Origin of the sequence: uncultured Faecalibacterium sp. (assembly GCF_900066275.1) — a bacterium.
Classification (GTDB): domain Bacteria; phylum Bacillota; class Clostridia; order Oscillospirales; family Ruminococcaceae; genus Faecalibacterium; species Faecalibacterium taiwanense.
In genome coordinates this window covers 55,936-169,919 of record NZ_FMFG01000001.1, presented here as the reverse complement: position 1 = coordinate 169,919, position 113,984 = coordinate 55,936, and the positions used below count along the sequence as shown (strand labels likewise).

Annotated in this window: 107 protein-coding genes, 1 tRNA gene and 2 pseudogenes (2 of these 110 only partly in view); 53 read left to right on the top strand and 57 right to left on the bottom strand. The window is 55.2% G+C overall.

Annotation, left to right across the window (positions count from 1 at the left end):
• Positions 1–930, bottom strand: the 5' portion of a protein-coding gene (locus tag QZL71_RS00840) for an AAA family ATPase (RefSeq protein ID WP_294647356.1). 1,116 nt of this gene lie to the left of the window's left edge; 930 of the gene's 2,046 nt are visible here — the first part of the coding sequence; its start codon is at positions 928–930; its stop codon lies beyond the left edge, outside the window.
• A 136-nt stretch (positions 931–1,066) separates the two neighbouring features.
• On the opposite strand from QZL71_RS00840, the gene pulA reads away from it, so the two are divergent.
• Positions 1,067–3,022, top strand: a complete 1,956-nt coding sequence (gene pulA, locus QZL71_RS00835; RefSeq protein ID WP_097774630.1) for a type I pullulanase — start codon at positions 1,067–1,069, stop codon at positions 3,020–3,022.
• A 49-nt stretch (positions 3,023–3,071) separates the two neighbouring features.
• Here the strand turns inward: pulA and QZL71_RS00830 are convergent, their stop codons facing one another.
• A complete protein-coding gene (locus QZL71_RS00830) occupies positions 3,072–4,463 on the bottom strand; it encodes a S1C family serine protease (protein WP_154256085.1) in 1,392 nt (463 codons plus the stop codon).
• A gap of 194 nt (positions 4,464–4,657) precedes the next feature.
• On the opposite strand from QZL71_RS00830, the gene QZL71_RS00825 reads away from it, so the two are divergent.
• From QZL71_RS00825 to QZL71_RS00815, 3 genes are all read left to right on the top strand, one after another.
• On the top strand, positions 4,658–5,524 hold the full coding sequence (locus QZL71_RS00825; RefSeq protein ID WP_097781190.1) for a GNAT family N-acetyltransferase: 867 nt from the start codon (positions 4,658–4,660) through the stop codon (positions 5,522–5,524).
• 259 nt (positions 5,525–5,783) lie between these two features.
• Positions 5,784–7,388, top strand: a complete 1,605-nt coding sequence (locus QZL71_RS00820) for a peptide chain release factor 3 (RefSeq protein ID WP_005943533.1) — start codon at positions 5,784–5,786, stop codon at positions 7,386–7,388.
• 141 nt (positions 7,389–7,529) lie between these two features.
• Complete coding sequence (locus QZL71_RS00815; RefSeq protein ID WP_294647354.1) at positions 7,530–8,513, top strand: aldo/keto reductase; 984 nt, start codon at positions 7,530–7,532, stop codon at positions 8,511–8,513.
• Between the two features lie 268 nt (positions 8,514–8,781).
• Here the strand turns inward: QZL71_RS00815 and QZL71_RS00810 are convergent, their stop codons facing one another.
• From QZL71_RS00810 to gpr, 6 genes are all read right to left on the bottom strand, one after another.
• On the bottom strand, positions 8,782–10,086 hold the full coding sequence (locus QZL71_RS00810) for a murein hydrolase activator EnvC family protein (protein ID WP_294647353.1): 1,305 nt from the start codon (positions 10,084–10,086) through the stop codon (positions 8,782–8,784).
• Positions 10,087–10,175: 89 nt separating this feature from the next.
• Entirely contained in the window at positions 10,176–10,379 is a 204-nt protein-coding gene (locus QZL71_RS00805; protein ID WP_044953882.1) for a hypothetical protein, read from the bottom strand.
• A gap of 123 nt (positions 10,380–10,502) precedes the next feature.
• Entirely contained in the window at positions 10,503–11,546 is a 1,044-nt protein-coding gene (locus QZL71_RS00800; protein ID WP_294647351.1) for an A/G-specific adenine glycosylase, read from the bottom strand.
• Positions 11,547–11,617: 71 nt separating this feature from the next.
• A complete protein-coding gene (gene asnS / locus QZL71_RS00795; RefSeq protein ID WP_005943546.1) occupies positions 11,618–13,006 on the bottom strand; it encodes an asparagine--tRNA ligase in 1,389 nt (462 codons plus the stop codon).
• Positions 13,007–13,349: 343 nt separating this feature from the next.
• Positions 13,350–14,489 (bottom strand): stage II sporulation protein P, encoded by a 1,140-nt coding sequence (locus tag QZL71_RS00790; RefSeq protein ID WP_005943550.1) that lies wholly within the window; start codon positions 14,487–14,489, stop codon positions 13,350–13,352.
• Between the two features lie 29 nt (positions 14,490–14,518).
• Positions 14,519–15,304 (bottom strand): GPR endopeptidase, encoded by a 786-nt coding sequence (gene gpr, locus QZL71_RS00785; protein ID WP_294647349.1) that lies wholly within the window; start codon positions 15,302–15,304, stop codon positions 14,519–14,521.
• Between the two features lie 166 nt (positions 15,305–15,470).
• Between gpr and rpsT the strand changes: the two genes are divergently transcribed.
• Positions 15,471–15,731, top strand: coding sequence for a 30S ribosomal protein S20 (gene rpsT / locus QZL71_RS00780; protein WP_005943554.1), 261 nt, complete (start codon positions 15,471–15,473; stop codon positions 15,729–15,731).
• Positions 15,732–15,802: 71 nt separating this feature from the next.
• Here rpsT and QZL71_RS00775 read toward each other — a convergent pair whose 3' ends face one another.
• From QZL71_RS00775 to QZL71_RS00760, 4 genes are all read right to left on the bottom strand, one after another.
• Positions 15,803–16,078 (bottom strand): peptidoglycan synthetase, encoded by a 276-nt coding sequence (locus QZL71_RS00775; RefSeq protein ID WP_291011021.1) that lies wholly within the window; start codon positions 16,076–16,078, stop codon positions 15,803–15,805.
• A 98-nt stretch (positions 16,079–16,176) separates the two neighbouring features.
• Complete coding sequence (locus QZL71_RS00770; RefSeq protein ID WP_005943559.1) at positions 16,177–16,533, bottom strand: SpoVA/SpoVAEb family sporulation membrane protein; 357 nt, start codon at positions 16,531–16,533, stop codon at positions 16,177–16,179.
• 1 nt (position 16,534) lies between these two features.
• Positions 16,535–17,551 carry a stage V sporulation protein AD gene (locus tag QZL71_RS00765; RefSeq protein WP_044953883.1) on the bottom strand — a complete coding sequence of 339 codons (1,017 nt, stop codon included), beginning with the start codon at positions 17,549–17,551 and terminating at the stop codon, positions 16,535–16,537.
• Between the two features lie 98 nt (positions 17,552–17,649).
• The gene (locus QZL71_RS00760; protein ID WP_097774624.1) at positions 17,650–18,111 is read right to left on the bottom strand and encodes a SpoVA/SpoVAEb family sporulation membrane protein; all 462 of its coding nucleotides are present in this window, start codon (positions 18,109–18,111) and stop codon (positions 17,650–17,652) included.
• Positions 18,112–18,187: 76 nt separating this feature from the next.
• On the opposite strand from QZL71_RS00760, the gene QZL71_RS00755 reads away from it, so the two are divergent.
• The 6 genes from QZL71_RS00755 (at position 18,188) to QZL71_RS00730 (ending at position 23,999) form a co-directional block, all read left to right on the top strand.
• Positions 18,188–19,018 (top strand): M15 family metallopeptidase, encoded by an 831-nt coding sequence (locus QZL71_RS00755; protein ID WP_294647348.1) that lies wholly within the window; start codon positions 18,188–18,190, stop codon positions 19,016–19,018.
• A gap of 130 nt (positions 19,019–19,148) precedes the next feature.
• Positions 19,149–19,733, top strand: coding sequence for a DUF4358 domain-containing protein (locus QZL71_RS00750; RefSeq protein WP_044953887.1), 585 nt, complete (start codon positions 19,149–19,151; stop codon positions 19,731–19,733).
• Positions 19,734–19,802: 69 nt separating this feature from the next.
• Complete coding sequence (locus QZL71_RS00745; RefSeq protein ID WP_294647346.1) at positions 19,803–21,221, top strand: MBOAT family O-acyltransferase; 1,419 nt, start codon at positions 19,803–19,805, stop codon at positions 21,219–21,221.
• A gap of 12 nt (positions 21,222–21,233) precedes the next feature.
• Complete coding sequence (locus tag QZL71_RS00740) at positions 21,234–22,406, top strand: DHHW family protein (protein WP_294647344.1); 1,173 nt, start codon at positions 21,234–21,236, stop codon at positions 22,404–22,406.
• Positions 22,407–22,665: 259 nt separating this feature from the next.
• Complete coding sequence (locus QZL71_RS00735; RefSeq protein WP_005943572.1) at positions 22,666–22,989, top strand: hypothetical protein; 324 nt, start codon at positions 22,666–22,668, stop codon at positions 22,987–22,989.
• Between the two features lie 314 nt (positions 22,990–23,303).
• Positions 23,304–23,999: a hypothetical protein gene (locus QZL71_RS00730; RefSeq protein ID WP_294647342.1), complete on the top strand. Its 696-nt coding sequence runs from the start codon at positions 23,304–23,306 to the stop codon at positions 23,997–23,999.
• Between the two features lie 89 nt (positions 24,000–24,088).
• On the opposite strand, the gene dnaJ is transcribed toward QZL71_RS00730, so the two are convergent.
• The 5 genes from dnaJ to QZL71_RS00705 all read right to left on the bottom strand — a co-directional run bounded on the left by dnaJ (position 24,089) and on the right by QZL71_RS00705 (position 29,786).
• Entirely contained in the window at positions 24,089–25,267 is a 1,179-nt protein-coding gene (dnaJ, locus tag QZL71_RS00725) for a molecular chaperone DnaJ (protein WP_294647340.1), read from the bottom strand.
• 158 nt (positions 25,268–25,425) lie between these two features.
• On the bottom strand, positions 25,426–27,255 hold the full coding sequence (dnaK, locus tag QZL71_RS00720) for a molecular chaperone DnaK (RefSeq protein WP_005943578.1): 1,830 nt from the start codon (positions 27,253–27,255) through the stop codon (positions 25,426–25,428).
• A gap of 101 nt (positions 27,256–27,356) precedes the next feature.
• On the bottom strand, positions 27,357–27,986 hold the full coding sequence (locus tag QZL71_RS00715; RefSeq protein WP_005943579.1) for a nucleotide exchange factor GrpE: 630 nt from the start codon (positions 27,984–27,986) through the stop codon (positions 27,357–27,359).
• Entirely contained in the window at positions 27,983–29,056 is a 1,074-nt protein-coding gene (gene hrcA / locus QZL71_RS00710; RefSeq protein WP_120120417.1) for a heat-inducible transcriptional repressor HrcA, read from the bottom strand. The genes QZL71_RS00715 and hrcA overlap by 4 nt, the downstream gene beginning before the upstream one ends.
• Positions 29,057–29,243: 187 nt before the next feature.
• On the bottom strand, positions 29,244–29,786 hold the full coding sequence (locus tag QZL71_RS00705; RefSeq protein ID WP_097774615.1) for a stage V sporulation T C-terminal domain-containing protein: 543 nt from the start codon (positions 29,784–29,786) through the stop codon (positions 29,244–29,246).
• A gap of 227 nt (positions 29,787–30,013) precedes the next feature.
• Here QZL71_RS00705 and QZL71_RS00700 point away from each other — a divergent pair, with 227 nt between their 5' ends.
• From QZL71_RS00700 to QZL71_RS00670, 7 genes are all read left to right on the top strand, one after another.
• On the top strand, positions 30,014–31,315 hold the full coding sequence (locus QZL71_RS00700) for an aminoacetone oxidase family FAD-binding enzyme (RefSeq protein ID WP_154256081.1): 1,302 nt from the start codon (positions 30,014–30,016) through the stop codon (positions 31,313–31,315).
• Between the two features lie 178 nt (positions 31,316–31,493).
• On the top strand, positions 31,494–32,939 hold the full coding sequence (locus QZL71_RS00695) for an NAD(P)/FAD-dependent oxidoreductase (RefSeq protein WP_097774613.1): 1,446 nt from the start codon (positions 31,494–31,496) through the stop codon (positions 32,937–32,939).
• Positions 32,932–34,191 carry an NAD(P)/FAD-dependent oxidoreductase gene (locus QZL71_RS00690; RefSeq protein WP_294647338.1) on the top strand — a complete coding sequence of 420 codons (1,260 nt, stop codon included), beginning with the start codon at positions 32,932–32,934 and terminating at the stop codon, positions 34,189–34,191. Before QZL71_RS00695 ends, QZL71_RS00690 begins: the two co-directional genes overlap by 8 nt.
• A complete protein-coding gene (locus QZL71_RS00685; RefSeq protein WP_294647337.1) occupies positions 34,188–34,541 on the top strand; it encodes a DUF1667 domain-containing protein in 354 nt (117 codons plus the stop codon). Before QZL71_RS00690 ends, QZL71_RS00685 begins: the two co-directional genes overlap by 4 nt.
• Before the next feature lie 36 nt (positions 34,542–34,577).
• Positions 34,578–36,071 (top strand): glycerol kinase GlpK, encoded by a 1,494-nt coding sequence (glpK, locus tag QZL71_RS00680; RefSeq protein ID WP_294647334.1) that lies wholly within the window; start codon positions 34,578–34,580, stop codon positions 36,069–36,071.
• A 193-nt stretch (positions 36,072–36,264) separates the two neighbouring features.
• On the top strand, positions 36,265–38,259 hold the full coding sequence (locus QZL71_RS00675) for an alpha/beta hydrolase (protein ID WP_294647332.1): 1,995 nt from the start codon (positions 36,265–36,267) through the stop codon (positions 38,257–38,259).
• Positions 38,260–38,405: 146 nt separating this feature from the next.
• Positions 38,406–38,969, top strand: a complete 564-nt coding sequence (locus QZL71_RS00670) for a glycerol-3-phosphate responsive antiterminator (RefSeq protein WP_294647330.1) — start codon at positions 38,406–38,408, stop codon at positions 38,967–38,969.
• A gap of 194 nt (positions 38,970–39,163) precedes the next feature.
• On the opposite strand, the gene QZL71_RS00665 is transcribed toward QZL71_RS00670, so the two are convergent.
• The 7 genes from QZL71_RS00665 to QZL71_RS00635 form a co-directional block, all read right to left on the bottom strand.
• On the bottom strand, positions 39,164–39,562 hold the full coding sequence (locus QZL71_RS00665) for a hypothetical protein (RefSeq protein WP_294647328.1): 399 nt from the start codon (positions 39,560–39,562) through the stop codon (positions 39,164–39,166).
• A gap of 50 nt (positions 39,563–39,612) precedes the next feature.
• Positions 39,613–42,999 carry a DEAD/DEAH box helicase family protein gene (locus QZL71_RS00660; protein ID WP_294647327.1) on the bottom strand — a complete coding sequence of 1,129 codons (3,387 nt, stop codon included), beginning with the start codon at positions 42,997–42,999 and terminating at the stop codon, positions 39,613–39,615.
• 26 nt (positions 43,000–43,025) lie between these two features.
• Positions 43,026–43,697 carry an HNH endonuclease gene (locus tag QZL71_RS00655; RefSeq protein ID WP_294647326.1) on the bottom strand — a complete coding sequence of 224 codons (672 nt, stop codon included), beginning with the start codon at positions 43,695–43,697 and terminating at the stop codon, positions 43,026–43,028.
• A complete protein-coding gene (locus QZL71_RS00650) occupies positions 43,690–44,886 on the bottom strand; it encodes an AAA family ATPase (protein ID WP_294647324.1) in 1,197 nt (398 codons plus the stop codon). Before QZL71_RS00650 ends, QZL71_RS00655 begins: the two co-directional genes overlap by 8 nt.
• Before the next feature lie 4 nt (positions 44,887–44,890).
• Positions 44,891–45,073 (bottom strand): hypothetical protein, encoded by a 183-nt coding sequence (locus QZL71_RS00645; RefSeq protein WP_154260016.1) that lies wholly within the window; start codon positions 45,071–45,073, stop codon positions 44,891–44,893.
• Between the two features lie 73 nt (positions 45,074–45,146).
• Positions 45,147–46,277 (bottom strand): restriction endonuclease subunit S, encoded by a 1,131-nt coding sequence (locus tag QZL71_RS00640; RefSeq protein WP_294647322.1) that lies wholly within the window; start codon positions 46,275–46,277, stop codon positions 45,147–45,149.
• Positions 46,277–47,809 (bottom strand): type I restriction-modification system subunit M, encoded by a 1,533-nt coding sequence (locus tag QZL71_RS00635; RefSeq protein WP_294647321.1) that lies wholly within the window; start codon positions 47,807–47,809, stop codon positions 46,277–46,279. Before QZL71_RS00635 ends, QZL71_RS00640 begins: the two co-directional genes overlap by 1 nt.
• Before the next feature lie 236 nt (positions 47,810–48,045).
• Between QZL71_RS00635 and QZL71_RS00630 the strand changes: the two genes are divergently transcribed.
• Positions 48,046–48,312, top strand: coding sequence for a hypothetical protein (locus tag QZL71_RS00630; RefSeq protein WP_294647319.1), 267 nt, complete (start codon positions 48,046–48,048; stop codon positions 48,310–48,312).
• A 1,450-nt stretch (positions 48,313–49,762) separates the two neighbouring features.
• On the opposite strand, the gene QZL71_RS00625 is transcribed toward QZL71_RS00630, so the two are convergent.
• A complete protein-coding gene (locus QZL71_RS00625; RefSeq protein WP_154244660.1) occupies positions 49,763–51,190 on the bottom strand; it encodes an ATP-binding protein in 1,428 nt (475 codons plus the stop codon).
• Positions 51,191–51,387: 197 nt separating this feature from the next.
• On the opposite strand from QZL71_RS00625, the gene QZL71_RS00620 reads away from it, so the two are divergent.
• Positions 51,388–52,221: a hypothetical protein gene (locus QZL71_RS00620; RefSeq protein ID WP_294647318.1), complete on the top strand. Its 834-nt coding sequence runs from the start codon at positions 51,388–51,390 to the stop codon at positions 52,219–52,221.
• A gap of 226 nt (positions 52,222–52,447) precedes the next feature.
• Here QZL71_RS00620 and QZL71_RS00615 read toward each other — a convergent pair whose 3' ends face one another.
• Entirely contained in the window at positions 52,448–52,975 is a 528-nt protein-coding gene (locus QZL71_RS00615) for a helix-turn-helix domain-containing protein (protein ID WP_002566176.1), read from the bottom strand.
• A gap of 250 nt (positions 52,976–53,225) precedes the next feature.
• Between QZL71_RS00615 and QZL71_RS00610 the strand changes: the two genes are divergently transcribed.
• From QZL71_RS00610 to QZL71_RS00595, 4 genes are read left to right on the top strand one after another with little or no spacing between them, the layout of a single operon-like run.
• Complete coding sequence (locus QZL71_RS00610) at positions 53,226–53,426, top strand: helix-turn-helix domain-containing protein (protein ID WP_002566175.1); 201 nt, start codon at positions 53,226–53,228, stop codon at positions 53,424–53,426.
• The gene (locus QZL71_RS00605) at positions 53,413–54,489 is read left to right on the top strand and encodes a site-specific integrase (protein ID WP_294647316.1); all 1,077 of its coding nucleotides are present in this window, start codon (positions 53,413–53,415) and stop codon (positions 54,487–54,489) included. Before QZL71_RS00610 ends, QZL71_RS00605 begins: the two co-directional genes overlap by 14 nt.
• Before the next feature lie 5 nt (positions 54,490–54,494).
• Entirely contained in the window at positions 54,495–54,827 is a 333-nt protein-coding gene (locus QZL71_RS00600; RefSeq protein ID WP_294647315.1) for a plasmid mobilization protein, read from the top strand.
• The gene (locus QZL71_RS00595) at positions 54,814–55,587 is read left to right on the top strand and encodes an AAA family ATPase (RefSeq protein ID WP_363912575.1); all 774 of its coding nucleotides are present in this window, start codon (positions 54,814–54,816) and stop codon (positions 55,585–55,587) included. The genes QZL71_RS00600 and QZL71_RS00595 overlap by 14 nt, the downstream gene beginning before the upstream one ends.
• Before the next feature lie 60 nt (positions 55,588–55,647).
• Here the strand turns inward: QZL71_RS00595 and QZL71_RS00590 are convergent, their stop codons facing one another.
• On the bottom strand, positions 55,648–56,199 hold the full coding sequence (locus QZL71_RS00590; RefSeq protein ID WP_294647313.1) for a helix-turn-helix domain-containing protein: 552 nt from the start codon (positions 56,197–56,199) through the stop codon (positions 55,648–55,650).
• Between the two features lie 257 nt (positions 56,200–56,456).
• Here QZL71_RS00590 and QZL71_RS00585 point away from each other — a divergent pair, with 257 nt between their 5' ends.
• The 4 genes from QZL71_RS00585 (at position 56,457) to QZL71_RS00565 (ending at position 60,426) form a co-directional block, all read left to right on the top strand.
• Positions 56,457–57,539 carry an NAD/NADP-dependent octopine/nopaline dehydrogenase family protein gene (locus QZL71_RS00585; protein ID WP_002566167.1) on the top strand — a complete coding sequence of 361 codons (1,083 nt, stop codon included), beginning with the start codon at positions 56,457–56,459 and terminating at the stop codon, positions 57,537–57,539.
• 37 nt (positions 57,540–57,576) lie between these two features.
• The gene (locus QZL71_RS00580) at positions 57,577–57,897 is read left to right on the top strand and encodes a DUF997 family protein (RefSeq protein WP_002566166.1); all 321 of its coding nucleotides are present in this window, start codon (positions 57,577–57,579) and stop codon (positions 57,895–57,897) included.
• Entirely contained in the window at positions 57,897–59,480 is a 1,584-nt protein-coding gene (locus QZL71_RS00575; RefSeq protein WP_002566165.1) for a sodium:solute symporter family transporter, read from the top strand. The genes QZL71_RS00580 and QZL71_RS00575 overlap by 1 nt, the downstream gene beginning before the upstream one ends.
• Positions 59,481–60,063: 583 nt before the next feature.
• Positions 60,064–60,426 (top strand): type II toxin-antitoxin system HicB family antitoxin, encoded by a 363-nt coding sequence (locus QZL71_RS00565; RefSeq protein ID WP_002566163.1) that lies wholly within the window; start codon positions 60,064–60,066, stop codon positions 60,424–60,426.
• Between the two features lie 376 nt (positions 60,427–60,802).
• Here QZL71_RS00565 and QZL71_RS00560 read toward each other — a convergent pair whose 3' ends face one another.
• From QZL71_RS00560 to QZL71_RS00540, 5 genes and pseudogenes are all read right to left on the bottom strand, one after another.
• On the bottom strand, positions 60,803–61,720 hold the full coding sequence (locus QZL71_RS00560; RefSeq protein WP_294647311.1) for a radical SAM mobile pair protein B: 918 nt from the start codon (positions 61,718–61,720) through the stop codon (positions 60,803–60,805).
• Positions 61,708–62,398 (bottom strand): annotated as a pseudogene (locus QZL71_RS00555) (radical SAM mobile pair protein A). Before QZL71_RS00555 ends, QZL71_RS00560 begins: the two are co-directional and overlap by 13 nt.
• A 28-nt stretch (positions 62,399–62,426) precedes the next feature.
• The gene (locus QZL71_RS00550) at positions 62,427–62,588 is read right to left on the bottom strand and encodes a hypothetical protein (protein WP_204987114.1); all 162 of its coding nucleotides are present in this window, start codon (positions 62,586–62,588) and stop codon (positions 62,427–62,429) included.
• A complete protein-coding gene (locus QZL71_RS00545) occupies positions 62,585–63,421 on the bottom strand; it encodes an NAD-dependent protein deacetylase, SIR2 family (RefSeq protein ID WP_154244513.1) in 837 nt (278 codons plus the stop codon). The genes QZL71_RS00550 and QZL71_RS00545 overlap by 4 nt, the downstream gene beginning before the upstream one ends.
• A 257-nt stretch (positions 63,422–63,678) precedes the next feature.
• Complete coding sequence (locus QZL71_RS00540) at positions 63,679–64,659, bottom strand: NAD-dependent protein deacetylase (protein ID WP_173012392.1); 981 nt, start codon at positions 64,657–64,659, stop codon at positions 63,679–63,681.
• A gap of 126 nt (positions 64,660–64,785) precedes the next feature.
• Here QZL71_RS00540 and QZL71_RS00535 point away from each other — a divergent pair, with 126 nt between their 5' ends.
• Together QZL71_RS00535 and QZL71_RS13265 are read left to right on the top strand one after the other, a co-directional pair.
• On the top strand, positions 64,786–65,229 hold the full coding sequence (locus tag QZL71_RS00535; RefSeq protein ID WP_154244511.1) for an Rrf2 family transcriptional regulator: 444 nt from the start codon (positions 64,786–64,788) through the stop codon (positions 65,227–65,229).
• Positions 65,230–65,492: 263 nt separating this feature from the next.
• Positions 65,493–65,633, top strand: a complete 141-nt coding sequence (locus tag QZL71_RS13265; protein WP_340138117.1) for a helix-turn-helix domain-containing protein — start codon at positions 65,493–65,495, stop codon at positions 65,631–65,633.
• Between the two features lie 34 nt (positions 65,634–65,667).
• Here QZL71_RS13265 and QZL71_RS00525 read toward each other — a convergent pair.
• Positions 65,668–66,111, bottom strand: a pseudogene (locus tag QZL71_RS00525) (antirestriction protein ArdA); the annotation flags it as partial.
• A 117-nt stretch (positions 66,112–66,228) separates the two neighbouring features.
• Here QZL71_RS00525 and QZL71_RS00520 point away from each other — a divergent pair.
• From QZL71_RS00520 to QZL71_RS00485, 8 genes are all read left to right on the top strand, one after another.
• The gene (locus QZL71_RS00520; RefSeq protein WP_341474288.1) at positions 66,229–66,513 is read left to right on the top strand and encodes a restriction endonuclease; all 285 of its coding nucleotides are present in this window, start codon (positions 66,229–66,231) and stop codon (positions 66,511–66,513) included.
• A gap of 670 nt (positions 66,514–67,183) precedes the next feature.
• Complete coding sequence (locus QZL71_RS00515) at positions 67,184–68,638, top strand: hypothetical protein (protein WP_294647309.1); 1,455 nt, start codon at positions 67,184–67,186, stop codon at positions 68,636–68,638.
• Between the two features lie 105 nt (positions 68,639–68,743).
• Positions 68,744–69,352: a CHC2 zinc finger domain-containing protein gene (locus QZL71_RS00510; RefSeq protein WP_294647307.1), complete on the top strand. Its 609-nt coding sequence runs from the start codon at positions 68,744–68,746 to the stop codon at positions 69,350–69,352.
• Positions 69,300–70,520: a DNA primase family protein gene (locus QZL71_RS00505; RefSeq protein WP_294647306.1), complete on the top strand. Its 1,221-nt coding sequence runs from the start codon at positions 69,300–69,302 to the stop codon at positions 70,518–70,520. Before QZL71_RS00510 ends, QZL71_RS00505 begins: the two co-directional genes overlap by 53 nt.
• 124 nt (positions 70,521–70,644) lie before the next feature.
• Complete coding sequence (locus QZL71_RS00500; RefSeq protein ID WP_154252500.1) at positions 70,645–70,956, top strand: helix-turn-helix domain-containing protein; 312 nt, start codon at positions 70,645–70,647, stop codon at positions 70,954–70,956.
• Positions 70,957–70,971: 15 nt separating this feature from the next.
• Entirely contained in the window at positions 70,972–72,246 is a 1,275-nt protein-coding gene (locus tag QZL71_RS00495) for a site-specific integrase (protein WP_294647305.1), read from the top strand.
• Between the two features lie 455 nt (positions 72,247–72,701).
• Positions 72,702–72,950, top strand: a complete 249-nt coding sequence (locus QZL71_RS00490) for a DUF6061 family protein (protein ID WP_294647303.1) — start codon at positions 72,702–72,704, stop codon at positions 72,948–72,950.
• Between the two features lie 318 nt (positions 72,951–73,268).
• A complete protein-coding gene (locus QZL71_RS00485) occupies positions 73,269–73,883 on the top strand; it encodes a PBECR4 domain-containing protein (RefSeq protein WP_294647301.1) in 615 nt (204 codons plus the stop codon).
• A 293-nt stretch (positions 73,884–74,176) separates the two neighbouring features.
• Here the strand turns inward: QZL71_RS00485 and QZL71_RS00480 are convergent, their stop codons facing one another.
• From QZL71_RS00480 to QZL71_RS00465, 4 genes are all read right to left on the bottom strand, one after another.
• The gene (locus tag QZL71_RS00480; protein WP_294647299.1) at positions 74,177–74,437 is read right to left on the bottom strand and encodes an HPr family phosphocarrier protein; all 261 of its coding nucleotides are present in this window, start codon (positions 74,435–74,437) and stop codon (positions 74,177–74,179) included.
• A gap of 26 nt (positions 74,438–74,463) precedes the next feature.
• The gene (locus QZL71_RS00475) at positions 74,464–75,840 is read right to left on the bottom strand and encodes a PTS transporter subunit EIIC (RefSeq protein ID WP_207698482.1); all 1,377 of its coding nucleotides are present in this window, start codon (positions 75,838–75,840) and stop codon (positions 74,464–74,466) included.
• Between the two features lie 29 nt (positions 75,841–75,869).
• Positions 75,870–77,333, bottom strand: a complete 1,464-nt coding sequence (locus tag QZL71_RS00470; RefSeq protein ID WP_294647297.1) for a glycoside hydrolase family 1 protein — start codon at positions 77,331–77,333, stop codon at positions 75,870–75,872.
• Between the two features lie 253 nt (positions 77,334–77,586).
• Positions 77,587–78,438, bottom strand: a complete 852-nt coding sequence (locus tag QZL71_RS00465; RefSeq protein ID WP_294647295.1) for a MurR/RpiR family transcriptional regulator — start codon at positions 78,436–78,438, stop codon at positions 77,587–77,589.
• Between the two features lie 912 nt (positions 78,439–79,350).
• Here QZL71_RS00465 and mobC point away from each other — a divergent pair.
• From mobC to QZL71_RS00435, 6 genes are all read left to right on the top strand, one after another.
• A complete protein-coding gene (gene mobC, locus QZL71_RS00460; RefSeq protein ID WP_294647294.1) occupies positions 79,351–79,797 on the top strand; it encodes a plasmid mobilization protein in 447 nt (148 codons plus the stop codon).
• Positions 79,760–81,322 carry a relaxase/mobilization nuclease domain-containing protein gene (locus QZL71_RS00455; protein ID WP_294647293.1) on the top strand — a complete coding sequence of 521 codons (1,563 nt, stop codon included), beginning with the start codon at positions 79,760–79,762 and terminating at the stop codon, positions 81,320–81,322. The genes mobC and QZL71_RS00455 overlap by 38 nt, the downstream gene beginning before the upstream one ends.
• Positions 81,323–81,511: 189 nt before the next feature.
• Complete coding sequence (locus tag QZL71_RS00450) at positions 81,512–81,967, top strand: CHC2 zinc finger domain-containing protein (RefSeq protein ID WP_294647291.1); 456 nt, start codon at positions 81,512–81,514, stop codon at positions 81,965–81,967.
• Positions 81,930–83,276, top strand: a complete 1,347-nt coding sequence (locus QZL71_RS00445) for a DNA primase family protein (RefSeq protein WP_294647290.1) — start codon at positions 81,930–81,932, stop codon at positions 83,274–83,276. The genes QZL71_RS00450 and QZL71_RS00445 overlap by 38 nt, the downstream gene beginning before the upstream one ends.
• A gap of 372 nt (positions 83,277–83,648) precedes the next feature.
• Entirely contained in the window at positions 83,649–83,954 is a 306-nt protein-coding gene (locus tag QZL71_RS00440; protein WP_207697882.1) for a helix-turn-helix domain-containing protein, read from the top strand.
• A gap of 14 nt (positions 83,955–83,968) precedes the next feature.
• Positions 83,969–85,372 (top strand): site-specific integrase, encoded by a 1,404-nt coding sequence (locus QZL71_RS00435; protein WP_117530134.1) that lies wholly within the window; start codon positions 83,969–83,971, stop codon positions 85,370–85,372.
• A gap of 155 nt (positions 85,373–85,527) precedes the next feature.
• On the opposite strand, the gene QZL71_RS00430 is transcribed toward QZL71_RS00435, so the two are convergent.
• Positions 85,528–85,603 (bottom strand) — tRNA-Lys (locus tag QZL71_RS00430).
• A gap of 352 nt (positions 85,604–85,955) precedes the next feature.
• Between QZL71_RS00430 and QZL71_RS00425 the strand changes: the two genes are divergently transcribed.
• Entirely contained in the window at positions 85,956–87,179 is a 1,224-nt protein-coding gene (locus QZL71_RS00425) for a DUF3048 domain-containing protein (RefSeq protein ID WP_294647289.1), read from the top strand.
• Between the two features lie 12 nt (positions 87,180–87,191).
• A complete protein-coding gene (locus tag QZL71_RS00420) occupies positions 87,192–88,283 on the top strand; it encodes a DUF3048 domain-containing protein (protein WP_294647288.1) in 1,092 nt (363 codons plus the stop codon).
• A 234-nt stretch (positions 88,284–88,517) separates the two neighbouring features.
• Here QZL71_RS00420 and QZL71_RS00415 read toward each other — a convergent pair whose 3' ends face one another.
• Together QZL71_RS00415 and QZL71_RS00410 are read right to left on the bottom strand one after the other, a co-directional pair.
• Positions 88,518–89,123 (bottom strand): Tat pathway signal sequence, encoded by a 606-nt coding sequence (locus QZL71_RS00415; RefSeq protein WP_097774587.1) that lies wholly within the window; start codon positions 89,121–89,123, stop codon positions 88,518–88,520.
• A gap of 121 nt (positions 89,124–89,244) precedes the next feature.
• Positions 89,245–89,919: a histidine phosphatase family protein gene (locus tag QZL71_RS00410; RefSeq protein ID WP_294647286.1), complete on the bottom strand. Its 675-nt coding sequence runs from the start codon at positions 89,917–89,919 to the stop codon at positions 89,245–89,247.
• Between the two features lie 339 nt (positions 89,920–90,258).
• Between QZL71_RS00410 and QZL71_RS00405 the strand changes: the two genes are divergently transcribed.
• The 4 genes from QZL71_RS00405 (at position 90,259) to QZL71_RS00390 (ending at position 93,272) form a co-directional block, all read left to right on the top strand.
• Complete coding sequence (locus tag QZL71_RS00405) at positions 90,259–90,954, top strand: helix-turn-helix domain-containing protein (protein WP_005943631.1); 696 nt, start codon at positions 90,259–90,261, stop codon at positions 90,952–90,954.
• Positions 90,955–91,076: 122 nt separating this feature from the next.
• Positions 91,077–91,691 (top strand): twin-arginine translocation signal domain-containing protein, encoded by a 615-nt coding sequence (locus QZL71_RS00400; protein WP_005943633.1) that lies wholly within the window; start codon positions 91,077–91,079, stop codon positions 91,689–91,691.
• 163 nt (positions 91,692–91,854) lie between these two features.
• Positions 91,855–92,385 (top strand): twin-arginine translocation signal domain-containing protein, encoded by a 531-nt coding sequence (locus QZL71_RS00395; protein WP_294647284.1) that lies wholly within the window; start codon positions 91,855–91,857, stop codon positions 92,383–92,385.
• Positions 92,386–92,636: 251 nt separating this feature from the next.
• On the top strand, positions 92,637–93,272 hold the full coding sequence (locus QZL71_RS00390; RefSeq protein ID WP_044953901.1) for a phosphoribosyltransferase: 636 nt from the start codon (positions 92,637–92,639) through the stop codon (positions 93,270–93,272).
• A gap of 131 nt (positions 93,273–93,403) precedes the next feature.
• On the opposite strand, the gene QZL71_RS00385 is transcribed toward QZL71_RS00390, so the two are convergent.
• The 12 genes from QZL71_RS00385 to QZL71_RS00330 form a co-directional block, all read right to left on the bottom strand.
• Positions 93,404–94,774 carry an MATE family efflux transporter gene (locus QZL71_RS00385; protein ID WP_294647282.1) on the bottom strand — a complete coding sequence of 457 codons (1,371 nt, stop codon included), beginning with the start codon at positions 94,772–94,774 and terminating at the stop codon, positions 93,404–93,406.
• 175 nt (positions 94,775–94,949) lie between these two features.
• Positions 94,950–95,774, bottom strand: coding sequence for a histidinol-phosphatase HisJ family protein (locus tag QZL71_RS00380; RefSeq protein ID WP_294647280.1), 825 nt, complete (start codon positions 95,772–95,774; stop codon positions 94,950–94,952).
• A gap of 7 nt (positions 95,775–95,781) precedes the next feature.
• The gene (hisIE, locus tag QZL71_RS00375) at positions 95,782–96,417 is read right to left on the bottom strand and encodes a bifunctional phosphoribosyl-AMP cyclohydrolase/phosphoribosyl-ATP diphosphatase HisIE (protein ID WP_294647278.1); all 636 of its coding nucleotides are present in this window, start codon (positions 96,415–96,417) and stop codon (positions 95,782–95,784) included.
• Positions 96,418–96,556: 139 nt separating this feature from the next.
• A complete protein-coding gene (gene hisF, locus QZL71_RS00370) occupies positions 96,557–97,312 on the bottom strand; it encodes an imidazole glycerol phosphate synthase subunit HisF (protein ID WP_154260055.1) in 756 nt (251 codons plus the stop codon).
• A gap of 16 nt (positions 97,313–97,328) precedes the next feature.
• The gene (hisA, locus tag QZL71_RS00365) at positions 97,329–98,048 is read right to left on the bottom strand and encodes a 1-(5-phosphoribosyl)-5-[(5-phosphoribosylamino)methylideneamino]imidazole-4-carboxamide isomerase (RefSeq protein WP_294647277.1); all 720 of its coding nucleotides are present in this window, start codon (positions 98,046–98,048) and stop codon (positions 97,329–97,331) included.
• 11 nt (positions 98,049–98,059) lie between these two features.
• Positions 98,060–98,668 carry an imidazole glycerol phosphate synthase subunit HisH gene (gene hisH, locus QZL71_RS00360; protein WP_294647275.1) on the bottom strand — a complete coding sequence of 203 codons (609 nt, stop codon included), beginning with the start codon at positions 98,666–98,668 and terminating at the stop codon, positions 98,060–98,062.
• On the bottom strand, positions 98,665–99,261 hold the full coding sequence (gene hisB / locus QZL71_RS00355) for an imidazoleglycerol-phosphate dehydratase HisB (protein WP_097774580.1): 597 nt from the start codon (positions 99,259–99,261) through the stop codon (positions 98,665–98,667). Before hisB ends, hisH begins: the two co-directional genes overlap by 4 nt.
• A 3-nt stretch (positions 99,262–99,264) precedes the next feature.
• Complete coding sequence (gene hisC, locus QZL71_RS00350; RefSeq protein ID WP_154260062.1) at positions 99,265–100,326, bottom strand: histidinol-phosphate transaminase; 1,062 nt, start codon at positions 100,324–100,326, stop codon at positions 99,265–99,267.
• Between the two features lie 180 nt (positions 100,327–100,506).
• Entirely contained in the window at positions 100,507–101,784 is a 1,278-nt protein-coding gene (gene hisD / locus QZL71_RS00345; RefSeq protein ID WP_294647273.1) for a histidinol dehydrogenase, read from the bottom strand.
• Positions 101,781–103,376: an ATP phosphoribosyltransferase gene (hisG, locus tag QZL71_RS00340; RefSeq protein WP_294647271.1), complete on the bottom strand. Its 1,596-nt coding sequence runs from the start codon at positions 103,374–103,376 to the stop codon at positions 101,781–101,783. Before hisG ends, hisD begins: the two co-directional genes overlap by 4 nt.
• 174 nt (positions 103,377–103,550) lie before the next feature.
• Positions 103,551–103,859 carry a thioredoxin gene (gene trxA, locus QZL71_RS00335; protein ID WP_120080388.1) on the bottom strand — a complete coding sequence of 103 codons (309 nt, stop codon included), beginning with the start codon at positions 103,857–103,859 and terminating at the stop codon, positions 103,551–103,553.
• A 175-nt stretch (positions 103,860–104,034) separates the two neighbouring features.
• A complete protein-coding gene (locus QZL71_RS00330) occupies positions 104,035–106,095 on the bottom strand; it encodes an FAD-dependent oxidoreductase (protein ID WP_097781151.1) in 2,061 nt (686 codons plus the stop codon).
• 204 nt (positions 106,096–106,299) lie between these two features.
• On the opposite strand from QZL71_RS00330, the gene QZL71_RS00325 reads away from it, so the two are divergent.
• A complete protein-coding gene (locus QZL71_RS00325; RefSeq protein ID WP_294647269.1) occupies positions 106,300–107,190 on the top strand; it encodes a LysR family transcriptional regulator in 891 nt (296 codons plus the stop codon).
• A gap of 78 nt (positions 107,191–107,268) precedes the next feature.
• Here QZL71_RS00325 and QZL71_RS00320 read toward each other — a convergent pair whose 3' ends face one another.
• Positions 107,269–108,216 carry a transketolase family protein gene (locus QZL71_RS00320; RefSeq protein ID WP_294647268.1) on the bottom strand — a complete coding sequence of 316 codons (948 nt, stop codon included), beginning with the start codon at positions 108,214–108,216 and terminating at the stop codon, positions 107,269–107,271.
• Position 108,217: 1 nt separating this feature from the next.
• Positions 108,218–109,069 carry a transketolase gene (locus QZL71_RS00315; protein ID WP_294647267.1) on the bottom strand — a complete coding sequence of 284 codons (852 nt, stop codon included), beginning with the start codon at positions 109,067–109,069 and terminating at the stop codon, positions 108,218–108,220.
• A 327-nt stretch (positions 109,070–109,396) separates the two neighbouring features.
• Here QZL71_RS00315 and QZL71_RS00310 point away from each other — a divergent pair, with 327 nt between their 5' ends.
• Together QZL71_RS00310 and QZL71_RS00305 are read left to right on the top strand one after the other, a co-directional pair.
• Positions 109,397–110,413 (top strand): acyltransferase family protein, encoded by a 1,017-nt coding sequence (locus QZL71_RS00310; RefSeq protein ID WP_294647266.1) that lies wholly within the window; start codon positions 109,397–109,399, stop codon positions 110,411–110,413.
• A gap of 258 nt (positions 110,414–110,671) precedes the next feature.
• Positions 110,672–111,208, top strand: coding sequence for an ECF transporter S component (locus QZL71_RS00305; RefSeq protein WP_294647264.1), 537 nt, complete (start codon positions 110,672–110,674; stop codon positions 111,206–111,208).
• 454 nt (positions 111,209–111,662) lie between these two features.
• On the opposite strand, the gene sstT is transcribed toward QZL71_RS00305, so the two are convergent.
• The 3 genes from sstT to QZL71_RS00290 form a co-directional block, all read right to left on the bottom strand.
• The gene (gene sstT, locus QZL71_RS00300; protein ID WP_294647366.1) at positions 111,663–112,910 is read right to left on the bottom strand and encodes a serine/threonine transporter SstT; all 1,248 of its coding nucleotides are present in this window, start codon (positions 112,908–112,910) and stop codon (positions 111,663–111,665) included.
• Positions 112,911–113,257: 347 nt separating this feature from the next.
• The gene (locus tag QZL71_RS00295) at positions 113,258–113,761 is read right to left on the bottom strand and encodes a GNAT family N-acetyltransferase (RefSeq protein ID WP_294647263.1); all 504 of its coding nucleotides are present in this window, start codon (positions 113,759–113,761) and stop codon (positions 113,258–113,260) included.
• A gap of 200 nt (positions 113,762–113,961) precedes the next feature.
• Positions 113,962–113,984, bottom strand: the end of a protein-coding gene (locus QZL71_RS00290) for a helix-turn-helix transcriptional regulator (RefSeq protein WP_097776900.1). Its footprint extends 367 nt past the window's final position; only the last 23 of its 390 coding nucleotides appear in the window; its start codon lies off the right edge, out of view; it ends in the stop codon at positions 113,962–113,964.

The following is a 113,984-nucleotide window of genomic DNA, read 5'->3' as shown; positions in this document are numbered from 1 at the left end:
CTCCCGGGCAAAGGCGCTGGTCTCGCACACATCGCCCACCGCTGCCACAAAGGGCGCACCGAACTTATCCGCCAGCGCGTCCCGGCCCTTGCGGGAAAAGAAGATGAGGTACTTGCCGCAGGGCGTGATACTGCTCACCGCGCCCGGTGCCAGCGCCGTGCCTGCATCCACAAGGATGCCCTCCTTGTTCACAAGATACCGGCTGGAAAGCGGTGCGCTGCCCTTCACAGCAAGGTCTGCAAGGGTCTTGAGGAAGGCCGCATGGCAGTTCTCGTAATGCTCAAAGATCACGACCTCCCCGGGGGCGTGCAGGGCCGCATACAGATCCTGCAAAAACAGCTTTTCCGCACCGGAATTGGGGTAGAGGGCAAGGTCCACCACCGCGGTTTTGTCGCTCTGCAAAAGGCCCCGCGCCGCCATGATGCGGGCGGTCTCTGCCAGCGCAAAGTGCCGCCCCGTACCGGCTCCGCCGCACAGCAGGATCACATTGCGTGCTGCCGGGCGCTCGGTGCCCAGCACAAAGGGCCGGCGCATGGCGCGCACCACGCTGTCCACAAAGGCATCCTGCCCGAGAACGGTCTTTTTCACCTCGGCGGCAAGGCCCTCAAAGCTACCAAGGTGCTCTGCGGTCACATCGGCAGTGCCCTTGGCAAGCAGGCCGTCCGCTTCCATATCCCGCAGCATCTGGCGGCTGTCCTCCAGAGCAGACTGCACCGCGTCATCCTTGGTTCTGAGCTGGGCGTTCTGTTTTTTGAGCAGGGCATCCAGCTGCTTCTGGTTTTCCAGCAGAGCAGCGTTCAGGTCCGGCACGGCTGAGGTCCCGGATTTCTGTGGCTTTGCCTCCGGCTGGGCGGTGCCGCCAAAGCGCGGCCTGCCCCCTGCACCGAACACACCGTTCATAAGGTTTTCCCAATCGTCGGTATATGCCATGGTTTGCCCTCCGTTTTTGTCGTTTTCTTCCAGTATAGTGTACCCGGACAGCTTTTGCAATTCCCTCTTGCAAAAAAGACCGCCGGTGTTTACACTTATATCTGATAGGAAATCTGCAAGAAGGAATTAAGAAACTATGACCGTCAAAACGCCCGCCGAACTGAAAACGCTATACGAGAGCATCTCCTTTGACCTTCAAACCACCTACACCGGCCCGCTGGGGCAGGAATATGCTGTTTCCGGCACCCATCTGCGCCTGTGGGCACCCACGGCGCAGAGGGTGGAGGTCAGCCTTTACCGCAAAGGCAGCGGCGGTGAGCCCATAGGCACTCTGCCGCTGGAGCGGGGGCAGCAGGGGGTGTGGAGCATCTATCTGCCCGGCGACCAGCACGGACGATACTACACCTATACGGTCACGGTGGATGGCATTTCGCGCCAGACCGGCGACCCCTACGCCCGCGCTGCCGGTGTGAACGGCACCCGCAGCATGATCGTGGACCTTGCCCGCACCGCCCCCTCCGGGTGGGAGCGGGATGTGCGTCCGGTCATCCCGCCGGAGCAGCGCGCGGTGTGGGAGGTGAGCGTGCGCGACTTCTCGCAGGACGCTGCCAGCGGCGTGCGCCCGGCATGGCGGGGCAAGTTCATGGCCTTTACCCAGCAGGGCACCACCCTGCACGGGGACGGCATCCACCCCACCTGCCTGAATTATTTAAAGCGGCTTGGCGTGAAGTATGTGCAGCTGATGCCCATTTTCGACTTTGGCAGCGTGGACGAGGCAAAGCCGCTGCTGCGGCAGTACAACTGGGGCTATGACCCCACCAACTACAATGTGCCCGAAGGCAGCTATTCCACCGACCCCACCCGCGGCGAGGTGCGCATCCGGGAGTGCAGGGAGATGATCGCAGCCCTGCACGCGGCGGGCATCGGTGTGGTGATGGATGTGGTGTATAACCACATGTACCGCAATGAGAACCCGCTGAACGATACCGTGCCCTGCTACTTTTTCCGCCAGAACGAGGACGGCAGCTTTTCCAACGGCAGCGGCTGCGGCAACGAATTTGCCAGCGAGCGGCCCATGGCCCGGCGGTATATGATCGATTCCATCCTCTACTGGGCGCAGGAATACCACATCGACGGCTTCCGGTTCGACCTGATGGGTCTGTACGACGTGGAGACCATCAACGCGGTGCGCGCCGCGCTGGATACGCTGCCCGGCGGGCGGGATATCCTGATGTACGGCGAGCCGTGGCAGGGCGGCGGCAGCCAGCTGCACCGGTACGAGGCCAACAAGGCGAATCTTGCCATGCTGAACGATCGCATCGGCATCTTCTGCGACGACACCCGCGACACCATCAAGGGCGGCTGCTTCAACGCCCGGGAGCCGGGCTATGTGGAGGGCAGGCCCGGCAGCTTCTGGGACATCGGCGGCGCGGTGGCGGCATGGTGCCGCAGCGACCGTCTGCCGCCCCACGCGCCCAGCCAGATCGTGAGCTATGTTTCCGCCCACGACAACTTCACCCTGTGGGACAAGCTGCTGCTGGTGCGGTACGAAAAGCCGGAGTTCACGGCGGCAGACAGCACAGCCCTTGCCCAGAACCGGCTGGCGGCGGGCATTTACCTGACCAGCTTCGGCCTGCCTTTCCTGCAGGCGGGCGAGGAGTTTGCCCGCACCAAAAAAGGGAAGGGCAACAGCTACCGCTCCTCGCCTGCGCTGAACCGGCTGGACTGGGAGCGGGCCGAAAAATATCATGCACTGGTGGACTACTACCGCGGCCTGCTGGCTCTGCGGGCAAGGTTTCCGCGGCTTTCCAGCACCGACCCCCACGCGCCGGATGCCCTGTACTTTTTCTCACTGGAGCAGCCGCTGGTGGGCTGGCAGCTGCCCGCCCAGTGGGGCGACGGCGCAGCATGGCAGGCGCTGTGCGTGTTCTATAACCCCACCGAGATCAGCAAGGTTGTGCCGCTGCCGGTTGGGCGCTGGCAGATGCTGAGCGACGGCATCTCGTCCAGCCTGTGGCGCGGCCCGGCAAGAGTGTATGAGCACGAGGCCGTGCTGATGCCTTACAGTGCCACCATCTTTGGACAGATATAAAAACAGGAGCGGATGGAAAACTCTCATCCGCTCCTGTTTTCTATTTTGCTCAGCTGTTGGAAGCCGTCTTTTCGCCCAGTGTCACATTGACCGTCTGCATCTGGCCGTCGCGTGCAATGGTGATGGAAAGCGTATCGCCTGCTGCGTGCTTCTGCATCAGGGTGCCAAGGTCGTCCTTGGAGGCGATCTCGGTGCCGTCCACGCTCACGATGCGGTCACCGGCCTGCAGGCCTGCCTTTTCGGCAGGGCCGCCCTTGACCACCTCCACAACGTAAACGCCGTAGGCATTCACGCCCAGTTGAGAAGCAGTCTGTGCGTCGGTCACGGCCAGATAGGTGATGCCCAAATAAGGCCGTCCGGTCACATATCCGTTCTCCAGCAGCTCCTGTGCCACCTTGATGGCATCGTTGATGGGGATGGCAAAGCCCAGACCCTCTGCATCGCTGGAAGAGGATTTTGCATTCACAATGCCGACCAGCTCACCGTTCATATTGAACAGGCCGCCGCCGGAGTTGCCGGGGCTGACCGAAGCATCCATCTGGATCAGGGACATGGTGTTCACAGAGCTGCTGCCCTGAATGGTGACGCTGCGGTTCAAAGCGCTGATCATGCCGCCGGTCACGGTGCCGCCCAGCTCACCCAGCGGGTTGCCCACAGCCATCACGCTCTGGCCCACCTTCAGGCTGTCGCTGTTGCCCACGGTGGCGGGGGTCAGGCCGTCAGCATCGATCTTGATGACCGCGATATCGCTGGTGGTATCTTCGCCCACGAGGGTGGCGGTGTAGTCCTTGTCACCAATGGTAACGGTGATGGTGGAAGCGCCGTCCACCACATGTGCACAGGTGAGGATGTAGCCGTCCGAGCTGATGATCACGCCGCTGCCGGCACCGCTCTCCACCTGATTCTGGCCGTACCACGACCACTGAGAGTAGACCACCTGCTCCGTAGTGATGACCACCACGCTGGGGCTGACCAGATCAGCCACCTGTTCAGTGGTCAGGCTACTGCCGCTGCTGGATGCTGCGGTGATGGAACTATCCGAACCGGATGCACTGTCGGCCGTAGAGGAAGGTGCCACCTGCTGAATGACCACCTTGCCGCTGCCGCCAAACTTTGCCCCCACAAAGCCGCCCGCAAAGCCCATGGCTGCGGCCAGCACCAGCGCCACGGCGCTGCGTGCAACGCGCTTGCCATTGAACTTTTTCTTCTTTTTAGGGGGCTGCGCGTCCTGCGGCTGTACCGGATGTACCGGCGGCGTTGCACCGCCTGCGCCGTTGTCTGTCTGCGGGGCGGTGTAAGCGGTCTCCGGTTCCGGCTGCGGGTCGTTGTACTGGTTGGCGGTGTTCATGCCGCTGCTGCCCACATTGGGATAACCGGTATCTCCGCTTTCGTTTTTATCCTGAGAGGAATAATCATATTCCCATTTGTTCTCATTGTCCATGCTGATACTTCCTTTCCGTAAGGGATACGTCCACAGGAGCCCTGTTCCTTTGAACTGCTCCTATTGTAACCGTCAATTGTGAAAATCAATCGCGCGCGCCGTGAAGAAACTGTGAAAAAAAGACGCACTTTCCGCCCTTGACAGCGGCCTTTGCGCTTGCTATTGTAAAAGCGTAAATTCAGGAGGAACACACCATGGAACTGCACCGCACAGACGAGGGCTTTGCCCTCTATAAGGAAAAAACACAGATCGGCTTCTGCGCGCTCACGCCCGCCGCAAAGGGGGCTGCCATCACCGCGTTTGGCATCGAACCGCAGTGGCGGCGCAAAGGCTACGGCTCCTATCTATTAAAAGAAACTTTGCGCGCCTACGCCGGATACGACCGCGAAAAGGCTACCGTATTTACCGCCCCGCTGCCCGCCGATGCCGCAGAGCTTGCGTTCTGGGCAAAGTTCGGCTTTGCGGCAGAAGGCAGGCAGTTGGTGCGCCGCCGCACGCCGGACCTGACCGCCGTCAAGTTCGTGCAGGACTTTCTGGCCGCGCGGCTGGCACAGCCGCGCCTTTGCATCGATGCTACCTGCGGCAACGGCGGCGACACGGCCTTCCTGTGCGGCATCACCGCGCCGGAAGGAAAAGTAGTCGGCTTTGACGTGCAGGAAGCTGCCATTGCATCCACCAGGAAGCATCTGGAGCAGCTGGGCGTGCCTGCCGCCCGGTATGAGCTGCACTGCCAAAGCCACGCAGACCTTTTACAGGTTGTGCAGCCCGGCACGGCAGATGCGGTGATGTTCAACTTTGGCTGGCTGCCCGGGGCCGACCACGCAGTGTTCTCCACCGCGCAGAGCAGCATCCCCGCCCTGCAGGCGGCTTTGGAAGCCGTGCGCCCCGGCGGCGTGGTGAGCGCCATCCTCTACAGCGGGCAGGTCATCGGCACGGATGAAAAGCAGACGGTGCTGGAATATCTCCGGGCACTTCCGCTCAAAAGTTTTACCGTTCTGGTGTGTGATTTTGCCAACTGGGCCGAAACCGCCCCTCTGCCCTGCATCATCCTGAAAAAATAACGAAAACACTTGCATTATGGAGCGTTTTCGGATAAAATAGGGGATGTATGTGTAAAAACGAACTCCTTCAGTCTCGCATTCGCTCGACAGCTCCCTCTGGGAGGGAGCCTTTGACGCTGCGGGAAGGCAAAAGCCTCCCTCTTTGAGAAAGACTTCCCCCGGTCGGGGGAAGATGTCACACAAGTGACAAAAGGGGGAACAGTGGCATCGCGGAGCGATGACGGAAGGAGTTTTATCCGTATAGGAGAAATACTAGTTTATGACAAATCGTGAAGAAATCGAGCGCCGCCGGACGTTTGCGATCATCAGCCATCCCGACGCCGGTAAGACCACTCTGACCGAAAAGCTGCTGCTGTACGGCGGAGCCATCAATCAGGCAGGCTCCGTCAAGGGCAAGCAGAGCGCAAAGCACGCCGTGTCCGACTGGATGGACATTGAGAAGCAGCGCGGTATTTCCGTCACCTCTTCTGTCCTGCAGTTCAACTACGCGGGCAAGTGCGTGAACATTCTGGACACCCCGGGCCATCAGGACTTCTCGGAGGACACCTACCGCACCCTGATGGCGGCAGACTCTGCCGTCATGGTCATCGACGCTGCAAAGGGCGTTGAGGCCCAGACCATCAAGCTGTTCAAGGTGTGCACCCTGCGCCACATCCCCATCTTCACCTTCATCAACAAGATGGACCGCGAAGCCCGCGACCCCTTTGAGCTGATGGAGAACATTGAGGAGATTTTGGGCATCAAGACCTACCCCATGAACTGGCCCATCGGCTGCGGCAAGGAGTTCAAGGGCGTGTTCGACCGCAACACCCGCAAGGTGCTGGCATTCTCCAGCGACGGCCGCGCCAACGGCGTGAAGAAGGTGGATGAGACCGAGGCCGAGCTGGGCGATCCCGCACTGGACGAGCTGCTCACCCCCTACCTGCACCAGCAGCTGGTGGATGAGATCGAGCTGTTGGACGGCGCTGCCGAGGAATTTGACCTCGACAAAGTGCTGCGCGGCGAGCTGAGCCCCGTGTTCTTTGGTTCTGCCCTGACCAACTTTGGCGTGGAGCCTTTTCTGGAGAACTTCCTGCGGCTCACTCCCACCCCGCTGGCCCGCGTGGACAGCCTGACCGGCGAGACCGTGGACCCCTGCCGCGACGAGTTCTCTGCCTTCATCTTTAAAATTCAGGCCAACATGAACAAGGCCCACCGCGACCGCATCGCCTTTATGCGCATCTGCTCCGGCAAGTTCGAGCGCGGCATGGAGGCCTTCCATGTGCAGGAGGGCAAGAACATCAAGCTGGCCACCGGCACCCAGCTGATGGCGCAGGACCGCGCCATCGTGGACGAAGCCTACGCCGGCGACATCATCGGCCTGTTCGACCCGGGCATCTTCTCCATCGGCGACACCTTGTGCACCGGCAAAAAGAAGGTCCAGTTCGCAGGCATCCCCACCTTCTCGCCGGAGCACTTTGCCCGCATTGAGCAGAAGGACACCATGAAGCGCAAGCAGTTCGTGAAGGGCATGGAGCAGATCGCGCAGGAGGGTGCCATCCAGATCTTCCGCGAAGTGGGCGGCGGCATGGAAGAAGTGGTGGTCGGCGTGGTCGGCGTGCTGCAGCTGGAAGTGCTGGAGTACCGCCTGAACACCGAGTACAACGTGGAGATCCGGATGCAGCAGCTGCCCTTTGAGCAGCTGCGCTGGGTGCAGAACGACCCCGACACCTACAACCTGCGGGATCTGGACCTGACCAGCGACACCAAGGCTGTGGAGGATATGAAGGGCAACCGCCTGCTGCTGTTCACCTCCGACTGGGCGGTGCGCTGGGCTGAGACCCACAACGAAACGCTGAAACTGAGCGAGTTCGGTAATATCTGAGTTGAAAGAGAGCTGCGGTGCGGGAATGTCCCGCGGCTGCGGCTCTTTTTTATAAAACACAAAAAATACAACGAAAAATGCCAGCTTTTGAATGAGAGGTTCCCATTGCGGGGAACACTGCTGGCATGGAGGGTAAAGTATATGCAGAATATCAATATTGGCAAAAGCGGCATTCAGGTGCCATTTCTCGGCATGGGCACCTGGGCCATCGGCGGCGGTGCATGGTGGGGCGACAACGACGACAGCCTTTCAGTCAAGGCCATCCAGACTGCTGTGGAGCAGGGCATCCAGTGGATCGACACCGCCCCCATCTACGGCCTGTACCACAGCGAGACCGTGGTGGGCGAAGCCATGAAGCACATCGACCGCGACAAGGTGGTGCTTTCCACCAAGTGCGGTTTGGAGTGGCGGCATGAAACACCGGTGCTGCACAAGGTCGTGGACGGCACCACCGTTTACCGCGACCTTTCTGCAAAGAGCATCATCGAGGATGTGGAGGACAGCCTGCGCCGCCTGCACACCGATCATCTGGATGTGCTGTACACCCACTGGCAGACCCCCGATTTCGGCATCTACCCGCTGGAAGAGACGGTGGAAGCCATGATGAAGCTGAAGGAGCAGGGCAAGATCCGTGCCATCGGTGCTTCCAATGTCACTGCGGACATCATCCGCGGCTACTGCAAGTACGGTCAGCTGGATGTCATTCAGGAAAAGTACAGCCTGCTCACCCGCCGTGTGGAAAAGCAGCTGCTGCCTACCTGCAAGGAGCTGGGCGTTTCGGTGCAGGCATACTCTCCGCTGGAGCAGGGCCTGCTGACCGGCAAGGTGACCATGGACACCACCTATCCCGAGGGCAGCACCCGCAACTCGAACCCCAGCTTCCAGCCCGCCCGCCGGGCACAGGCGCTGGACATGCTGGCAAAGTGGGGCGACCTGACCGAGAAATACGACTGCTCTCTGGCACAGCTGGTGATCGCCCTGACCGCCCGCATGATCCCCGGCCTGCATGTGCTGTGCGGTGCCCGCACCCCGCAGCAGGTGATGGACAACGCCGGTGCGCTGAACATCAAACTGGACGGTGCCGATGCCGTCCGCATGAAGTGGGACGTGGATGCCATTTCCTGATGATTTGACCATCGAAACAGCCTCCGCTTCGCTCTAGCCGTATTTAGAGGAATTATTCTTTTATGTTTGGGTCCTGAAAAGCCTGCGGGCTTTTCAGGACCCTTTTTTCACGTAAAAGATCGAAACCGGCAGATGATGCCGTTTTTCTTTATGACTCTTTCTGTGAAAATGCAATGCCGGACAGCCCGCAGGCCGTCCGGCATTGCTCTTATAAAAATAAAAATTCCGCTGTTTATGGCCAGAGCAAAGCGGAGGCCATTTAAAATCGTCAGCTGTTCTCCTTCCAGAACAATCCGCCGCTGGTCTGGAACAGCATCCACGGGTTCACGCTCTTGCTGCCAAGCTTGAAGTCCATGGTCAGCTCCTCGCCCAGCACGCCTACAGCCTGCCCCTTTTCCACCGTCTGCCCGGCAGAGACGGAAAGAGTCTGCAGCCCGTACAGGTAGCTGCGCATCCCGCAGCCATGGTCGATGACCACCGTGTTGCCGGTAAGGGCCAGCTCTGCGGCCAGCACCACCACGCCGTTTGCCGGGGCGCGGCAGGGCTCGCCGGGAATGGTATAAAGCTTTGTGGAGTTGGAACGGCTGCCCTGCCTGCCGTTCACCACCCTGACCTGACCGTAATCCACAAGGGTGGTGTAGCTTTCCACCGGGTTCACAAAGCCACCCTGCCACATTTTTTCCCGCGCGGGCGCTTCGTACAGGCCCCAGACTGCATTGCGGAACTGGGTGTTTGCCGCTTCCGATGCATCCGGTTCCGGCTCCACGTCCACCGTGCCAAAATCCTTGGGCAGCACGATGATGCTGCAGGTGATAGTCTCGCCATTCACGGTAATGTTCACCTCATGCCCGCCGGAGGAAGCGTTGTATGCCGCCGGGATGTAGGCCCGCCAGCCATCGGCTGCACGCACGCACTGCACATTGCCAAGGTCGGTCTCCACAGTGGGTGCTGCATCGCCGGTCATGCCGGAGATGCGCAGGCCCACAATGCCGCCCTGCTCCACCCGCTCGGCGGAAAGCTCCACCTCCGCGCTGGCCTGCAGGGTGAACCGGAAGGCATAACGATACCAGCCGGTGGGCTTTGCAGGCTTTTCCAGCCCCAGATTTCTGCGCACTGCGCCGGTGCTGCCGCCCTCAAATTGGGTGGCCATGCCGCCCTCCGGCACCCGCCAGACCGATAGCTCTGCCTTATATTCGCCGTTGGCCGGGAACAAAAAGCTTTGATAATCGCTCACACTGCCCACAAATACAATGCTGCCATAGGCGTTCTGGATGGTGAGGGTGGTGTAGCTGGCCCAGTCCGGCAGGGTGATGGCCGGGTGGGCCGTGTACAGCGTGCCCAGCTTCTGCACCGTGAGGGTGGCGGGGCTGGCAAACACCTTATCGAGCTTTCCGCCGATGAGTGGCACCTGCCAGCACCAGCCGTTGGGTTCCAGCGCTTCGGTGCCAAACTGCGCGGTGCTGTCCGGGCAGCCGCCCTCAGTGGTAAAGGCATAGCTCACGCCCATCACCGCGCCCAGAAAGATGCCTACGCCCAGCACCACACCCACGAGCCAGAGCAGAAAACGCTTCATGATACACTCCTTCTATGTAGCAAAAAGGGCGCACCGGCACAGCCTTTTGCAGACTGCCGGTGCGCCCGAAGGTTTACGGTTCGTGTTTTTTATTCTGCAGCATCCTCTGCAGGGGCAGCCTCTTCGGCAGCAGCCTCCGGCTCTACCGTTGCAGCATCGTCCTCGCCGAACAGCAGACGCTCGTACTCGTCCAGCTCCTTCTCACGGCGGTGCAGGTAAACAGCAACAGCAGCAAGGGCACCGGCAACAGCGGCCAGAACAGTGATCACAGCGACCAGACAAGATTTCTTCATAGGTTCAATACACTCCTTTTTTCGTTGAAACGATGTTTCAGCTTTCATTCCAGTGCTTGTTGGCTTTTATTATACCCGTTCCTGTCAAAAATTACAACCATTCAGGTCAAAAAGGCCAAAATTTCATACTATAAGCTTCCTGTATGCCTTGAATGCGCCGGGCAGCGTATACTCGGCCTGCAGGGCTTCCCGGCTTGCCCACACGCAGCCTGCCGGGGCATCTTGGGCGGGCACATGCAGCAGGATGCCGTTCATATGCCACTCGATGTGGCTGAAGATGTGCTTTGCAGCGGGCAGCGCTTCCGGCGCGGCGGTGCCGGTATCCAGCCCCATGGCCTGCAGGCGGGCAAGGACCTCTCCGGCGGCAAGGGTTTCACCCTCCCACAGTACCGGCTGCCACAGCCCGGCAAGCAGGCCCTTTTGGGGCCGCTGCTGTAAAAGGAAACCTGCCGGGCTTTCCAGCAGGGCCAGCGTCACAGGCTGCAGTCTGCGGGGCTTGGGCGCTGCTTTGCGGGGCAGCTCCAATGCAGTGCCCGCAGCACGGGCGGCGCACAGGTGGGCAAGCGGGCATTTTTCGCACAGGGGCGCACCGTTCGGCACGCAGACCAGCGCTCCCAGCTCCATAAGGGCCTGATTGTAGTCGCCGGGCGCATCCGGCGGCTGGTGCTCCATCACGCGGGCGGTGAACGCTTTTTTCACTGCCGGTTCCGTGACGGCAGCGGGGTCGTTGTACAAACGGGAGAACACCCGCAGCACATTGCCGTCCACGGCGGGCACCGAGATGCCGAAGCTGATGGACGCAACGGCTCCCGCCGTGTAGTCCCCGATGCCGGGCAGGGCCCGCAGGGCATCATAGTCGGCGGGCAGCTGTCCGCCGTACTGCTCGCAGACGATGCGTGCAGCCTTTTGCAGGTTGCGCACCCGGCTGTAGTAGCCAAGACCCTCCCAGAGCTTGTGCAGCTTTTCCTCTTCGCAGGCGGCAAGGGCCGGAATGTCCGGCAGGGCGGCGAGGAAGCGTTCGTAGTAGGGCAGTGCCGCCGAGACCCGGGTCTGCTGCAGCATGATCTCGCTGAGCCACACATGGTAGGGACTGGGGTCGGTGCGGAAGGGCAGGATGCGGTGGTTTTTGTAAAACCAGTCCAGCAGGGCAGGAGAGATATTTTCCACTTGTTTTGTGCTCCTTATCAAAAAACGGGCCGCCGCAAGGTGCAGCAGCCCGGTAAAAGTATGCGCGCTTATCAGAAGCCGTATGCAGTGCGGGGGAAGGGCAGCACGTCACGGATGTTCTGGATGCCCGTGAGGTACATGATCATGCGCTCGAAGCCCAAGCCGTAGCCAGCGTGCTCCACGCCGCCGAACTTGCGCAGGTTCAGGTACCAGTCGTAGTTGGTCTTGTCCATGCCAAGCTCGTCCATGCGGGCCACCAGCTTGTCGTAGTTCTCTTCACGCTGGCTGCCGCCGATCAGCTCGCCGATGCCGGGCACCAGCATATCTGCGGCTGCCACGGTCTTGCCGTCCGGGTTCTGCTTCATGTAGAAGCTCTTGATCTCCTTCGGGTAGTCGGTGACGAACACAGGCTTCTTGAACACCACCTCGGTCAGGTAGCGCTCGTGCTCGGTCTGGATGTCCACGCCCCACTCCACAGGGAACTGGAACTTCTTGTTGTTCTTCTTCAGGATCTCGATGGCCTCGGTGTAGCTGATGCGGCCAAACTCGCAGTTTGCCACCAGCTCCAGACGCTCGATGAGGCCCTTGTCGATGAACTGGTTGAAGAAGGCCATTTCATCCGGGCAGTTGTCCAGCACGTAGCGGATGACGTACTTGGTCATGGCCTCGGCGGTGTCCATGTAGCCGGACAGGTCGCAGAATGCCATCTCCGGCTCGATCATCCAGAACTCGGCGGCGTGACGGGTGGTAAAGCTCTTCTCGGCGCGGAAGGTGGGGCCGAAGGTGTACACCTTGCCGAATGCCATGGCCATGGCCTCGGCTTCCAGCTGGCCGGAAACGGTCAGATTGACCGGCTTCTCGAAGAAGTCCTGGGTGTAATCCACAGTGCCGTCCTCGTTCTTGGGCACATTCTCCAGATCCAGCGTGGTCACGCGGAACATCTCGCCTGCGCCCTCACAGTCGGAAGAGGTGAGCAGCGGAGAGTGAGAGTAAACGAAGCCGTTCTCCTGGAAGAACTTGTGGATGGCGTAGGCAGCGGCGCTGCGCACGCGGAAAGCGGCGTTGAAGGTGTTGGTGCGGGGGCGCAGGGTGGGCATGGTGCGCAGATATTCCATGCTCATCTTCTTTTTCTGCAGCGGATACTCGTCCGCCGGGCAGTCGCCCAGGATCTCCACGCTGTCGGCATTCAGCTCAAAGGGCTGCTTTGCCTGCGGGGTGAGCACCAGCTTGCCCTTGACGCGCAGGCTGCTGTACAGACCGGTGTGGATCACCTCATCGTAGTTTGCCAGCTTGCCTGCTTCCAGCACGACCTGCAGGGTCTTGAAGCAGCCGCCGTCCGACAGGGCGATGAAGCCGATGTTCTTGGAGTCGCGGATGTTCTTTGCCCAGCCGCAGACGGTGATCTCGGTGCCGTCGGCGGGGGTGTTTTTGAACAGCGAAACGATCTCAGTGCGTTCCATAGTGTTTGTTCTCCCTTTCGATATAAAATGAAAAAGACAGCTTTGTTCTCCCTGAAAGTTCAGGGCGAACAAGCTGTCTTGTAATGTCCGCGGTGCCACCTGAATTACCGGAAGTGTCCGGTCGCTCACGCGCTCAATAAAAGCGCTGCCCCTGTAACGCAGGGCCTGCGGCGCACCTACTAATGGCAGCTGCCATGTTCAGTTTGCTGCTCCCGGGTGTTCGTTCACGCGGCGTGCGGGCGCGGCTCTCAGCTGTGCCGCACTCTCTGGGCCGGACGGCCCGCGCTACTTTTCCCGATCTTTGCATTTGACCTTTAAAAAATAGCACTTTGGCGGCGTTTTGTCAAGCACCGCCCAGCAATGCGGCAGCAAGGCCCTTTGCCGCCAGCTGCCCGGCATAAAGAGCCTCGTTCAGGTTATTGCCGTGCCCGCCGATCTCAATGAGCAGGCTGCCGGTGGTCAGATCCTGATTGTAGAACCGGTAGCTGAACAGCACCGGCCGGGTAAAACCGGGGTACATTCCTTCCATGCTGCGCTCCCACGCAGCGGCAAAGCGCAGATTCTGCCGCCAGCCCGGCAGCTGAACGGTGGTGCCGTTGTCGCACCCGCAGATGATCATGACCTGTGCGGCCTGCCGCCCGTCCACCGTGCACACCGGGGCATAGCGGCTGCCGCTTTCCGTCTCGATGGCGTCCCGGTGGACATCCAGCACCACCTTGATGCTGGGATACCGGGCCAGATACTGCTGCACCACGGCCCGGCTGTTGGCATAGCTTCCGGTGTAGCTGGGGTAGTCGTTCAGGGTCTCGTCGTGCAGGGTGTTGATGCCTGCCGCATTGAGGGTATCGGCCACCACACGGCCCACCGCGCACATGTTCACGCTGCAGTCGGTGCTGCGGGCACCATCGCCGGGGGCAAACCACAGCCCGGCCGAAAGGCGGTAGTCCTCGGTGGCGTGAGTGTGCATCACCAGCACCTGCGGGTCGGGACTGTTCGGCTCAATGGCAAAGGGCAGCGGATTCTCGATCTCCGCCGCAATGTCTGCCGCCGTCTGCCGGGTATTGTTTTTGATGCTGCCCGCCCCGCAGGGAATGTACTTTTCGCCGCTGCCCTGCGGATAATTTTTTTCAATGACAGTACCCGCATCCGCCGGGCGGGCTTCCTCGCCCAGCAGCGGCACAAGGTAGTCCTCAATGTTCCCGGTCAGCGCCTGCACGGCCTGCGGCAGAGAGGATGCCGCCGCTTCCGGTGTGCTGTCCGGTGCGGCTTCCACCTGCACAGATGATGCGGGCTGCTCCTGTGCGGACTGCCGCCCCAGCCAGAAAAGAGTTTCGGCCATTGGCAGCGGTGCAGTAATGGCCGCAGCCAGCATCAGTGCCGCCGTGCGGGCAAAGATGCACAGTGCGGCAAACAGAGCAGCCGCTTCCAGAAACGGCACGATATGCCCCTGCGCCCGGGCGGGCGGCAGTGCTTTGCTGCGCATAAAATAACCTCCCTTCCGGCCCACCGGTGTTACCCCGCCAGCCAGAACAGCTGCGCCACGCTGAGCCTTGGCTGCAAGGCCCGGTTGATGGCACCGGCCAGAAGAGCCGAGCCGTGGGCGATCACGCTGTCCAGCGCCCGGGGCGTGACCACAAGATCTGCTCCTTCGTCCGAATCCATCAAGGTGGGGATGCCCGCCGCGATCACCGGCACGCCCAGCGCTGCCGCGTTCAGATGCTTTGCATGATCCGCCTGCGCCGGGTACAGCCCGGTGTCGGAGAACTGCACGCTGCGGCCCAGCCGTGCACCCTCGGCACTGCAAAGGCTGTCCACGCAGATCAGGGCTGCCGGCCGCACTGCTTCCACCATGGCCCCGGCCAGCTGGCGCAGAGTCAGCCCGGTGGAGGCCGACACCCCCGGCGCAATGGCGGCCACCGGCCGGATGCCTTTTACCGGCAGCGTGTGCTGCGGCCCCATGGTGACTAAAATCTTCTGCGCCGTGCGCGGACCGAGGGCATCCGCCGTGACCCGCCGGTTTCCGATGCCCAGCACCAGCACCGGCCCTTCCGGCGGCAGCAGGGCGCGCAGTTCCGCCGCACAGGTCTCGATCACCGCAGCATCCCGCTCGTCCAGCACGCTGACGCTGGGCATTTCCAGCGTGACATACCGTCCGCGGGGCTTCGCCAGCCCTTCGCGCGCGATCTCCACCCGCGTTATTGTGACCCCGCCGCGCTTTGCTGTGGCAAGCCTTACCCCGGCAGGCAGCGCCCCCTGTGCCGCGCCAAACATCTCGTCTGCCATATCGGTAAAACGCATTTTTCTGCTCCTCCTGCCTGTTTTGGGGCCAAATGCCCCCTCTGCACGCAGAAAGTATGGAAAAAATAAAACTTTTCTAAACAAAAATCAAAAAAACGCTTGCGCTGGTACGCGAAATATGGTATCATAGGGTGCGCTGTTATAGGTAGCCAAGGAGGTGGAACGAATGCCTAACATCAAATCTCAGAAGGACCGCGTCGTGCAGGCTGCTGCAGAGCAGGCTCACAACAAGGCCATTAAGACCAACCTGAAAACAGTCGTCAAGAAGGCAGACGCTGCCATCGATGCGAATGCCGCTGACAAGGACGCAACCGTCCTGGCTGCTGTTTCCGCGATCGACAAGGCTCGCGCTAAGGGTGTCATCAAAAAGAACACCGCCAGCCGCAAGATCAGCCGTATGGCAAAGCGTGCTAACAAGAACGCTTGATCGCTTTCTGATTGACGAACAAAACCTCTGTACCGGGTTCCCGGCACAGGGGTTTTTGTTTTGCCCGCTTTTCAGGGCACGGCAGCAGGCCGCTCAAAATCGCACAGGGTGGCAAAATCGAACCCCGGCACCTGCTCCAGAAGCTGCTCCGGCGGCAGGCCGTCGGGCGGCTCGGCCAGCAGCGCCCACGCAGCCCATGCCGTGGGCACCGCCGCCGCAAGGGCCAGCCCCGGCAGCGCCAGTGCCGGGCATGTATGGAACGCACTGCCCGGCGGCAGGGCTGCCACCGCGCACAAGGCCTGTGCAGCCCAAAGCTCCCACAAAAGGGTCGTCCAGCGGTGCTTCATCCGCATCACCTCCTGTTTTGCACAGTTTACCGCAGTGCGGTGGAAAAACAGGGCGAAGGGTGGCGGACAAAGTGACGATGTTCTGGTGTATTTCTTCTTCAGTTCTGGTCGTGACTTTTGCCCACCCAGCTGCACACCACGCCGCACACAAGGCTGGTGGTAACACCGGCCGCAGCGGCGGTCAGCCCGCCGGTGAGGATGCCCACAGCACCTTCTTCCTGCAGCGCAGTGCGCACGCCCTTTGCCAGCAGATGGCCGAAGCCCAGCAGGGGAACCGTGGCCCCGCACCCGGCAAACTCGGCCAGCGGGGCATACCACCCAATGGCCGAAAGCACCACGCCCGCCACCACATATCCGGTCAGGATGCGGGCCGGGGTCAGGCCGGTCAGGTCGATGAGCAGCTGTCCCGCCACACAGATGGCCCCGCCCACACAGAAAGCCCAGAAATAGTTCATCTTACTTCTCCTTTTCCGGCGCACGCAGCTCCACCAGATGCGCCACCGCCGGGATGGTCTCCTTCTGCAAAAAGGTGGTCTGGCTCATCAGGGCCCCGGTGGCTGTGAACAGCACCCGCTTCTGGCTGCCCCGGCGCAGGCGCGGCAGGATGTGCCCGCACAGCACCGCCGCGCAGCAGCCCGGGCCGGAGCCGCCGCTCTTTACGCTCTGCTCGTTTGCATCGAACAGGATGCACCCGCAGTCTACATGGTTTTTGATCAACAAGCCTTCTGCGGCCAGCAGCTCCCGCAGCAGCTGACTGCCCACCTGCCCAAGGTCGCCGGTATAGATGCAGTCGAACTCCTGCGGTTCGGTGCCGGTATCCTTAAAATAGTGCAGCAGGGTGGAAGCCGCTGCCGGGGCCATGGCAGCCCCCATATTGTTGATGTCCTTTACCTGATAATCCTGCACACGGCCAAAGGTGGCAGCGGCAATGCCAACGCCTTCGCCCTGCGGCTGCAAAAGGCAGCATCCGGCAGCGGTGGCAGTCCACTGGGCCGTAGGCGTGCGCACCGCGCCGTAGCTCAGCGGCGTGCGGAACTGCCGCTCTGCCGCGCAGAAGTGGCTGGAAGCCATGGCCAGCAGATTGCGCGCAGCACCGCCCTCGCACAGAGCAGCGCCCAGCGCAAGGCCCTCGGCCATGGTGCTGCAGGCCCCGAACAGCCCGGCAAAGGGCACGCCCAGCTCCCGCATGGCATAGCTGGATGCCGTGCACTGGGCCTGCAGATCCCCGGCAAGGGCCAGCTGCACCTTTTCCTGCGGAAGCGCCGCCTTTTGCAGGCACAGCCGCGCGGCGCGCAGCTGCAGGTATTTTTCCGCAGCTTCCCAGCTGGACTGGCCAAAGCGGTTGTCTGCGCTTAGCTCGTCGAACTCTGCCGCCAGCGGGCCTTCGCTCTCTTTTTTGCCGCCCACCGCTGCACCCGCAGCGATCACCGGCAGTGTCTGGAACAGCAGGGTATCCCCGCACCGGACCGTCATAGGCAAAATTTCTCCTTCGTGGAAAATAGATGAAAAATGTTCCATAAAATATTGTATAATAACATCATGCTGCAATCTTACGGCACACTTGCCCGTGTTTATGACAGCACAGGCACACCCGCCATGCCCAGCACCCACAGCACCGCGCCGTACACCACCGCCGCCAGCGTGCCGTACACGATCACCGGCCCGGCAATGGTGAACATCTTGGCCCCGGTACCCAGCACCCGGCCCTCGGCCTTGAACTCGATGGCCGCGCTGACCACCGCATTGGCAAAGCCTGTGATGGGCACCAGCGACCCGGCCCCGGCCTTTGCGGCCAGCTTCTGGTACCAGCCCAGCGTGGTAAGCACCGCTGAGAGCACGATCAGGCTGCAGCTGGTCAGGGTGCCGGCAAGGTCGGCTTCCACGCCCATGGCAAGATAGCTCTGGCGCAGCACTTCGCCCAGCAGGCAGATGCCGCCGCCCACGCCAAAAGCCCACAGGCAGTCCAGACCCAAGGGCGAGTGCGGCCCGATGCGCCGCACCCGGCGCGCATATTCCTGTGCTGTCATTTTCATATTGTTTCCCCTCCGGGCATATCTTTCCCATAGGAAGCAAACTCTATGCACATCCACCGGAAAGAAGGTATTCCAGATGAATCCGTCTGTCCATCCTCATCACCGCCGCCATCTGCGGCCCGCCGTGCGGCGCGTGCTCACCGTTACCGTCGTGGCCTGCATTGCCGTGGGCGGGGCCTCGTTCGTGCTGCACAGCCGTTCCGCTGTGCCTGCCGCCTCGGCAACTTCCACGTCCAGCGCCTCGGCAGCATCAGAGGCAGAAAGCAGTCTGCTGACCGCCCGGCAGGCGCAGGCCATTCTGGATGATCCCCGCATGGTGCTGGTGAACCACACGAACAAAATGCCGGACGATCATACCTTTACCACCAAGGTGTGCGGCTCGGCCACCGCTGTGAACAAGACCCTGCAGACCGAAGCCGCCGATGCGTTCCTCGCCATGCAGGCCGCCGCCGCAAAGGACGGCGTGACCATCTGGATGCAGAGCGGCTACCGCAGCGTGGACTACCAGAAGAACCTCTACGACCAAAAGACCCAGTATTTCCGCAATAAGGGCCTGAGCGAAGCCGAAGCGAAAAAGCAGGCGGCAAATATCGTGAACCCGCCGGGCTACTCGGAGCACAACTGCGGTCTTGCTGCCGACCTGAACAGCCCGGAGCACACCGACCTGACCGAGGGCTTTGAAAACACCGAGGCCTTCCGCTGGCTGAGCGCCCATGCCGTGGAATACGGCTTCATCCTGCGGTACCCCAAAAACGCAGAAGCCGTTACCGAGATCACCTACGAGCCGTGGCACTGGCGCTATGTGGGGCCGGAAAATGCGGCCCTGATCCAGCAGAGCGGCCTGTGCTTTGAGGATGCCGTTTCCGTGCTGCAGAAGCTTGCCGCAGGGGAGAAGATCACCGGTTAAAAATCCGTAAAACCGAGGGGCTTTTCGTTGCATTTTGCACACAGTTATGGTAAGATAACAATAGTCTGCCCTGATGCTGGACCGCTTTGGGCAGCTGCAAAAATGTTTTGAACAAAAGAAGGAATATTTTATGATAAATCGCACAAAAATCTTTACAATTGCTCTCACCGGCGCGCTGGCTGCTGTCGCTCTTACCGGCTGCGGCGGTTCCGCCAGCTCTTCGGCCGCTCCCTCCTCCGTTTCCACCGCTGCTGCGGAATCTCCCGCTTCCAGCGCCGCCGCATCCGCTGTTGTGGACAATGCTGCCGAGAACGGCTCTGATGCACTGGACGGTGTTTTCAATGCTCTGCTGGAAGCCGACCCCATCTCCAACCAGTTCGAGATCGCAGCCATGAACATTGAGTACGATTTCGGCCTGAAGGCTGAGGACGTTGTGAGCTACAAGGGCGTGAAGAGCAACGACAACGGCGATGCCGGTCTGGTGCTGGTGCTCGAAGCTGCCGACGGCAAGGCCGAGGACGTAGCCAACCAGCTGGCTTCCTACCAGCAGGATCAGGTGGCCTTCTACGGCAACTACGCCGAGTTTGCTCAGGCGCAGGATAACGTGGAGAACGCTGTTATCGCCTTCAAGGGCAACACCATTGTCATGGTGATCGCATCCAACGAGTGCACTGCCGATCTGGACAGCGCCGTGGACAGCGCACTGGCAGACTGAATCTGGATCCACCCAAGGCCGGTGCCATTTGCGGCATCGGCTTTTTTCGGCTAAAAGGAGGCTGACGCTTTGGTTTTCAGCACCATCATCTTTCTGTTCCGGTTTCTGCCCATCACGCTGGCGCTGTATTACCTTGCGCCCGCAAAGCTCAAGAACACCGTGCTGTTCCTCTGCAGTCTGGTGTTCTACTGCTGGGGCGAGGTACGGTTTTTCCCGGTCATGGTGGCCCTCATCCTCATCAACTACATCAGCGGCCTGTGCATCGAGCACTTCGACCAAAAGCCGGCCCTGCGCAGGACATTTCTGCTGGTGGCCCTCATTGGCAGCCTTGGGATGCTGTTCTACTTCAAATACGCAAACTTTGTGCTGCGCAGCGCAAACGCCCTGCTGGGCACCGCCTTTGCCGAGATCCAGGGCATTGGCACTCTGCCGCTGGGCATCAGCTTTTACACCTTCCAGACCCTTTCCTACTCCATCGATGTTTACCGCCGGGATGTAAAGGCAGAGCGTAATATCATCGACTTTGGTGCCTATGTGGTCATGTTCCCTCAGCTGATCGCCGGCCCCATCGTGAAATACCGCGATGTCTCGAACCAGCTGCACGTATACCGGCACCGCTACAGCCTGCAGCAGATCGAAGAGGGCATGACCCTGTTCACCTTTGGCCTTGCCAAAAAGGTGCTGCTGGCGGATGCCATCGGTGCTTTGTGGACAGACATCATCGGCGTTGCGGACAGCCCTTCCACCACCTTTGTGGGCCTTGCCAATGCATCCACCCCGCTGGTGTGGCTGGGCATCATCGCCTATAGCCTGCAGCTCTACTTTGACTTTTCCGGCTACTCCATGATGGGCATTGGCATGGGCAAGATGCTGGGCTTCGACTTCCCCGCAAACTTCAACTACCCTTATATCTCCGCATCCATCACCGAGTTCTGGCGGCGCTGGCACATGACCCTTTCCGGCTGGTTCCGGGAGTATGTGTATATCCCTCTCGGCGGCAACCGCAAGGGCCTGAAGCGCCAGATCTTCAACCTGTTCGTGGTGGAGCTGCTCACCGGCATCTGGCACGGCGCGAACTGGAACTTTATCTGCTGGGGCCTGTACTACTTTGTGCTGCTGGCTGTAGAAAAGCTGTTCCTGCTGCCCCACCTGCAAAAGGGCAGAGTGTGGCCCCACATCTACACCCTGTTCCTCGTTGTGGTGGGCTGGGCCATGTTCGTGGGCAACGATACGGGCGTAAGCTTCGGTCTGCTGTTCCACAAGCTGTTCGTTCCTTCCGGCGGTGTTTCGCCGCTGTACTTCCTGCGCAACTACAGTGTGCTGCTGGTGGTCAGCATCCTCTGCTGCACCCCGCTCATTGAAAAGATTTGGAACCTGCTCAAAAAGAATGCCGTCACCCGCTGTGCCGCCATTCTGGCGCTGCTGGTGGTATCCACCGCCTATGTGGTGGGCAGTACCAACAGCCCGTTCCTCTATTTCAACTTTTAAGGAGGCGTGAAGATGGACAAGCATTCCAAAAAATCTTCCTCGCTCCTGCACTACCCGGTGCTGGTGGTGTTCAGCCTGTTCTTTCTTGGTCTGTTCGCACTGGACCTTATTACACCGGACCGCGCCTACAGCGAGATGGAAAACACCACCCTTTCCCAGCGCCCGGCGCTGACCCAGCTTTCCGCCAAGGGGCTGAACAGCTACTTTACCGCCTACACCAAATACGTGAAGGATCAGGTGTTCGGCCGCGACGAGTGGATCAGCCTGCAGAGCGTAGTGGAGACCACCCTGCTGCAGAAGGAGCAGAACGGCGGCATCCTGCTGGGCAAAGAGCACATGATGTTCCCCCGCACCTTCGGCCTGCTGGACAGCGAGAACCGCACCCTGCCCAAGAACACCGCCGCTGTGGAAGCACTGTGCCAGCGCCACCCGGGTAAGGTGGATGTACTGCTGGCCCCGGCAGCATCGGTCATTTACCCGGAAAACGTGCCTGCAAACGCGCCGCTGCTGGACGAGGATGCCTATCTCGACCAGCTTTCCGCCGCCGTACAGGCCGCCGGAGGGCGCTTTGTGGATGTGCGGCAGACCCTTGCCGAACACAAGGACGAATATATCTACTACCGCACCGACCATCACTGGACGAGCCTTGGCGCATACTACGCCTACCAGCAGCTGTGCGGTACGCTGGGCCTGATTCCCTTCGACCCCGCCGCGCACACGGCTCTGACCGCCGAAAATTTCTACGGCACCCACTACTCCAAGGCCCGCACATGGAATGCCGTGCCGGATACTATCACCTACTACGACCTGCCGAACAGCCTGACCATCTATAATGTCACCGCTGCAGGCCAGCCCGCAGACGGCCAGACCACCGGCCTGTACGACACGGACAAGCTGAACGTGTACGATAAGTACGCCATGTTCCTGCATGGCAACAACGGCCTGAGCCGCATTGAGGGCGACGGCATCGGGCGCATTCTGGTGATCAAGGACAGCTACGCCAACTGCTTTGCACCGTATCTGACGGCAAACTACGCCCAGATCGATGTGGTGGACTTCCGCAACTACAACTACGGTCTGGATCAGCTGATCGCGGATAACGATTATGACCAGATCCTTGTGCTCTACAGTTTTGACAGCTTCAAGAGCGACCCGTACCTCTACCGTGCCGGTGTGGCCGGGTAAACATGGCAGCGCCTTTTCCGCAAAGGAAAGGGCGCTGTTGTTTTATGTCAAATTATTGCAGTCTTTTTTCACAAATTTTTCTAGTTCTTTTCGGAAGTCTCTCCAGTTTTTGCGCACTCTGCCCATTCACCCCTTGCAAAAAATCAACGGGTGTTGTACAATGGCGATATAGAGCAGTTGCTCTTCATCGATGGTTCGATCTGGTGTGAACAGTGCATAGAATGTGCTGATACGATCTTTGATTCAAAGGAGTGTTATTATGGAAAACAAGATCATGATGCCTGCTTCCTACAACGTTCTTTCCTGCGAAGAGATGACCTACACCGAGGGCGGTGCTACCTTTACGGAAGCTCTGCTGAACTGGATTCCGCCCATTGGCTGGTACATGGGTGTTACCGCCATGCGCAACTACCGCAAGAGCCACCCCAACGACTGGCTGGATACCGGTCTGGATGCTCTGAGCCGCGATATGGATTCCAGTGCGCAGAACATGCTGCGTGATCTGGGACGCATCGTCTGGGTCACCGCGACCAGCGCTACCGGCGTTGGTTTTCTGGTCAATGCTGCCATCGTCCTGCTCTGACCCTGCTCATAAGATCCGTCCGGAGAGACCAAAGACCCCTTTACCCGCGGCCTTTTCCGCCAGAGAGGGCCGCGGGCTTTTCATCAAGCAGAAATAAGAAATCGGCTGCCTGAGCACTGTATACCGTCTGAACGGTCTTTTGCCTGCAGAGAACAGCACTGCTTTCCTTTTCCTGCAAGCAACTACTCGCGTCATGCGGCGGCGCGCCCTGCTTTATGAGAACGATCTCCAAGCGCATATCCCGGTTTATTTTTGGGTTTTAAACAGTGCGATCTTGCACTGTCTGGATAGCTTTGATTCAAAGGAGTGTTATTATGGAAAACAAAATCATGATGCCTGCTTCCTACAACGTTCTGTCCTGCGAAGAAATGACCTACACCGAAGGCGGTGCTACTGTCGGTCAGGCACTGGCAGCTTGGTTCTGGCCCGGCTATGCTACGGTTATCGGCATCAACACCTGCCGTGAAGCACGCAAGAAGGATCACGACAACTGGGCATCCAACGTCTGGAACGATATCAAGGCCGACTGCAAGGGCAATGTGACCAACGCCTTCTACCATGCCGGCATGATCTTCTGGAATGCTGCATCGACCATCAGCAGCTTTGGCATTTCTGCCGTTATGTCTCTGGGGAGAAGAGCCGCCGCTTTTTTATCAAACCTAAAAAAGGAGTTTTGCTTTATGACGAACGCCATTACTTATCCTGCTGCATACAATGTTTTGTCCTGCGAAGAAATGACCTACACCGAGGGCGGCGTAGGTGTTGTGGAAGCCGCCATGGCATGGTTCCCGCTGTACGGCTGGTACAAGGCTGTTTCTGCCATCCACGATTACCGCAAGGCAAATATCAACTCTAACTGGGTGGAAAACGGCATGAACGCTCTGGTTGCCCATGCTGAAAAAAGCCCCACGAACACCATCCATGACATCGGCTGCAGCTTCTGGTTCATTGGTTCCTGCGCAACCATCATCGGCCTTGTGCCCAACGCCCTGTTGATCTTCGGCAACTAAGTCCCGGGTCTCTGTTCTGAAAAAGCAAAAGCGGCGGCGCCTCCCGTTTGGGAAGTGCCGCCGCTTTTTATGTTATGCGGTTTTCAGTCTCAGTTGTTGAACATGTCCTTCAGCTTTTTGAAGAAGCCCTTGCGCTTTTCGTAGTTTTCTTCTTTCAGGGTGCCCTCGAACTTCTTCAGGGCCTCCCGCTGGGTCTTGTTCAGCTTCTTGGGGATCTCCACCTCGCACTTGACGTACATATCACCGCGGCCGCGGCCATTCAGGTACTGGATGCCCTTGCCGCGCAGGCGGAAGGTGGTGCCGCTCTGGGTGCCCTCGGGCACGGTGTACTCCACCTTGCCGTCAATGGAGGGCACCTGCACGGTGTCGCCCAGCACAGCCTGACTGTAAGTGATGGGCACTGTGACCCACACATCGTAGCCGTCGCGCTGGAACACCTCGCTGGGGCGCACCGTGACCATGACGATCACATCACCGGAGGGACCGCCGTTTGCACCGGCATCGCCCATGCCGCGCAGTGCAAAGCTCTGGTCGTCGTCGATGCCCATGGGGATGGACACCTCCAGCGTCTTTTTAGCAGCCACCTTGCCGCTGCCATGGCAGACCTTGCAGGGATTCTTGACCAGCTTGCCCTTGCCGCCACAGCGGGAGCAGGGCTGCTGGGTCTGCATCACGCCAAAGGGGGTGCGCTGCTGACGGATCACGAAGCCGCGGCCGCCGCAGTCCGGGCAGATCTCGGGGCTGGAACCGGCGGCACAGCCGCTGCCGTGGCACTCGGTGCACTCCTGCTGGCGAGTGATGGTGATGTTCTTCTTGCAGCCGTGCACGGCCTCGTCAAAGCTCAGGGTGATGCGCACCCGGATGTCCTGACCCTTGCGGGGGGCGTTGGGATTGGCCCGACGGGACGAACCGCCAAAGCCGCCGAAGCCGCCGCCAAAGATATCGCCGAAAATGTCGCCCAGATCCACGCCGTCGCCGCCAAAACCGCCAAAGCCGCCCGCACCGGGGCCGCCGCCGTTCTGTGCTGCATAGGCAGGGTCAACACCTGCAAAGCCATACTGGTCGTACAGCTGGCGCTTCTTCGGGTCCGAAAGCACCTCGTTTGCTTCGTTTACTTCCTTGAACTTTTCCTCGGCATCCTTATCGCCGGGGTTATAGTCCGGGTGGTATTTCATTGCAAGCTTGCGGTATGCCTTTTTGATCTCGGCATCGGTCGCAGTCTTGGATACCCCCAGCACTTCGTAGTAATCACGCTTTTCCTGTGCCATATCCACTCACCTCTCCGGGAACGTTTGATCCGGGAAACGCCCCGGTTGGTTCCTCGCTCTATAACCAGCAAGAGCCGCTCCGGCAAAACCGGAGCGGCTTTTGCTATTCCACGCGTGCGTCCGCCGGTTTGGCCGGGCACACACTGCTGTGTTTTTTATCAGACTTCCTTGAAGTCGGCATCCACAACGCCGTCATCACCCGGCTTCTGCTGGTTGTTTGCACCTGCGTCGGGGCCGGGCTGTGCACCGGCGGCCTGCTGTGCGGCAGCGGCTGCCTGATACATCTTCTCGAACACCTGGCTCAGAGCTTCCTGCTTTGCCTTGATGTCGTCCACGTTGCCGGACTGAACAGCGGTCTTCAGGTCGGCCAGCTTGCTCTCGGCCTCGCTCTTCACGTCGGCGGGCAGCTTGTCGCCGTTCTCCTTCAGCATCTTCTCAGTCTGGAACACCATCTGGTCGGCACCGTTGCGGATATCGACCTCTTCACGCTTCTTTTTATCGTCGGCAGCAAACTGCTCAGCTTCCTTCACAGCCTTGTCGATGTCCTCCTTGGACATGTTGGTGGAAGCGGTAATGGTGATGTTCTGCTCCTTGCCGGTGCCCAGATCCTTTGCGCTGACCTTCACGATGCCGTTTGCATCGATATCGAAGGTAACTTCGATCTGAGGCACACCACGGGGAGCCGGAGCGATGCCGTCCAGATGGAAGACACCCAGGCTCTTGTTGTCGCGTGCGAACTCACGCTCGCCCTGCAGAACGTTGACCTCAACAGAGGGCTGGTTGTCTGCAGCGGTGGAGAACACCTGACTCTTGTGGGTGGGGATGGTGGTATTGCGGTCGATGATCTTGGTGCACACGCCGCCCAGAGTTTCAATGCCCAGGCTCAGCGGGGTGACATCCAGCAGCAGCAGGCCCTTGACATCGCCCTGCAGCACGCCGCCCTGAATGGCAGCGCCCACAGCCACGCACTCATCGGGGTTGATGCCCTTGAAGGGCTCGCAGTTCAGTTCCTTCTTGACTGCATCGTAGACAGCGGGGATACGGGTGGAACCACCGACCATCAGAACCTTCTTCAGGTCAGAGGGACGCAGGCCTGCATCCTGCAGAGCCTTGCGGACGGGGCCCATGGTGCGATCGACCAGATCAGCGGTCAGCTCGTTGAACTTTGCGCGGGTCAGGGTCATATCCAAGTGCTTGGGGCCGGTAGCATCGGCAGTGATGAAGGGCAGGTTGATCTGGCTGCTCATTGCGCTGGACAGCTCGATCTTTGCCTTCTCGGCAGCTTCCTTCAAACGCTGCGCAGCCATCTTGTCCTTGCGCAGGTCGATGCCGTTCTCGGTCTGGAAGGCATCTGCCATCCAGTTGATGATGCGCTCATCGAAGTCATCGCCGCCCAGATGGGTATCACCGTTGGTGGCCAGAACTTCGGTAACGCCGTCGCCCATCTCGATGATGGACACATCGAAGGTGCCGCCGCCCAGATCGTAGACCATGATCTTCTGGTCTTCTTCCTTATCGATGCCATATGCCAGAGAAGCGGCAGTAGGCTCGTTGATGATACGCTTGACGTTCAGGCCTGCAATGGTGCCTGCGTCCTTGGTAGCCTGACGCTGGCTGTCGTTGAAGTATGCAGGAACGGTAATGACAGCCTCGGTAACAGGCTCGCCCAGATAAGCCTCGGCATCAGCCTTCAGCTTCTGCAGGATCATAGCGCTGACCTGCTGGGGAGTGTACTCCTTGCCGTTCAGGGTCACCTTGTGGTCGGTGCCCATGAAGCGCTTGATGGAAGCAACGGTGTTCTCGGGGTTGGTGATGGCCTGACGCTTTGCGACCTGACCCACCAGACGATCGCCGGTCTTGGTAAAGCCGACCACAGACGGGGTGGTGCGTGCACCCTCAGAGTTTGCGATAACAACGGGCTCGCCGCCCTCCATGACAGCCACGCAGCTGTTGGTAGTACCAAGGTCGATACCAATGATCTTACTCATAATGAAAACTCCTCTCGAAAGAACAAATCGTATTGTTTATGTGATGCTCAAATGTTTGTAAGCGGATGTTATATTCAAAACCCTTTCGGGTTTCTGCTTTGTTATTCGGCCACTACAACGGTCGCATGGCGGACGATCTTATCGCCCAGCTTGTAGCCCTTCTGGTAGACCGTGATGACGGTGCCGCTCTCCTGTCCGTCCGGGGCGGGGATCTGCTGCACTGCATTCATGAAGTTGGGATCAAAGGGCTTGCCCAGCGCCTCGATCTCCTCCACATGGAGGGCATCCAGCGCCTTGGCGGCCTTGTCCAGCGTCATGGTCACGCCCTTTTTGTAGTTCTCGTCGGTGGTGGGGGCGTTGGCTGCCATCTCCAGCGTATCCAGAATGGGAATGATCTGGTTCACCGCAAAGGAAATGCCATCGTTGAACTTCTGGTCGGCTTCGCGGGTGGAGCGCTTGCGGTAGTTCTCGTACTCCGCTGCCATGCGCAGCAGCTGGTCTTTGGCCTGTGCAGCGTTGGCTTCGGCCGCGTCCAGCTTTGCCTTTACGGCTTCCAGCTCGCGGGCCTTCTTGTTGAACCAGCCGCCATCCTTCTTCTTGTCATCCTTCGGGTCGGCAGCTTCGGCAGCAGGTTCCTGTTCGGGTGCTGCCTGCTGGGCCTTTTCCTCGGGAGCCGTTTCGGGCTGCTCCGCTTCCTGAGCCGGAGCCGTCTTTTTTGCTTCTTCGCTCATTCCAGATCCTCCTTATAGATCACAGTCCGCCGGGGTACGGCAGCCTGTGGGGTGTCTTTTCGTTTGCCGCTCATGCCCTCGCCCAGCTGGTCTGCAAAGTAATGCAGCAGCGGCATCAGTTTCTGGAAGGGCATCCGGGTGGGGCCGATCAATGCAATGGAGCCCCACAGGCCTCCGCCCACCAGATACCGGTCGCTCACGATGCACAGGCCCGGGATCTGCGGTTCCAGATCCTCGCCCAGCAGCACGCTCTCACTGCGTTCTGCCGGAGGTGCGATCAGGCCAGCGGCCTGCTCCTCGTCGTTCAGCAGTGTGAGGATGTCGCCCACCTTGCCGTCCAGCTGGGGCCAGTCCAGCAGGTACTGCTCACCGCCCAGAAATACATGGGGCTTGACGGAATCCTGCAGGATGGCCGCTGCCGCGCTGATGACAGGCACCAGCTCCGGGTCGATCTGGCTGCACAGCTCTGCCAGCAGCCGGGTGGAAAGATCCACCGGCGCTACAAAGGTAAGGTTGCGGTTGAGCAGTGCGGCAAGTGCTGCCGCATTCTCGCGGGAAAGACCGGTGCGCACCCGCGCCACACGGGTACGAACGTAACCGGCCGTGGTAACGGCCAGCACAGCCGCTGCGCTGCGGCCCACCTGAACCACTTCATAGTGGGCGATGCACAGATCCTCGGCGCACGGGGTGCTGATGGCGGCGGTGCAGCCGCTGATGGCGGCCAGCGCCTTGGCGGCACCTGCGGCCAGCTTTTCCGGCTCGTGGTCAAGGCTTGCGAACACCGCATCCACACGGGCACGGCTCACACGATCCAGCGGCTGATCGTCGGTCAGCAGATTATCAAGGTAGTAACGGTAGCCCTTGGCACTGGGCACACGGCCCGCGCTGGTGTGGGGCTGCTCCAGCAGGCCCAGCTTTGTCAGCGCCGCCATCTCATTGCGAAGCGTTGCGCTGGAAACTGCCATGTCAAAGTAGTTTGCCAGCACGCTGCTGCCAACAGGCTCGCCTTCGAGACCATACAGCGCCACGATCGCCTGCAAGACTCGCTGCTTGCGTGCATCCATCGTCATAGCGCCTGCCTCCTTTTTGCGTTTGCTTTGTTTGTTTAGCACTCCTTGTTCCTGAGTGCTAAGACCATTATAGCCAATTTTCCGGTGCTGTCAAGCCCCTTGGAAAAATGTTTTAAAAGATTCATAATTCTGTCATAAACGAAGAAAGCGCCCTCCTTATTATAAGGAAAGCGCTCCGGCATGTTCTTTACTCTTCCATCTGCCTTGCCAGAAATGCCGCCGCCACATTCACGGCCTTGAGCTGGGCGGCATCCGGCGTGGCCGTGCGGTCTTCGGTCAGCAGGGCCACCACGCCGGTCACATCGCCTGCCGCAATGATGGGTGCGGCGCACAGCACCACCCGGGGCGAGCCTTCGCAGGGCAGGATGCACTTTTCGGCAATTCCCTCGCTCTGGTACAGCCTGCGGCCATCCATCAGCTTTTCCAGCGGCTGGCTGATGCTGCGGTCGGCCAGCTCCCGCCGGCCGGAGCCGCTCACCGTAAGGATGCGGTCGCGGTCGGCCACCAGTGCGGTCAGCGCAAAGCTTTTGCTGAGCACCTCGGTATACTGGGCCGCCACTGCGTTCATCTCGCCAATGGGCGAATACTTTTTAAAGATCACCTCGCCGTCGCCCGTGGTGAAGATCTCCAGCGGGTCGCCGCGGCGGATGCGCTGGGTGCGGCGGATCTCCTTGGGGATCACCACCCGGCCCAGCTCGTCGATGCGGCGCACGATTCCTGTTGCTTTCATGTTTTTGCTCCTCCGTTTCCTTAAAAATGCCTGCAGCACTAGTATCTGTCAGGCCGGGCCATTTATACCTGCTGCCCCCGCGCAAAAAGACCTGCACGGAAAGCTGCCTCTTCGTTGCGTTTCCGGCAGGGTTCTGCTACAATGATACAAAAAGCCATTTTCATAAGCACAGCACCCCGCTTATGAAGACAGATCCTAAAATTCTACTGAGAAAGGCAGGTGTCCGGATGCCGAACATCCTCATTCTGGGCGGCGGTGCCGCCGGTCTTGCAGCCGCGCTGGCGGCGGCACAAAGTGCCCCCGCTGCACAGGTCATTGTGCTGGAGCGCAACCCGAAGCCGGGCAAAAAGCTGCTTGCCACCGGCAATGGCCGTTGCAATCTGGATAACACCGGCATTGCACCGGAGCTGTATTTCACTGCCGACCCGGCAGCACTTCGTCCGCTGCTGGATGCCGTAAATACCGCCGACCCGCTGCGCTGGTTCCGTGCGCTGGGGCTTTATACCCGCACCGACGAGGCGGGCCGGGTGTATCCGTACTCCAATCAGGCGGCGGACGTGCTGGCCCTGCTGGAGCATCACCTTGCGCAGCACCATGTGCAGCTGCGCACCGGCTGCACCGTGCGCACCCTGAACCAGAGCCGCAGCGGCTACGCCGTGCAGTTCGAGACGGCAGAGGGCTCTGCCGAAACGCTGCGCGCCGATGCTGTCATCTGCGCCATGGGCGGCGAGGCAGGGCCGCAGTTCGGCACCGACGGCTTTGGCACCCGGTTCGCCGCCCAGTGCGGCGGCAGGGTGGAGCCGCTGTACCCCTGCCTGACCGCCCTGCAGTGCGCAAAGCCCCGCAAAGCGCTGGCTGGCATCCGTGCCAAGGCAGCAGCATCCCTGCTGGACGGTGCCCGTGTGCTTGCCTGCGAGAACGGCGAGGTACAGTTCACCGATTACGGCCTTTCCGGCATCTGCATCATGCAGCTGTCCGGCCTGCTGGCCCCGGGCCGCGGCCCCAAGGCTCCTGCTGTGGAGCTGGACCTCTTCCCGGCAGTGGACGAAACCGCACTTGCCAGCCTGTTTGCGGCCCACGCCGCCCAGACGGCAGGGGGCAGCGCCGCTGACTTCTGGCTGGGCCTGCTGAACCAGAAGCTGGGCCGTACTGTGTGGTCTGCCGCCGGGCTGCAGGACAGCGACGCGCCTGCCGTGCTCACCGCCGCACAGTGGCAGAAGCTGGCCCACACCGCCAAGCACTGGCGCTTTGAAGGGCTGACCCCCTGCAGCTGGAAGCAGGCCCAGACCACCGGCGGCGGGCTGGCCCTGCGGGAGGTGGATCAGCACTTCCAGTTCAAGGGCTGTCCGGGCCTTTACTTTGTGGGCGAAACGCTGGACTGCGCGGGCAGCTGCGGCGGTTTTAACCTGCACTGGGCGTTCGGCTCCGGCCTTGTGGCCGGGCGCAGCGCTGCAGGCCATGCTGCAGCAGGCCGTGCTCTGCCAAAAGCCTCCGCGCCCGCAAAGAGCAGGAAAAAGCCGCACAGGTAAAAATGAGCTTTAAATTTTCAACAAAAGCTTGACATCTTGTGCAGATCGCATTATCATAAAGACAATAAAGGTTTGTTCAGAGGATCGAGCAGAACAAGCAAGGGGAGAGTCGAAAGGCCCTTTTGTTTGTCCTGCTCTTTTTCTTTTATTCGGCAAACGGAGCGATCAGGAGGTTTTTATGCTGGATGTAGCAATTATCGGCTGCGGTGTCATTGGTGCGGCAGCCGCCTATGAGCTGTCCCATTACCCGCTGCAGACCGCCATTTTCGAGGCTGAAAATGACGTGGCAGACTGCACCACCAAGGCCAACAGTGCCATTCTGCACGCTGGCTACGACCCCGAACCGGGCACCCGGATGGCGCGGCTCAACGTGGAGGGGTCCGCACTGGCCAAGGAGATCTGCGCCCGGCTGGATGTGCCGTACCTGCAGTGCGGCAGTCTGGTGCTGGCCCTCAGCCCGGAAGAGCTGCCCCACCTGCAGAAACTGTATGAGAACGGCATCGCCAACGGCGTGCCGGGCATCCGGCTGCTTTCCGCAGAGGAAACGTTTGCCATGGAACCGAATCTGGCCCCCACTGTCGTTGGCGCGCTGTATGCGCCCAGCGCCGCCATCGTCAGCCCGTGGGAGTTTGCGCTGGCAATGGCAGAAGTGGCTGTGCGCAACGGCGTGGAGCTGCACCGCAGCTGCCCTGTGACCCGCATCGAAAAGACCGCCGGCGGCTGGGCACTGACCACCCCCTCCGGAATTGTGGAAACGCGCTATATCATCAATGCGGCAGGCATCTCGGCGCAGGCCGTGCACGACATGGCCGCACCCCACAAATTTACCATCCAGCCCACCCGGGGCGAATACTACCTGCTGGATAAATCCGAGGGCAGCCGTGTGCACCACGTCATCTTCCAGTGCCCCAACGAAAACGGCAAGGGCGTTCTGGTGGCCCCCACCGTCCACGGCAACCTGATCGTCGGCCCGAACGCCGACCCCGTGGAAGGGGACGATACCGCCTGCACTGCCGCCGGGCTGGCCTTCGTCAGCGCCGCAGCGCGCCGCAGCGTGCCGAACATCCGCTTCAGCGAGTCCATCCGCAATTTTGCGGGTGTCCGTGCCAATGTGGACACGGGCGACTTCGTTATCGGCGAAGCAGAGGGCGCGCCCGGTTTCATTGATCTGGCGGGCATGAAATCGCCCGGCCTTTCCAGTGCACCGGCCGTTGCCAGAGAAGCCGTCAAAATTCTGGAAGCTCACGGCGATCTGCCCGCCCCCAAGGCGGATTACAGAGATGGCCGCACCCGGGTGCGCTTCAAGGAGCTTCCGCCCGAAGAAAAAGCCCGGCTCATTGCAAAGGAACCCGCCTATGGCCGCGTGATCTGCCGCTGCGAGACGATCACCGAGGGCGAAATTCTGGACGCTCTGCACGAAGAGATCCCCGCCACCACCATTGACGGTGTCAAGCGCCGCTGCGGTGCCGGTATGGGCCGCTGTCAGGGCGGCTTTTGCGGGCCGCGGGTGCTGGAGCTGATCAGCAAAACGCTGGGCATCAGTCCGCTGGACGTGCTGCAGGATAAGGCCGGCACCAACGTCTTACTGTGCGAAACCAAGCAGGAGGGAGAACACCATGATTGATCTGGTCATCGTCGGCGGCGGCCCTGCAGGCCTTGCCGCAGCTTACAGCGCATGGCAGCATGGTCTGCGCGATATCCTTATCTTAGAGCGCGACAACGAGCTGGGCGGCATCCTGAACCAGTGCATCCACAACGGCTTCGGCCTGCACCGCTTTGGCGAGCAGCTCACCGGCCCGGAATACGCAGGCCGCTGCATTGAACTGCTGCGCTCCACCGGTGTCCGGGTGGAGCTGGGCACCATGGTGCTGGACGTCACCCCGGACAAAAAGATCCACTGCGTCAGCCGGGAAAAGGGCTATCAGATTTTGGAAGCCAGAAGCATCATCCTCTGCATGGGCTGCCGGGAGCGCACCCGCGGTGCCATTGGCATCCCGGGTACCCGCCCTGCCGGTATCTACACCGCCGGTGCGGCCCAGCGCTATGTCAACATGGAGGGCTATCTGGTAGGCAAGCGGGTGCTCATCCTCGGCAGCGGCGACATCGGCCTGATCATGGCCCGCCGCATGACGCTGGAAGGTGCCAAAGTACTGGCCTGCGTGGAGGTCATGCCGTATTCCGGCGGCCTGACCCGCAACATCGTGCAGTGCCTGCAGGACTTCGACATCCCCCTGTATCTGTCCCATACCATCGTGGATATTCAGGGCAAGGCCCGCGTGGAAAAGGCCACCGTTGCCAAGGTGGACGAAAACCGCCGCCCCATCCCGGGCACCGAGATAGAATTTGATGTGGACACCATCCTGCTCAGCGTCGGCCTGATCCCGGAAAATGAGCTGACCCGGCAGGCGGGCATCCCCATGGACCCTCACACCAAGGGCGCTGTGGTCTACGAGAATATGGAGACCGGCATCCCCGGCGTGTTCGCCTGCGGCAACGTGGTGCACGTGCATGATCTGGTGGACTTCGTTTCGGGCGAAAGCGACCTTGCCGGTGCTTCTGCGGCGGCCTATGTTTTGAAGGGCGAAGCCGCCGATACGGTTGTGCTTGACCTTGTTCCGGGCAATGGCGTGGGCTACACCGTGCCGCAGCGGGTGCGCCCCGCTGATGTGGACAGGAGCGTGAACATTTCCTTCCGTGTGCGGCAGAACTACGGCCCCAGCCAGATCACCGTGACCTGCGGCGGCAGGCAGCTGGCCCGGTTCAAGCGCCAGCGCATGGCTCCCGGCGAGATGGAGCACATCGCACTGCCCAAAGTCCTGCTGGAAAAAGCAGACGGCCCGCTGACCGTTGCGGTAGAGGAGGTTATTGCAAAATGAGCAGCATCAAAGAAGTCATTTGCATCTGCTGTCCCTGCGGCTGCCACTTGCAGGTAGACCCGGAAAATGATTATAATGTAACTGGAAACGCCTGCCCCAACGGTGCCGCCTACGGCAGGGAAGAGCTGACCCATCCCACTCGCATCATCACCAGCACGGTGCGGGTGGAGGGTGGGCTGTACCCGCGCTGCCCGGTAAAGACTGCGCAGGCTGTGCCCAAAGAGAAGATGACCGAGGTCATGGCTGCGCTGGACCGCATCACCCTGCACGCCCCCGTCCGCACCGGACAGGTGGTGCTGGCAGATGTGTGCGGCACCGGCGTGGACGTTGTGGCGACGCGAAATCTGTGATACACACTCCTGAAACGATACGGAGGGAGCAAAAGCATGAGTACAAAATATGTTCTGGCGCTGGATCAGGGAACCACCAGCAGCCGTGCCATCCTGTTCGACAATGAGCAGAATATCATTGCGGTGCAGCAGCGCGAGTTTGAGCAGATCTATCCGCAGCAGGGCTGGGTGGAGCACAACCCCATGGAGATCTGGTCCACCCAGTATGGAGTCATGAACGAGGTGGTGGCCCAGAGCGGTGTCGATGCCCACGATATCGCCGCCATTGGCATCACCAACCAGCGGGAGACCACCATCCTGTGGGAAAAGGCCACCGGCCGCCCCATCTACAATGCCATCGTCTGGCAGTGCCGCCGCACGGCTCCGCTGGTGGATGAACTGCTGCAGCAGCCCGGCATGGCAGACTACATCCGGGAGAACACCGGCCTGATGCCCGATGCCTATTTCTCCGCAACGAAGATCAAGTGGATCCTGGACAATGTGCCCGGTGCGCGGGAGCGGGCCGAGGCAGGGGAGATCCTGTTCGGCACTGTGGACACATGGCTGGTCTGGAAGCTGACCGGCGGCAGAGTGCATGTCACCGACCGCACCAACGCCAGCCGCACCATGCTGTATAACATCCGCACGCTGGACTGGGACGACACCCTGCTCAAAGCGCTGGATATTCCGCGCTGCATTCTGCCCCGCGTGACCGATTCCAGCGAGGTCTATGGCACCACCGATCTGTGCGGTGTGCAGATCCCGGTGGCCGGCATTGCCGGTGACCAGCAGGCTGCGCTGTTCGGACAGAGCTGCTTTCGCAAGGGCGAGGCCAAGAACACCTACGGCACCGGCTGCTTTTTGCTGATGAACACCGGCGATACCATCTGCCGCAGCCGGAACGGCCTGATCTCTACCATCGCCATCAGCCTGAACGGTAAGGTGGAGTACGCGCTGGAGGGCAGCGTCTTTGTGGGCGGTGCCGTCATCCAGTGGGTGCGCGACGGCCTGCGCATGATCCAGGAGAGCCGCGATGCGGAATACTATGCCCAGAAGGTGCCGGATAACGGTGGCATTTACATTGTGCCGGCCTTTACTGGTCTGGGTGCACCGTACTGGGATATGTACGCCCGCGGTGCCATTGTGGGCATCACCCGCGGCACCACCCAGAACCACATCATCCGCGCGGCAGAGGAGTCCATTGCCTACCAGAGCGCAGACCTCGTGGCTGCTATGGAAAAGGACACCGGCGTGCCCATCACCTCGCTGAAGGTGGACGGCGGTGCATCCCGCGACCAGTTCCTGATGCAGTTCCAGGCCGATATCCTGAACAAGACCGTGCTGCGCCCGGCCATCCGGGAGACGACTGCTCTGGGCGCTGCCTATCTGGCGGGCCTTGCCACCGGCGTATGGAAGGACCGGGACGAGATCCGCAGCCTGTGGCACTGCAACATGACCTTTGCCCCGCAGATGGACGAGGCTGAGCGCACCCGTCTGCTCTCCGGCTGGCACAAGGCTGTGGGCCGCAGCTGCGACTGGGCAGAGCATTGATAGTTTTCGCCCGACTTTATGGTTCGCGCACAAAATATTTTTTAATTGTTTATTTTCTATTGACATTTTGTTACAAAACGCTATACTAGAAGCATCCCAAGAGAAGTGAGATGGGGATGCACTGTATCGTCCAGATGCAGTGTGTCCCCATTTTTATTACGGAAAAATCAGATTCAAAAAGGAGGTCCCCCATATGAACGAGAAAAAACTTTCAAGGCCGCTGATCAGTCTCATCGTCAGCATCGCGCTCATCATCGTAGGCATTGCCGGTTCTTTCATTTTACAGACGAACTCCGGCAAAACGACCATCCGGAACGTTACCATTGAATCCGAATCCGGTCATACCCTTGCGATGGATGTTTATATTCCGGAAAACGCCACCGCTGAAACGCCTGCGCCCGCTATTTTTGTACAGCATGGCGGAAACAACAACAAAGAAGAAATGCAGCACTACTGCATTGAGCTCGCCCGCCGCGGCTATGTTGCGATCGGCGTGGATATGTACGGCATGGGCGAAAGCGAACCTCTGCCGGACTCCGAATGGCTCACCCAGGGCCGCGGCCTTTATGATGCGGTACGCTACGGCGTGACTCTGCCCTACGTTGATACCGACCGAGTTTCGCTGCTGGGCTACTCCCGCGGTGGCAAGGCAGCTGGCGAAGCACTGCAGTGCGATAACGACAGTCTGAATGTTGTCAAGGCCATTTTCCTGATTCACAGCGATCCCATCGTGCGTAACAGCGAGGGCTACACCGATGTTTACGGTGCCCGAGATGTCGCAGTTCTCGCAGACAAGAACGACGAGTTCTTCTTCTCGGAAAAAGCTAATGATAACGGTACCTATTCCAACGACGCCAACAAGTATGCAGCCAACCTTTCCAGCCCGGCAGAATATGTGATCAACAACAGTGCACAGTCCTTCCTGTATTTCGGTATCGACCCCGCAACCACCAGTGAACAGCGCGTGGCGGAGACCGTTTATGAGCAGGATTACGGCGGAAAGACCGGAAGCCGCCAGATCTTTGTTTCTAACGAGACGCATATGGCTGGTTGGTGGTCCCCGCTGGTCATGAACCGTGTGTTGACCTTCTTTAACCGTGTTATGCCCACTGGCACTGCTCTGAGCGCCAGCAGCTACACCTATACCATCTGGAACATCTTCAAGATCATCGCCCTGTCCGGTCTGCTGCTGTTTGCCGGGTCTCTGATGGTCTGGCTGGTCAACTCCGTCAAGACATTCCAGTGTGCCGACAATGGCGAGCAGGACCTTCGCCCAGTTGGCGATAAGAACGCAGTTGCATGGTTCTGGGGCATCCAGATCATCGGTGCCGTCCTGTCCATCCTCATGATTCGATTCCTGAACAAGCAGGGACTGGCATCTTACCGTGATGCACTTTTCCACTCGGCCAACCCTGCGTACCACGGCCTGATCTCTCTGCTGTGCGGCGCACTGACTCTTGTTCTGTGCACGGTGTGGTACATGGCCTACGGCAAAAAACACGGTTTCTCCTTCCGGAATACCGGCATCGCTATTTCCGGGCATGCACTCCTCAAATCCATCGGCGCGGCCCTGCTTGCAGTCTTTGCCCTGATCCTGATGGTTTTTGCCGTCGACTATTTTGTGGATGTGAACTTCCTGATCGTTTACTGGGGCTTTATGAAGTTTGGAGCCAACCGCATCCCGGGTATGCTCCTTGTTGTACCCATGTATCTCGTGTACTACATTGTCATGTCCATCAGCGTCAACAGTTTTAACTTTAGCACGGCGCTCGGCAAAAACAAGCTGCTTTCTAACCTTCTGATCAGCTTTATCGCATCGGTTCCCACTCTGTTCGTCCTCTGCTACGTTTACGGCATCTTCAAGGCTACCGGCTCGAACCCGATGTTCGGCGGTCTGGCTTCTGCCGCAACTGCAGTGTATGCGCTGCCCGGCTTCATCTTTGTTGCGATCCTGATTTGTCGTCTCCTGTACCAGCACACAGGCAATCCCTACCTTGGCGGCATCTTCTGCGGCGTTCTTGCAGCTGTCAGCGAGTGGGGCATCTGCGAGATTCGCGTGCACACCCCCGGAACACAGTACGCTGGCACTGCTCTGGTCTACGCACTGATCGCGATCGGCTTTGTAGTTACCATAGCATGCGCTGTACTGCTGAAGAAAAATAATGCAGCCGTGCAGGCACATAAATAATGCCTCTTTAATCCTCTTTACAAACCCCTCAATTTTTTATAAACTTGGTTTGCGCATGGTGCGGCCCTTTTAGAGTTTTCTGAAAGGGCCGTATCTTCTGATTGCTCCCTATCTCTGTAAATCTGACTCGAAAGGAGTCTTACCCAATGCATCCTCTTGCTGAAACCCTGCTGGACGAACCGGTGATCGCCGCTGTGAAAACGGACGAAGCCTTGACTGCTGCGCTGGCTTCGCCCTGTAGCGCCGTTTTTCTGCTGGCAAGCACCCTGCTCACCGTAGACGGTCTGGTGCACCGCATACATGATGCCGGAAAACTGGCCGTGGTGCACATCGACCTTGTGGACGGCCTTTCGTCGCGGGAGATCGCGGTGGACTCCCTCAACGCCCTGTGCCACCCGGACGGCATCATCTCCACCCGCCCGACCCTGATCCGCCGGGCGCGCCACCGCGGCCTGCTGACCGTCCAGCGGGCATTCATCCTGGATTCCCTCTCGCTGACCAGCCTGTCCGGTCAGCTGGAGCAGGGCAAGCCGGATTTTGTCGAGATCCTTCCCGGCATCATGCCTCGGGTCATCGCCGAGATCAGCGCCCGCACACAGGTGCCTGTCATTGCAGGCGGCCTGCTGCGGGACAAAGCCGACGTCATGGCCGCCATGCACGCAGGTGCCGCCGCAGTTTCCACCTCTGCGCCCTCCCTGTGGGATATCTGAGCCAGAACAAGATCCCAGCTGAAGTACGAAAAGCATAATCGTATCCTGGTGTTTTATTGGATATGCCCGCCCACCGATGGAGCCGAATCTCCACGGTGAGCGGGCATTTTTTCGTTTTCATTCGATTTGAGTGAATCTATTCAGCCTGCGGATTAACTCGATAATTTAAAGCAATCCTACAAGTCGCACTCCTCTTAAAGTCTTTCTGCTTCCTGCATCTTAGCATCATACTGGATGGCAGAGATCGGCACGAGGCCCTCGATCATATCCAGTTTGCTGTTGACAAGTTCATCATACACATCTTTGATGGGCGACGTAATGGAAGGCTCCAGCTGTTCATTTGCAATTACGCTTTCCACCAGTGCTTGTTTGTTTTTCAGTTTCCGCGCCATATCGGGCAGGAAGTGATAATTTTCAATCATGCGCAGAATGATGTTTGCCATAAAATTGCCGCGGATGCTGCTCAACTCGATATAAATCGCTCCGGCATCCTCCACGGAAATTTGTGCGATGCTCATCAGGTAATCAGCCAGAGTCGTTTGCGTATCGTTCAAAATTCCCTGACTTGCCATACTGCGTTGCAGGATATTCATTTTTCGATAGTCCTGAATTATACCGGTTTTTATCAGTACATTCCACTACTTTATGCAGTCACATGGGTGGCATTCTCTTTCACCGAATTGATCGTATCCATCAGTTCACTCCCTGTTTTGCCATCAAACAGGCGGGTAAACAGGATGGGCTGGTCAAAGGGTGGTTTCATCAGCACCGCTTTGCTTTCCACATAACCGTTCTGCTCGATGTAATGAATGACCTTCTGCACGAACGCTATCTGCTTTGCATTCAGCGATTCATCGTTGATGAACTTGGAAAATGCCTGCATGGCAGCATCGTGGTCCAGCTTTGCCACTTTACGCACCAGCAGACCAAAGGGTGTATCCCGAAACTCCCGTGCATAGTCTTCTTTGCTGCCCAGCTCACAGGTGAAGATATGTTCCAGCTCGGTATAGTCGCCCCGGGAAAGCGGAATGTTCTGGGTCAGCTTGTGGATAGCCAGCGTATCGCTGCGGTGCTCCATGATGTAGCGGTTCACACGTTCCCGGTACTCGCCAAAATCGTAGCCGGAATCCAGCGCTTTGCCCTCGGTCTGTTCCAGTACCGGGTCGGCAAGGGCCGTGTAGACAGGCTTTTGCCCTTCTACACCGTCCACCAGAAACTTGATGAGTTCCCGCAGTTCCTGCCGCATTTCCTCAAAGCGGAGCAAATCATGCGAGGTCAAAAATTCGTCTGTCTGCACCTCTCGGATGAGGGGCAGCTTTGCCTGCACCTGCGGGATGGTAGCCTTTCCTTCCAGCATTGCCGCCGTGCTGCGCAGCTGTTTCTGGGCGCGGCCCAGCCCCGGCAGACCTTCCAGTTCACAGAGCAGCAAGCCATACACAAAGTTATCGAATCGCTTGGCGGCCTCGTCCTTATCGTCCAGCGAGATGAGCGGTGCCACCTCTTTCATCAGAGTGCCCTTGTCCGTTTCGGTCAGGCTGACAAAGGCTTCCGGCTTTTGATAGTGTTCCACGGCCTGTCGGTGCAGCCGCACGGATACCAGCTCCGGATTCAGCGCTCCCACTTCGGCACGGCAGGTCTCCGTTAAGATCTTACGCCAGTTCTGGTATTTTTCGTCCCCATAGGCTCCATCCTGCAGCGCGGCGGCAATCCGCACCTGCTTGCAGAAAATGCTCTCGGACAGGCTTTTGGTGTCCGCGCTCTCGTAGCCGTTGGGTTTCTGACGGAAAAATTCAAAGTTGCCGCAGTAGTCGAAGATCAGAAAACGCCGTTTGCCCGTATATTCGCCGTCGATGGCATCCACGCAGGCAAGGGATGGGCAGAGCCGCGTGCCACGACCTATCATCTGCCAGAACTTCGTTTTGCTGCGCACTTTTTTGAAGAACACCAGATTCACGCACTCCGGCACATCAATGCCCGTGTCCATCATATCCACCGAGACCGCAATAAACGGCGGCTTGTCCGGCTGTTTGAAGTCGTCAATGATGGACTGTGCATAGGCGTCGTCGCAGACCACCCGCTGGATGAATCCCGGGTACTGGGTCTCCAGCTGTGGGTAGAGCTTGCCAAAGCGTTCCCGGATAAACTCCGCATGGCGCTTGTTCTGGGCAAAGATAATGGTCTTGCCGATGCGGTCGCCGCCCGCCGTTTGGATGCCCCGTTCCATCAGGTCTTGCAGCACCGTGTCCACGGTGTTGGCGTTGAAGATGAACTTGTTCAGCTTTTCGGATGGGATAAAGGTGGGCAGGGTATCGTCCTCGGCAAAATCGTCCTCATAGCGGGCCTTATCCTCCGGTGAAAGCTGGTCGTAGTGGATGCCCTCTTCTGTGAATTTCGTCTTGACCTCGTAGTTGTAGTAAGGCACCAGCACATGGTCGGTGTAGACCGCCGTGTCGTAATCGTAGGCGTAGGTGGGGATGCCGTGCTCCATCTCGAAAAAGTCGTAGGTGTTGCGGTCTACATCGGTTTTCGGGGTGGCGGTCAAGCCCACCAGAACCGCATCGAAATAATCAAAAATAGCGCGGTATTTCTTGAAAATGCTGCGGTGGCTCTCGTCCACGATGATAAGGTCAAAGTGGGCGGGCGAAAACAGCGGCACGCCGTCCTTGGTCTTGGCGTTGTCGATGGCGTTGAGCATGGTGGGATAGGTGGAAAACACGATGCGCGCGGCCTTATCGTCCTTGGAGGAGCAGAGGTTGCACAGCGACTGGTCGGGCAGATACTTCTTGAAGTCGTCCTTTGCCTGCTTGACCAGCGCGGTGCGGTCCGCCAGAAAGAGCACGTTGGTCACATGACCGCCCCGGCTCAGCACATCGGTCAGGCTGGATGCGGTGCGGGTCTTGCCTGTGCCCGTTGCCATGACCAGCAGATTGCGCCGGAAGCCCTGCGTAATATGGGCGCAGACTGCCCGGATGGCGTTTTTCTGATAGTAGCGGTCGGTGATTTTATCGTCAATTTCGATGGTGTCCAGCGGTTTTTTCTCGGTGCGGCGGTTCATCAGCTTCTGCAAGTCGTCCTTGCAGAACACCCCGCTCACGGCACGCTGCGGGCCGCTCTGCTCATCCCAGAAATAGGTGGTGTAGCCGTTGGTGGTAAACAGCATCGGACGGCGGCCAAACTTCTGCTCCAGACAGTCTGCATAAAGCTGAGCCTGCTTGCGCCCGATGTTGGGGTCTTTGGTGCTGCGCTTGGCTTCAATGACCGCCAGCGGCAAGCCGTCCTTGCCCATCAGCACATAGTCCGCATAGCCCTTCTGTCCCAGCACGCCGTTCATGTTGTCCACTTCGTACTCGGTGCGCACATCGGCGTCCGGCCCGGTGAACTTCCACCCCATGGCCTTGAGGTCGATGTCGATGATCTTCCGCCGTGTTTCGGCCTCGGTCAGGTCGGCAGCGGTGAAACTGCGGCCCTGTTGGTTCTGCTGTTTGCTGGCCGTGTACGCCGTCGAAAGGCTCTCCACCTGCTTGCGCAACGCTTCCAACTCGGCATCTTTCTGGGACAGTAAACTTTCCTGTTCCCGGATCTTCTTTTCGTCCAGTGTTACCTTTTCGCCGGGGATGGCTGTCTCGTCAAAGGAGCGCTCCACATAGTCTGTGCCGTAGCAGTAATCCACCCACTGGATGAAATCGAACAGCCCCCGCAGGCTGAATACTGCATCCGCCGCCGACACACTATGCCCTGTATGTACCGCCAGATTGCCCGCCTTCACGATGCTGGGTAGCACGCTCCACACATTGCGGTCCACCGCGAACCGGAAACTCGGTTCGTGCAGCAGGGATTGCAGGTTGTCCTTGTAGGGCATCGTGATGGTTTTATCTGCCGCATACACCCACTTCACCGCCAGCTCCAACGCCTTCCGGCATCCCACCGCGCACATTGCCGGGGAGGTGGAGAACACTTTCTCGGCCTCGATGGCAGAATTGGCGAAGAGGGAATATTCGGGTCGGGTGGAGAGATAGGAGAAGTTGGACATAAAATCAGCTCCTTTATGTAGGATGATTATTGGCAATATTGTTGCAGCTCCGGGTATTTTTCCTTTGCATCTCGAATCAACCAACGCTTAAAAGCAGTGAATTCGGAAGTGGACTTTAACTCTAGTTTTATTAATTCTAACGTATCCAGTTTTGTCTGCCCCTTAGCCGCTTCATATTCCAGTACATAGTTTTTAAATGTGCGCATGGATTTTACAATCTTAACATAAAGTATTTTGGCTTCTGCTTGCTTTTGCGGCGTAGAGCCATGATGAATCTCTTCTAATAACTTAACTGTCATTTTCGTTTCTGCATCATCAGATAGTGCGGTGAACTCTAGATATTCTTCTGTTCCCCAATATCCATGCTTTCGAAACGCAATTTTTTGATCAACATCCACTTTACAGCAATCCAGAATCGGAGTGTATTTGTCTCTTTTTATATTATTACAATGAGGACAGGCTAAAAACAAATTGTTCCATTCAAATTCAAGATCTTTGTTGCCTTTATGTGGAATCAAATGCTCGACCTGGTAAAATCCCCGTTGTTCGCACAAATAGCATTTTCCGTGAAATATTTCATTTATTGCATCAAAAATTTCAGAGGCGTTGTAATTGCCGTTCTTTTTCTGCTTTTCTTTTTCAAGAGACGCTATTGCAATTTTAGCGTTTTCCCCATTTGTTCGTTCAATCTTAACCATTAGAATCCTTCTTTTCTTCAATTCGATTGAATTCATCGGAAATGTCTTCTTCTAATAGTTTGTTCGCGGTCTTCAATTCAATTCTCAATTGGGCACGCTCGGCCTTTTCACTATCGGAAAGCTCTTCCTGCTTAACAAGATGCTGATACCGAAGAATTTTATCCTGCATAGTGGCAGAATAATTTGGTGCGTCAAAATAGCCCTCAGCAATCTCATCTGCTGAATAGCTTGAAAAATCAGCAAACCGCACTTGCTTTTCCAAATCGTAAATACAAGCATTGCTGATAGAATTGAGAATATAAGCCGAATGTGTTGTAATAATAAATTGAATTCTCGGGAAGAACTCCGTCAGGAAAGGCAAAATTTTGCGCTGAAGCTCTACATGCAGATGCGTTTCCAATTCATCGATCAGCACAACGCCCTCCACATCGTACTGGCTCAGTTCGCCTTTCAGCAACCAGTTGCGGTCCATACGGAGGATTAGGTCTGCGACAATACCGATGATTGCAGAATAGCCATCAGAAAGTTCATCCAAACTATATGGATTTCGACCTTTCTGTTCAATTAGAAAATTATAGTTTTTATAGTCATATATCAATCGGATGCTGTCATCGCTCAACAATACTTTTAGCGCATTTTCGAAGCGGGAAAACCATTCCGCGATTTTCTTCTCGACACTTAAATCATTTTCATTCTTTGCATATGCCTGTTGAGTTTTGAGATGAACCATATATTTCAGCAAAATATTTTCTGGTGTATCATCCAAACTGTATTGATTTTCTAGTTTTACATCTTGAACTCCCTTTGCGCGATGAATCACTGTCTTTCTGTCTGCCGGAAAGTAAGCAGTTACAAATTCTCCCTGACTATATAAACGGTCTAAGCCTACTACATTTGAAACGTCTACTTCTACTCCAGAATTATACTTTGCAAATGTTTCGGCAACAATTTTTTCAAGTTCAGAAAGCTTATCATTCGATTTATAGGATCTCCGAATACACAATTCCTGATAGACCCCATCATCGATTGCCTGCAGATAATCTTTCATCGCCTGCAATACCGAAGTTTTACCGGAGCCATTTTTACCAGTCAGGATAAGATGCTGACGCTTTTCAGGGTTCAGTTTGATTTCAATGTCTTTTAGATGTCGAACCTCATTGATGTGGACACTTGTAATAAAATGTTCCATAATATCACCTCTGACCGTTGCATAATTGCTTAAATGTCTGCCACATTGCAGCATACGCTTCTGCTCCAACCAGTTCTTTTAGCAGTTGCTCCCGAAGCTCAGGTTTCAGCTTTTGAATCGAGTTCTTTGCCTTGATTGCATCAAACTTTGCATTATTGTAGTCTCTTTCTTCTTCAAAAGTCATCATCGTATGCTCCTTTCGTGGTAAAATGTTCCGTTTAACGTTATTATACCGCTAAAATCCGCTGCTGCACACCCTTTTACCCAAAATACTCCTGCATCAGCGCCTTTTTCATCAGTTCCAGCTTTTCAATGCTCTGCTGTATGGTCTGCTTCTGCTGGTCTACACGCTCCACAAAGGCAGCAAATTGATTTTGAAGGGCAAGCGGCGGCACCATTAGCTTCAACGAGTTAATCGCATTAAAATTCAATCCGGCTTTCACTGCACTCTGATTTTTTGCAATAAATTGTTCTTTTCCTGCATCGCTTTCCATGTAATACGCTACATACAATGGATTCAATTTATCTTGTTTCAATCGAATACAGGTCAAGTGCTGATTGATATATGCTCCATGCTCTGCAATTTTCTTTGTAACAATACCTGTACGGCCTAAATCAGCCGTAATACTAATGAGTAGGTCGTTTTCTTGAACTCTTGTGCGTTTAGCTTCAGCATTATCTGGTGGCGTAACGCATTGAACATCTTGCAATGTGATTTTGCAGTTTTTTACGTTTTTTATTGTTATAAAGTATTCGCCACTATCAGTGAAATACTGCGACCATCCACGAGAACCAGAAGTGAGGAACACAATATATTCAGAAAGACTACAACAAGGTAAGTTGTTGGGATTAAGTTTTGCATCCCCAAACATCTCCACAAATCGCGCCTTTACCAGCTCGTCCAGTTTAGCAAGTTGCTGCTCTCGAAATGCTATCAATTCATCGACCTTGCTCAGCGTTTCTGCAATTTTTCTTTGTTCTTCTAGGGACAAAACAGGAATTTCAATTTTGTTCAACTCTTTTGCAGACAAATGCTTTACTGTGACAAACGGCGTTTTTTCCTCGATTCGCTTTAGTGCGATGGGCATAAAGTAAAATAAGTAGTCTTTATCAATACTATCCTTTGGTGCTAATCGGCAAACTCGCTGATTCAAAAGTGCGGGTGTTTTTCCCCACTTTGCAATGTTGAACTCACCATCCATACCGATGAGTAAATCATTTTCGTGTACGATATATTCACTCTTATATTCTTCTGTTGTATAGGTTTCAGAATACCCCCTTACCACATCGCGGATTCTGATAAGCGGCGTTCCATTACTATCTGAAAATTTTGCAGAGTCAAAAGGAAATCCATACTGAATAGTACAGACTTCTGGAAGAAGTTTTTTCATCACACCATCTCCTCCAACTCTGCCAGACCTTTAGTGATCTCCATTTCCAGCTCATGCAGGTCGGCAAGGATCTCCGTGGTCGAGGGGTACTCCACCGGCACATACTCCGTCTCTTTGTACTTATTGATGGACAAATCGTACCCATTGGCGGCAATTTCTTCTTTGGGCACAAAGAAACTCTGCTCGGTGCGCTTGCGGTCAATTTCGGCGTTGAGGTTATGGAACCGGGCGATGATGTCCGGGATGTCGTTTTCCTTCACCTCGGTGCGCTTGTCGTCCAGCGAGAAGCCGTCGGCTTTCATATCGTAGAACCACACCTTGTCGGTGCCGCCCGCGCCGGTCTTGGTAAACACCAGCACCGCCGTGGACACGCCTGCGTAGGGCTTGAACACGCCGGAGGGCATAGAAATGACCGCCCGCAGCTGGTGGTTTTCAATCAGTTCTTTTCGGATGCTCTGGTGCGCCTTGCTGGAACCGAACAGCACGCCGTCCGGCACGATGCAGGCGCAGCGTCCGCCGGTTTTGAGCATCCGCAGGAAGAGCGCAAGGAACAGAAGTTCCGTCTTTTTGGTGTTGGTGACGGCTTTCAGGTCGTCGTTGATGCTCTCGGCATCCACAGTGCCCTTGAACGGCGGGTTTGCAAGGCAAACGGTGTACTTGCTGCAAATGGAGTTTTGCTTCGACACGCTGTCCTTGTAGTCGATCTCCGGGTTCGTGATGGAGTGGAGCATCAGGTTCATGGCCGAAATGCGCAGCATGGTGCGGTCCGTGTCAAAGCCGGTGAACATCGGGCCGGCAAAATGCTGCCACTGCTCCGGGGTCATGCTGTCCTCGTAGTGGGCGCGGAGGTACTGCGCGCTGGACACCAGAAAGCCCGCCGTGCCGCAGGCGGGGTCGCAGATCAAGTCGTCCGGCGTGGGCTGCACCAGCTCCACCATCATGTCGCGGATGTGCTTGGGCGTGCGGAACTGGCCGTTCTGCCCTGCGGTTGCCAGCTTGCCCAGCATATACTCATACAGGTCGCCCTGCATATCAAGGTCGGCAATGTCGTGGGTGTAAAGATCCTCCAGCCCGGTGATGATCTTTTGCAGCACCTGCGGCGTGGGGATCAGGAACATGGCATCGTCCATGTACCGCGCAAAGGCGGTGTTGCCCTCGTCCGGGCGGGTGGGGTCGTCTGCGATCTCCACCAGCTCACCGTTTGCGTCAAAGTCCGGCAGACGGCCATATTTCATCTTTTTGATGGCAGGGAACACCCGCTGCTGCATGGTCAGGAAAATTTCGCGGGAATCTTTATCCTTGAAGCGGCTCCACCGCATAGACTGTCCTGCTTCGCTGGCCGGGAAGATGTGCTCCATCTTTTCGCCCACCATGTTCTCAAAATCTTCGGTGGCAAGCTCTTTCTCGTCCAGTGACCGGATGAACATGAGATAGGTCAGCTGTTCAATGACGGTCAGCGGATTGGTGATGCCGCCTGCCCAAATGTCCGTCCAGATTTTGTCTACCTTATTTTTAATGGCTCCTGTTACCATGCGTTCCTCCTGAATGTTTGCCAATCGCAAACGCTTTGCATCTCGAATTTTTGGTGATAATATCACAATTTTATTATAGCAGTGTACGATTATATTTTCAATGTAGAGCGTTTAGCAGACGTGCTTTCTTGATCGCAAGGCAAGAAATTAGTGGAACGTTAAAACAGCAATTTGCGATATGCAATTCAACGCTGTTGCTGTTACATGAAGAAGTTGAATTGCTATAAAACGGTAAAGTGGATTTTATCTGCTTTGCCGTTTTTTCTTTACATCTGGACTCCAACATGCCTTTGTGCTATTCAGCGATTCCATCGCGCAGCCTGCGCTCTGCTTACCAACTGATGATCTCCGGCGGCGATGTGAAAGCGGTACAGGGAACAACACCTGTGCAGGCTACCCCGGTTGAAGCAGAACCGACCATCTCCGTGTCGGTACTGCTGGAGCTTTTGAAAGACGCGGACCCCTCTGTAAAAGCGCAGCTTCGCCTTGCTCTGTTGACCTGAATTGCAAAAAATAGCACGAATTGCAGAGTAATTCACGGACTTACTCCATCTGACATGAAAAATGCGGACCGTGCAAAAACCGTGCAGAGACCGTGCAAATGGCGTATAAAAGGAAAATCCCACGAGGAATCTTACGATTCTTCGTTGGATTTTGGTGCGCTCGAGGGAACTCGAATCCCTGGCCCTCTGATTAAAAGAGCCCACCGGGCAGAACACTCTGATTTTAGAAGTTTCGAGTTTACGTCGTTTTTGCGCAAAGCATCGTGATTTTTCACTGTGTAATTTCTGCACCCTTTGTCGTATTTTGCAAGTCAGAGTACCCATTGCATCCCTTGAAACCGTGCAAAAACAGTGCAGAAACCGTGCACTTACTCTGGGACAAATGAAAAATGATGATTTTTGATCCATGACTTGGTGGCGATTTGAGTGACCACAGAGGTAAATTTGATACACGGAAAGAAGAATGCCCACTCGTCTGAGGAGTTCTCAGGGGAGTGGGCAGTTCTGTATAATGGCATTTTGTATATGTCACTTGCCAATTTTAGCATGGAGGTTGCCATTTGAGGTTGCCATTTTTTGAGATGAAGTTGACACTTTTAGCATAGAGGTTTCCATTTAGGGAAAGAAGTTTCTGCTTTTTTATATGGCAAGTTTCCGCACTTTCCGCATTGCTTTCCACACTTTCCGTACCTCATAGGATATACTCACCTCGCTAAACTTTTGTATGGGGCATTGCTATTGAGGTGTTAATTGAATATAATCTTAAATGGAAAGCGGACGTCACTCCGCTGGTGTGGCTGACACCTAAAATCCGATCTGATGCAAGACGTAAGGGCTTGAGGCTGGCGGGCAGCGATAAAACCCGAAAGCGATGCAGGACGTAGGGGCCTGAGGTTGGCGGACAACGATAAAATCAGTCGCAAGGGACATCGGACAGCACCACGGTGTTGTAGGTGTCCCTTTTATGTTATTTGCTATTCAGTTTACTGCCGAATGGCAAAAAACACCCGCCCACCGATGGAGCTGAATCTCCACGGTGAGTGGGCATTTTGCGTTTTGGTTCGATTCGGGTGAATCTATTCGGCTTGTGGTTATCGCTTAACCCACGGTTTGGCTCCATAACAGACTGATGCCGAACCAGTCCGTTGCTTCATCGCCACCGATAGCTGGTCAATGCCGCCATCCTCTAAAAGTATTATATACCGTTAGTGTGGCATTGCAAAAGAAAAAATATTTGCACACGATATTGAGTGTATGACAATTTCGCGCATACGCTCAATCGAAAGTCGATACTTTTGGGGAACGCAATATATCGAAAGCGATACTTTCTTCGTCAATGTCGATACTTTTTACAAAAATATAGCGAGTTTCCGCACTCCACGGGATATGTTTGCTCGCTAAACATAGTACGCAGGACATATCCAAACAATATAATCTTAATTATGATAATTCAAATTATATTGTTCTCATAAACAGTGTCTTCCTGAATCAAAATCAAGTTCGGATTCTCTGCAGCCATCTCCACCAGTCGATCTGTAAAGCCGCTCTTGGAGAACAGCCCGTACACAATTTCGTAGCCCTTAAACGCCGCTGTAAGTTCTTTGGACTGCCCCTTTTCCTGCAAAGCAGAGTAGACCGCCACATCCACAGGTTTCGCATGGTACTTGCACTCACCGAGGAACAGCCGTTTGTGCTGGTTGTCCACCGCTGCAACATCGATCTCTGTGTCTCCCTCGTTGTCGTTGCGCCAGTAAGAGCCAATGCGTGAGGGTGCAAAGTCGATCTGCCCCTTTCGGCACAGCTCCGCAAAGATGTTCCGGCAGATGCTCTCATAAGCGAAAGCCACAAATTTTTGCTTAAAGTCTTTGCCCATCTCGTCCAGCACGATCTGTTGGTTGTCCAGTTCCAACTCTCCCTTGAACGGGTACACATAGCGGAACCAGAAGCGGATGAAGTTGTCCGAAACATAGTACAGGCTCTTCCGAGAACGCTCTGGATTCTTTTCGGTGATGGGAACGTTCTTGATAACAAAACCAAGGTCGATCAGTATTTTCAGGTACGGCGTAATAGCTGATGTATCCTGCTCCATCGTCATACCGATCTTGCTCAGCTTGTGGTTGCCGTCCGAAATCGCTTTTAGCACAGAAAAATAGTTGATGGGCGTCTGCACTTCCTCGTTGAGTAAGAAATCCGGTTCTTCATACAAAAAGCCATTTTTCGACAGTACCACACGCCGAATCTGCTCCACCAGCGGCTCGTCCGTCTGGAAAAACTCCAGATATTTCGGTACGCCGCCCGTGATGGCATACTGCTCCACAGCCTGCTCAAACGACAGGTTCTGCGACGCATACACATCCGTAAATTGCAGCGGCATCAGCCGAATCTGTGCCGTTCTACGGCCATAGAGCGGACTGTCGTAGGCAAGTGCGTGTTTTTTCATCATGCTGATGAGGGAACCGCAGAGAACCAGCATCACGTTATGGTCTTTCAGCACTTCATCCCATGCGTTTTGCAAGATGGACGGGAAATCCGGGTTCGTTTTGACCAGATACGGAAATTCGTCAATGACAAGCACCTTTTTTTCATCCGGGTGGTCGTCTGCTACCACCTGAAATAAATCCAGCCAGTCGGTGAATGTGACCTTACTGAGCATGGGGTTCTTTGTGGTACGGGAAAGCACTCCGGCAAACCGCTTCATGCTCTGGGCTTCACTTTCTGTGGTTGCCAGAAAGTAAAACGCACGTTTATCCTTGATAAACTCTTTGATCAGCGTCGTTTTTCCAACACGCCGCCTGCCGTAAATCACCACAAAGCCGCTGCCGTGCTCTAGCTCCGCATTCAGCGTTGCCAGTTCGGATGTTCTGCCAATGAAGTCCATACCGTGCACCTCTCGCTTAATATAATTTGAATTATGATAATTTCAATTATATTATATGCTTTCTTGCAGACTATGTCAATGTAATGCTCGCATAAATTCCAATGCGGCATCATATGACAGGTTGATTTTACATGTCGGTTACGATATTATTAAAATGAACTTTATGTAGCTTAAACCATAAAAAGGAGTTGAGTACATTGGGATTTCTTATTTCTTTAAAACGAAAATTTCGACAATTCAAAAAGTTTTTTCAGGATCATCAGCAGGCATTTAATTTTATTATCGTGTTTCTCTTCTTCGCAATTGTCGGTCCATTAGGTATTAATCAGATTTTTTATCGCCCACCAGTGTTCCCTATCTTCAAGGTTAGCTGGGAAATCGGAGATGCTCTATCCTATTACGGTGTACTGGTCGCTGCAGTTGCGACCATTGTTGGCGTATATGTTTCAATAGGTGCTGCGCAAAGAAGCTACCATGAAGATGAAATAAATAGAGTTAAACCATATATTGCCTTAACGGGTTATCGTACAGCTTGTAAAGTCCAACTGTTTAGCAGCAACCCGGACATTGCCGCTTCTAATGCTGATAATCAGTCTTCATATGAAGAGTATATCCTTGACAAAGTCCATGTTGTCATTGAAAATCAACAGATTTTATTCAAACGAGAACTATCTGATGAGCAAAAAAAGATTGTAGAAACCTATGGGCTGTATCTAAGAGATACGGGAGATCACAAGTATGTTTTAGATAGTGGCCATTATATTTATCTTCCACTAAAGATTGAAAATGTTGGAAGTGGAACAGCCACCAATATGTTTATCGGATTTTACCAAGAAAACACAAAACATCGAGGTGTTAATCTCTATACATTCAAAGTTGGACAAGTTGCCTATTGTGCAATTTTCTCTAACGATTCTGAAGAGACGCTCTTTGGTAAGTATGTTTTAAATTTGACTTATGGAGATATTTTGGGAAATCATTATTCTCAAAAGTACCCTATAGTCATTGGTAAAGAAGGAACACATTATTGAGTGGGAATGATAGGCCAAAACCGAAAAAGTGTAGACATACCAACAGTTTTTTGAATGCCTTAAACCACCTCTGATAAGGTTTTGATAAGATTCCACTGAGGTGCGATTATTCTGCATTGCAAGTGGTTTGTGGGTAAGGGATAATTTCCCACGCCTCACAAGGATTCATATTAGCATTTAAGCCCGTACTGATCGGATGGTCAGTACGGGCTTTTTTCGTCCAATTTTAATCGTTAATATACTTTTTCAGCGACTTCACGAATGCATCGCTAAATTCCTGCGAGGGTACTTTTCCCCAGATTTGTGTGGTGTCCTCTGCGGGGAACGTGTAACGCCAATGGTCGTACTGCTCTTTGCTGATCTCACCGTTTCTGAACTTTTCAGACTGTTCAGCCCAGGCAGACAGCATTTCGTAAACAGACGCATCCATATTCCGCTTGCAGCCATCGAAAATGATGTGAACCTCGTCTCCCTGTCTTTCCGCTCTTGCTCCATGAATATCCTCGATGGCGAAAAGCGTGTGGATAAAACCGAGATCACTGTCTATGTCAGGAATTTTCAACGCCAGCGGGGAAACTTCCAAAACATTTGCGAGTGCGTTCACCAGATCCTCTTTGGGAGTTCTGGTGCCAGACTCATATTGAGCCATACGAATATCTGCGGTCTTTGCAGGAAATCCCACAGCCTGCCCGAGCCAACGCTGGGTCATGCCCCTAAGATTGCGCATAAAACGAATTCTTTCACCGATTGCCATAGTCAATCACTCCTATGTAGGTTTGCTTCGCTAGCATAGCATATATGTTTAGGCCATGTCAAGATATATTAAATAATTTTGCTTAATATTTTCCCTCAAGCCTCTTGACATAACTGTATTTGCTTAGTATAATACAGAAGCAGCATTAAGCAAATATGTTTAATGCTGTCCGCCCGGGCAAATCGGATGGCGGCCAGCAAGTATTCCGACACGAAAGAAGACAACTATACACTGAAAGGAGGTGAGCGCCATGGAAAACAAATTCATACGAGTAGAGGAAGTCGCAAAGGAACTAGATGTGTCGAAGCCTTATGCCTATAAGATCATTCGCCAGCTGAACGAAGAACTGAAAGCAAAAGGGTTTATTACCATCGCAGGGCGAGTCAACCGCCAGTATTTCAACGAAAGGCTCTATGGAGCAGAAAGGAAAGAATTGAATGCCAGCCTATAAGAACAAAGAAAACAATTCGTGGTATGTGGTTACGCAGTACACGGACTGGACAGGAGAACGAAAGCAAAAGTGTAAACGAGGGTTTAGTACCCGCCGGGAAGCATTGGAATGGGAGCAGAAGTTCCAGCAGCAAAGTGCCGGGGGCCTGGACATGACATTTGAGGCATTTGTGGAGATTTACACCACAGACCTCAGGGCAAGGTTGAAAGAAAGTACCTGGCAGACCAAGGAGCATATCATCAGGACCAAAATACTTCCTTATTTCGGAAAGCGCAAGATCAACGAAATTACTACCAAGGATGTAATTGCCTGGCAGAATGAGTTGCTTGCTTACCGGGATGAAAAGCGCAAGCCCTATTCGCAGACCTACCTCAAATCGCTGCACAATCAGCTCTCTGCTATTTTCAACCATGCAGTTCGGTATTATGATCTGCATTCCAATCCGGCAGCCAAAGCCGGAAATATGGGAAATGAGGAACGTAGGGAGATGTTGTTCTGGACGAAGGAGGAGTACCAGAAATTTTCAGAGGTAATGATGGACAAGCCTGTTTCTTACTACGCATTTCAAATGCTTTACTGGACAGGTATCCGGGAAGGTGAGTTGCTGGCGCTGACACCGGCTGATTTTGATTTTGAACATGGTACGGTAAAAATCAGCAAAACGTATCAGCGCTTCAAGGGCGAAGACATCATAACTTCACCGAAAACCAAGAAAAGTAACCGTACAATTCAGATGCCAGAGTTTCTATGCACACAAATGCAGGAATTCTTCAAAATGCAGTATGGCCTAAAAAAGAAGGACCGTATTTTTACCGTGACCAAGAGCTATCTCCACCACGAAATGGACAGAGGTGCCAAGACAGCAGGTGTTAAGCGGATTAGAATCCATGATTTGAGACACAGCCATATCAGCCTGTTAATCGACATGGGGTTTTCTGCTGTGGCTATTGCTGATCGGGTAGGGCATGAAAGTATTGAAATCACTTATCGGTATGCCCATCTATTTCCCTCCAAGCAAAAAGAGATGGCAAGCAAACTGGACGATATTAACAAAGGAGCGTGATATTGATGTCAGCAAAGAATGTAGACAAGCACAACCGATTCCGCAGTATCACTGTGGGATTCCGGGTATCGCCGGAAGAAAACGAGGAACTGAACAGAGCGGTTGCTTTGTCGGGACTTCCCAAACAGGAATATTGCTATCGCAAGTGTATGGGGCGCGAGGTCGTGGTACAGCCAAATTCCAGGGTTTACAAGGCGCTCAAAAACCAACTGGCAGCAATTCTTATGGAACTGGAACGAATTGCAGCAGGAGATTGTGTTGCTGAAGAACTGCTTCGTACCATTGGCCTCATTGCTGCTACCATGAACGGAATAAAGGGGGACAATGCGGATGATTGACGAAAAAGAAAAGACCGCCCTTGGCACATCTGTTGGCGCAGATGCAGGGCAGTCAATCCAATCACAAACTACTCAGATTATAGCAGGTGAAACACCGGAAATCAATGACCTGGAGGACATTTCTCAAGAAAAATTTTTCCTCCAGATGCAGCGAATGCAGGACCCGGCCTATCTGCATACGGTTTCTATGAATGAGCTGTATGAGACAGTTTATGAGGGCAAGCAGGCGGTTATTGACGGCCTGCTCTATGCGGGGACATATCTGTTCGCCGGTGCGCCAAAGGTTGGCAAATCCTTCTTCATGGCGCAGCTGGCCTACCATGTCAGTACGGGACAAAAGCTTTGGAAATATGAAGTCCACCAGGGAACGGTTTTGTATCTGGCTCTGGAAGATGATTACCAGCGGTTGCAGGAACGAATGTCCCGAATGTTTGGTGTGGAGGGAACGGATAAACTCCGCTTTGCGATCTGTGCTAAGCACCTGGGGGCGGGACTGGACGAACAGTTGGAAAAATTTATCCGGGAGCATCCCGATACCCGCCTGATTATCATTGATACCTTACAGAAGATTCGGGAGGTCAGTACGGATGCCTACAGTTACGCCAACGACTATGAGATTGTGGGGAAGATGAAGCAGTTCGCGGACAGAAAAGGCCGTTTTGGTATCCGCTTGACGGCACCTTACAGTGAAAAGAGACGGCAAGCTGCCAGCGAGCTGGCGAAGAAGAACACACAGAATTTGAGGAGAACGACAAAATAAAATTTGTGAAATTTTCCCATTAAGCAGAATATGGGGCGATATATTCAGAGGATTCCTAAATCATTTGTAGCTAAGTACAAAATACATATTTGCATCTTCTATGCCGTTGTTGATATATTTATGCTCCGCACTTGCGTCAAACGCAATGGAAGCCCCTCTTTTTAGCTGGTAAATATTGTCACCAACAGCGACCTCGACTTCCCCATCAGCGACCATCACGTACTCTGTCCGCCCGTTCTTGTGAGTCTGCGACACATGATTGCATCCAGGCTTGAGAACACAATAGAAAATTTCAAAGCCTGTTGTAGGTGTAAATGGAAAAATACAGTAAAACAAGATTTTTCCGTCGTTGTCAACAACCGGAGAGATGTTCTCAATATACTTGATATCGCAATACAGAGATTGAGGACTCGTCAGAAGATTGTCGAATCGTATTTTTAATCCGTTTGCGATTTTCGAAACCGTAGCCAGTGTCGGAACAGACTCAGATCGTTCGATCTGGCTCAGCATGGTTTTGCTAACACCAGTCATGGAGGAAACCGCATCAAGGCTGAGCCCCATGCTCTTCCGGATGTTTTTCAAATTTTCGCCGATTTTCAATTGCTCGCCCATGAATTCCGCCTCCTGTTATGCCACTGCAGACAGATATAATATAGTCCATCCATTTCGGATAAGCACATTTTTTTATTTTAACAGCGTATCTAAGGATATGTCAAGGTGGCAATACCACTAAATTCCTGAAGAAAAATTTGTAAAATTGCGTTATTGACAGAGCGGCTGAAATGATGCATTATGTATATACGCTATAGCGGACGCAAATTCGTTATAATGAATACCCGTAACTACGGGATTCAACAGGAGGGTACACCATGAAAACCATTGCTGTATTAGGAACTGGAAATGTAGCCCAGACAATTGCTGTCGATATGAAAGCCAAGGGTCAGGAAGTCCGGCTGTTTGCGCCTGACTATCTGTTCTCCAGATTCCAGACCATCGCGATTTCTCATGAGATCGAATGCGTCGGCGAATTTAACGCAAAAGAAAAGATCGATGTGGTGACTTCCAACATTGACGAGGCTGTAAAGGGTGCAGACTATATCATCGTCTGTGTCCCTGGCAATCGTCATGAGGAATTTGCCAAAATCCTGAAGGGGCATACCACAGCTGAGCAGATCGTGATTACCTTCAACGGCTGTATGGCCTCTCTGATTTACAAGAACGTATGGGGCGATGACCCTACTTGCCCCATCTTTGTGGAATCTACGATCCCGCCTTTCAGCACCAGACGGGTAGAACCAGGCAAGGTTCGTATGTTTGAGCGTCATCTAGCACCTATCGCGTTTTTCCCCGCCGCCGCCGCAGAGAAATACTACGATCAGATTCGCAAGGATGTCTATGATTTCCCCGGTCTCTACAGCGATGTTCTTGAGTGCGGTCTAAGCTTGATTAATCCTACTGTACACCCTGGTCCTTGCCTTGTCAACCTCAGCAACATCGAAAAGCCAGATGTCAACTTCTTTTTGTACGAGCACGGATTCCAACCCTCCGGTCTGAAAATTGACGTTCTCCTTAACAAGGAGCGGCTAAAAATTGGTAAGGCGCTCGGCTATGATATCCATGCTCTGGAGGATTTTGCTGGCGTCGATAAGGTCGATTCCTGGGTGCCACTGTATGCTATGGGCCACGGTTGCCACAACCTCACCTCGATTGCCGGCCCCAATGATATCAACTACCGCTATCTGACGGAAGATATCCCAATCGCTCTGGTCTGCTGGGCCTCTATCGCGGATCAGCTGGGCATTGAAACGCCCATCATGGATGCTGTGATCACTCTGGTCGGTGTCGCCCATGACACAGATTGGTTCAAAAACGGCAGAACTGCCGAAGTACTCGGCATCAGCGGCAGAAACGCCGAAGAGTTGAATCGTTACGCGAAAACGGGCAAATTCTGATTCCACATAGACAATTTTAGAGAGGAGCGTATTGAACGTGAATAGCAATCACGATTTGGACCGCTGTGATTATGACACTGCGGCCATCACTGATTATGATCCGCGCTTTGAAGCAAGCAAAAAGAGCGCTTTGTTTCTGCACATTCTTGGCATTGTCGCATCTATAATTGGCACCTGCTGGATGTTTTATTTCGGGACGGGCGATCCCACACAGATGACATACTTTTTGGGGTTTCCTCTCTGGTTTTCCGGTGCGACAATTATCTACACCATCATGACCATCATTGGCATCGTTCATATCTGTAAATGGGACGAATTTCCGCTGACAGCAAGAGCTAATAGAAAGGGGGAGAAATAATGGCACAGGATCTTGGCGGCTTTACCATTGCCCGCTCTACTTCGGTCACCATGCTGCTAATCTTTTCGGTGTATTCAATTATCATCGTCGGATTCGGATTCTATGTAAAAGCACAGGCCCGGAAGGGTGGCTCCGACAACCTCGCGTCCTTCCTTACAGGAGGCGGCAACATCGGTGCATTTTCCATCGCCATGATTGCCGCGACAAACGCAATGTCCGGCGGTTCCATGGTTGCGGCTCCCGGCCTCAGCTACGCGGTCGGATTTGCTTCCCCTCTGATTTATTACAGCGGATTTCTGACCTCCGCCTACTGTCTTGGTGCTGTTGGACGGAAAATTGCTATTCTGCGTGAACGGACCGGCGCAGTTTCCTATTTGCAGCTGCTGCGCCTCCGTTTTCAGTCCAAGGGTGTTGTGGGCGCGCTGGCAGTCACGGGCGCGTTGGGCCTGGTGTTTTTTGGATGCGGTCAAATTTCCGCCGGTGCCAAAATCTTTGCGGCCGTCACTGGCAGCAACAGCTACTATCTCGGTTTGTTCCTGGTGATTATTATCTCTGTTGTTTACACGGTTTCAGGCGGTGTAAAATCTCTGGCAAAGGTAGCAGTTATTCAGGGTGTAGTTATGCTAGCGGCCACGTTTTCTATCATTGGCGTTTTGATATTTAAAAACACCCAAATGTATGGAGGCGTCACCCAGGCTATGCAGAGCCTTGCCGTTACCTTCCCAACAATTCTCCAAGCGCAGTCCTCCGGTTCCTTTTGGAATATCCTGGGCCTGTCCCTCTTTTTCGGCGTTGGTGTTGGTGTCATGCCTCATTCCTTGTCTGTTTCCATGACATATAACGACCACAAAAAGCTGAAGCTGGGGATTTTGATCGCCACATTAACTTTCTTTATTGTCAACGGCCTGATGTGCATGATTGGTCCACTGGTCCGTGCAATCAATCCGAATATTGCTGTTGCTGACTACACCTCTATGTTTGTGGCCACTAATCTGCTTCCTTCCTGGGTGGGCGGCATTATCTTCTCTGGTGTGTTCGCTGCTGTTCAATCCTCCATTGCCGGTATATGCATCTCTGCCGGTGCTATTCTGGCAAAGGATTTCATCGTCGACTGCCTCATGAAGGAAGTTCCTGAAAAAACGCAGAGCAGAATCAATTATGGCGTCATTATTGGCGTCGGTGTGATTGGTGTGCTGGTTGCTCTGAAGCCTACAGACATTACACAGTACATGATTAACTTTGCTCTCGGCAGCATTGGCGGCGGCTGGTATTGGCCAATCCTCTTAGGATTTTATTGGAAAAAGGCCACAAAAACCGGTATGATCCTCTCCACGATTGGTGGTTATGGAACGTATATTGTCTGTTATTTTCTGTCCAGTATTATCCCTTACACCAAAGCCTGGTGGGGCGTTGCCATGGGTGGCGTAAACGCCTTTATTCCCGCTTGGATTGTATCCTTGATCTGCATGGTAGCCGGAAGCCTTTTGACACAGAATCAGAAAGTGCCTTTGGGGTATTATCAAGTGTTTTTCTGCTCGGATTATGATGAGAAATATGCAAAACTAGATTGTAAATTGCGGTAGTGTCAAGAGTTATGCGCAAAATTAATTACGGCACAGATACACGCAAAATTGATTACAGCTCTGGTAGAAATCTATTACAGGGGGCGGCTTAACCGCCCCTCGGCTACCGATTTCCCGGGAGGCTGGGATGGTATGCGCACCGGGAAGGTGTGGATGCCGTTCCAGCCTCCCGGGAAACCTAATGCAAGGGATCAACCTTCTTTCCGGTTGGCGAACATGATAACACACTGATATGAAAATACAAAGCTTATTTCAAAAAATTGAATGATATGAATTGCTTTTTCTAAAAAGCACTTGACACCATATATAACACCACATATAATATAGGGGACAGGAGGGATTGCAATGTCAAAATGGGATAAGCTACTGGAAAGAATCTGTTCCCTGAGCAAAGGCCTCCGGTTTGAGGAGTTGCGAAAAGTTTTGGAGTCCTTTGGGTATGTAATGAACGCTCCCAGAGGCGGCAGCAGGCATTATACGTTTTGAAAGCCTAGATGTCAGCCGATTACCATGCCAAAGTACGAACAAATCCAAAAGGCTTATGTAGAAATGGTCAAACAAGTTGTGGAAAGTGAGGGTGTCAATGAAAACACTGAATGAATATCTTACCCTGCCTTACCGCATGGAGATTGTAGAAGATCATGACGAGGGCGGCTTTGTGGTGTCCTACCCGGACCTGCCTGGGTGTATCACCTGTGGGGAAACAGTGGAATCCGCAGTAGCCAACGCCCAGGATGCCAAACGGGCCTGGCTGGAGGCTGCCCTAGAGGATGGTATCCCCATCCGGGAGCCAGACGATCTGGAAAGCTATTCCGGCCAGTTCAAGCTGAGAATTCCCAAAAGCCTGCACAAGTCCCTGACCGAACACGCCAAGCGGGAGGGCATCAGCATGAACCAATATTGTGTGTATCTGCTGTCCAAGAACGATGCTGCGACGGCAAGATAGCCCCAGTGATGTGTTGCTTCCTCTCCTAATAGAATTTATCACCGCTGATAAGATTTTGATAATCATCCGCTGTATAGCTATGATAATATGAATAATCAAAATATCTAGAAGAACTTGAGTAACGCTTGTTAAGCAAAACTGTTTAAGCGATGCATCTCAAGAACGTATTACAATCGACTGGAGTGGAGTACAAACCTCCGATGAAGAGAAAAAATTCATACATACTGAATAGATAACACACAGCCCACTCTCCATAAAGGCGTAGACGAGTGGGCTGTACTTTCCTTATAAGAAAACCTCTGAATGGGTAAACAGTGCTAAAAAAGGTTCTAACATTGAAGCACAGCTCCATGTCAGAACCTTTTTATTTCACAAATTATTTTTTTGGGTTGCGTCGCCCGGTGTTTTCCGAGCCACGAACTTCCTCATGGTAAAAGTAATTCACAATGACCGGGTGCCCAGGCTCTGCCCGGCCGTAGGGCAGCTCGTTGTCCACGAAGGGACAGCTGTTTTCTTGTGCCAGCCGTTCCGCTTGATCCTCCAAACCACGGAAGTAGCTTCTGTCTCCCTTATTGTAGATAGCGTCGTACAGCGGAACCAAGTCAGGATATTTTTTACAAATATAGTCCATGATGTCTTTTTTGAATCCGCCTCGCAGGTTTAGATTTTCTAACCATATCAGGTCGCATTGATTTCTAACCTGATGGAAGATAGCCTCAAAATCCGTGATACCCGGAAAGACAGGGGCAATAAAGCAAACGGTGCGAATGCCCGCATCATAGATTTGCTTCATGGCCTCCAGCCGTCGCTTGATGCTGACGGCATCGTCCATATCATTTTTAAAGCCTTCGTCCAATGTATTGATCGACCAAACGACCGTGACCTTTCCCAATTTTTTCAGAAGGTCGATGTCACGGATTACCAAATCCGACTTGGTACAGATGAGAATTTCTGCCTCACTGCCCCGGAGCTGTTCAAGAAGCTTTCGGGTGTTCTGAAACTGAGCCTCCTGGGGCAGATATCCATCGGTCACTGAACCGATAACTACGCGCTGCCCTTTGTACTTTTGCGGATTTTTGATTGCTGGCCAATGTTTCACATCCAGGAATGTACCCCACGGTTCGGTGTGCCCGGTAAATCGCTTCATAAACGAGGCGTAGCAGTATTTGCAGCCATGGGTACAGCCTACATAAGGATTGACGGAATAGCCTCCCACCGGCAGGGTGGATTTTGTCATAATATTTTTGGTTTCTGCATCCTGAATCAGAATGCCGCTCTCTTTTACTTCCGCCATGTCTTTTGTTCCTCCAATACCCGGTAAAAAGCCGGGGGAAATTCTTGTACCATCTGTGCCTCTCCCATGATAGGTAGCAGATCTTCTTTCATAAATAACAGGGATGCCAAGCGCATGGGCCTGATGTGTCAGGTTCCACACCCATTCCGGTTTCGATACGGCTTTGCCCTTCCTATGTCCGGTCTCAGTCCCAATGACGATCCACTCAATTCCGGTAAGGTCTACCATGCCAACCTCATCAAACATAGGTTCAAAGGTCACATGATAGTGTCCGCCATGGATATGCTCCCGCAAAGTCCGGATACGGTTTTTCTCTTTGCTGGAGGTAACAGATACACCAAACCAAGCATTCTCCAGGGTAGTGGAAAACACAATATCCTCCGGTCGCTTGGTCAAAAACAGATATTGGTGCTGCGGATTCTCAGTCATCTTGTCAAATATCTGTTCCCGCCACTCTGTCTTCCAGTGGGAAAAATCGCTCATGCCGGTGAGCAGAAAATTCTGTGGGCGCTTTTTCTCCATCAGCCGCAGCTTATTGGGAAAAAACTCTGGCTTTTCAAAGTCGTCGATCATGTGAAACCGGCGGACATTATTTCTGGCGTAGCAGTAGCTGCAACCGATCGTACAGCCAATCACCAGATTCATGTTCTGAATACAGTCTTTAATACAAACAGCCACCGCTGATGCCTCCTTACCGTTTTAAGATTTAGCCTTCTGCCGCAGGTGCAACTTTCCCGAAGCCGTTCCAAGCATACAGGCCCTTCTTGTCCTCATCGCCCAGGAACTTGTCCACCTGACAGATGTGCAGGATATCCAGAAAATTGTGCCAGTAATGATAGTCACCTTGAATAGCTTTTGGAATCGTCATATACCGCACGCTTTCCGCAGAGCAGGGAGCAATTCGTCCAAGCGACCGTCCAGACCGAAGGACTTTTCTTTAATATTGTCCGCAATGTAGACCTCACCCAGATTGATGGTCACATAGGTGGCATTGGGTTCGTTTGCCACCAGCCTCATCAATGGAGCCTTGATCAGCTGATTGCGCCAGCCAATGCCCAGCTCCAGAACCACCAGTTTCTTTCCGTGGTAGGTTTTCAGAAAGTTTTGGAACCGTGCCTGAGCAGCGGTATCCGGAATCATTCTCTGACCCGCGCCCATGTGGATGTCCATGGGACCTCCGCACTTGGGACAACGCGGCACCAACTCTGTGGGGATGCGGCCGTCTTGCTCAGCCACCGCCAATTTTTCCGCCAGTTTCAAACTGGGATAGCGCGTGTCGTGGCAGGGACGGGCACATTGCATCGTAAACCAGTTGCCCTCGACCTCATAGATTTTCGTCGGATCGAAGCCACACAGTTCAAAGTGACCTTCTCCGTTTGATGTGACGACAAAGTAATCTTTCTCTCCCACAATGGCCTTCAAATCGTTCATCACCGGCGTAGGCTGGTACTGCCCGCAGTAATGATGGATGAGCCGGGCCCAGAAGATCCATTTTTCCTCCTCGCTGGGCCATCCGGCCATCATGCCCTGCAAAATACAATGTAAACCGTATTTTTGTTTGAAATCTCCAAACAAGTCATCAAAGGCTGCATTATCTGCGAACAAATGCAATCCTTCGGTGATGGACAGGCCGTTACTGGCCCCGATCAGGATAGCGTCCGCTTCTCTGAATTTTTCCGCAATAGGGTTCCAATCAATCATATTCGTTCGCTCCTTTCTATTTTATGGTTGCTGCAATGGATCGCATCTGCCGGAGGGCAGCTAGAGTTTCCGCCAAATCTCCTTGCAGATACAGGCTGCGTCCCCGCAGATGCTCTGGCCTATGAGCTGCCTCTCGATTAAGACATGCATAAAAGACGTTTTCGTTTTTGACAGTAAGTTCCCAGAAGGGCAGTTTGATGATACTGGGTGTCATCTCACCCACGCCAAGTTCCAACAACAAGAATTGTTTCCAACCCTCATTGATTGTTATCTCCACTGCCCATGGTGTCCCGTGCATCTCGTAGCACTTGAGCAATGTCGGCCACAATGGTCATGCCATTGTCCTCCAACTGCTTGGGCAGGAAGTCATACTTGTTGTTGACAGCAATATACCGAGCATGGGGAAAGCTGAGGGTCATGCTCCAGAAAGGTTCTTGGATAAACATGGGAGTCATTCGACCAACGCCCAGCTCCAGGAACAGAATTTTGCTGTCTTTGTGTTCCAGTATGTAGCGAGAAATTTTTTCGTACTGTTCTTCATATTTCTTTCCTTGCAGGAAATTCCCATATCCTCGCACCCAGGGGAATGCCTCACCGCCGCAGTGGGGGCACCGGGGAATGAGATTCGTAGGAATCTTCGTGTCATCCCCCATAGCGGCTACCATATCAGCCACCGGCTTTACCGCATCCCAAGTGTCATCGGTACAACAGGCGGCACACTGGAAGAAGCGATGATCCCCCTGGATCTCTGCCACCTTCTCCTCCGGGTAAAGTTTGACGAACTGGGTATCCTGGTTGGTGGTGAGGATGAAGAAGTCCTTGCCCTTCAGCAAAGCGTCTAAATCCAGATAGGGATGACGCACCGGTGCGGTCTGGGTGGTGTGAAGGAAGGTGGCGAGATACCCCCAATAGTCTTCCCTTGTCTTCCAGGGGTGCATCATCCCTGCAAAAGCACCTTTGAAGTGGTACTTCTCGGCAAAAGGGCGGAAGTATTTGCGGTAGGAGTCGTTGTCCTCGTAGTAAAAATCTCCGCCACCGGCAGCGGACAGGCCGGAGGCCCCGCCCACTACCACACAGTCAGCTTCCTTTACCTCCTGTACCAAACGATGGATCTGTTCGCTATACGGCAGCGGCTTTTTGTCAGTCAGCTGATAAGGCGTACCGCCGGAAGCATAGATAGGATAGTGCCTGGAATAATTCATCTGGGTCTGCATGACCAGATCATCATAGAAGTTCATTGTCTCCATTCCTTTCAAGTTGGTGTTATTTTTATTTTTACTTCAATTTATCTTAGCACAAGCTTGCGTCAGTGTCAATATGCTGTTATAATAAAACTAACATCAAAGGGAAATGGGGATCATAGAATGAAATACACTACTAAACTCAGTGACGCCGTTCATATTTTGGCTTTCATCGCCTTGCATCCAGACTGTGAACTAACCAGCGATAAATTGGCGGAGAGTGTCCAAACTAACCCGGCCTATGTGCGCCAGCTCATGTCTGCCTTGCGGAAAGGCGGGCTGCTCACCAGCGTGAAGGGACACCCGCGCCCTGCTCTTGCCAAAGAGCCTTGCCAGATTACACTGCTGGATGCTTATCGGGCAGTAGAGGGTGACAAGCCACTGCTTCACCAGGATACCCATACCAACCCCGCCTGTGGTGTAGGAGTAAATATTCAACTGGTTCTGCGGGACTGTTACGACTTGATACAGGCCAGAGCAGAGGAGTCTATGCGTAGCATCACCTTGCAGGAAATTTTGGATCGTTACACGGAAAAACTCTTCCATTTGGGCAAAAAGGATTTCTGAATGGACGATACAAGCCTCTTTTGCCGGACTATACTGGAAACCAGAAAGATCGACACCCCGTATGGGTGTCCTATTTTCCGGCAAAGGAGGTTTCAAAAAATGCAGGAAAAGTACAATGTCACAGGCATGACTTGTGCAGCCTGCCAGGCTAGAGTACAAAAAAGCGTATCTCATCAATACTTCTACGCTGAAAGAAGTGTTCAAAGCAGTTTACGGTTTGCCCATTGCCACCTATATGAAGGAGTATCCGGGTACACCAAGCCATGAAGCTACTTCGGGAGACCGATGCCACCATTGCCGATATGGCCGCTCAGGTAGGGTATGAGACCCAAGGGAAGTTCTCTAAGGCATTCAAGGATGTGACGCAGGTTTTACCGACAGAATATCGGAAAATGCAATATTAAAAATAATTTCAGAGTGGTTGTGTATTGATATGTACCCGGTATCCCGCACATACCCCAGGTCGGTGAACTGGCCGCCTTCCTCCAGGGCAATGTCCCGCCCGTAGGCCTCGTAGTCGATGTAGTTTTTCAGGTGTTCCGGCACCTGAATGGCGTCCAGCTCCTCAATGTAATACCGCCCCAGGTCGTCATGGTCGCGGATGTCGGGGTACACATCGTAGCAGTCCAGGTTCTCGTACTCGCCCAGTTTGTCATAGAGGTCGTCCACATAACAGTCATAGTCGGTGATGAACCACTCCTCGTAGGGCTGCCCGAAGTCATCCTTGGAGCCGATCCCGATCCGCTCAAACAACTTCTGCATCTCCTCCGCCGTGGTGGGGAACTTCACCCATTCGCCCACCAGGGAGCCCTCGTTGTACTTGCCCAGATTGGTGATGAAGGCGGCAAAGGGATAATCTTTGCCATATTCATAATGGGGCATATACGCACCTCCTTACAACTCCAGCTCAGGTTTGCCCTTGTGGGGCGCCTGGGCCTTGTTTTTGTTCCTGCACTCCTGTTTGCTCTGTTCCAGCCGTTCCTTGATACGAACCGTGATGTGGCAGTCTATGTAAAGTTGCCGGATGGGTTCTATATTTCCACACCTGTTAGAAAATACAATCCCGACTGGGCGATTGCGTTCTATGAGGGCACAGTCAAGCACATCTACTTTGTTGCTGAAACCAAAGGCACACTGGATTCCATGAAGCTCAATCACATCACCCCGGTAGAACAGGCGAAAATTGATTGTGCCCGTGCACATTTCAAGGCACTGAACGATGAAAACGTGGTGTACGATGTGGTGAGTGACTATCAGACATTGCTGAACGCAGTTATGAAATAATAAACCAAAAGAAATAATACGGTGCTGCTGTGCAGCATTCCCCAAAACGGTAAGGTTCTATTGCGAACTTTGCCGTTTTTCTTTTTGTCCAAAATTGTATTCCAAAACGGCCCTATAGATTCATATTGGTGTAAGAAGTTTTCCAAACAAAATTTGAAAATCAGGTTGCCAAACACCCTTTTTAGAATGTTATAGATATAGGAGGTTGTTTGAAAAAGTGAAAATTCCCTGAATTTTCATAAGCCCCCCGTTTAAAAACACCCTGTTAAGTTTGTATAGGGTGTAGGGACTACTTTCAGAAACGAACCCCTTTGCATTTTGGAAAGTCCACAACTTCTTACAAAACCACACTGTACCTTGACAACAACATGATCGGCTGCAAGCTACTATGCTTTTTCGGAGAAGTGCCGCCACGACAAGAGCGCACCAAGAAGAAGCCGTACGCCGGAGGAAATCGGGCAGGAACAGCTTGCGGGCAGACCGACACCGAAGAAGAACCGGGCAAGCTGGCAGAGAGGACTTCACAAGTCTTGTCTGTCAGGTTGTTCGGCGCAAGAGTGCAGAGATCGCAGATCTTTGCGCGGGTCAAGGGCGGCAGCCTTGCCCAGTGGATGTGATGCCCTGCGTCATATCCTACTGGGTATTATCTGGCGCATAGCAGGCGGCAGATTTGCAGCTCCGCTGCACCGCGTTGCCCCTACCCCGCGCACGGCGCTCTCTGCGTGACCCCAGAAAGGAGAGATGGTCGCTGAAACTAACCCGACACAATGGCCGCGCCGGAAAGCACGGCACTTATAACCCAAAGCACAATGACCGCAGTTTTGAAATTGCCAACAGCGAGCATATCGACCCGGAACGTGTCCAGCAAAACATTTATTGGGATTGTTATAACGGCATCCGCTCTGCTCTGCAGCCCAAGAGTGAGGAAAGTCTGGCCGACACTTTTGAAGAGGTCGAAAAGCTCTACTACAAACTCCATTACACCAACTTCACCGAAAGACAGAATGAGCGCAACGCCAAAATCCGGCACACCGAGCGAAACCGCTCCACCGAAGATTTGCTCGCCAGCAAGAAAACCTGCCCCGAAGAAAGCATCTATCAGCTTGGAACGCTGGAGAGCCACGCTTCCCCGAAAGAACTTTTTCAAATCGCCACAGAATTTATGGATGAGTTCCACGAGCGCTTTGGCAAGCACGTTCACATTCTGGATTGGGCGTTACATCTGGATGAGGGAACGCCGCACATCCACGAACGGCATGTGTTCGATTGCGAGAACAAATATGGCGAGATTGCTCCCCAGCAGGAGAAGGCATTGGAAGCACTTGGCTTTGAGCTGCCAAAGCCGGACAAGCCCCTTGGACGTTATAATAACCGCAAGATCACATTCGATGCAGCCTGCCGCACGATGCTGTTTGAGATTGCCAAACGCCATGGTCTGGAACTGGACGAAGTGCCAGAATACGGCGGACGAACTTATCTGGAAAAGCAGGATTACATTCTGAAAAAGCAAAATGAACGGATTGCAGAACAGAAGAAAGAACTGCAAGAACAAAGTATTCAATATGTCGGATTGCTGGAAGATTGCCGTAACCAGCGAGATGAATATGCTGAACTATTCAATCAGGCGATAAGGCAATCTGAAGAGATTTCGAAAAACAATGAAAAAATTAGAAGCCAGGAGAACGAATTAGAAGAACTGTTTTCGCAATGGGTAGATGTAAACGATTTGTTTAATGATGCGGTAAATGGTTCTTATGACCAAGCGGTCCTTGCGGTTTCCGATGTTGGATTAAACAAAGCATTACAGGAGGCTGTAAATGAAATTGATCAACATTTGGAATGGTTAATGGAACCAGAACGAATTGCAGACTTCCGCACCAGAAAATATGCAGAAGAACAAATACTCTGCCTGCGGAAAAATATCATTGGGGCAATCAAGAGCCTTCTTTCAAGAGGGACGCAGTTCTTCTATATCCCAGAGGTGAAAAAAGCAGCCATGGAGCAAATCAAAGAGGATTCCCGTCCGTCTGTTCTACAAAAGCTGCATCGGCGGCAGGAAGAAATCCATCAGCGTGAGCAGATATGCACCAAACCGAAGAAGCGAAGTCATGGCATAGAACTGTAAAGGAGGAAAATCTTCAAGAACAACAATTTATTTGAAATCGTAAAGCTGAATATCACCACCCGACAAGCCGCAGAAGCCTATGGTTTTCGTCCAAACCGCAGCAGCATGATTTGCTGTCCATTCCATGCAGACCGCAATCCCAGCATGAAAGTGGATTTTCGATTTCACTGTTTTGGCTGTGGAGCGGATGGTGATGTAATCGACCTCACCGCAAAACTGTTTCAACTTTCTTTGCGGCAGGCGGCTGAAAAGCTGGCTACAGATTTTGGACTTTCTGCAACAGATAATTTTCAACCACTTCCCTGTAAGCCGGTGGAAAAACCGCTAAGTCCGAAAGAGCAATTCTACAAAATCCTGTGTGGCTATCGTTCTCTGCTAGCAAATTGGCGCATGGCCTATGCACCCAAAAATCCAGAAGCATCCCTGCATCCTTGTTTTGTAGCAAGTCTACACTATGCAGACCGTGTGCAATATCTGCTGGATATTCTTTTGCAGGAAGGTCCAAATGAAAAGCAACAACTATTGAAAGTGACCGCTCTTGGAAAAGCAATCGCAAGGAAACCGAAGATGCAGCATAGTGCACCTGCCCGAAACTGGGTGGGTGACAACGGGAAAATCATTGAACCATTGTTCGCAGATTACTTTTTGAGCCTGCACCCCCATGCGCTGCTTTCAAGGCAGGCTATTTACGGTAGATGGCATGGTGGAGGATGAAGCTCCACTGAAAAAGGAAATCTATGAGCAGATTCGCTATTATGCCACCACCAGCGTAGCGCGGCGCATTGAACACATCGTGCAGGCTATCAAACTGGCCTGTGCATCCGAGTCGCCGGAGATTCAGACAGACCGCATCCATGTCCGAAACGGCACATACTTTGTGGACGGTCACTTTACCCCTGAAAAAGAATACTGCATGAACCGACTGCCCATCTCCTATGTGCCAGAAGCACCAGCACCGACACGCTGGCTACAATTCTTGAACGAACTGCTATACGAAGAAGATATTCCGGCCTTGCAAGAATACATTGGCTATTGCCTGCTGCCTGTTACCAAAGCGCAGAAAATGCTGCTGATGGTCGGCAAGGGCGGCGAGGGAAAATCCAGAATCGGGCTGATTCTGCGAGAATTGTTCGGCAACAGTATGTACACAGGCAGTCTACAAAAAGTGGAAACCAACCGCTTTGCCCGTGCAGACTTGGAGTACAAGCTGCTTTTGGTGGACGATGACATGAAAACTGAGGCCCTGCCGCAGACCAACAACATTAAAACTCTTGTCACGCTGGAAGATAAAATTGACATTGAGCGCAAAGGACAGCAGAGTGTGCAGGGTACGCTGTATGTTCGGTTTGCCTGCTTCGGAAACGGCAGTTTACACGCGCTCTATGACAAGTCCAACGGTTTCTATCGCCGCCAGCTGTTGCTCACCACTAAGGAAAAGCCCGTTGGCCGGGTGGATGATCCTTTTCTCATTGACAAGATGCGGAACGAAAAAGAAGGTATCCTGCTTTGGGCATTGGAGGGGCTTCATCGGCTGATTCGGAACAACTATCAGTTTACCATCAGCGAACGCACCGCCGCGAATCTGAAAGAAGCGATGGAGCAGGGCAACAACATTCTGGGCTTTCTCAAATCTGAGGGCTACTTTGAAATTCGGCAGGGGGCCAAGTGCAAGTCTACCGATTTCTATAAGGTCTACAAACGCTGGTGTCTGGATAACCTGGAAAAGCCGCTGGCAGCATCAACCTTTATCCACCATCTAAAAGATAATCAGAAAAGTCTGGGCATCGTCTACGATGATAAGTGCATCGGCACAAATCGGGGCTTTCACAATGTAGACGTTGACCTGTTTTTACCCGTTGATGTTCCCAGTCCGTGGGATTAAAAAATAAGAATCAACTTGAAAAAGCCCTGCTCAGCCTGCTCACAGTGTGCAATAGGTGCAGGATGAGCAGAGTGAGCAGGTGATTTTGAACTTACATCAAAAATAAAACATGGAGGTTTTGCCTATGAACAAATCTCGGCCTGTTGCGACCGAAACTGTGAAATCTTTAAATTATACGAAAAATATCTTGCAGACCATTCCGAATAACGATACAATGGAAGTAGTCACTCAAACCAATGCCGTCAAGTCTCCGACTGACAGCCTGAAAGCCACAACACTGGTGTACACGGTGGAGGAAATTGCGCAGATGCTGGCCATCAGCCTGCGTTCTGCCTACAACCTGTGCAACAGCACCACCGAATTCCGTGTTCTTCGGGTCGGCGGAAGCATCCGCATCCCGAAAGACAGTTTCGATGCGTGGCTCCGGGCAGCTTGAAAAAGGAGATAACGTATGGCATATATCACAAAACGCGGCAGCTCCTATGGTGTCCGCTATACTTACCAAGACGAGCAGGGTAAAAACTGCAACAAATGGGAAAGTTTTTCCACAAAGGAGGAGGCAATAAACCGCAAAAAACAAATCGAACATGAACTGGCAAACGGAACATTTCTGATTCCGTCCACCATCACCGTCAAAGAGTTTTTGATGGAGTGGCTTCCCAAGCAATGCAACAAGCACAAATGGGCACCCTGCACCTATCAATCCAATCTGGGAACAGTCCAGAACCTCATTATTCCGTACATCGGCGATATGCAGATGCAAAAGCTCAAACCCTACCATCTGGAAGATTTGTATGCTACCCTTGGCAAAACGCCCTGCGGCCAGTATCTTGAGGGCAAAAAGCAGGTTCTTTCGGAAAAGCAGAAGAAGCGGCTTCTCTCCGGCACAACCATCCACGAGGTACACCGCCTGCTGCGGACAGCGTTCCAGTATGCGGTGGAGTGGGGCATCCTCGTCAAAAGCCCCGTTCCGGTGGACAGCCCCAAGAAATCGATCCAGGAGCACGCCATCTGGGACGCGGACGAGATGTGGGCCGCACTTGCCAGCATGGAGGACCCGATTCTGCATCTGGCAGTCCATCTTACGCTGGTGGGTGCATTGCGAGAGGGCGAAGTCGCTGGCCTGACCCCGGAAGATCTTGATTTTGATGGAGCAGACGGCACGGGCACGTTCCGCATCAACAAGTGTATGCAGCGTGTCCAAAAGGCATCGCTGGCAAAAACGGGCAAGGGCTGCATCTTGCAGGAGTTTGAGGATAAGCGCGAGGGTAGTACCACAACGCTGGTGCTCAAAAAGACTAAAACAGCGTCTTCCAACCGAACCATCTTCATGACGGCAGTGTTGAAAGAAGAACTGAAACACTGGCTGAATCGTTTGGAAATGGACGAAGCCGTTGACCCGGAACGCTATCGCAACAGTGGGATGCTCCTGCGCTTGCCCAACGGTTTGGCGGTAGAGCCGATCCTCATCCGCAAAAAATTCATCAAGTGGCAGGACGAGCACCCGGAGTTCACTCGCATTGTGTTTCACGGTCTGCGGCATTCCAGTGCCACCTATCAACTGATGATCTCCGGCGGTGATGTGAAAGCCGTACAGGGAACAACACCTGTGCAGGCTGCCCCGATTGAAGCAGAACCGACCATCTCCGTGTCGGCACTTTTGGAGCTTCTGAAGGACGCAGACCCTGCCGTAAAAGCGCAGCTTCGCCTGGCTCTGCTGACCTGAATTGCAAAAAATAGCACGAATTGCAAAGTAATTCACAGACTTACTCCATCTGACACGAAAAATGCGGACCGTGCAAAAACCGTGCAGCTTGAGAACAAAAAGAAAATCCCACGATGAATCTTACGATTCTTCGTGGGATTTTGGTGCGCTCGAGGGAACTCGAATCCCTGGCCCTCTGATTAAAAGAATCCAAGGTGCATCATTCGTCAAATTTCAAAAGTGCGAAGAAACGCCAGTTTTATCGTGTCATCGCAAAATTAATATTTGCACACACCGCATTATTTGCATACAGTGTAACGCTTTGCAACCGTTATCCAGCTATTCAGGTGTGCAAAAAGTGTGCAAAAATGTGCAGACGGGCAAAACAAAGCCCAATGGACAAATCAACCACCGGTTTTATGGCAGGGTTTAGGACATCCGAACAGACACCAATTGATATAGAAATGAGGTTCACCATGAACAAACTGCTTTCCTGCCGCTTCAATATGGACACCAACCGGGTAGAAGCCCGGTTTGCGGATGGCTCCACCGTTGCCATCGACTGTATCGCTATCGAGGATGAGTACGGCAACACCCCGGCGCAGCGAGCAGAACTGGACTGGCTGCTCTACAACAAGCCATTGGAGTATGCCCAGCTTGTGCTGGGTGGAGAGATAGAGCATTATCTTTCCCTTGGCTGTGACCATGGCAGACTGGAAGATTGATGATTCAGCAGCTATTCGCAAAAAATTAAAGAATCATCTTTACAAAGGCCATTGCTATTTGAACGCAAATCGAATATAATATAGATAGGAAAGCGGACGTCATTCCGCTGGTGTGGCTGACACCTAAAATCCGATCTGATGCAGGACGTAAGGGCCTGAGGTTGGCGGGCAACGATAAAACCCGAAAGCGATGCAGGACATAGGGGCCTGAGGTTGGCGGACAACGATAAAATCAGTCGCAAGGGACATCGGACAGCACCACGGTGTTGTAGGTGTCCCTTTTATTTTGTAAAAACGCAAAGGAGCGCAGAATCAACCATGACGAAAAAAGAAGCACTGTCCATCGTTTTTTCCTGTGCGCCATTGTATAAAGAAAATCTGGTAGACAGAAGCCTATTGTTCATCACCACGGACAAGCACAAGAATGTCCATTGTCTGGAAGTCACATTCGATATTGGTAACTTCTTGCACATGACAGGCTTTAAGCTGCGCAAGCCTGGCATCAATGCCCGACACTTTTTCAATCTGTGCTATGACAAGCGTCTGACCGAAGCGGACTTTGAATTTTCCGCAGACGGAACCACCGAAATGAAAATGCGGGTTCTGCCCAGTCTGATGAAGAAGAACCTCTCCGCAAAAATGTTGGGCGATTACAACATGAGCCAGCCTAAGCTGTACACTGACAAAATCGCTGGCTCCCTCAGTGCCTGCATGGGGTTTGTCCGGGATGGCGGTGAAGGTCGTTTCGTCCCCAACACGGTACTGGAGGGCGATATCCGAACCAAGGTAAAAGCTGCTGACCGAATTATTGCTACATATCGCAAGAGCCGCAGCGAGGAACAGTATTCAGAAATCGTGTTTACCGCCAAAAAGGTCGAATGGGAAAAGATCGTTCTTCCTGATGAATATAGCTATCTTGTATTGCCTGAATAACAAAAGAATGCCCGACCACCGATGGAGCTGAATCTCCACGGTGAGCGGGCATTTTGCGTTTTCGTTCGATTCGAGTGAATCTATTCGGCTTGTGGTTATCGCTTAACCCATGGTTTGGCTCCATAACAGGCTGATGCCGAACCAGTCTATTGTTTCAATGCCACCGATAGCTGATCATGCCGCTATCCTCTAAAAACATTATACACGGTTGGTGTAACATTGCAAGGCAAAGAATCCCATATCAAGCGACCACCTACTGCACCGAGTGATGCACTAGGTGATCGTTCTTTCATTTACAGGTTCTCGCTGAAGAACTTCTCCATAGCGGCGGCACTTGCTTCCTCGTTGCTGTCCTCAACGATCACAGTAACAGTATCACCCTGCTTGATACCCAGCCCCATGACTGCCATCAGCTTTGTTGCCACAGCGGACTTGCCTGCTGCGGTTTCCAGCGTAATGGTGCTGTCCAGTGCCTTTGCTGCTTTCACCAGCAGACCAGCCGGACGTGCATGAACACCATTTGCATCTTGAATCGTATACGCAAACTTCTTCATTTTCTTCTTATCTCCTTTGGGAAAAATCAGTTCTTTTCCTCAAAGCCCAGCACATAAGTAACCACCGCTGCAACAACGATCGCTGTCACGATCGCAATGCTCATGGCAACGATCGTGTTCTGGAAGATCGGCAGCGCCAAAACGGTGGAGTAGCCCATCACATAGGCTTTTGCGCCCAGCAGACCAGCAGCCACACCGCCGACAGCACCACCGGCCATCACGCCGTACATGGGCTTCTTACGGGGCAGGTTGATGCCGTAGATTGCGGGTTCCGTAACACCTGCCACGATGCAGCCAAACGCGATAGACAGTGCTTCGGCGCGCTTTTCAGCGTCCTTGGTGCGCAGTGCCACACCGATGCAGGCGCCGCCCTCTGCCATGTTGTGCAGGATGAATGCAGGGCGGAACACGGCATCATAACCGGGGTTCGTCAGCGCCTGCGTCATGAACGGCACCAGGCCAAGGTGCATACCGCACATGACCAGCCAAGGCAAGCAAGCAGCCAGCAGACCCACAGTGATAAAGCCGATCTTATCGCCAAGGAAGCCAAAGACAACGGCCAGATAGTTGCCCAGATAACCGCCCAGAGGTGCCAGGACCGTAAAGCCCAGAACCACCGTCACCGTGACGGTGCACAGACCGACCAGCAGGGACTTGAAAATTCCCGGAATAATTTTATTAAAGAATTTTTCCAGATAGTAGGCACACAGCGCGATCAGCAGGGCAGGCAGCAGAGAACTGGAATAACTCATCAGACGCACCGGAAGTCCCAGCAGGGTGATCGGCTCACCTGCGGCCACCAGCGCTGTATACTTGCCATGCAGCAGAGCAGCGGCACACATCATGGAGTAGATCGGCGTTCCGCCCAGCTTCTTCGCAGCGCCATAGGCCGCAAAGATGGGCATAAAGAAGAACGGCGCATCGGCAAGACCGCTCAGAAGAGCGTAGGTCGCAGTATCTGCAAAGCCCGCATTGACCAGCGTGATCAGCAGCAGAACCACCTTCAGCATACCGCCTGCCACCAGACCCGTGATCATCGGGGCGACCGCTGCCGAAACATACTCCAGCACAGCCACGCCTGCGCTCTTCAGCGTCAGCGGCTTTTTTTCTGCCGGAGCGTCCAGATTTTCGTTGACTGCTGCGCCTTCCAAAAGGTCAAAGTCTTTGACCACCGTTTCATACACGGGCAGCAGGTTTTTCCCTAGGACGACCATGAGCTGCCCGCCAGCATAGATCACGCCCAGAACGCCGGGAACTTTTTTCAGTGCTTCCTGATCTGCTTTTTTCAGATCCTTGACCACAAAGCGCAGACGGGTCATGCAATGCGCAACGCTGTTGATGTTTTCTTTTCCGCCAACCAGCCGAACGATCTCCGCTGCGGCGCTTTTTGCATCGAATGCCATTTGATTTCTCCTTTTCTGTCCAATTCCTGTTACTCGGCCCAGAGCTTTTCGCCATTGCTTGCAATGACATCCTTCATCCAGTAATAGCTCTTTTTGGGCTTGCGTTCCAATGTGCCATTGCCCTTATCATCCATATCCACATAGATGAAGCCATACCGCTTTTTCATTTCGCCCGTGGAAAGGCTGACAAGATCGATCGGAGCCCACATGGTGTAACCAAGGCATTGTACACCGTCCGTCACGATTGCTTCCATCATTGCCCGCAGATGGTCTTTCAGGAAAGCAATGCGGTAGTCATCCTGAATGGAACCATCTTCTTCCACCTTGTCCACTGCGCCCAGACCGTTTTCTACAATAAACAGCGGCTTCTGGTAGCGATCCCACAGTTCGTTCAGCAGGAAGCGCAGCCCCAGCGGGTCAATGGGCCAGCCCCACGGGGTCAGTTCCAGATACGGGTTCGGATCGCCGCCGATCACGTTCATTCTGGTTTCTGTGCTGCACACATTGGAACGGTAGTAGCTGAAGGAAACATAGTCCAGCGCGCCAGCTGCCAGAATCGCATCATCTCCCGGTTCGGTGTGCAGGATCACGCCCCGGCGTGCCAGAAGGTCTGCCGCATAGCTGGGATAATAACCACGTGCCATGGTATCAATGAAGTAATAGCTTTCCCGCCGCTTCTGCAAACGGGTAAACACATCCTCCGGCTTGCAGGTTGCCGGGTAAAGCTCACTCATGGCATACATGGCACCAAACATACTGCCCGGCATCATTTCATGGCCCAGTTTCACAGCGCGTGCGCTGGCAAGGAACATATTGTGCACTGCATTGTAGTGGGTCTGATTGTCGCACTTGTGGGTTCCGCAAGCCGCAAAACCACGAACTGCGTTGATTTCATTAAAGGTAAGCCAGTATTTGCAACGCTTGCCATACCGCTTAAACAGTGCTTTGCAGTACCGCACATAGCAGTCGATGGTGTGGCGGCTGGACCATCCATCGTATTTCAAAGCCAGTGCAACCGGCAGCTCATCGTGATGGATCGTGACCAGCGGCTGCATTCCATGCTTTTCCAGTTCGTCAAAAATGCCATCGTAGAAACGGAATCCCGCTTCATTGGGTTCCAGTTCATCGCCAGTCGGAAAGATCCGGCTCCAGCAGATGGAGAACCGATAAACATTCATACCCATGCCTGCCAGCAGTGCAATATCTTCTTTGTAACGGTGGTAATGGTCAACCGCTTTGTGGCTGGGATAGTAACGATCTTCGTACAGACAGGGTTCTGCGCCGTCCGGGAGGGGATCCGGGGCAAAAAAACTGCTGGGGAGTTCGCCAAACTGACCATCTGCCGTTTTGAACGTGTTGCAGCGGGGGTGTTGTACCGAACCATCGGTTTCATAGTCATGGGTGGACAGGCCGCGTCCGTCCTCCTGATAGGCACCCTCAAACTGAAAATCCGCAGTTGCACCGCCCCATAAAAAGTTGTTGGATAGCTGCATTCTGAGAAACCTCCTTGTATTGTGAAACATCCGGGGATGCTGCCCCGTATTCTGATCGACCGGTCTTGATCTGGCATGAGTGTAGCAAAAAAAGAACGCTCTGTCAGTAGTTTTCGCAATTCGGAAAAAACGAGTCCAAAACCATCCATTCTGCACAAATCAATTCTCTGATTTTTGTGCAGAAATAGTCACAGCAAAACAAAAAGCCGCTCTGTTTCTGGAAAGTTCCAGTACAGAACGGCAATTTTCAAACTCAGTTTTCTGCAAGCAGATTTCTGCTGCGCAGATATTCACGATAGCGGTAAGCCAGCAGATCTGTCAGGACTGCATATAAAATCCGATGGGTATGTATCTCCCGACAGCGGCGATACAGCAGGCAATAGTCAACCAGCGGATTTTTCTCTGCGTTCGGGTTGGATGTAATCATTACGATTTTCCCTCGGAAGTTCTCAAACGCCCAGTGTACCCGTATTGAATCCGTGCTCTGCGGGCGCTGCACATATTCACCGCTATCACTGAACACGATAATCAGCGTTTTATCATCCGCATTTCGGATATAATCTGCTTGTTTCTGGTCGTCAATGTTGGTCACAATGAATTTGCGATGGTCACGCAGTTTTGTCTGCAAATCCAACGCAGCTGTTTCGGAAAAGTCCCATCCAAATGCTGCAACCTTTTCATAATGGTAAATGTCTGCTGCAAGTCGATTTAGCTTTTCCCAGTCCAATAATTCATAGGTCATACGGATATCCCGGAGCACTGCATCGACATAGGCATCTGTCGAATGTTCCTCAATATAGCGCATAACATCCGTTGCGAAATAGTTTCCACGCTGTTTTCGATTTAGATTGATCGCGGCCTGCTTTTGAAATGTCCGATAGTCCTCATAGCCAAGAACCCGGATGAATTTGGATATTGAGGATTTTGATACGGTGCAAAGGGATGCCATTTCCTCGATGGAAATCGTATCCAAATCACCATAGTATTGCAGCATCTTCATTGCAATACAATACCAAGTAGAACCGGGAAGGTTTTCATTCAGAATGTAGAGCAATCGTCTGTGCAGCGTTGTGGTGAAGTCACAGCTTTCCTCATAGCGCATCATGGCAAGCATCCTCCCTTTTCCAAACAGCAGTTTTTGATTTTATTATAGCATCGAAAATATCGTTATGCAAAGCTGTTAAACACAAGTGGTAAAAACCTTTTTGCTATATAATTCACATATAAGTCCTACTATCACCGCTTTACTGCAATAAAATTTGCAAAACCATCTTGACGCACCCTGCAATCCATGATACCCTTTATCGCAAATCCCACCATTTATGTAGAAAAGTACAGAACGGTGTGGATTTATTCCCTATGAAGATTTTTACCGCCCCGCAACACACCCGATCTATTTTGCCGCCGTTTCACCCGACAAAATCATCGCTGCGCTGCATGGGCGGTATTTTTCTTTTTCACAAATAAAATCTTATGTAGTTGTTCAATCTTCCAAAATTTGTTTTTAGTTGTTGACGGTACAACTTCAAAGTGTTATTCTTGTGCTTGAAAGAAGCAGGTTGTAGTGTCCGCACTGCGCCCGGCTTTCTTCATACTGTACCTTGAATCTTACATAAGCCGTCTGAACGAGATACTGCGCCACGACCTCACACTTTGTGTGGGCGAGCCAGACAACGCCGCTGCAAAACAGGGGCAGGAACTGCGTTCGGTGTGAACGGTGACCATGAGCAGGGGCTTTGCCTTTTCACACGTTTTGCTCTGCAAAATTTCCAACGTGCATTGCGGTTCGACTTCTGAAATTTTCAGTGTTGCACGGAAAGGGCGAAAGCAAGTATCGACCTGTGGCCACAAATTTTCAATGCTTGAAAAATTGCTGTCCACTCCGTCATCCTTGTTGGGGAGTGCCTTCCCCAAACCCTGCTCTAGCTTCGCACCGTTGGTGCGAAAGCGGCGTGTCGCTTTACATAGCCCTCTCCATCCCGGAGCGGGCATTTATCATTTTCACAGGAGGTCGAATATGACTGAAATGAAAAGTCCGAACGCACACGCAAAGAAGAACCGCAATGACACGCCGCGAAAACGAAAGACACACATCATCAAGGTCAGAGTGCCCGCAGAAGAAAAACTGCGGATCGCATACGCCTGCAAAGAACTCCACCTCACCCAATCCGAACTCGTCCGCCGCGTCCTGTACGGCGTGAATGTCAAGCACACCGTTGTGGTGGCGCAGGGTGGCGAGGATGCACTGGCGGCGCTTGCCGCCTTGTCTGCCCAGTGCAGCAAGGTAGGCAGCAACCTCAACCAGCTTGCACGGCACTTCAACTCCGGCGGCAAAGACACCGAGCAGCTCCGGGCGCAAATTCTGGAGGAACTGTCCGCACTCACGAACTTTCGGCTGAAAGCCGAAGAAACGGTTGGTGAACTGTATGGCAACCATCAAGCATTTGACCTCGAAAAACTCTAACTATGCCGCCGCCGAAAGCTATCTCACCTTTCAGCACAACGAATACACCGGTCTGCCCATTCTGGACGAGAAGGGCAGACCCAAGCTGCGGGATTCGTACCTGCTCGACACCCTTGAGTGCGGCGAATCTTCGTTCGCTATGGCCTGCCTGATTGCCAACCGCAAGTACGGCAAGAACGGCGGGCGGGAGGACGTGAAGACCCATCACTACATTGTGAGCTTCGACCCGAAGGACGCAGTAGAGAACGACCTGACCATGGAGCGGGCGCAAGCCCTTGGCTTGCAGTTCTGCAAGGACAACTTCCCCGGTCATCCCGCCATCGTCTGCACCCACCCGGACGGTCACAACAGTGCGGGGAACATCCACGTCCACATCGTCATCGGCAGCTTGCGTGTCCGCACCGTGGAACGGCGGTCCTTCATGGATAAGCCGTGCGATTGGGAAGCGGGCAAGAAGCACCGCTGCACCTCTGCCATGCTCCGGCACCTCCGTGTCGCTGTCATGGAAATGTGCGAGCAAGCCGATCTGAACCAGATCAATCTGCTGGAAGCCCAAGGCGACCATGTTTCTGAGCGGGAGTATTGGGCGCAGCGGCGCGGACAACGTCGCCTCGACCATGCCAACGCCAAACTTGCCGCTGAAGGACAGCAGCCCGCCCAGACCGTCTACCAGACCGAGCTGGACAAGCTGCGGAAGCAGATCTACGCTGTGCTGAACAAGGCCACCACCTTCGAGGAATTTTCTGCATTGCTCATGCAGGAACACGGCATCGCCGTGAAGGAGAGCCGAGGCCGGTTGAGCTACTGCCCACCCGGTCGGACAAAGTTTATCACCGCCAAGAAACTGAGCAAAAAGCTGGAAAAGGAACAGGTGCTGACCGCCCTCTCCCAGAACATCCAGCTTGCAACCGCCATCCAGCCCGCCAGCAAGAAGAAGCCGGATAAGATCCGAAAGATGATCGACATTCAGGCGAAAATCGCAGAGGGCAAGGGTACAGGCTACGTCTTCACTGCGAAGAAGCTCAACCTGAAAACGATGGCGCAGACCCTGTGTCTCTTGCAGGAGAAGAAGCTGCTCAGCGAAGATGCCCTACACCAGCGCATTGCCGAACTGCAAACCCAGCACGACGATGCACTGGCGGTGGTCAAAGACCTGGATGCCCGCATGGTCTCCCTCAAGGAGCTGCGCGGGCATCTTGTGGTCTATCGGCAGTACAAGCCCCTTGCACAGATGCTCCAGACTGTGCGGAATCCCGCCAAGTTCAAGGAGCAGCACCGTGCAGAGTTTGCTGTGTACGAGGCCGCTTGCGCCTATTTCAAGGCCAACGGGCTCAGGATGCTGCCAGACCTCAAAAAGCTGGATGCCGAATACCAGACCCTTTCCTCGGAGAAAAACGGGTTCTACACCCGCTACAAGAAAGCGCAGATCGAACTGCGTGAACTCCGCACCGCACAACAGAACGTGGAAGCCTTTTTCCGCAAGGAAGAGCGCAGCCACGCCGTACCGCAGCAGGAGGTCAAATGAACAACACTCTGACGGATCGATGTGTGAATAACCCCAACCTCACCCACGCCCCTCACCGGGCTTCGTCCTTTCGCCTGTACCCAACCCATTGGGACGGAGGGTAACACCTCTGTCTTTTCGGACGTAAAGAGTGCCATCTCGACCCGGCAGGCAGCGGAGCTGTATGGCTTCGCCGTAAACCGGAACGGTATGATGTGCTGTCCCTTCCACGGGGATAAACACCCCAGCATGAAGGTGGACAGCCGTTTCCACTGTTTCGCCTGTCAGGCGGATGGCGATGTGATCGATTTTGTCGGCAGACTTTTTCAACTTTTTCCCTACAAGGCTGTGGAAAAGTTGAAGAACGATTTCGGCATGGCACTTGCCGACGGCAAGGTGCGGCTTGCTCCCCGCAGACCGCCCACCGTCCGGCAGCAGCTGCTGGACTATTACCGCTGTCTGCAGCGTTGGCGGGTCCGATACGCACCGCAGTCACCCACAGAAGAACTTCATCCCTGCTTCCTTGAAGCGATAAAGAACCTTGACATCGTTGAATATTATCTGGACTGTTCGGTGCTCCCGGACCCGCAGAGCGAAAACGAGCTACGGAAGTATTGGGAGGGATTGCATGAGCGACTGGAAAAAGAGGAACGACGATTGGCGTGATGAGGATGAACTGGAAGAAGAGGAAGAATGCGAATGCCCTTGGGTAAACAGCAAGGGCAAAGTGCGTGAAACCGCTTACTGCCAGTACCTTTTAGAGAAACACCCCATGATGTGCCTGAAACAGAAGCTGTTCGACCAGAACGGCGAGGTGGACGAGGACGCACTGCTCTACGAAGTCCACAGCGACCTCCGTGACTTTGTGCTCGACAACCTTGCCAAGAAGGAAAAGCAGGTTCTGGACGCACTCCGTATCGAAACCTATACCCCTGAATGGAAACCCCAGCTTGACCGCATCCATCTCCAGAACGGGACCTACTTTCTGGACGAGCGGGGCTTTGTGCCGGAGAAGGAACTCTGCCTGAACCGGCTCCCCGTGGAATACCAGCCCGATGCCCCCGCACCGACCAAGTGGCTGGAATTTCTGGACGGTCTGCTCATCCCGGAGGATATTCTGACCTTGCAGGAATACCTTGGTTATCTTCTGATCCCGTCTACCAAGGCGCAGAAGATGCTGGTCATGACCGGCAAGGGCGGCGAGGGGAAGTCCCGCATCGGCTTGCTGCTGAAGAAGCTGTTCGGGGAAGCCTCTCACTCCGAATCCATCCTCCGCATCGAAACGAACCGCTTTGCCAGTGCAAACCTTGAGTACAAGCTGGTCATGGTCGATGACGATTTGAACATGGTGGCTTTGCCCGAAACACGGAACATCAAGTCCATCGTCACCGCCGAAGACCGTTTGTGCATCGAGCGGAAAAACAAGCAGGCTGTCCAAGGCCTGCTGTACGTTCGTTTCATCTGCTTCGGCAATGGCAACCTTGTGGCTGCTCATGATGACAGCGACGGCTTCTGGCGCAGGCAGATCCTCATCACGGTGAAAGACCGTGACCCTGCCCGGGTGGACAACCCCTTTCTCATCGAAGAGTTGTCCGAGGAGCGTCCCGGTATCCTGCTGTGGATGCTGGAAGGTTTGCACCGTCTGCTGGCGAACCGCTATCAGTTCACCATCAGCGAGCGCTCCATCCAGAACCTCGAAGCAGCCATGGCGGACAGCGACAACCTGACCCAGTTCATGCAGGCAACGGCGTATGTCCGCTTCAAGCCCGACACCGAGGAACGCTCCACCTATCTCTACCGCGCCTACACCAAGTGGTGCGAGGATAATCTGGAATCGCCTGTTCCGCAAAAGAAGTTCAGCCAGTTCCTGCTGAAAAATGCAGGGAAGTATGGCCTGACCTTTTCCAAGCACATCGAGGGAAAGTACCGCGGCTTCCGGGGCGTATGCGTCCACCCCGCCTTTGCTGCGGCATAAAACACACGAAAAGCGAAAATCTCCCGCCCTACGCGCCCCAAATCGGAAGTTTCTACTTGTTATCGTTGCTTTCTCCGGGCGCGTGTCCGCCCCTTCCGGGCGGAAGCAGGGCGGCAACGCGCCCTTCGGGGCGGGAGAAAAACCAAGATGCGCCCCAAGAGGGCGCGTCTATCCCAGTCATGCGCCCTATAAAATTAACACAGGAAGGTACTTTTGTGTGGTTTGGGGCGCGTGGGGCGCGTAAATTCAAGTTCTCGCACTTTTTTGGGCTGCTGCTTCGGGTCAGGAGCGGCAGGCCCTTACATATTAGCCAGCCCACAAGGGTGCAGTTCAACCGGAGCTGCGCCGGGTCTGGAGAAGTGCAAAGGAGACATGCCTATGACGAATGTCCGCAAAAATTCCGCTAAACTGACCCGTGAGGACTTGAAAATCGCGCCCGAATCCCCTACAATGAAATTGTCCAAAACCCCTGCCGTAGAACCTTCTGACCAGACCAGAAAAACCGTCCGACACGCCCCGCTTGTCTACCGGGTCGAGGAGATTGCCCAGCTTTTGGCGATCTCCAACCGTGCTGCGTACAATCTGTGCAACACCACGAAAGACTTCAAGGTGATCCGCCTCGGTACCAGCATCCGGGTAAGCAAGCAGAGCTTTGACGATTGGTTTGCAGCGGTCTGAGGGAGGGAACATCTATGGCATCTATTCTCAGGCGCGGAGATTCCTACTCCGTTCGTTTCAAATACAAAGACCATGCTGGCCGGATCTGTGAAGGCTGGGAGAGTTTCAAAACCAAGAAGGAAGCGCAAGACCGCAAGATCTCGGTAGAGAAAGAACTCTTGGACGGTACGTTCCTCATACCCGATGCAATGACGGTAGCGGAAATGCTGTACAAGTGGCTTCCCATCCAGTCCAGCAAGCACAAGTGGGCACCCAAAACCTACACCCACACGGTAGCCATGATTCAGAATCTTGTCGTGCCCTATCTCGGCAAGAAGCAGATTCAGAAGGTTCAGACGTATGACCTTGAACAGTTCTACGCCACGCTAAGCCGGACACCGCGCGGACTGTATAAGCAGGGTGTCAAGCAAACGCTCACCGACAAACAGAAGCGGCAGTTTCTGACGGGTGCTTCCATCCGGGAAGTCCACGCCATGCTCAAGACTGCTTTTTCCTATGCCGTTGAGTGGGGTCTGCTCCTCAAGTCACCGATTCCGAGAGAAGCCCCGAAATCGACCTCGGAAGAACGTGCCATCTGGGACGAAAAGACCATGCTTGCTGCGTTGCAGACCATGACCGACCCTACGCTCCACCTTGCTGTTCATCTGAGCATGATTCTCTCGCTGCGTGTCGGAGAGATCCTTGGCTTGCAGCCGGGAGACATCGACTTCGATGCAGCGGATGGACGGGGAACCATCACGGTCGGCAGGAGCTTACAGCGCACCGAAAAGGCTGCACTGGAAAAGACCGACCCGAATCAGATCTACCACATCTTCCCCGACCAGCGTGAGGGCAGCAGCTCCGCACTGGTGCTGAAGAAGCCGAAAACCAAGAAATCCAGCCGCACCCTTTATCTGACGAGACCCTTGAAAGAGGAACTGCTGGCTTGGCTGGAAAAGCTCCGTCAGGACGAGCTTGCCATGGATGGCAGATATCGCAACTGTGGCCAACTCTTCCGCCTGCCCAACGGTATGCCTGTTGCCCCGGAAGCCCTTTCTAAATGGTACCGCACTTGGCGTGCAGAGCACCCGGAGTTTGAGAAGATCGTGTTCCACGGTCTGCGCCACTCCAGTGCCACTTACCAGTTGATCGAATCCGGCGGCAACATCAAAGCCGTGCAGGGCAACACCGGTCACGCCACCACGGGCATCCTGATGGACACCTACGCCCACACGCAGGATAAGCCCCGGTTGGAGCTGGCTGAGAAGCTGGAAGCAGACTTCTATTCACAGGACATCGGTTCCCCCAAATCCGGCTCTGTGCCGGTAAAAGAAAATCTGCCGGACAGCATCCAGATCACCCCGGAAGGGATGCTGAAAGTTGTCCGACAGATGAACCCCGAGCAGCGGCGTGAGTTCACCCGCCTGCTGTTCGCCTGAAAAAAGTATGGAAAAAACGCTCACGATGCACAGAATGCAGACAATGCAAGGAAAAACACGGCTTTCCCGCCGGTGTGCAAAAAGTGTGCAAAAGTGTGCAAAGCCCCAGAAAATGGAAAATCCCACGAGGAATCTTGCGATTCTTCGTGGGATTTTGGTGCGCTCGAGGGAACTCGAATCCCTGGCCCTCTGATTAAAAGTCAGATGCTCTACCGGCTGAGCTACGAGCGCATATTTCCGCAGTGAACATACTGCCGAATAATATTACCACAACTTGCGCAAAAATGCAAGGGTTCCCGGGCAAAAAGGCGCAAAAAGCTCCTGCATCGGTGTGGGCTTCCGCTTTTTATCCGCGCAGCAGATCGAAGATGCTCCGGGGTCGGCAGCGGAAGGGGCTTCATCCCGATAACTTCCTCTTTACAAACCCGGCAAGAATCGTTACAATCAAATCAAATCCGTCTGCAGTGCGCTGCGTTTTACTGCCCGGCAGTGTGCGCCCCGCCGCGCTGCACCCGCAAACTTTTTCCCGGCTTTGGCATTCTGCCGGGCCGCGCCGATACGTTTTTTGCAGGAGGTTTTTCCTATGAAGATCACTCGCCGTACTGTTCTTCGCCTGACCGGTGCCGCTGCCGCTTCGCTGGCGCTTTCCAGCTGCAGTGCTTCCGGCAGTGCCATTCTGGGCAGCAATTTTTCCAGCTGGATCCAGCAGACACTGGGCATCAGTTCTTCCGGCGCAGCTTCTTCTGCTGCATCCTCGGAGGACATGGCTGCTTCCTCGCTGGCAGCAGCCGAGCAGCCCGCTGCCAGTCTTGCCGCACTGCCCGCTTACGATGCCGACCCGCTGACCGGTGAGGCCAAGCGCAGCAATGGCCGCATCGTGGGCGTGATGGTGAACAACATCTCCAACACCTCCCGTCAGAACGCCCGTCCGCAGCGCGGTCTTTCCTCTGCCGATCTGCTGATCGAGTGCAAGGTGGAGGGCGGCATCACCCGCTTCTGCGCGGTGTTCCACGATGCCGACTCCATCCCGGAGATCGGCCCGCTGCGCTCTGGCCGCGACCAGTTCCTGCAGCTGCTGATGCCCTATCAGGCGCTGTACTACCACGACGGTGAGAGCGCCGCCTGCACCAAATTCATCAACGTATACAACTATTCCGGCCTGAACATCGGCGGCAAGAGCTACTTTAATACTCCCACCCATCCGCATGTGGCTCACCGCGACAGCCGGGGCCGGGATGTGGCCTATGAACACACCGAGTTCACCTCCGGCAAGGAGATCCGGCAGGCCGCTTCCAACGCGGGCATCGGGCTGAAGTACGATTACGACGCCACCTTCTTCCGCTTTGCGGACTACCGCACCGGCGAGGAGAACGCCATGCAGGGTGCAGCATCCGGCAAGGCGGTCAGCATCACCCACTCGGACCACTACAAGACCAGCTTCCGCTATGATCCGCAGTCCCGCACCTATAAAATGCAGATGTACAGCCGCATCTCCGGCAAGTTTGAAAACACCGTGGACGAGCTGAATGCAAAGCAGCTGAGCTTTGACAACCTGCTGGTCTGCTTTGCTCCCATCGAGCGCTATTCCGGCGACTCCGGCGATGTGCAGCAGGTAAGCTACATCTCCGGCGGCGATGCCTATTATTTCAGCCGCGGCGCTGTACAGCATGTCCGCTGGGAAAAGGCTTCGCCTGAGCATCCGCTGCGGGTCTACGACAAGACCGGTGCGCAGATGCTTTTCAACCGCGGCAAGACCTATCTTGCCATCGTGGACGACGACGAGTGGTCCAACTTCAGCTATCAGTAACGAGGGAACCGCATGAAACGCATCTGGAATCTGGCCCTTGGCACGGCGGTGCTGTGCACAGCCCTGCTGTGCGGGTGTGCGCTGTCCGGCCCCACTGCCCCGGACAGTGCAGCGCCCACCGACCCGCTGACCGGGCAGGAGCTGCAGTATCCCGACGAACGCACCGCCGCCGTGGTGATCGACAACGCCGCTTCCAGCACCACACAGTGGGGCATTGGCAGCGCATCGGTGGTGCTGGAAGCCCTGACCGAGAGCGGCCAGCCCACCAGCCTGTGCTTGGCTTATCCTTCGGTATCAGCCATGCCAACCGTCGGCCCAGTGACCCTTGGGCAGGACCTTTACTGGCGGCTGCTCAGCGGGCAGGAAGTACTGCCCATCCAGCGGGGTGCAGGGCAGTTTGCCCGCAACTATCTGGATTATTATAACCTGCGGGCCGTGGACGCGCTGGAAGTGGGCCGCAACGCCTTTTCCTGCGATGATGTCTGGAGCGGCGCGCCGCTGTGGCATACCAGCGGCGGGGAGGTCGCTTCCGTGCTGGGCAGCCTGAACCTTTCCGGCGCATTGGGCGACCATGGCAGCAGCGCTTCCTCCTCGGCCAGCACTGCCGAGGACAGCTCTGCCATTTCCGCTCTGCCCGCCCTGCTGCCGCAGGCCAAAGAGCCCCGCCTGCCGGAGCCAGGTTCCCGGGATGCCGAACAGGTGCAGATCAACTTTGCGCCCCAAAGCACCACCGGCTTTGCCTACGATGCGGCCAGCGGCACCTACGGGATGCTCCGTGCCGACGGCACCGCCCAGCTGGATGCCAACACCGGCGCGCAGGCGCAATTCGACAATCTGCTGGTCCTTTACTCCGCTTCCAGCCTGCGGGACGACGGCACCACGCTGGACTACGACCTGTCCCTTGGCGGCGGTGTCTGGCTGAACGGCAGCCAGCTGTGGCACATCACATGGACGCAGGGCACAGACTCCACCTTTGCCTTTTACGATGCCGACGGCAGGCCGCTGAGCATCCGCACCGGACGCAGCTACATTGCGCTGGTCTCCAGCGTGACCGGGCAGGAGCTGACGGTATTGGATTCCGCCGGGCAGAATGTGTTGAATTGACAAAACAAAAAAAGACCATCTGAGGCATTTTTAACTGCATCTCAGATGGTCTTTTTATTATAGGTCAGCGTCCTCGCCCTCTCAGCCTCACATTGTTCGGCAGCTCTCCCAAAGGGAGAGCCTTTGGCATTGCGGCAAAGCTTCTGGTTTTGCCAAGGCCTCTCCCTATGGGAGAGGTGGCATTGCATAGCAATGACGGAGAGGGCGAGGATACTTCGGTTTTTAAGGTTATTTTTACAGATCCACCACGCTGCCGACCTCGGCAGGAGAGGTAGGCACCACGCCCAGCACGGCGTGGTCAGTGCTGCGGTTGACCGTAAAGGTCACGCTGCGGCCCGCCGCGAAATCCGGGTGATAGGTCAGTTCCAGCGTCTGCCAGTTGTCCGGCACTGCGCAGAAGCAGTGCAGCAGCGCGCCGCGGCCCGCCGTCAGGTTCAGGGTGAACACCGAAGCATCCGCCGCGTTCTCGCCGTAGAGCGGCGCAGCAAAGCTGCCGCAGCGCACCGGCTTGCCATCGCACACAGCGGTAACGCCGGTGCCCATACTGTACAGGTCGCCAAGCGTGCACACCTCACGACTCTGCAGATAGCTTGCGCCCACCGGCAGGGTGGATGCGGAGAGGTTTTCCACCGAGAGGTACACCAGCACATTGCCCATTTCCTGCGCAGGGGCATAGCCCAGCAGCTCCACGGCAGCTTTGCCGTCCAGCAGGGCAGGTTCGCCTGCAAGACGCGGCTGCTGTGCCGCTGCAGGTACGCCGGTGAGCAGCGCTGCCGCAAGGCTGACCGCACCGGAGCCGGCACATTTCAGGAATGACCGGCGGGAAATGGACTGGGACATGGAACTTCCTCCTAAAATAATCGTTCCCTTATACAATAAAGGATTGCGCTGTTTCTGTCAAGGGATAGGCCAAAACTGTAACTGTTTCCTTACCCGCACTTTCAACTGTAAAAGCGGCTTCTTATTCAAAGGCCTCGTTTTCCTCGGCTTCGGCCTGACCGCGCAGGGTGTCGGCATAGCCAAAGGGCACGATGTCGATGGCTTCCACCAGACGGTCCCGCATCCACAGCTGCACATCGGTCTGCACCGTGTAGCCGCAGCCGGGGTCTGCCATCCACTGCTCCGGGCGGCGGGTGGGCACCGCGCGCTGGCTGAGCATGCTCATGATCACGCCGCCATGGGTCACACAGGCTGCTTCGGTCACATCCATGCGGATCATATACTCAAACAGCTTCATCAGGCTTTCGGCGCAGCGGGCGTGGAACTGGTCGGTAGGCTCTGCGCCTTCGGGCACATAGCCGGAGCCGGGGGTGATCCACTTTTTAAAGTCCTCGTCGTGCACCAGCTCCTTGACCGGCTTGTTCTCAAACTTGCCAAAGCCGGCTTCCCGCAGGTCGTGCACGGTAAAGGTGTGCTTTGCATCCGGGAACAGGATGTTGGCTGTTTCCACCGCGCGCAGCAGCGGGGAGGAGAACACGGTATCCACCTGCGGATACTCGAACCGCTCTTTCAGCTCATTGAGCTGCGCGCGGCCCTCGTCGCACAGAGGGATGTCGGTGCCGCTGCCGATGTACAGGCCCTGCAGGTTGCCTGCAGTTATGCCGTGGCGGATGAGATGAAGCTTGAACGTTTTCATGGATAGTGCCTCTCTTTATCGCTGTGCGGCGGCACGGGAACGGGCGGCAAAATCCGCTGCGGAGAAAAAATCTGGCAGAAAAACGTGTCGTCTGCCAGATTTTTTGCTCTTTGGCGGCAGCTACGGCCCCGCGCACGCCACAAAATGTATGCGTTAATACCTATAGTTTAGCATAGATATGGTGTCCAGAGCAAGTCTTTTGACAAAAATGACGAAAATCAACGAAAAATATCGTCACTTTTCTTGCTTTACAAAAGGTTTTCCGTTGTGTATAATCAACCTGCTGTAAACCAAAAACAAGGATGTCCCCCTATATCGAACTTTGAGGAGCCAAAAATCATGGAATTCAACCGTATCATCAAGCTGCTGCGCAAGGAACGCGGCATCACCCAGAAGCAGGCCGCCGAGGATCTTGGCGTCTCGCAGGCGCTGCTGTCCCACTACGAAAAAGGCATCCGCGAATGCGGCCTGGACTTTGTGGTGCGCGTGGCAGACTATTATAATGTTTCCTGCGATTATCTTCTGGGCCGCAGTGCAGAGCGCAACGGCATGATGCTCTCGGCAGAAGACCTTCCGAACCCGGACAAGATGAAGGACAACATCTACCACGGCAGCGTGCTGCCCACCATGAACAAAAAGCTGATCTCCAACGGCCTGAACGTGCTGTACGCCAAGATCGGCCAGTGCCACAGCAAGGCCCTTACCACCGAGGTGAGCGCCTACCTGATGATGGCCGTAGCCAAAATGTTCCGCCTGCTGTACTCGGCCGAGCCGCACAACGCCGCCAGTATGTTCAGCATCGATCCCATCCGCTGGCGCGGCTGCTCCGATGCCGTGATGCGCATGTCCGAAGCCAATGTGGAAGCCCTGCTGGACGGACAGGATGTGAACGGCGGCGAGGGCGTAAAGGACCCGGCCTGCCTGACCATGACCACAGAAAGCCTGACCCGCGAGTTCCCGCTTTATACGCCCAGCCTGTTAAATCTGGTCAAAACCAGCGAAACACATGTGAAGGGCCTTACCCACGAAGGGTGATATTCCTGTGAAAAAGCTGTAAATTCAGCCCCCAAACCCTTGCATCTTTCGGACAGAAAGGGTATAAACAGAATAGAACATTCTGGAATACGGTTTTTCCTATCAAAAGGAGGATTTATTTTATGTCCAACTCCATTTCCCGCCGTACCTTCCTCAAGTGCACCGGCGCATCCGTTGCTGCTCTGGGCGCAGCAAGCCTGCTGGGCGGCTGCCAGCAGAATGGCAGCGCCACCATCGTGGATGTCAAGGTCGGTGATAAGGTCAGCAACTGGAACGGCCTTGGCGTTCAGCTGACCAGCCTGTTCAACATTGATACCGCACCTGCACAGGCCGGTTACGAATACATTGCTGTTCTGGTCACCGTGGTCAACCGCACCAAGAACCAGACCTTCAACATCGGCGCACAGAATCTGGCCGAGATCAATGCTGCTTATCCTGTACCCCCGCAGGAAAATGTGGATGCAAACTTCCACGCACTGGCAGCAGCTTCTACCGATTTCTCTGCTTCCTGCGACGGCCAGAGCGTGGAGTGCGGTGCCAACATCTCGCTGTACAACTCCAACTCTCAGACCTTCTCGGATTCCACCAATCTGCCCCCGCAGGGTACCGGCTATCTGCAGCTGATGCTGATGGTCCCCAAGGGCTGGCAGCAGCTGAGCGTTACTTACATGCCCACCTTTGCAGCGGATAAGACCATGACCTTCGTCATGACCGCTGCAGACGTGACCCGCGCCTGATACGCGGCCCGCACAGGACGAAATTTCGTCGCAAAACAACGTCACAGCTCAAAATTTCATCATTTTATTTTGCCAAAAGGCATTGACATCCGGCCCGGTTTCGCCTATCTTATAGGTAATGCCGCAAGGCCGTACTGATCTGCTTTTTAAAGGAGGAACGAACATGTCCTATACATTCTCCCGCCGTGACTTTATGAAATATACCGCTCTTACCGCTGTTGCCATTGCAGGTTCCGGCATGCTGACCGGCTGCTCCAACCCGAACCGTCCTACCGGTACTGTTGGCAGCAAGCTGTCTCCGGGCAGCAACATCTGTGATGCCACGCTGAAGAGCGCCACCTATAATCGTACTACGCTCACTTGCGAGTTTGAGATCTATACCAAGGTGAGCCTGCAGGTCAACCAGCAGCATTTCCAGGTAAATGTTACCGATGCTGACAATAAGCTGCATACTTATTATCAGGGTGTCTCCGGTGTCACGATTGATTTGGTAGATGGTTCCAACGCCAGTGTCGATGCGAAGACTACTGTGACTCCTACGCTGAAGGTTTCCGGTATTGAGAACCTTACCAGCGCATCCAAGGTTCAGGTGCTGTACATTCCGAAGATGTACGCAAACGGTAGTATCACTGATTCCTACAGTGATGTCTATGCCACTTGGGATATCACCGAGGCTATCAAGGGTTCGCTCTGACCTGATTTTACTTTTGCATTAAAGACCCGCGCCATATGGTGCGGGTCTTTTTGCGTATACGGGTCATTTGTATCCAAGTTTTGGGCGATATCATGTAAAATGCGCAAAGTTTTTTAGTGGATTTATGCCTTGTGCACAGGTTTCTTTTCCGGTACAATAGGGTTATAAAAATGTGCAGGAGCATCGCAGCGATGCGGTGCTTTTTGCATTTGAGGGGCAACCCGGAAAACCTGAAAAGGAGTGTTGTTTCGATGATCAATATGGTAAAGCTTCCCACCAAAAAAAGTAACCTGTTCCTGCGCGTAGCAAAGGGCCACTTTGCTACCAGCCACAGCCATATCAACTATTACATCGATGTCACCACCCAGAAGTCCCGCCTTTCCGAGGCCAAGGCCGTGGCAAAGGAGCTGGTGGCCGCTTACCAGCACAGCACCATTGTGGACACCGTGCTCTGTCTGGACGGCACGCAGGTGATCGGCACCTGCCTTGCCAACGAGCTGACCAAGGACGGCTTTGCCAACATGAACGCCCACCAGACCATTTATGTGATCACCCCGGAGTACACCACCGGCAGCCAGATCATCCTGCGCGACAATCTGGCCCCCATGGTCAAGGGCAAGCATGTGCTCATTCTGTCCGCTTCCATCACCACCGGCTACACCGTGCAGGCCGCTGTGGAGGCCGTGAACTACTACGGCGGCACCGTGGCAGGCCTTTCCGCTATTTTTGCCACCACCCATGAGTGCATGGGCTATGAAGTCACCTCCATCTTTGACCCCGCCAGCCTGCCGGACTACGCCAGCTTTGACAGCCGCGACTGTCCCCTGTGCAAGGCCGGCCAGCACATCGATGCGCTGGTGAACAGCTTTGGCTATTCGGCGCTGTAACCCCTTTCAGTCTACTCACTTTGTTCGCATCCAGCTCCCCCGAAAGGGGGAGCTTTCTTTGTGCTTCTCGTAAAATGCAAAAAGCTCTCCCTTTCGGGAGAGCTGGCATCGCACAGCGATAACTGAGAGGGTTATTTTTTCGGGAACACAAAGGGCTCGTGCAGGTACACCGCCACCAGATATGCCGTCATGAAGCACCAGATGATGGGCTCGCACAGGATGACCGCATTGTACTGGAATTTCGGGATGAACACCAGCACAAAGATCACCTTGCCCACCAGCTCGATCACGCTGGAGAACAGCGGCAGCACCTTCTGGCCAAGGCTCTGCAGCGCGTAGCGGGTGCACAGCAGCACCCCCAGCACCGCATAGAACGGTGCGTTCCACAGCAGATACCGCGCACCGTTTTCCAGCACGATGGGTTCCGTGGAGCCGGAGATGAGCTGCACCATCCATTCCGCGCCAAAGCTCATCAGCACCACGGCGGCGACCATCACCACCACCGAGTACAGATACATCTGCCGCATTCCCCTGCGCACACGGTCGGGCTGGTTTGCGCCGCGGTTCTGGGAAACGAAGGTGGAACCGGCGTTCGCCATGGAGATGAGCGGCATATCCGTAAAGGCAAACAGCTTGCGGGCAGCGGTGTGCCCCGCAATGGTCAGGGTGCCAAGCCCGTTGATGCCGTACTGCAGCACCACCGAACCCGCAGACACGATGCTGCTCATCAGGCCCATGGAGATGCTCTGGCTGAACAGCTCCCAGTAGAGATGACTGCCCACGGCGAAATGCTTTTTCTCCGGGATGAGGATGCACACCCTTGCCAGCACGTACAGAACGCACAGCACCACCGAGATGCCCTGTGCAATGACCGTTGCCACCGCTGCGCCCCGCACGCCCATGCCAACCCCGGCAATGAACCACAGGTCCAGCCCCACGTTCAGCACCGAGCTGATGAGCAGGAACACCAGCGGCATTACGCTGTTGCCAATGGCGCGCAGCAGGCCTGCGCACAGGTTATACATAAACATGACCACAACGCCAAGGTCGATCACGATGATGTAGCTGTAGGCATCTTCCAGAATTTCTGCCGGGGTATCCAGCAGCTGCAGCAGGGCATGCAGGCCGAAAAAGCCTGCCGTTGTAATGACCAGCGAGGCGATCAGGCCAATGACGACCGACCCCACCACCGTGCGCTTGAGCAGGTCTTCGTCCTGCGCGCCGTAGGAGCGCGCTGCAACAATGGCAAGGCCATTGCCGATACCGATGCCAAAGCCGACTAAAAGCTCGTAGATCGAACCGCAGGAGCCAATGGCGGCAAGGGCTGTATCGCCCAGCACATTGCCCACGATCATGGTATCCACCGTGTTGTAGAGCTGCTGGAACAGGTTGGAAACCAGAATGGGCAGCATGAACAGCAGCAGGCTTTTTAAAATAGGCCCGTGCATCAGGTCTACGTTCATGTTGAAGAAGCTTTTCTTTTGGGGCTGCGCGTGGGTCATAGGGTTCCTCCAAAGTTCTATTTTTACCGCAAAACAACCCTCTCAGTCTCGCTGACGCTCGCCAGCTCCCCCGAAGGGGGGAGCTTTTATGCTGCGTAAAAGAAACAGCAAAACCTCCCCCTTTCGGGGGAGGTGGCAATGCGAAGCATTGACGGAGAGGGTTATCTCCAATTTTTTACAGCTCCTGCGTCTCGAAGCCGTTGCCGGTAAGCACCTGCACGCTGGTAAAGCCTGCAGCCTTGATGGCGGCGGCAGCTTCGTCAAAGCCGTAGGTCAGGCTGTTGATATCATGAGAATCAGAAGTGATGATGACCTTGCCGCCCATCTTCTGCCACTCGCCCAGCAGCCACGGGCCGGGGTAGAAGTCCTTGCGGTAGCCGCGGTACACACTGCCGGTGTTCACTTCCAGCAGGCAATCGTTTGCCTTTGCGGCCTGCAGGGCCTTGAGGGCAGCGGCCTTGTAGCGGGGCGACTCTTCGTCGAAGAACTCGCCGTTGGCATTCAGCTTCTTGATGAGGTCGATGTGGGCCAGAATATCCGGCTTGAGGGCAGCCACCTTTTCCACCTCGGCAAAGTAGGCTTCCACAGCGGCAAGGGGGTCTGCGTCAAAATCATCGTTGATGCAGTCCCACAGGTCCTGCGGGCGGAAATCGATCTCGTAATACTTGCCGGTGTTCTTGCCGTACAGGTGGTGTGCGCTGCCGATCCAGTAATCGTAACCGGTGCGCTTATCCTCGCTCAGGATATCCCACTCGATGCCGCACAGGATATCCACCTTGCCCTTGTATTCGGCCTTGAGCTTTGCGATGGTGGCCTTGTACTGGGCGGTGCGGCTGGGGCTCATGCAGTATTCGCGGTCGCGCTGGGTGTAGCTATGGCCGGTGAAGCCCAGCGTGGTCAAGCCCTGCGCACACGCAGCACTTGCCATATCCTGCAAGGTATTTTTGCCATCGCACATGGTGGAGTGGCAATGGACACTGGACTTCTTATAATCTGCCATAGATAATTCACTGCATCCTTTCCTGTTTGACCTTGTGGTCAATGACGTGACGTTTTTCCAGTTCACGGGTCACATCCTCCACCGTGATGCCGGCGCTGACCATCAGCACAAGAACATGGTAGACAAGATCGCTGATCTCGTAAACGGTCTCTTCCTTATCCTCTTTTTCGCCCGCAATGATGACCTCGGTGCACTCTTCGCCCACCTTTTTCAGGATCTTCTCCTTGCCCTTCTCGAACAGGTAGGTGGTGTAGCTGCCCTCCTTGGGGCTATCCTTGCGGCCCTTGATGAGCTGGTACAGGCCCTGCCAGCTGAACTGCTTCAGCTCCGGCGAGACGTATACTTCGTTGAAGAAGCAGCTCTCGGCGCCGGTGTGGCAGGCGGGGCCGGATTTGACCACTTCCACCACCAGTGCATCGGCATCGCAGTCGGCGGTGATGGACACCACCCGCTGCACATTGCCGCTGGTCTCGCCCTTGCGCCAGATCTCCTGACGGCTGCGGCTCCAGAACACAGTGCGGCCCTCGGCGATGGTGAGCGCCAGCGTCTCGGCGTTCATGTAAGCGAGGGTGAGCACCTCTTTGGTGTAGTGGTCCTGCACAATGGCAGGGATCAGGCCCTTTTCATCAAATTTCAGATTCATAACGGTTCTCCCTCCCCGGATGGGGATATTACTAGTTTAGCGTATTCGGTGCGCAAACGCAAGAGTTTGTGGGTTGTTTTTGCGGAAATCCAGTTTCGCGTTACGGCTTCTCCCCGCGCCGGGGAGAAATGCCCCGGCGTTACAGCCGCATCTCCACGCCGTTTGCGTTGAGGTATTCCTTCAGATCCCGGATGGTCAGCAGCTTCTGGTGGAAGATGCCCGCCGCAAGGCCTGCGTCGATGCCCTTGTGGTGGAACAGCTCCAGAAAGTCTTCCTTTTTGCCTGCGCCGCCGCTGGCAATGATGGGCACGTTCACCCGCGCCGCAACTGCATCCAGCATCTCAAGGTCAAAGCCGCTGCGCACGCCGTCGGTATCGATGCTGTTCAGGCAGATCTCGCCTGCGCCGTGGTCCACGCACCAGCTGATCCAGTCCAGTGCATCCCGGCCGGTGTCCTCGCGCCCGCCCTTGGCGAACACCCGGAACTGGCCGTCCACCCGCTTCACATCGGCAGAGAGCACCACGCACTGGTTGCCGTAGCGCTGTGCTGCCGCCGGGATAAGGCCGGGGTCCTTCAATGCGCCCGAGTTGACGCTGACCTTGTCCGCGCCGCACTTGAGCACCCGGTCAAAGTCTTCCAGCGTGTTGATGCCGCCGCCCACCGTGAGCGGGATAAAAATTTCGCTGGCGACGCGGGTCAGGATATCCGTAAACAGTGCCCGGCCCTCGAAGCTGGCGGTGATATCGTAGAACACCAGCTCGTCGGCACCGGCAGCGTTATACATGCGGGCCATTTCCACCGGGTCGGCCACATCCCGGATGCCTTCAAAGTTCGTGCCCTTGACCACGCGGCCATTGCGCACATCAAGGCAGGGAATAATGCGTTTGGTGATCATGTCGTTTCCCCTCCGTTCACTCCTGCACCAGCTGCACGCAGCGCGCAAGGTCCAGTGCGCCGGTGTACAGGCTCTTGCCTAAAATGGCAGCGGCAGTGCCCATTTTTTTCAGTTCCAGAAGCTCTGCTTCGGACGAGATGCCGCCGCTGGCCGTAAAGGCCACGCCGGGCACCTCTTTGGCAAGCGTGCGGTACAGGCCGAGGTTCGTGCCCCTCATGGCACCGTCGCAGGCAATGTCCGTGTAGATGATGGCGGTGCATCCGGCGGCGGCCAGCCGCTTGCAGAAGTCCACGCCCGGCTCGGCGCTCACTTCCTTCCAGCCATGGATGGCCACATAGCCGTCCTTTGCGTCCACGCCCACGGCAATTTTATCGCCGTATTTTTTCAGCATCCGGGCGGTAAAGGCAAAATCCGTCACCGCCACGCTGCCCAGGATGCAGCGGCCCACGCCGAGGGAAAGATATGTTTCAATGCGCTCCTCGGTGCGGATGCCGCCGCCCACCTCAATGTATAAGCCGCCCTGTTTTGCCAGCGCGGCAATGGTATCGTAGTTGGATAGGGTGCCGTCCTTTGCGCCGTCCAGATCGACGACGTGCAGATTTTTGGCCCCCGCTGCAAGGAACTCCCGCGCCTGTGCACAGGGATCCTCGCCGTAGACGGTCATGCGGCTGTAGTCGCCCTGCGTCAGGCGCACCACCTTGCCGCCCCGCAGGTCAATGGCTGGAAAAAGCTGCATAATTTTTCTCCTTACAATTCCGCAAATGCTTTCAGAATGCGCAGGCCAGTATCCCCGCTCTTTTCCGGGTGGAACTGGGTGCCGTACACCCTGCCTGCCCGCACCGCGCCGGTGACGGGAATGGAATAATCGCTCACAGCCAGTGTACTCTCCGTACAGTTCTTGCCGTAGTAGCTGTGGACGTAATAGACGTATTCTCCCTCACGGATGTACTTGAACAGCGGGTCGTCCTTTACAATGTGCAAGGCGTTCCAGCCGATCTGCGGCACCTTCAGGCTCTTGTCCGCAAGGTCGGGCTCCAGCGGGCAGACCTCGCCCTTCACAAAGCCAAGGCCTTCGTGCTCACCGTACTCGTAGCTCTTTTCAAACAGCAGCTGCATGCCAAGGCAGATGCCCAGCAGCGGCTTCCTTTCGGCTTCTTCTTTCATGACCGGTACAAGGCCCATCGCCTCCAGCTTGGCCATGGCATCGGCAAAAGCGCCCACGCCCGGCAGGATGAGCCGGTCGGCTTTGCGGATGATGTCCGCGTCCGCAGTCACAACGGCTTCCAGCCCCAGCTGCTTCAGGCTGGACTTCAGGCTGAACAGGTTGCCCACGCCATAATCGATAATTGCGATCATACCAGCAGTCCTTTCGTGGAAGGAATTTCGTCCTTGTGGGCTTCGTCGATCTTCACGGCCGCGCCCAGTGCATGGCCTGCGCCCTTGAAGCAGGCCTCGAGGATGTGGTGTGTATTTTCTCCCGCAAATTGTACAAAGTGGATCGTGGCGGGCACGCTGCGGGCAAAGCCCAGCCAGAATTCCTTGGCGCACTCCACGTCAAAATCGCCCACCTTTTCGGTGCTGCAACGGACATCCCAGTTCAGAGTGCAGCGGCCCGAAAGATCGACGGCGCACAGGATCAGCGCTTCATCCATGGGCAGATAAAAGCTGCCGTAGCGCTGGATACCGCGCATATCGCCCAGCGCCCGTGCAAAGGCCTGACCCAGTGCAATGCCCACATCCTCGGTGGTGTGGTGGTAGTCCACCTGCACATCGCCGTGGCAGGTGAGCACTAAGTCAAAACGGCCATGGCGGGCGAACAGCTCCAGCATGTGGTTCAGAAAGCCGCACCCGGTGTCCACCTCGTAGCGGCCGGTGCCGTCCAGATCAAGGGTAAGGTCGATCTGGGTCTCATTGGTGTTGCGTTCCAGCGAGATCATTCGGTTCGGCATGGTTCATTCCTCCATGATCTTATCCAGCGTTTCCATAAACGTCTGCATCTGTTCCGGCGTGCCAATGGTGATGCGCAGCCAGTTCTGGATGCGGGGCGCGTCAAAATGGCGCACCAGAATGCCGTTTTTCTTCAACTTCTTGTAGAGTGTTTCACCGTCTTTCCTGTCGGTACTTGCAAACAGGAAGTTGGAGCGGCTGTCCAGCACGGCAAATCCGCGCTGTTCCAGCTGTTGTTTTGTCCATGCGCGGGTGTCCACGATGGCGGCGCGGGTCCTGTCAAAATAAGCGGTGTCTTCCAGCGCGGCCTGCCCGGCCTTCAGGGTCAGGCGGTTGATGTTGTAGGGGTTCAGGCTGAACTTGACCCGGTTCAGGTCGGCAATGAGCTTTGCATTGCCCATGGCAAGACCCAGACGCGCACCGGCCAGCTGCCGGGACTTGGAAAAGGTCTGCACCACCAGCAGGTTCTCGTACTGGTCGATGAGGGGCACGCAGCTCTCGCCGCCAAAGTCCACATAGGCCTCGTCCACAATGACCACATTGTTCGGGTTTGCCTTTAAGATGCCCTCAATTTCCGCCCGGGGCAGTGCAATGCCGGTGGGGGCGTTGGGGTTTGCAAGGACGATGGTCTGGTTCAGGCCGTAGTAATCCTTCGGGTCAAGGGTGAAATCCTCTTTCAGCGGGATGATGTGGCTGGGAATATGCATCAGCCCACACCACACGCCGTAGCAGCCGTAGGTGATGTCGGCATAGGCCAGCGGGTGGTCTGCGTCGCAGAAGGCACGCAGGGCAAAGAAGAGGTTCTCGTCGCTGCCGTTGCCGGGCATGATCTGCTCCGGCTGCAAACCGAAGTGGGCTGCGGCCGCCTTGAGCAGGTCGGCACAGGCGGGGTCGGAGTAAAGGCGCAGCTTTTCCACCTCGTGCTCGCTCACGGCAGCGATCACCGCCGGGGAGGGCAGATAGGGGCTTTCGTTGGTGTTCAGTTTGATGTACTGCTGATCCTGCGGCTGCTCACCCGGGGTGTAGGGGGTGACAGCGGCCAGCGTGGGAGAAAGAAAACGACTCATATAAAAACCCTCTCAGTCAAAGCCTTACGGCTTTGCCAGCTCCCCCGAAGGGGGAGCTTTTTTGCATCTTACGGTTTCCACTCTCAAAGCTCCCCTTCGAGGAAAGATTTCCCCCGGCCGGGGGAAGATGTCACCGCGGGTGACAAAAAGGGGAATCTGGCGCGCAAGCGCCTGAGAGGGTCACTTCTCATACCGGATGGTCACGCTGCGGGCGTGGGCGTGCAGACCCTCGCGCTCGGCAAAATCGGCGATGCGGGGGGCTACTTCGCCCAGCGCTTCCCGGGTGTAGTAGAGGAAGCTGGACTTCTTTACAAAGTCGTCTACGCCCAAGGGGCTGGAGAAGCGGGCGGTGCCGCTGGTGGGCAGGGTGTGGTTGGGGCCTGCAAAGTAATCGCCCAGCGCTTCCGGCACGTTGCGGCCAAGGAAGATGCTGCCTGCGTTTTTGATCTCGTTCAGCACGCCGAAGGGGTCCTCCACGCACACTTCCAGATGTTCCGGTGCAATGATGTTGCAGGCTTCAATGGCCTTGTGCAGGTCGGTGCAGAGGATGATCTTGCCGTTGTCGTCCACGCTGGCGCGGGCGATAGCGGCACGGGGCAGCTGCGGGATCTGCACCTCCAGCTCCGCCTGCACGGCCTTGGCCAGCTCCGGGCTGTCGGTGACGAGAACGGGGCTTGCCAGTTTGTCGTGCTCGGCCTGACTCAGCAGGTCTGCTGCCACCCATGCAGGGTTGCAGCCGCCGTCGGCCAGCACCAGAATTTCGCTGGGGCCGGCGATCATATCGATGCCCACCTTGCCGAACACCTTGCGCTTGGCGGTGGCAACGTAGATGTTGCCGGGGCCAACGATCTTATCCACCGCGGGGATGCTCTGGGTGCCGTAGGCGAGAGCCGCCACAGCCTGTGCGCCGCCGGTCTTGAAGATCTTGGTCACGCCTGCGGTGGCAGCGGCGGCAAGGATGACCGGGTTCACCCTGCCGTCCTTGCCGGCGGGGGTGGTCATGACGATTTCGGACACGCCTGCCACCTTTGCCGGGATCACGTCCATGAGCACGGTGGAGGGATAGGCCGCCGTGCCGCCGGGCACATAGACACCGGCCTTTTCAATGGGGGTATATTTCTGGCCCAGCACGATGCCGGGCTTATCGTTCACCACAAAATTCTTGTGCACCTGCTGGCGGTGGAAGCTCTCGATGTTGGCGGCGGCTTCGCGCAGCGTTTCGAGAAAGTAGGGGTCCATGCCCGCAAAGGCTTCGTCGATCTCCTCCTGCGTCACCTGCAGGGCATCGATCTTCGCGCCGTCAAATTTCAGCGCATAATCCTTCAGGGCTTCATCGCCCCGGGCGCGCACATCGGCAATGATGCCGTCCACCACGTCCTCCACGTTCTTTTCCGCGCGGATATCGCGGTTCAGGATCTCTTCGGGCCTGAGCTCGTCGAAGTGATACAGCTTGATCATTTTGCTTCCTCCTTGTTCTGCAGTTCCGCCCGCAGCTTTTCCAGCATGGTGTCCATTTCGGCGTGCTTGAACTGGTAGCTGGCCTTGTTGGCAATGAATCGGGCCGAGATGGGCATGAACTCGGTGACCACCTTCAGGCCGTTCTCCCGCAGGGTGGTGCCGGTCTCCACGATATCCACGATGACGTCCGAAAGGCCCAGAATGGGGGCCAGCTCAATGGAGCCGTTCAGCTTGATGATATCGATGTCCCGCCCCATGGATGCGTAGTAGCTCTTTGCGATGTTGACGAATTTGGTGGCCACCCGCACCGGGCGGCTGGGGTCGTCCTTGTAATCGGCCGGGGCGGCAACGCACATGCGGCATTTGCCAAGGCCGGTGTCCAGCAGCTCGTACACATCGGCAGAAGCCTCTGTGAGGATGTCCTTTCCCACGATGCCCACATCGGCGGCGCCGTGCTCCACATAGATGGCAACGTCGCTGGGCTTGACGAGGAAGTAGCGGATGCCGGCCTCCGGGTTTTCCACCACCAGCTTGCGGGTGGCGTTGTAGTCCTCCGGGCAGCCATAGCCGATGCCCGCCAGCAGGTTATACACCTTATCGCCCAGACGGCCCTTGGGCAGAGCCACGTTCAGCATCACCCTGTCGGTGCTGTTCTTCTGCACCGGCGGCAACGGGGCGCTCAGGCGGTCCAGCTCGTCCAGATAGACCGCAAAGCCGATGGCACCGGCACCGGGGGTGAACTTCTGCATCAGCAGGTCGTAGCGGCCGCCCTTGAGCAGGGGGCGGGGCAGGGCTTTCAGGTAGCCCTGAAACACAAGGCCGTTGTAGTATTCCATCTCACCGGCCAGCGTCATGTCCAGCCGGATCACGCCGCCCGCCTTTTCCAGCGGCACAGCCAGCGCTTTCAGCTCGGCCACCGCTGCGCGCATGGCATCGTTTTTGCACAGGGCAGCAGCCTTTTCCATCGTTTCGGCATAAGCACCGGAAAGATCCAGCACGCTGCACAGGGTATCGGCGGCATCGGCAAAACCGGCAGCTCCGGCGGCGGCCCGCAGCTCGTGGGCGTTTTTCTCCCGCAGCTTTTCCAGCAGCTTTGCGCGGGCGGCATCCGGCACGCCCAGCGCGTCGAACAGGCCGAACAGGTAGCCCATGTGGCTCACTTCCAGCACCCACTCGGCCCCCAGCGCATCCAGCGACCGCGCCGCCAGACACACCGCCTGCTGCACCTGTGCTTCGCCCACCGCGCCCAGCATCTCAAGGCCCATCTGGCTGATCTCTTTAAAGGTGTGGCTCTCGGCGGAAGGGCGGTAGACGTTCTCGTGATAGTAGTAGCACAGGGTCTCGCCGGGGGTGGGCTGCGCCGTCTTGGCAATGGAGAGGGTCACGTCCGGCTTGAGGGCCAGCAGACGGCCATCCAGATCGGTAAAGGTGATGACCTGCTCGGACGACAAAAAGCTGCGGTTCTCCTGATACAGGCCGTACTCCTCAAACCGGCCCATATGATACTTGCGGCAGCCCGCCGCTTCGTACAAGGCGCGCAGCGCAAAGGAGGCGCGCTCCTTGGGCTGCAGGTTTGCAAGGCTGAATTCCATTGTCGGTTCCCCCATTTCTTACTTGAGTTTATTTTACTTTATCTAGGTAAAGTTGTAAAGTAGGAAAGTGACGGTGTTTTCAACTCAATGATACGATTTTTCTGTGCGTTTGTACAGGGAAAAGAAGAAAAGGAGCCGTTGCATGGCGCAACAGCTCCTTTTCAGCACGCATATTTACCCCAGCAGCTCCAGCACACTGGCCTTCGGGCGGGCACCCACGGCCTGACGCACCAGCTTGCCCTGCTCAAACACCAGCAGGGTGGGGATGCTCATCACGCCGAACTGGCCGGCCAGCTCCGGCTGCTCGTCCACGTTCACCTTGCCCACCTTCACATCGGTGCGCTCCTCGGCCACCTCGTCCACAACGGGACTGAGCATGCGGCAGGGGCCGCACCAGCTGGCCCAGAAGTCCAGCAGGACAGGCTTTGCGCTCTGCAGTACCTCCTGCTCAAAATTTTCCTTCGTGATCGTAACAACTGCCATATTTCTACCTCCTGAAAGGGTTCGTTCGTGATTGTTCTTATGGCATCAGTATACCCCAAATACCAGGGTTTTTCCGTAACCGGGTCACATTGGGGCACAAAAAAGCCCGGAGCAGGAAGAAAGAATACTGCTCCGGGCAGGGAAACGCTTATTTCAGTGTTCTGTCAGCAGGGTATCAGACACCGGCCACGCAGTTCTTGCCGGCGATGTAGCCGTAGTAGACGCACAGGCTGTGGCTGATGCCGCGCATGCAGATGGGGTATTCCACTGCGTAGCGGCTGCCCTGCACATTGCCGCAGACATACAGGCCCTTGATGATGTCGCGCTTGGGGCTGGCGGGGTCCTCCTCGGTGAAGGTGTGGCAGTTCTCGTCGCTCTCCAGGCCGCCCACGCACACCAGCATGGAAGTGGTGCCCCACTGGCATGCATAGTACGGGGGATTCTCCAGCGCGAACATCCGGCTTGCGGGCTTGCCGAAGTCATCGTCGGAACCGGCCTTGGCCAGCTCGTTGTAGCGCTCGACGGAAGCCAGTGCATTATCCAGTGCATCGCCCTCAAAGCCGCACTGGGTCAGCAGGTCTTCCAGTGTATCGGCCTTGAACTGGTAAGCCTCGGCCTTTGCGCTGATCTTGGTGTACTGACGGTCGGTGTAGTTGGGGTTGGACTCATCCTCATCCTCGGGGATGATGTAGCACAGGCCGCCGTGGTTTGCGGGCATGTAGGGCACCTCTTCGCCCCACTTGGAGTCGTACAGCTGGAAGGAGGTGCACTCGGGCTGCAGCTCGATCTGGTTTTCCAGCTGCTGGCCGGGGATGCACTCGTTCATGAAACGGTCGCCGCGCTTGTTGATCTGCAGGAAGGGGGTCACGCCCATGCCGCTGCCCATGTGGTGGGTCATCGGTGCGTGGAAATCCTGCACCTTTGCGCCGATCCATGCGCCCATGCGCAGGCCGTCGCCGGTCTCCACGGTCTTGCCCTCCACGTCAACGCCCAGCATACCCATGGCACCCATGTTGGCGATCTTCTTCTCCACGATCTCGGGAGCAAAATGCTTCATGATCTTCTCGTCGCCGGAGTTGTCGCCGGTAGCCAGGATCACGCCCTTGGAAGCGTTGAGCTGGATGTACTTGTTGTCATTCTGTGCGTCGCGGATGATCACGCCGGTCACGCGGCCGTCGCTGTCCTTCAGCAGCTTGGTGCCGAAGCAGCCGAAGAAGGTCTGTGCACCGTTCTCAACGGCCTTGTTCAGGTTGGCTTCCACTATAAAGCCCTGCTGATCCTTGCGGGAAGAGCGGAACTCCATGCTGGAAGGGAAGGTGGGGAACTCTTCGTTGCGGTAATCGTAGTGCTCGGGCTGAGGCCATGCCAGCGGCACCAGAATACCCTTGTCGAACTGCTCCTGGGTCACGGCCTCACGGGTGGAGTCGCAGATGGTCAGCTCGGGGTAAGCCTCGATGAACCAGTCCATGACCTCGTGTGCATGGGAAGCCCACTTTTTCAGGATGGAGCGCTTGTTGCGGTAGGTGCACTCGCGCATCAGGCGGTCGACCACAACATCCTCGTCCACGATGTTCTCACGGCCCCAGCGCTTGTTCAGGCTGCCGTTCAGCAGGGCATACTCGCCGCTGCGGCAGTTGAAGGAAGAGCTCTTTTCCACGATGGCAACTTTTGCGCCCTCCTCGGCAGCCGCACGGGCAGCGCAGACGCCGGACAGACCGGCGCCGATGATGACCACATCAAAGTCCTGGGTCTCACTGGCCTGCACGTCCGGCTCTTCGCCCAGCCAGTCATCGCCGGTATCCCCGGCGGTATCTGCAGCAGGCTCTTCGGAAGCAACGCCCATAGCCTGCTCGATGCAGCTGGCGGCAGCCTTCTTGACCGCGTTGGTGGTGACGGTGGCGCCGGAAACATTGTCGATCTCAGCGTTCTGTGCCGCCATGATGGCATCCTGCAGGGTGGGAGCAGCCACGCCGCCGATGCTCTCGGTCTCGTTGGAAGCATCGATGACCACATCGGTGATAGCGGTCTCGCTGAAGGTCATGGTGACCTTCACCTCGCCGATGCCGGTAGCCGTGCCGGTGTATGTGCCGGGGGTGTAGACGGCATCGCCGGAAGCGGATGCCGCAGTGCCGGAGGAACTTGCGGAGTTGCAGGCAGCCAGAGCGCCGGCGGTGACACCGCTCATTGCGGCGGCAGCGGCAACTTTCAGAAAGCCTTTGCGGGAGATCTTTTCCATCTTGTTTGCTCCTTTTTCTTTCTTCTCTTCTTCTCGTTTCTGCGGGATTTTTATCCCGCTCCGACACTTAGTATAAAATATAACGAAGTAAAATGGAAACAAAAAATTTTTGCCACAGTGATAAAAGCTCTTTATCAGTCTCCATTGATGTGCTATACTGAAAGCAATCTTATTCTGCCCGCCGGGAAAGGAGAGGTTTCGCCCATGAACGACCGCCAGCTGCTGTGTTTTCTCACCCTGAGCCGGACGCTGAATTTTACCGCCGCCGCCCGGGAGCTGTACTGCACCCAGCCCGCCCTGAGCTACCAGATCCGCAATCTGGAAAAAGAGCTGGATCTTGCCCTGTTCACCCGCAGCACCACCCAGGTGGCCCTGACCGAGGCCGGCCGGGCTTTTGCGCCCCGTGCGGCAGAGATCTACCGCAGCATGCTGAACGCCCGCACCGCACTGAAGGGCTTTGCCCGGCGGCGCACACTGACCCTGCGTCTTCCGCCTGTGCTGCTGCAGCGGGACCCCATCTACCCCATCCTGATGGCACGGCTGCACGCCGCGCTGCCGGGATATGAGTTTGCGGTGGACACTCGGCCCGTGTCACGCAACCCCCACGAAATGCTCTGCAGCGAGGCAGACGCAGCCCTCTATCTGCCCTTTGGGCCGCTGCAGCCGGAGATCGAGCGCACCCCCATCCTGCACAACACCTTTTACCTGATCATATCGCCGGAGCACCCGCTCACAGGGCGCAGCACTCTGGCGCTGGCCGATCTTGCCGGACAGCAGCTGTTTTATGAGCCGCTGTATCAGGAAATGGTGGATCTTGCCGTTGTTCAGCCCGGCCTGCCGTTTTCCGCACCAAGCTGGCACATGGTGGAAAACTACGAATGTGTTTACAACGATCTGCTTGCTGGGCGCGGCATGTTTTTGTGCCCGATGAAATACCCGGCCTTTCCGGCGGCATGGTATCTGCCGCTGCAGCTGCCGTTGCCGGACACCTGTCTGCTGACCCTGCGGGACGACCCGCGCCCCGAGATCCAACGGCTGCGGGAGGTATTTACCGCTGTATACGCCAGCCGTGCAAAGCTGCTGGGCGAAGAATGAACGCAAAAAGGGGCTGCTGCACATTCTTTTGAACGAACGTGCAGCAGCCCTTCAGCTCTTATAATATTCCGGACAGTTTTATTTGCCCAGCATTTCGTGGGCAGTCTTGCAGATGGTGGCAGCATCCAGACCGTAGAACTTCAGCAGGTCCCATGCCGGGCCGGAGCAGCCGAACACGTCCTGCACGCCTACGCGGCGCACAGGGGTGGGCAGCTTCTCGCTCAGCACGGCGCAGACGGCCTCGCCCAGACCGCCGATGACGTTGTGCTCCTCGGCGGTGATGACCTTGCCGCACTCCTTTGCAGCCTTGAGGACAATTTCCTCGTCCAGAGGCTTGATGGTGTGGATGTTGATGACCCGGGCATGGATGCCCTCAGCGGCCAGCTGCTCCGCAGCAATGCGGGCTTCGTTGACCATCAGGCCGGTGGCGATGATGGCAATGTCGCTGCCCTCGGTGATCTGCTCGCCCTTGCCGATCTCGAAGTGATAGTTCTCGGCATCGTGGAACACAGGCACAGCCAAACGGCCAAAGCGCAGATAGACGGGGCCTTCCATTGCGTAGGCAGCACGCACAGCGGCGCGGGCCTCCACATCGTCGGCGGGGCAGATCACGGTCATGCCGGGGATGCTGCGCATGAGGGCAAAGTCCTCGCAGCACTGATGGGAAGCGCCGTCCTCGCCCACCGAGATGCCGCCGTGGGTGGCACCGATCTTCACGTTCAGGTGGGGATAGCCAATAGAGTTGCGCACCTGCTCAAAGGCACGGCCGGCGGCGAACATGGCAAAGCTGGAAACAAAGGGCACGTAGCCCATGGTGGACAGGCCCGCAGCCACGCCCATCATGTTGCCCTCGGCAATGCCACAGTCAAAATGACGATCCGGGTAAGCCTTGCGGAACATGCCGGTCTTGGTAGCAGCAGCAAGGTCTGCGTCCAGCACCACCAGATCCTCGTGGCCTTCGGCGGCCAGCTCCTTCAGGGTGTTGCCGTAGCTTTCACGGGTAGCGATCTTCTTCACATCTGCCATCTTAGTTTTCCTCCTGCTCCAGCGCGGCGTATGCGGCGTTCAGTTCCTCAATTGCGATCTTGTACTCGTCATCGTTGGGGCCCTTGCCGTGCCAGTCCACAGAGTTGGTCATATAGGAAACGCCCTTGCCCTTTGTGGTGTCCATGATGATGCAGGTGGGCTTTGCAGTCTCTGCATGGAATGCCTGCATGGCGGCTTCGATCTGGTCGTAGTCGTGGCCGTCGATGGTGACGACATTGAAGTTGAAGGCCTTCAGCTTCTCTTCCAGCGGGGCGCTGTTCATCACGGTCTCGGTGGTGCCGTCGATCTGCAGATGGTTGCGGTCCAGCACAACGCACAGGTTGGAAAGGCCGTAGTGTGCGGCAAACATAAAGGCTTCCCAGCACTCGCCCTCTTCCACTTCGCCGTCGCCCAGGATGGTGTAGACGTTGATGGGCTTGCCGGCGTGCTTGGCGCCCAGTGCCATGCCGCAGGCGGCAGAGATGCCCTGACCCAGACTGCCGGTGGACATATCCACGCCCGGGGTCTCGTTCATGTTGGGGTGGCCCTGCAGATAGCTGCCGATCTTACGCAGGGTCTTAAGGTCTTCCACCGGGAAATAGCCGCGCTCTGCCAGCGCTGCATACAGTGCCGGTGCAGCATGGCCCTTGGACAGCACCAGACGGTCGCGGTCGGCCTTCTTGGGGTCCTTCGGGTCAATGTTCATTTCCACGAAATAGAGGTAGCTCAGCAGCTCGGCGATATCCAGACTGCCGCCCGGATGGCCGCACTTTGCGCTGTGCGTGCCCTCGATCACGCCCATGCGGATGTGGCAGGCGTGCTTGGCCAGAGTAAGTTTTTCTGCATTTGTCATGATGGTCCTCCCGTATGAACCTCAGATTTGCACATGTTCAAAAAAGCCTTTCGTCAGCGCCGGTGCAGTCCTGCTGCCCGCAGCGCGCTCTTTTTCAAGTTTATATTAGCTATTCTATGCAAAAAGGTCAAGCTTCTTCATGCAAAATGTACACACGCGGGGAAATATCCATGGAAATTTGCCGCTTTTTGGTCAAATTGCAGGAACATGCAGCCCCTTGACCGCCCTTTTTTCTTTCCGCTGTCTTGATTGACATTAAACGATCAGGTGCTGTACAATATTTTAAAAGCCGTTTTACGCTGCCTTTTATTTTCACTGGAGGATATCATGGAACGAAATTATAGCATCGACTTCCTTAAAATTCTTTTTGCCCTCTCAATTGCGTGCGGACACTTCAAAGGTTCTGTCCTTTCAAGCGACTTGATCGTTGAGCTGTTTTTTATTCTCTCCGGCTTTTTTCTCGTCAATAGTTTTTACAGCGGTAAATATCACGGCGATGCACTTTCTTACACCGCCAGCCGCTTAAAGCGGATCTACCCTTATTATCTGCTGGCCTTTCTCATCCTTTTTATTTCTTTCAAGTCTGCCGATCTGCTTCATCCCATCCGTTTCCTCTCTGATTTTGCTAATGCAGTTCCAGAAGTCCTGCTTGTACAGAGCATCGGCGTGTTTTCTGGCGGCATCAATTATCCGCTTTGGCAGTTGTCCACTCTGATCGTTGCCTCTCACATCCTGTTTGCACTTATGACAAAGGATGATCAAATCACCCTGAATGTGATCTGTCCGCTCACCGCGATTTGCTCTTTCACTTACTTTTCCAATGCATTTGGCACCCACACTGTGGAGTATTGGGGTGGGGTAGGCAACTTCCTTTCCGGCCCTCTTATTCGCGCTTTCGGTGCGCTCTGCCTTGGCATGATGGTTCATCGTCCTCTTCTTGCACTTTCTGAATTTATCCGAACAAAGCTTTCTGACTGTGCTGCTTTTCTGCTTTCTGCGCTGCTCATTGTACTGTTCTGGCTTGCCCGCGACAGCTATGCCGCACACCTGCTGTTTATCGTTTTTCTTGCTTTTTGTCTTTCCGGAAAAGGCATCCCTGCTTTGTTCAACCACAAATTTTTCGCCTGCGGCGAAAAACTTTCTCTTGCCATCTATCTGAATCAAGCTGCGGTGATCTTCCCCACCTATCATAACATGCCGTTTCTTGCACGTTTTTCAGACACTGTACAAACGCTGCTCTTTATCCCGGCCATGTTGTTATTTGCTGTCCTGTTCCTTTTTATAGCCAATCACCTTTTCGCATGGATTCGGGCACAGATGGACAAAACCAGCATTGTAGCTTGACGTGCACCAGCCAAGTCTGCTATAATTTTCACAGATTCCGGTACGAAGCCGGGTGTGCGGACAGAAGCCCGTGTTCTCCATCCTGATGGAGCATTTTATCCACCGCTGCGCTTACGCAGCGGTGCAGCGCAAAGCCCACAGGGGGCCTTTGCGTTCTGCCATCTTATTTTTGCTGCTATAGACACCACGAAGGGGTCTGCCGTTGGCTTGTAAGCCGGGCAGACCTCTTTTTTGTCTGGCCAAAGGAGGAAGCTTTTTATGAAAACGAACCCCCATTCCACCACCCGCAGCCTCGTGCTGGCTGCACTGTTCCTTGCACTGGCCTTTGTGCTGCCCATGATCACCGGCCATGTGCCGCAGGTGGGCAACATGCTGTGCCCGATGCACTTTCCCATTCTGCTGTGCGGCTTTGTGCTGGGCGGCCCATGGGGCCTTGCCGTGGGCTTCATTGCTCCGCTGGTGCGGTCGGTGCTGTTCGGCATGCCGCCGATGTTCCCCATCGCCATTGCCATGGCCTTTGAGCTGGCCGCCTACGGCCTTGTGTCCGGCGTGCTCTGGCACAAGGTGAAGCACACCGTGTCCATGATGTACGCTTCTCTCGTCACCGCCATGGTGGCAGGCCGTTTGGTCTGGGGTGCGGTACGCTTTGTGCTGGCCGGCCTGACCGGTTCCAGCTTCCCGTTCAGCGCGTTTTTGTCCGGTGCGCTGCTCACCGCCGTGCCGGGCATCGTGGCTCAGCTGGTGCTCATCCCGCTGATCCTTGTGGCACTGCAAAAAGCAAAGTTTATGGATTGACTTACTATTTAGACTGCCCTCCGCTTTGCTCTGCAACGGCGACGACCGCTGCCTGCGGCAGAAACAAGGAGGAGCCGTTGGGGCTGCGGCCTGCTGGGTGCGAGTGCCGCCTAAGGCACGAAGCAGACACAGGGAGCCGCAACCCGAATATCTTCAGCGGAAATTTTATTTTTATTATTACAGAAGAGCAGCGGCTGCGGCCGCTGCTCTTCTGTTTTTTCACGGGAGGGGCCGTAATGAAAACGCCCTGCTGCCCGTTACATCTTTTCCCGTAAAAAGCGAAGGGGCTGTTGCCAAGAACTCCCTCAGTCACGGCTTCGCCGCGCCAGCTCCCTCACGGAGGGAGCCTGACATGACGGTAAGCTGTGAAGCCTCCCTCATTGAGGGAGGTGGCATCGCGTAAGCGATGTCGGAAGGAGTTTGGCAACAGCCCTTTTCTATATTTTTAAATTTTTCAGTTCTTCTTACCGGTCAGGAACTCCGGCAGGGACTTGCCCTGCTTGCGCCACTGATGGTACTCGGCGGTGGCAGCGAACTCCACGTCACCGGCAGAGTTCAGGGCAGTCTCAACAGAGTCCTGCACCACGCCGATGATGAAGCCGACACCCACCATCTGCATGGCGACATCGTTGGAGATGCCGAACAGGGAGCAGGCCATGGGGATCAGCAGCAGGGAACCGCCGGCCACGCCGGAAGCACCGCAGGCACCCAGAGCGCTCATAGCGCTCAGCACGATGGCTGCAGGCAGAGACACCTGAATGCCCAAGGTGTTAGCAGCGGCCAGCGTCATGATGGTGATGGTGATGGCGGCACCGTCCATGTTGATGGTGGCGCCCAGCGGGATGGAGACGGAGTACATATCCTTGTCCAGACCCAGCTTTTCGCACAGGGCCATGTTCACGGGGATGTTGGCGGCGGAGCTGCGGGTGAAGAAGGCGGTCAGGCCAGACTCACGCAGGCAGCGGAACACCAGCGGATAGGGGTTGCAGCCCAGATAGATAAACATGATGAGGGGAGAGACGATGAGGGCCATGAACAGCATGGTGCCCACCAGCAGGGCCAGCAGCTTGCCGTACTGGGTAAAGATGGCAAGGCCGTTGCCGGAAACATTGGTGTAGACCAGGCCCATGATACCGAAGGGTGCCAGATTGATGATCCAGCGCACGATCTGGGAGACCGCATCGGCGGTGTTTGCCATAAAGGTCTTGGTGGTGTCAGAGCCGATCTTCTTCATAGCCACGCCGAACATGCAGGCCCAGAACAGGATGCCGATGTAGTTGCCGCTCATGATGGCACTGACGGGGTTTGCCACAAAGTTGGTGAGCAGAGTGCCCATCACTTCGCCCAGACCCTGCGGCACCACGTCCGACTGGGCAGCGTCTGCCAGCACGACCGTGACCGGGAACATAAAGCTGGTCACCACTGCGATGGCCGCAGCCAGAAAGGTGGTGAGCATGTACAGCCAGATGACCGTGCCGAAGCGGCGGTCCAGCTTGGAAGAGCCCTGTGCCAGAGCACTTGCCACGATCACGAACACCAGCACCGGGGCGATGCCCTTCAGTGCGCCAACGAACAGGTTGCCCAGTTCACCCACCCAGCCTGCACCGGGGGCCACCAGAGCCAGCACCGCACCGATGATCAGACCGACCAGAATGCGAACGATCAGGCTGATGCCGTTGTAGCGGGCAACTGCCTTGTTCAACGTTTTCATATAGACACTCCTCTTTCCTATTGTACGCCAATGGCGCACAGCTTCCTGTCTCTTACACAAGGACGGGTGTTATTATAGCACATACGGCAGAGAAATGAAAGCGTTTTCAGACATTTTTCGTTCACAAATTTGCATTCAGGTCGGTGCCCATGGGGTTTTTCTGTCGATCTGTATTTATAGCAAGGACAGGTTTGGCCATTCGCGGCTTTGTTCTCTCCGTCACCGTCGAGCGGCGCAGGGCGGAGCGAGCGGGGGCAAACAAAAAAGCCTGCGTGCGCAGTCCTGCATGGCAGGCTCTGCATCCGCAGACCGGGGCTCTTTGGGGGTGTATTCTGTTTTCAACCCAGCGACTGGGTGGGGGCAAGCTTCTGGTAGGCAAAGCGGGGCGAGCCGTCTGCCACATGGATGACACCGCAGCGGGTAAAGCCGTTCTTTTCCAGCAGATGCTGCATGATCTTGTTGTCGGCGTGGGTGTCGGCACGCAAGCTCTGGCAGTGCTCCATGCTCCAGTCCAGCACGGCCTTGCCCACGCCCTTGTGCTTTCCGGCCGATGCCAGACGGTGCACCGTACCATAGGGCAGGGTATCGTCCAGCCACTGGCCGTCCTCAATAGCGGCGTAGGTGGGGTCCGCCCCCAGAATAAATGCAAACACGGCCTCGATCTGGCCGTTGACCACATAGAGGAACAACCGGTTCGAGTCGATATCCTCTTCCAGCAGTTCCTGCGGCGGGAAATTATCCCCCCACTGGGTCGGGTTGCCGGATGCCTTCATGACTGCACGTGCATGGGCATAGATCTTCAGGATCTGGGGCAGATCCCCTCTCACTGCTCCACGAAACATTCATTCCACCTCGTCTTTTCTGCGCTGCGCTCGGTCCGGCACAGCACTTTGAGAATTGTTCTTATTGTACTACAAATTACCATAAAAATCCAGTTCCCGCACCAAAGTACCTTAAAATGCTCCAAAACGGCAAAAAGCAGGGGCTGCTGCACTTTCGGCTAAAACGATGTGCAGCAGTCCCTGCTTTTAGAGCAAGTACCTTATGCGCTGGCGCGGCCATGGC

Bases quoted from the DNA above. Each gene is read 5' to 3' on its own strand.
- QZL71_RS00675 (WP_294647332.1), top strand. From the start codon at position 36,265: ATGAACGAGAAAAAACTTTCAAGGCCGCTGATCAGTCTCATCGTCAGC.
- QZL71_RS00420 (WP_294647288.1), top strand. From the start codon at position 87,192: ATGAAACGCATCTGGAATCTGGCCCTTGGCACGGCGGTGCTGTGCACA.
- QZL71_RS00540 (WP_173012392.1), bottom strand. From the start codon at position 64,659: ATGAACTTCTATGATGATCTGGTCATGCAGACCCAGATGAATTATTCC.
- QZL71_RS00560 (WP_294647311.1), bottom strand. From the start codon at position 61,720: ATGGCGGAAGTAAAAGAGAGCGGCATTCTGATTCAGGATGCAGAAACC.
- QZL71_RS00830 (WP_154256085.1), bottom strand. From the start codon at position 4,463: ATGGACAATGAGAACAAATGGGAATATGATTATTCCTCTCAGGATAAA.
- QZL71_RS00385 (WP_294647282.1), bottom strand. From the start codon at position 94,774: ATGACCCACGCGCAGCCCCAAAAGAAAAGCTTCTTCAACATGAACGTA.
- QZL71_RS00305 (WP_294647264.1), top strand. From the start codon at position 110,672: ATGAAAACGAACCCCCATTCCACCACCCGCAGCCTCGTGCTGGCTGCA.
- QZL71_RS00770 (WP_005943559.1), bottom strand. From the start codon at position 16,533: ATGAACTATTTCTGGGCTTTCTGTGTGGGCGGGGCCATCTGTGTGGCG.
- QZL71_RS00465 (WP_294647295.1), bottom strand. From the start codon at position 78,438: ATGATGCGCTATGAGGAAAGCTGTGACTTCACCACAACGCTGCACAGA.
- QZL71_RS00660 (WP_294647327.1), bottom strand. From the start codon at position 42,999: ATGTCCAACTTCTCCTATCTCTCCACCCGACCCGAATATTCCCTCTTC.
- QZL71_RS00740 (WP_294647344.1), top strand. From the start codon at position 21,234: ATGGACAAGCATTCCAAAAAATCTTCCTCGCTCCTGCACTACCCGGTG.
- QZL71_RS00295 (WP_294647263.1), bottom strand. From the start codon at position 113,761: ATGTTTCGTGGAGCAGTGAGAGGGGATCTGCCCCAGATCCTGAAGATC.
- QZL71_RS00425 (WP_294647289.1), top strand. From the start codon at position 85,956: ATGAAGATCACTCGCCGTACTGTTCTTCGCCTGACCGGTGCCGCTGCC.
- hisIE (WP_294647278.1), bottom strand. From the start codon at position 96,417: ATGAATCTGAAATTTGATGAAAAGGGCCTGATCCCTGCCATTGTGCAG.
- QZL71_RS00590 (WP_294647313.1), bottom strand. From the start codon at position 56,199: ATGGGCGAGCAATTGAAAATCGGCGAAAATTTGAAAAACATCCGGAAG.
- QZL71_RS00455 (WP_294647293.1), top strand. From the start codon at position 79,760: ATGGCAACCATCAAGCATTTGACCTCGAAAAACTCTAACTATGCCGCC.
- mobC (WP_294647294.1), top strand. From the start codon at position 79,351: ATGACTGAAATGAAAAGTCCGAACGCACACGCAAAGAAGAACCGCAAT.
- QZL71_RS00650 (WP_294647324.1), bottom strand. From the start codon at position 44,886: ATGGAACATTTTATTACAAGTGTCCACATCAATGAGGTTCGACATCTA.
- QZL71_RS00495 (WP_294647305.1), top strand. From the start codon at position 70,972: ATGGCATATATCACAAAACGCGGCAGCTCCTATGGTGTCCGCTATACT.
- QZL71_RS00380 (WP_294647280.1), bottom strand. From the start codon at position 95,774: ATGGCAGATTATAAGAAGTCCAGTGTCCATTGCCACTCCACCATGTGC.
- hisH (WP_294647275.1), bottom strand. From the start codon at position 98,668: ATGATCGCAATTATCGATTATGGCGTGGGCAACCTGTTCAGCCTGAAG.
- QZL71_RS00435 (WP_117530134.1), top strand. From the start codon at position 83,969: ATGGCATCTATTCTCAGGCGCGGAGATTCCTACTCCGTTCGTTTCAAA.
- QZL71_RS00805 (WP_044953882.1), bottom strand. From the start codon at position 10,379: ATGAAGAAATCTTGTCTGGTCGCTGTGATCACTGTTCTGGCCGCTGTT.
- hisD (WP_294647273.1), bottom strand. From the start codon at position 101,784: ATGATCAAGCTGTATCACTTCGACGAGCTCAGGCCCGAAGAGATCCTG.
- dnaK (WP_005943578.1), bottom strand. From the start codon at position 27,255: ATGAGTAAGATCATTGGTATCGACCTTGGTACTACCAACAGCTGCGTG.
- QZL71_RS00510 (WP_294647307.1), top strand. From the start codon at position 68,744: ATGATTTGCTGTCCATTCCATGCAGACCGCAATCCCAGCATGAAAGTG.
- QZL71_RS00640 (WP_294647322.1), bottom strand. From the start codon at position 46,277: ATGAAAAAACTTCTTCCAGAAGTCTGTACTATTCAGTATGGATTTCCT.
- QZL71_RS00585 (WP_002566167.1), top strand. From the start codon at position 56,457: ATGAAAACCATTGCTGTATTAGGAACTGGAAATGTAGCCCAGACAATT.
- gpr (WP_294647349.1), bottom strand. From the start codon at position 15,304: ATGCGTTTTACCGATATGGCAGACGAGATGTTTGGCGCGGCACAGGGG.
- QZL71_RS00750 (WP_044953887.1), top strand. From the start codon at position 19,149: ATGATAAATCGCACAAAAATCTTTACAATTGCTCTCACCGGCGCGCTG.
- QZL71_RS00605 (WP_294647316.1), top strand. From the start codon at position 53,413: ATGCCAGCCTATAAGAACAAAGAAAACAATTCGTGGTATGTGGTTACG.
- asnS (WP_005943546.1), bottom strand. From the start codon at position 13,006: ATGGAACGCACTGAGATCGTTTCGCTGTTCAAAAACACCCCCGCCGAC.
- QZL71_RS00610 (WP_002566175.1), top strand. From the start codon at position 53,226: ATGGAAAACAAATTCATACGAGTAGAGGAAGTCGCAAAGGAACTAGAT.
- QZL71_RS00405 (WP_005943631.1), top strand. From the start codon at position 90,259: ATGGAATTCAACCGTATCATCAAGCTGCTGCGCAAGGAACGCGGCATC.
- QZL71_RS00505 (WP_294647306.1), top strand. From the start codon at position 69,300: ATGCGCTGCTTTCAAGGCAGGCTATTTACGGTAGATGGCATGGTGGAG.
- QZL71_RS00440 (WP_207697882.1), top strand. From the start codon at position 83,649: ATGCCTATGACGAATGTCCGCAAAAATTCCGCTAAACTGACCCGTGAG.
- QZL71_RS00480 (WP_294647299.1), bottom strand. From the start codon at position 74,437: ATGAAGAAGTTTGCGTATACGATTCAAGATGCAAATGGTGTTCATGCA.
- hisG (WP_294647271.1), bottom strand. From the start codon at position 103,376: ATGGAATTCAGCCTTGCAAACCTGCAGCCCAAGGAGCGCGCCTCCTTT.
- QZL71_RS00670 (WP_294647330.1), top strand. From the start codon at position 38,406: ATGCATCCTCTTGCTGAAACCCTGCTGGACGAACCGGTGATCGCCGCT.
- QZL71_RS00500 (WP_154252500.1), top strand. From the start codon at position 70,645: ATGAACAAATCTCGGCCTGTTGCGACCGAAACTGTGAAATCTTTAAAT.
- pulA (WP_097774630.1), top strand. From the start codon at position 1,067: ATGACCGTCAAAACGCCCGCCGAACTGAAAACGCTATACGAGAGCATC.
- QZL71_RS00450 (WP_294647291.1), top strand. From the start codon at position 81,512: ATGATGTGCTGTCCCTTCCACGGGGATAAACACCCCAGCATGAAGGTG.
- QZL71_RS00775 (WP_291011021.1), bottom strand. From the start codon at position 16,078: ATGAAGCACCGCTGGACGACCCTTTTGTGGGAGCTTTGGGCTGCACAG.
- QZL71_RS00625 (WP_154244660.1), bottom strand. From the start codon at position 51,190: ATGGACTTCATTGGCAGAACATCCGAACTGGCAACGCTGAATGCGGAG.
- QZL71_RS00810 (WP_294647353.1), bottom strand. From the start codon at position 10,086: ATGAAGCGTTTTCTGCTCTGGCTCGTGGGTGTGGTGCTGGGCGTAGGC.
- QZL71_RS00790 (WP_005943550.1), bottom strand. From the start codon at position 14,489: ATGCGCAGCAAAGCACTGCCGCCCGCCCGGGCGCAGGGGCATATCGTG.
- QZL71_RS00395 (WP_294647284.1), top strand. From the start codon at position 91,855: ATGTCCTATACATTCTCCCGCCGTGACTTTATGAAATATACCGCTCTT.
- QZL71_RS00320 (WP_294647268.1), bottom strand. From the start codon at position 108,216: ATGGCAGATGTGAAGAAGATCGCTACCCGTGAAAGCTACGGCAACACC.
- QZL71_RS00755 (WP_294647348.1), top strand. From the start codon at position 18,188: ATGAATCCGTCTGTCCATCCTCATCACCGCCGCCATCTGCGGCCCGCC.
- QZL71_RS13265 (WP_340138117.1), top strand. From the start codon at position 65,493: ATGAAGCTACTTCGGGAGACCGATGCCACCATTGCCGATATGGCCGCT.
- QZL71_RS00690 (WP_294647338.1), top strand. From the start codon at position 32,932: ATGATTGATCTGGTCATCGTCGGCGGCGGCCCTGCAGGCCTTGCCGCA.
- QZL71_RS00685 (WP_294647337.1), top strand. From the start codon at position 34,188: ATGAGCAGCATCAAAGAAGTCATTTGCATCTGCTGTCCCTGCGGCTGC.
- QZL71_RS00310 (WP_294647266.1), top strand. From the start codon at position 109,397: ATGGAACGAAATTATAGCATCGACTTCCTTAAAATTCTTTTTGCCCTC.
- QZL71_RS00545 (WP_154244513.1), bottom strand. From the start codon at position 63,421: ATGATTGATTGGAACCCTATTGCGGAAAAATTCAGAGAAGCGGACGCT.
- hisF (WP_154260055.1), bottom strand. From the start codon at position 97,312: ATGATCACCAAACGCATTATTCCCTGCCTTGATGTGCGCAATGGCCGC.
- QZL71_RS00535 (WP_154244511.1), top strand. From the start codon at position 64,786: ATGAAATACACTACTAAACTCAGTGACGCCGTTCATATTTTGGCTTTC.
- QZL71_RS00820 (WP_005943533.1), top strand. From the start codon at position 5,784: ATGACAAATCGTGAAGAAATCGAGCGCCGCCGGACGTTTGCGATCATC.
- QZL71_RS00475 (WP_207698482.1), bottom strand. From the start codon at position 75,840: ATGGCATTCGATGCAAAAAGCGCCGCAGCGGAGATCGTTCGGCTGGTT.
- QZL71_RS00400 (WP_005943633.1), top strand. From the start codon at position 91,077: ATGTCCAACTCCATTTCCCGCCGTACCTTCCTCAAGTGCACCGGCGCA.
- QZL71_RS00330 (WP_097781151.1), bottom strand. From the start codon at position 106,095: ATGGAAAAGATCTCCCGCAAAGGCTTTCTGAAAGTTGCCGCTGCCGCC.
- QZL71_RS00415 (WP_097774587.1), bottom strand. From the start codon at position 89,123: ATGTCCCAGTCCATTTCCCGCCGGTCATTCCTGAAATGTGCCGGCTCC.
- glpK (WP_294647334.1), top strand. From the start codon at position 34,578: ATGAGTACAAAATATGTTCTGGCGCTGGATCAGGGAACCACCAGCAGC.
- rpsT (WP_005943554.1), top strand. From the start codon at position 15,471: ATGCCTAACATCAAATCTCAGAAGGACCGCGTCGTGCAGGCTGCTGCA.
- QZL71_RS00595 (WP_363912575.1), top strand. From the start codon at position 54,814: ATGCGGATGATTGACGAAAAAGAAAAGACCGCCCTTGGCACATCTGTT.
- QZL71_RS00600 (WP_294647315.1), top strand. From the start codon at position 54,495: ATGTCAGCAAAGAATGTAGACAAGCACAACCGATTCCGCAGTATCACT.
- QZL71_RS00765 (WP_044953883.1), bottom strand. From the start codon at position 17,551: ATGACGGTCCGGTGCGGGGATACCCTGCTGTTCCAGACACTGCCGGTG.
- QZL71_RS00410 (WP_294647286.1), bottom strand. From the start codon at position 89,919: ATGAAAACGTTCAAGCTTCATCTCATCCGCCACGGCATAACTGCAGGC.
- QZL71_RS00730 (WP_294647342.1), top strand. From the start codon at position 23,304: ATGGAAAACAAAATCATGATGCCTGCTTCCTACAACGTTCTGTCCTGC.
- QZL71_RS00325 (WP_294647269.1), top strand. From the start codon at position 106,300: ATGAACGACCGCCAGCTGCTGTGTTTTCTCACCCTGAGCCGGACGCTG.
- QZL71_RS00735 (WP_005943572.1), top strand. From the start codon at position 22,666: ATGGAAAACAAGATCATGATGCCTGCTTCCTACAACGTTCTTTCCTGC.
- QZL71_RS00315 (WP_294647267.1), bottom strand. From the start codon at position 109,069: ATGACAAATGCAGAAAAACTTACTCTGGCCAAGCACGCCTGCCACATC.
- hisA (WP_294647277.1), bottom strand. From the start codon at position 98,048: ATGCAGCTTTTTCCAGCCATTGACCTGCGGGGCGGCAAGGTGGTGCGC.
- QZL71_RS00645 (WP_154260016.1), bottom strand. From the start codon at position 45,073: ATGATGACTTTTGAAGAAGAAAGAGACTACAATAATGCAAAGTTTGAT.
- QZL71_RS00635 (WP_294647321.1), bottom strand. From the start codon at position 47,809: ATGGTAACAGGAGCCATTAAAAATAAGGTAGACAAAATCTGGACGGAC.
- trxA (WP_120080388.1), bottom strand. From the start codon at position 103,859: ATGGCAGTTGTTACGATCACGAAGGAAAATTTTGAGCAGGAGGTACTG.
- QZL71_RS00815 (WP_294647354.1), top strand. From the start codon at position 7,530: ATGCAGAATATCAATATTGGCAAAAGCGGCATTCAGGTGCCATTTCTC.
- QZL71_RS00825 (WP_097781190.1), top strand. From the start codon at position 4,658: ATGGAACTGCACCGCACAGACGAGGGCTTTGCCCTCTATAAGGAAAAA.
- QZL71_RS00760 (WP_097774624.1), bottom strand. From the start codon at position 18,111: ATGAAAATGACAGCACAGGAATATGCGCGCCGGGTGCGGCGCATCGGG.
- QZL71_RS00700 (WP_154256081.1), top strand. From the start codon at position 30,014: ATGCCGAACATCCTCATTCTGGGCGGCGGTGCCGCCGGTCTTGCAGCC.
- QZL71_RS00695 (WP_097774613.1), top strand. From the start codon at position 31,494: ATGCTGGATGTAGCAATTATCGGCTGCGGTGTCATTGGTGCGGCAGCC.
- hrcA (WP_120120417.1), bottom strand. From the start codon at position 29,056: ATGACGATGGATGCACGCAAGCAGCGAGTCTTGCAGGCGATCGTGGCG.
- QZL71_RS00715 (WP_005943579.1), bottom strand. From the start codon at position 27,986: ATGAGCGAAGAAGCAAAAAAGACGGCTCCGGCTCAGGAAGCGGAGCAG.
- QZL71_RS00445 (WP_294647290.1), top strand. From the start codon at position 81,930: ATGAGCGACTGGAAAAAGAGGAACGACGATTGGCGTGATGAGGATGAA.
- dnaJ (WP_294647340.1), bottom strand. From the start codon at position 25,267: ATGGCACAGGAAAAGCGTGATTACTACGAAGTGCTGGGGGTATCCAAG.
- QZL71_RS00565 (WP_002566163.1), top strand. From the start codon at position 60,064: ATGAAAACACTGAATGAATATCTTACCCTGCCTTACCGCATGGAGATT.
- QZL71_RS00550 (WP_204987114.1), bottom strand. From the start codon at position 62,588: ATGACGATTCCAAAAGCTATTCAAGGTGACTATCATTACTGGCACAAT.
- QZL71_RS00490 (WP_294647303.1), top strand. From the start codon at position 72,702: ATGAACAAACTGCTTTCCTGCCGCTTCAATATGGACACCAACCGGGTA.
- hisC (WP_154260062.1), bottom strand. From the start codon at position 100,326: ATGAGTCGTTTTCTTTCTCCCACGCTGGCCGCTGTCACCCCCTACACC.
- QZL71_RS00615 (WP_002566176.1), bottom strand. From the start codon at position 52,975: ATGGCAATCGGTGAAAGAATTCGTTTTATGCGCAATCTTAGGGGCATG.
- QZL71_RS00665 (WP_294647328.1), bottom strand. From the start codon at position 39,562: ATGAATATCCTGCAACGCAGTATGGCAAGTCAGGGAATTTTGAACGAT.
- QZL71_RS00705 (WP_097774615.1), bottom strand. From the start codon at position 29,786: ATGAAAGCAACAGGAATCGTGCGCCGCATCGACGAGCTGGGCCGGGTG.
- QZL71_RS00575 (WP_002566165.1), top strand. From the start codon at position 57,897: ATGGCACAGGATCTTGGCGGCTTTACCATTGCCCGCTCTACTTCGGTC.
- QZL71_RS00390 (WP_044953901.1), top strand. From the start codon at position 92,637: ATGATCAATATGGTAAAGCTTCCCACCAAAAAAAGTAACCTGTTCCTG.
- QZL71_RS00655 (WP_294647326.1), bottom strand. From the start codon at position 43,697: ATGGTTAAGATTGAACGAACAAATGGGGAAAACGCTAAAATTGCAATA.
- QZL71_RS00485 (WP_294647301.1), top strand. From the start codon at position 73,269: ATGACGAAAAAAGAAGCACTGTCCATCGTTTTTTCCTGTGCGCCATTG.
- QZL71_RS00470 (WP_294647297.1), bottom strand. From the start codon at position 77,333: ATGCAGCTATCCAACAACTTTTTATGGGGCGGTGCAACTGCGGATTTT.
- hisB (WP_097774580.1), bottom strand. From the start codon at position 99,261: ATGCCGAACCGAATGATCTCGCTGGAACGCAACACCAATGAGACCCAG.